87 protein-coding genes, 2 tRNA genes, 1 pseudogene and 1 other annotated feature (1 of these 91 only partly in view) are annotated in these 103,873 nt (G+C 43.9%); of the genes and pseudogenes, 66 read left to right on the top strand and 24 right to left on the bottom strand.

Going from position 1 to position 103,873, the window contains the following annotated elements; genetic code table 11:
* The first annotated feature begins 5 nt into the window (after positions 1 to 5).
* From AC787_RS12920 to AC787_RS34460, 3 genes are all read left to right on the top strand, one after another.
* A tRNA-Arg gene (locus AC787_RS12920) sits at positions 6 to 82 on the top strand.
* A gap of 13 nt (positions 83 to 95) precedes the next feature.
* Positions 96 to 177, top strand: a tRNA-Leu gene (locus tag AC787_RS12915).
* Positions 178 to 356: 179 nt separating this feature from the next.
* Entirely contained in the window at positions 357 to 533 is a 177-nt protein-coding gene (locus AC787_RS34460) for a hypothetical protein (RefSeq protein ID WP_162839311.1), read from the top strand.
* A gap of 36 nt (positions 534 to 569) precedes the next feature.
* Here AC787_RS34460 and AC787_RS12910 read toward each other — a convergent pair whose 3' ends face one another.
* Complete coding sequence (locus AC787_RS12910) at positions 570 to 1,358, bottom strand: RNA ligase family protein (protein ID WP_321166116.1); 789 nt, start codon at positions 1,356 to 1,358, stop codon at positions 570 to 572.
* Positions 1,359 to 1,541: 183 nt separating this feature from the next.
* Between AC787_RS12910 and AC787_RS12905 the strand changes: the two genes are divergently transcribed.
* Together AC787_RS12905 and AC787_RS12900 are read left to right on the top strand one after the other, a co-directional pair.
* The gene (locus tag AC787_RS12905) at positions 1,542 to 1,955 is read left to right on the top strand and encodes a DUF2203 domain-containing protein (protein ID WP_054025164.1); all 414 of its coding nucleotides are present in this window, start codon (positions 1,542 to 1,544) and stop codon (positions 1,953 to 1,955) included.
* Positions 1,956 to 2,099: 144 nt separating this feature from the next.
* On the top strand, positions 2,100 to 3,395 hold the full coding sequence (locus AC787_RS12900; protein ID WP_054025163.1) for a PQQ-binding-like beta-propeller repeat protein: 1,296 nt from the start codon (positions 2,100 to 2,102) through the stop codon (positions 3,393 to 3,395).
* An 83-nt stretch (positions 3,396 to 3,478) separates the two neighbouring features.
* Here the strand turns inward: AC787_RS12900 and AC787_RS12895 are convergent, their stop codons facing one another.
* Positions 3,479 to 4,540 (bottom strand): endonuclease/exonuclease/phosphatase family protein, encoded by a 1,062-nt coding sequence (locus AC787_RS12895; RefSeq protein WP_054025162.1) that lies wholly within the window; start codon positions 4,538 to 4,540, stop codon positions 3,479 to 3,481.
* 202 nt (positions 4,541 to 4,742) lie between these two features.
* On the opposite strand from AC787_RS12895, the gene AC787_RS12890 reads away from it, so the two are divergent.
* The 6 genes from AC787_RS12890 (at position 4,743) to AC787_RS12865 (ending at position 10,367) form a co-directional block, all read left to right on the top strand.
* Complete coding sequence (locus tag AC787_RS12890; protein WP_054025161.1) at positions 4,743 to 5,432, top strand: type 1 glutamine amidotransferase; 690 nt, start codon at positions 4,743 to 4,745, stop codon at positions 5,430 to 5,432.
* A 90-nt stretch (positions 5,433 to 5,522) separates the two neighbouring features.
* On the top strand, positions 5,523 to 6,431 hold the full coding sequence (locus AC787_RS12885; protein ID WP_054025160.1) for an aldo/keto reductase: 909 nt from the start codon (positions 5,523 to 5,525) through the stop codon (positions 6,429 to 6,431).
* 113 nt (positions 6,432 to 6,544) lie between these two features.
* A complete protein-coding gene (locus tag AC787_RS12880) occupies positions 6,545 to 7,315 on the top strand; it encodes an RNA polymerase sigma factor (RefSeq protein WP_082360740.1) in 771 nt (256 codons plus the stop codon).
* A 26-nt stretch (positions 7,316 to 7,341) separates the two neighbouring features.
* A complete protein-coding gene (locus tag AC787_RS12875) occupies positions 7,342 to 8,340 on the top strand; it encodes a hypothetical protein (protein ID WP_054025158.1) in 999 nt (332 codons plus the stop codon).
* A gap of 355 nt (positions 8,341 to 8,695) precedes the next feature.
* A complete protein-coding gene (locus AC787_RS12870; protein ID WP_054025157.1) occupies positions 8,696 to 9,139 on the top strand; it encodes an Rrf2 family transcriptional regulator in 444 nt (147 codons plus the stop codon).
* A 211-nt stretch (positions 9,140 to 9,350) separates the two neighbouring features.
* Positions 9,351 to 10,367, top strand: a complete 1,017-nt coding sequence (locus AC787_RS12865; RefSeq protein WP_054025156.1) for an LLM class flavin-dependent oxidoreductase — start codon at positions 9,351 to 9,353, stop codon at positions 10,365 to 10,367.
* A 93-nt stretch (positions 10,368 to 10,460) separates the two neighbouring features.
* On the opposite strand, the gene AC787_RS12860 is transcribed toward AC787_RS12865, so the two are convergent.
* Positions 10,461 to 11,081, bottom strand: a complete 621-nt coding sequence (locus AC787_RS12860; RefSeq protein WP_235560967.1) for a M15 family metallopeptidase — start codon at positions 11,079 to 11,081, stop codon at positions 10,461 to 10,463.
* A 179-nt stretch (positions 11,082 to 11,260) separates the two neighbouring features.
* Between AC787_RS12860 and AC787_RS12855 the strand changes: the two genes are divergently transcribed.
* Together AC787_RS12855 and AC787_RS12850 are read left to right on the top strand one after the other, a co-directional pair.
* A complete protein-coding gene (locus AC787_RS12855) occupies positions 11,261 to 12,874 on the top strand; it encodes an S-layer homology domain-containing protein (protein WP_054025155.1) in 1,614 nt (537 codons plus the stop codon).
* Positions 12,875 to 13,162: 288 nt separating this feature from the next.
* Positions 13,163 to 14,401, top strand: a complete 1,239-nt coding sequence (locus AC787_RS12850) for a TraB/GumN family protein (RefSeq protein WP_054025154.1) — start codon at positions 13,163 to 13,165, stop codon at positions 14,399 to 14,401.
* A gap of 61 nt (positions 14,402 to 14,462) precedes the next feature.
* On the opposite strand, the gene AC787_RS12845 is transcribed toward AC787_RS12850, so the two are convergent.
* Together AC787_RS12845 and AC787_RS12840 are read right to left on the bottom strand one after the other, a co-directional pair.
* Positions 14,463 to 15,350, bottom strand: a complete 888-nt coding sequence (locus AC787_RS12845) for a DUF6999 family protein (RefSeq protein WP_054025153.1) — start codon at positions 15,348 to 15,350, stop codon at positions 14,463 to 14,465.
* Entirely contained in the window at positions 15,347 to 17,221 is a 1,875-nt protein-coding gene (locus tag AC787_RS12840) for a StlD/DarB family beta-ketosynthase (RefSeq protein ID WP_054025152.1), read from the bottom strand. The genes AC787_RS12845 and AC787_RS12840 overlap by 4 nt, the downstream gene beginning before the upstream one ends.
* A gap of 435 nt (positions 17,222 to 17,656) precedes the next feature.
* On the opposite strand from AC787_RS12840, the gene abc-f reads away from it, so the two are divergent.
* From abc-f to AC787_RS12825, 3 genes are all read left to right on the top strand, one after another.
* Positions 17,657 to 19,468: a ribosomal protection-like ABC-F family protein gene (gene abc-f, locus AC787_RS12835; protein WP_054025151.1), complete on the top strand. Its 1,812-nt coding sequence runs from the start codon at positions 17,657 to 17,659 to the stop codon at positions 19,466 to 19,468.
* 31 nt (positions 19,469 to 19,499) lie between these two features.
* Entirely contained in the window at positions 19,500 to 19,943 is a 444-nt protein-coding gene (locus AC787_RS12830) for a DUF4362 domain-containing protein (RefSeq protein WP_054025150.1), read from the top strand.
* Between the two features lie 436 nt (positions 19,944 to 20,379).
* Positions 20,380 to 20,679: a hypothetical protein gene (locus AC787_RS12825; RefSeq protein WP_054025149.1), complete on the top strand. Its 300-nt coding sequence runs from the start codon at positions 20,380 to 20,382 to the stop codon at positions 20,677 to 20,679.
* Positions 20,680 to 20,771: 92 nt separating this feature from the next.
* Here AC787_RS12825 and AC787_RS12820 read toward each other — a convergent pair whose 3' ends face one another.
* The 5 genes from AC787_RS12820 to AC787_RS12800 all read right to left on the bottom strand — a co-directional run bounded on the left by AC787_RS12820 (position 20,772) and on the right by AC787_RS12800 (position 25,630).
* A complete protein-coding gene (locus AC787_RS12820; RefSeq protein ID WP_054025148.1) occupies positions 20,772 to 21,017 on the bottom strand; it encodes an HPr family phosphocarrier protein in 246 nt (81 codons plus the stop codon).
* A gap of 28 nt (positions 21,018 to 21,045) precedes the next feature.
* Positions 21,046 to 22,467, bottom strand: coding sequence for an NAD-dependent malic enzyme (locus tag AC787_RS12815; protein ID WP_054025147.1), 1,422 nt, complete (start codon positions 22,465 to 22,467; stop codon positions 21,046 to 21,048).
* A gap of 39 nt (positions 22,468 to 22,506) precedes the next feature.
* Complete coding sequence (locus AC787_RS12810; RefSeq protein WP_054025146.1) at positions 22,507 to 24,033, bottom strand: tripartite tricarboxylate transporter permease; 1,527 nt, start codon at positions 24,031 to 24,033, stop codon at positions 22,507 to 22,509.
* Between the two features lie 17 nt (positions 24,034 to 24,050).
* Positions 24,051 to 24,506 carry a tripartite tricarboxylate transporter TctB family protein gene (locus tag AC787_RS12805; protein ID WP_054025145.1) on the bottom strand — a complete coding sequence of 152 codons (456 nt, stop codon included), beginning with the start codon at positions 24,504 to 24,506 and terminating at the stop codon, positions 24,051 to 24,053.
* A gap of 107 nt (positions 24,507 to 24,613) precedes the next feature.
* Positions 24,614 to 25,630: a Bug family tripartite tricarboxylate transporter substrate binding protein gene (locus AC787_RS12800; protein WP_054025144.1), complete on the bottom strand. Its 1,017-nt coding sequence runs from the start codon at positions 25,628 to 25,630 to the stop codon at positions 24,614 to 24,616.
* 262 nt (positions 25,631 to 25,892) lie between these two features.
* Here AC787_RS12800 and AC787_RS12795 point away from each other — a divergent pair, with 262 nt between their 5' ends.
* The 16 genes and pseudogenes from AC787_RS12795 (at position 25,893) to AC787_RS12725 (ending at position 41,954) form a co-directional block, all read left to right on the top strand.
* Positions 25,893 to 27,485, top strand: a complete 1,593-nt coding sequence (locus tag AC787_RS12795; RefSeq protein ID WP_054025143.1) for a sensor histidine kinase — start codon at positions 25,893 to 25,895, stop codon at positions 27,483 to 27,485.
* Positions 27,482 to 28,177, top strand: a complete 696-nt coding sequence (locus tag AC787_RS12790; protein WP_054025142.1) for a response regulator — start codon at positions 27,482 to 27,484, stop codon at positions 28,175 to 28,177. The genes AC787_RS12795 and AC787_RS12790 overlap by 4 nt, the downstream gene beginning before the upstream one ends.
* A 543-nt stretch (positions 28,178 to 28,720) precedes the next feature.
* On the top strand, positions 28,721 to 29,314 hold the full coding sequence (locus AC787_RS12785) for a TerD family protein (RefSeq protein WP_054025141.1): 594 nt from the start codon (positions 28,721 to 28,723) through the stop codon (positions 29,312 to 29,314).
* A gap of 28 nt (positions 29,315 to 29,342) precedes the next feature.
* The gene (locus tag AC787_RS12780) at positions 29,343 to 29,924 is read left to right on the top strand and encodes a TerD family protein (RefSeq protein WP_054025140.1); all 582 of its coding nucleotides are present in this window, start codon (positions 29,343 to 29,345) and stop codon (positions 29,922 to 29,924) included.
* A gap of 171 nt (positions 29,925 to 30,095) precedes the next feature.
* Complete coding sequence (locus AC787_RS12775) at positions 30,096 to 30,674, top strand: TerD family protein (RefSeq protein WP_054025139.1); 579 nt, start codon at positions 30,096 to 30,098, stop codon at positions 30,672 to 30,674.
* A gap of 73 nt (positions 30,675 to 30,747) precedes the next feature.
* On the top strand, positions 30,748 to 32,040 hold the full coding sequence (locus AC787_RS12770) for a TerD family protein (protein WP_054025138.1): 1,293 nt from the start codon (positions 30,748 to 30,750) through the stop codon (positions 32,038 to 32,040).
* A gap of 21 nt (positions 32,041 to 32,061) precedes the next feature.
* A complete protein-coding gene (locus tag AC787_RS12765) occupies positions 32,062 to 32,856 on the top strand; it encodes a TerC family protein (RefSeq protein ID WP_200930744.1) in 795 nt (264 codons plus the stop codon).
* Between the two features lie 100 nt (positions 32,857 to 32,956).
* Complete coding sequence (locus AC787_RS12760) at positions 32,957 to 34,162, top strand: HpcH/HpaI aldolase/citrate lyase family protein (protein WP_235560966.1); 1,206 nt, start codon at positions 32,957 to 32,959, stop codon at positions 34,160 to 34,162.
* Positions 34,104 to 35,402 (top strand): annotated as a pseudogene (locus AC787_RS34815) (phosphoribosyltransferase family protein); the annotation flags it as partial. The gene AC787_RS12760 and the pseudogene AC787_RS34815, both read left to right, overlap by 59 nt.
* Before the next feature lie 27 nt (positions 35,403 to 35,429).
* Entirely contained in the window at positions 35,430 to 36,584 is a 1,155-nt protein-coding gene (locus AC787_RS34810) for a cysteine protease StiP family protein (protein WP_414730983.1), read from the top strand.
* Positions 36,581 to 37,378, top strand: a complete 798-nt coding sequence (locus AC787_RS12750) for an HAD family hydrolase (RefSeq protein ID WP_054025136.1) — start codon at positions 36,581 to 36,583, stop codon at positions 37,376 to 37,378. Before AC787_RS34810 ends, AC787_RS12750 begins: the two co-directional genes overlap by 4 nt.
* Before the next feature lie 47 nt (positions 37,379 to 37,425).
* A complete protein-coding gene (locus AC787_RS12745; protein WP_054025135.1) occupies positions 37,426 to 38,454 on the top strand; it encodes an ATP-grasp domain-containing protein in 1,029 nt (342 codons plus the stop codon).
* Positions 38,455 to 38,623: 169 nt separating this feature from the next.
* Entirely contained in the window at positions 38,624 to 39,316 is a 693-nt protein-coding gene (locus AC787_RS12740) for a hypothetical protein (RefSeq protein WP_054025134.1), read from the top strand.
* Between the two features lie 18 nt (positions 39,317 to 39,334).
* Complete coding sequence (locus tag AC787_RS12735; protein WP_054025133.1) at positions 39,335 to 40,429, top strand: toxic anion resistance protein; 1,095 nt, start codon at positions 39,335 to 39,337, stop codon at positions 40,427 to 40,429.
* Between the two features lie 314 nt (positions 40,430 to 40,743).
* Positions 40,744 to 41,310 (top strand): hypothetical protein, encoded by a 567-nt coding sequence (locus AC787_RS12730; protein WP_054025132.1) that lies wholly within the window; start codon positions 40,744 to 40,746, stop codon positions 41,308 to 41,310.
* 53 nt (positions 41,311 to 41,363) lie between these two features.
* Positions 41,364 to 41,954 carry a thymidine kinase gene (locus AC787_RS12725; RefSeq protein ID WP_054025131.1) on the top strand — a complete coding sequence of 197 codons (591 nt, stop codon included), beginning with the start codon at positions 41,364 to 41,366 and terminating at the stop codon, positions 41,952 to 41,954.
* 85 nt (positions 41,955 to 42,039) lie between these two features.
* Here the strand turns inward: AC787_RS12725 and AC787_RS12720 are convergent, their stop codons facing one another.
* On the bottom strand, positions 42,040 to 42,486 hold the full coding sequence (locus AC787_RS12720) for a tellurite resistance TerB family protein (protein WP_054025130.1): 447 nt from the start codon (positions 42,484 to 42,486) through the stop codon (positions 42,040 to 42,042).
* A gap of 336 nt (positions 42,487 to 42,822) precedes the next feature.
* Here AC787_RS12720 and AC787_RS12715 point away from each other — a divergent pair, with 336 nt between their 5' ends.
* From AC787_RS12715 to htpG, 3 genes are all read left to right on the top strand, one after another.
* Positions 42,823 to 50,355 (top strand): glycoside hydrolase family 3 N-terminal domain-containing protein, encoded by a 7,533-nt coding sequence (locus AC787_RS12715; protein ID WP_054025129.1) that lies wholly within the window; start codon positions 42,823 to 42,825, stop codon positions 50,353 to 50,355.
* A gap of 466 nt (positions 50,356 to 50,821) precedes the next feature.
* Positions 50,822 to 50,965 (top strand): hypothetical protein, encoded by a 144-nt coding sequence (locus tag AC787_RS34090; protein WP_161807537.1) that lies wholly within the window; start codon positions 50,822 to 50,824, stop codon positions 50,963 to 50,965.
* A gap of 256 nt (positions 50,966 to 51,221) precedes the next feature.
* On the top strand, positions 51,222 to 53,102 hold the full coding sequence (gene htpG / locus AC787_RS12710; protein WP_054025128.1) for a molecular chaperone HtpG: 1,881 nt from the start codon (positions 51,222 to 51,224) through the stop codon (positions 53,100 to 53,102).
* A gap of 82 nt (positions 53,103 to 53,184) precedes the next feature.
* On the opposite strand, the gene AC787_RS12705 is transcribed toward htpG, so the two are convergent.
* Both AC787_RS12705 and AC787_RS12700 read right to left on the bottom strand, forming a co-directional pair.
* Complete coding sequence (locus tag AC787_RS12705) at positions 53,185 to 54,813, bottom strand: response regulator transcription factor (RefSeq protein ID WP_054025127.1); 1,629 nt, start codon at positions 54,811 to 54,813, stop codon at positions 53,185 to 53,187.
* Complete coding sequence (locus AC787_RS12700) at positions 54,803 to 56,626, bottom strand: sensor histidine kinase (protein ID WP_161807536.1); 1,824 nt, start codon at positions 56,624 to 56,626, stop codon at positions 54,803 to 54,805. The genes AC787_RS12705 and AC787_RS12700 overlap by 11 nt, the downstream gene beginning before the upstream one ends.
* Positions 56,627 to 56,817: 191 nt before the next feature.
* On the opposite strand from AC787_RS12700, the gene AC787_RS12695 reads away from it, so the two are divergent.
* The 7 genes from AC787_RS12695 (at position 56,818) to AC787_RS12665 (ending at position 65,735) form a co-directional block, all read left to right on the top strand.
* Positions 56,818 to 58,179 (top strand): ABC transporter substrate-binding protein, encoded by a 1,362-nt coding sequence (locus tag AC787_RS12695; protein ID WP_063847619.1) that lies wholly within the window; start codon positions 56,818 to 56,820, stop codon positions 58,177 to 58,179.
* Between the two features lie 82 nt (positions 58,180 to 58,261).
* Positions 58,262 to 59,146 carry a carbohydrate ABC transporter permease gene (locus AC787_RS12690; protein ID WP_054025124.1) on the top strand — a complete coding sequence of 295 codons (885 nt, stop codon included), beginning with the start codon at positions 58,262 to 58,264 and terminating at the stop codon, positions 59,144 to 59,146.
* A gap of 55 nt (positions 59,147 to 59,201) precedes the next feature.
* Positions 59,202 to 60,086: a carbohydrate ABC transporter permease gene (locus tag AC787_RS12685; protein WP_235560965.1), complete on the top strand. Its 885-nt coding sequence runs from the start codon at positions 59,202 to 59,204 to the stop codon at positions 60,084 to 60,086.
* A 126-nt stretch (positions 60,087 to 60,212) separates the two neighbouring features.
* The gene (locus tag AC787_RS12680) at positions 60,213 to 61,076 is read left to right on the top strand and encodes an ABC transporter permease (protein ID WP_082360979.1); all 864 of its coding nucleotides are present in this window, start codon (positions 60,213 to 60,215) and stop codon (positions 61,074 to 61,076) included.
* A 43-nt stretch (positions 61,077 to 61,119) separates the two neighbouring features.
* Positions 61,120 to 62,022: a carbohydrate ABC transporter permease gene (locus tag AC787_RS12675; RefSeq protein ID WP_054025123.1), complete on the top strand. Its 903-nt coding sequence runs from the start codon at positions 61,120 to 61,122 to the stop codon at positions 62,020 to 62,022.
* Between the two features lie 72 nt (positions 62,023 to 62,094).
* Positions 62,095 to 63,747 carry an extracellular solute-binding protein gene (locus AC787_RS12670; RefSeq protein ID WP_054025122.1) on the top strand — a complete coding sequence of 551 codons (1,653 nt, stop codon included), beginning with the start codon at positions 62,095 to 62,097 and terminating at the stop codon, positions 63,745 to 63,747.
* A gap of 1,562 nt (positions 63,748 to 65,309) precedes the next feature.
* Complete coding sequence (locus AC787_RS12665) at positions 65,310 to 65,735, top strand: disulfide oxidoreductase (RefSeq protein ID WP_235560964.1); 426 nt, start codon at positions 65,310 to 65,312, stop codon at positions 65,733 to 65,735.
* Between the two features lie 116 nt (positions 65,736 to 65,851).
* Here AC787_RS12665 and AC787_RS12660 read toward each other — a convergent pair whose 3' ends face one another.
* Positions 65,852 to 67,207, bottom strand: a complete 1,356-nt coding sequence (locus tag AC787_RS12660) for a dipeptidase (RefSeq protein ID WP_054025121.1) — start codon at positions 67,205 to 67,207, stop codon at positions 65,852 to 65,854.
* A gap of 246 nt (positions 67,208 to 67,453) precedes the next feature.
* On the opposite strand from AC787_RS12660, the gene AC787_RS12655 reads away from it, so the two are divergent.
* The 5 genes from AC787_RS12655 to AC787_RS12635 all read left to right on the top strand — a co-directional run bounded on the left by AC787_RS12655 (position 67,454) and on the right by AC787_RS12635 (position 71,253).
* Positions 67,454 to 68,329 carry a DUF72 domain-containing protein gene (locus AC787_RS12655; RefSeq protein ID WP_054025120.1) on the top strand — a complete coding sequence of 292 codons (876 nt, stop codon included), beginning with the start codon at positions 67,454 to 67,456 and terminating at the stop codon, positions 68,327 to 68,329.
* Between the two features lie 60 nt (positions 68,330 to 68,389).
* Complete coding sequence (locus AC787_RS12650; RefSeq protein WP_054025119.1) at positions 68,390 to 68,920, top strand: hypothetical protein; 531 nt, start codon at positions 68,390 to 68,392, stop codon at positions 68,918 to 68,920.
* 76 nt (positions 68,921 to 68,996) lie between these two features.
* A complete protein-coding gene (locus tag AC787_RS34805) occupies positions 68,997 to 69,179 on the top strand; it encodes a hypothetical protein (protein ID WP_235560963.1) in 183 nt (60 codons plus the stop codon).
* Positions 69,180 to 69,210: 31 nt separating this feature from the next.
* Positions 69,211 to 70,104, top strand: a complete 894-nt coding sequence (locus tag AC787_RS12640; RefSeq protein ID WP_054025117.1) for a PhzF family phenazine biosynthesis protein — start codon at positions 69,211 to 69,213, stop codon at positions 70,102 to 70,104.
* Between the two features lie 276 nt (positions 70,105 to 70,380).
* Positions 70,381 to 71,253: an NAD-dependent epimerase/dehydratase family protein gene (locus tag AC787_RS12635; protein ID WP_054025116.1), complete on the top strand. Its 873-nt coding sequence runs from the start codon at positions 70,381 to 70,383 to the stop codon at positions 71,251 to 71,253.
* A 112-nt stretch (positions 71,254 to 71,365) separates the two neighbouring features.
* Here the strand turns inward: AC787_RS12635 and AC787_RS12630 are convergent, their stop codons facing one another.
* From AC787_RS12630 to AC787_RS12610, 5 genes are all read right to left on the bottom strand, one after another.
* Positions 71,366 to 72,025, bottom strand: a complete 660-nt coding sequence (locus AC787_RS12630; protein WP_054025115.1) for a hypothetical protein — start codon at positions 72,023 to 72,025, stop codon at positions 71,366 to 71,368.
* A gap of 259 nt (positions 72,026 to 72,284) precedes the next feature.
* The gene (locus AC787_RS12625; RefSeq protein WP_054025114.1) at positions 72,285 to 73,433 is read right to left on the bottom strand and encodes a DHHW family protein; all 1,149 of its coding nucleotides are present in this window, start codon (positions 73,431 to 73,433) and stop codon (positions 72,285 to 72,287) included.
* Between the two features lie 21 nt (positions 73,434 to 73,454).
* Positions 73,455 to 74,843 (bottom strand): MBOAT family O-acyltransferase, encoded by a 1,389-nt coding sequence (locus AC787_RS12620; RefSeq protein ID WP_054025113.1) that lies wholly within the window; start codon positions 74,841 to 74,843, stop codon positions 73,455 to 73,457.
* Between the two features lie 5 nt (positions 74,844 to 74,848).
* On the bottom strand, positions 74,849 to 75,373 hold the full coding sequence (locus AC787_RS12615) for a DUF4358 domain-containing protein (RefSeq protein ID WP_054025112.1): 525 nt from the start codon (positions 75,371 to 75,373) through the stop codon (positions 74,849 to 74,851).
* 302 nt (positions 75,374 to 75,675) lie between these two features.
* Entirely contained in the window at positions 75,676 to 76,962 is a 1,287-nt protein-coding gene (locus tag AC787_RS12610; RefSeq protein WP_054025111.1) for a DUF3895 domain-containing protein, read from the bottom strand.
* Positions 76,963 to 77,229: 267 nt separating this feature from the next.
* On the opposite strand from AC787_RS12610, the gene AC787_RS12605 reads away from it, so the two are divergent.
* The 9 genes from AC787_RS12605 to tyrS all read left to right on the top strand — a co-directional run bounded on the left by AC787_RS12605 (position 77,230) and on the right by tyrS (position 90,187).
* A complete protein-coding gene (locus tag AC787_RS12605; protein WP_054025110.1) occupies positions 77,230 to 77,886 on the top strand; it encodes a pentapeptide repeat-containing protein in 657 nt (218 codons plus the stop codon).
* Between the two features lie 326 nt (positions 77,887 to 78,212).
* On the top strand, positions 78,213 to 82,601 hold the full coding sequence (locus tag AC787_RS12600; protein ID WP_054025109.1) for an S-layer homology domain-containing protein: 4,389 nt from the start codon (positions 78,213 to 78,215) through the stop codon (positions 82,599 to 82,601).
* 265 nt (positions 82,602 to 82,866) lie between these two features.
* Positions 82,867 to 84,261: a threonine synthase gene (thrC, locus tag AC787_RS12595; protein WP_054025108.1), complete on the top strand. Its 1,395-nt coding sequence runs from the start codon at positions 82,867 to 82,869 to the stop codon at positions 84,259 to 84,261.
* Positions 84,262 to 84,434: 173 nt separating this feature from the next.
* The gene (locus AC787_RS12590) at positions 84,435 to 84,689 is read left to right on the top strand and encodes a hypothetical protein (RefSeq protein WP_054025107.1); all 255 of its coding nucleotides are present in this window, start codon (positions 84,435 to 84,437) and stop codon (positions 84,687 to 84,689) included.
* A gap of 28 nt (positions 84,690 to 84,717) precedes the next feature.
* A complete protein-coding gene (locus AC787_RS12585; RefSeq protein ID WP_054025106.1) occupies positions 84,718 to 85,200 on the top strand; it encodes an SRPBCC family protein in 483 nt (160 codons plus the stop codon).
* Positions 85,201 to 85,241: 41 nt separating this feature from the next.
* On the top strand, positions 85,242 to 85,568 hold the full coding sequence (locus AC787_RS12580) for a YnfA family protein (RefSeq protein WP_082360978.1): 327 nt from the start codon (positions 85,242 to 85,244) through the stop codon (positions 85,566 to 85,568).
* 73 nt (positions 85,569 to 85,641) lie between these two features.
* Positions 85,642 to 85,895 (top strand) — a binding site (T-box leader).
* Between the two features lie 90 nt (positions 85,896 to 85,985).
* Positions 85,986 to 87,665, top strand: a complete 1,680-nt coding sequence (locus AC787_RS12570; RefSeq protein ID WP_054025104.1) for a glutamine--tRNA ligase/YqeY domain fusion protein — start codon at positions 85,986 to 85,988, stop codon at positions 87,663 to 87,665.
* 94 nt (positions 87,666 to 87,759) lie between these two features.
* A complete protein-coding gene (locus AC787_RS12565) occupies positions 87,760 to 88,824 on the top strand; it encodes a hypothetical protein (RefSeq protein WP_054025103.1) in 1,065 nt (354 codons plus the stop codon).
* Positions 88,825 to 88,897: 73 nt separating this feature from the next.
* A complete protein-coding gene (tyrS, locus tag AC787_RS12560; RefSeq protein WP_054025102.1) occupies positions 88,898 to 90,187 on the top strand; it encodes a tyrosine--tRNA ligase in 1,290 nt (429 codons plus the stop codon).
* Positions 90,188 to 90,267: 80 nt separating this feature from the next.
* Here the strand turns inward: tyrS and AC787_RS12555 are convergent, their stop codons facing one another.
* From AC787_RS12555 to AC787_RS12545, 3 genes are all read right to left on the bottom strand, one after another.
* The gene (locus AC787_RS12555; protein ID WP_054025101.1) at positions 90,268 to 91,464 is read right to left on the bottom strand and encodes an MFS transporter; all 1,197 of its coding nucleotides are present in this window, start codon (positions 91,462 to 91,464) and stop codon (positions 90,268 to 90,270) included.
* 72 nt (positions 91,465 to 91,536) lie between these two features.
* A complete protein-coding gene (locus tag AC787_RS12550; protein WP_054025100.1) occupies positions 91,537 to 91,818 on the bottom strand; it encodes an ArsR/SmtB family transcription factor in 282 nt (93 codons plus the stop codon).
* Between the two features lie 247 nt (positions 91,819 to 92,065).
* Positions 92,066 to 93,046, bottom strand: coding sequence for a homoserine kinase (locus tag AC787_RS12545; protein WP_054025099.1), 981 nt, complete (start codon positions 93,044 to 93,046; stop codon positions 92,066 to 92,068).
* 207 nt (positions 93,047 to 93,253) lie between these two features.
* Between AC787_RS12545 and AC787_RS12540 the strand changes: the two genes are divergently transcribed.
* From AC787_RS12540 to AC787_RS12510, 7 genes are all read left to right on the top strand, one after another.
* Positions 93,254 to 94,255, top strand: coding sequence for a serine hydrolase domain-containing protein (locus AC787_RS12540; protein ID WP_235561071.1), 1,002 nt, complete (start codon positions 93,254 to 93,256; stop codon positions 94,253 to 94,255).
* 46 nt (positions 94,256 to 94,301) lie between these two features.
* Positions 94,302 to 94,799 carry a GNAT family N-acetyltransferase gene (locus AC787_RS12535; RefSeq protein ID WP_235560962.1) on the top strand — a complete coding sequence of 166 codons (498 nt, stop codon included), beginning with the start codon at positions 94,302 to 94,304 and terminating at the stop codon, positions 94,797 to 94,799.
* Positions 94,796 to 95,371, top strand: a complete 576-nt coding sequence (locus AC787_RS12530; RefSeq protein ID WP_054025097.1) for a hypothetical protein — start codon at positions 94,796 to 94,798, stop codon at positions 95,369 to 95,371. The genes AC787_RS12535 and AC787_RS12530 overlap by 4 nt, the downstream gene beginning before the upstream one ends.
* A gap of 119 nt (positions 95,372 to 95,490) precedes the next feature.
* Positions 95,491 to 96,030: a GNAT family N-acetyltransferase gene (locus tag AC787_RS12525; protein ID WP_054025096.1), complete on the top strand. Its 540-nt coding sequence runs from the start codon at positions 95,491 to 95,493 to the stop codon at positions 96,028 to 96,030.
* A 217-nt stretch (positions 96,031 to 96,247) separates the two neighbouring features.
* Positions 96,248 to 97,711: a PLP-dependent aminotransferase family protein gene (locus AC787_RS12520; protein WP_054025095.1), complete on the top strand. Its 1,464-nt coding sequence runs from the start codon at positions 96,248 to 96,250 to the stop codon at positions 97,709 to 97,711.
* Positions 97,708 to 98,613 (top strand): D-alanine--D-alanine ligase, encoded by a 906-nt coding sequence (locus AC787_RS12515; protein WP_054025094.1) that lies wholly within the window; start codon positions 97,708 to 97,710, stop codon positions 98,611 to 98,613. Before AC787_RS12520 ends, AC787_RS12515 begins: the two co-directional genes overlap by 4 nt.
* 118 nt (positions 98,614 to 98,731) lie before the next feature.
* Positions 98,732 to 99,274, top strand: coding sequence for a hypothetical protein (locus AC787_RS12510; protein WP_054025093.1), 543 nt, complete (start codon positions 98,732 to 98,734; stop codon positions 99,272 to 99,274).
* Positions 99,275 to 99,469: 195 nt separating this feature from the next.
* Here the strand turns inward: AC787_RS12510 and AC787_RS12505 are convergent, their stop codons facing one another.
* A complete protein-coding gene (locus AC787_RS12505; protein WP_028609814.1) occupies positions 99,470 to 99,682 on the bottom strand; it encodes an alpha/beta-type small acid-soluble spore protein in 213 nt (70 codons plus the stop codon).
* A gap of 166 nt (positions 99,683 to 99,848) precedes the next feature.
* Here AC787_RS12505 and AC787_RS12500 point away from each other — a divergent pair, with 166 nt between their 5' ends.
* Positions 99,849 to 100,406: a DUF4367 domain-containing protein gene (locus AC787_RS12500; protein ID WP_054025092.1), complete on the top strand. Its 558-nt coding sequence runs from the start codon at positions 99,849 to 99,851 to the stop codon at positions 100,404 to 100,406.
* A 920-nt stretch (positions 100,407 to 101,326) separates the two neighbouring features.
* A complete protein-coding gene (locus tag AC787_RS12495; RefSeq protein WP_054025091.1) occupies positions 101,327 to 101,626 on the top strand; it encodes a hypothetical protein in 300 nt (99 codons plus the stop codon).
* Positions 101,627 to 101,776: 150 nt separating this feature from the next.
* On the opposite strand, the gene AC787_RS12490 is transcribed toward AC787_RS12495, so the two are convergent.
* Positions 101,777 to 102,535: an alpha/beta fold hydrolase gene (locus tag AC787_RS12490; RefSeq protein WP_054025090.1), complete on the bottom strand. Its 759-nt coding sequence runs from the start codon at positions 102,533 to 102,535 to the stop codon at positions 101,777 to 101,779.
* 627 nt (positions 102,536 to 103,162) lie between these two features.
* Here AC787_RS12490 and AC787_RS12485 point away from each other — a divergent pair.
* Positions 103,163 to 103,873, top strand: partial view of a low temperature requirement protein A gene (locus AC787_RS12485; RefSeq protein ID WP_054025089.1) — the 5' portion only. Its footprint extends 417 nt past the window's final position; only the first 711 of its 1,128 coding nucleotides appear in the window; its start codon is at positions 103,163 to 103,165; the stop codon falls past the right edge of the window.

Raw genomic sequence — 103,873 nt, 5'->3', positions numbered from 1 at the left:
AATATGTGCCCTTAGCTCAGCTGGATAGAGCGTTTGACTACGAATCAAAAGGCCAGGAGTTCGAATCTCTTAGGGCACGCCATCTTTACTCAAATGCCGATGTGGCGGAATGGCAGACGCGCGCGACTCAAAATCGTGAGGGAAACCGTGGAGGTTCGAGTCCTCTCATCGGCACCAAATTTTCTAACACAAACTCTTAAGATCAATTTGATCTTAGGAGTTTTTTTGCTTTAGCGACTTGATATATTGAATGGGAAAAACACTGGATAAGATGGTTGTATTTAACAGTTAATATCTGTATGTTAGTTAAGACAGGAATTACTCTAATCATTAAATACAAAAAGGGGTGTGAGAAAATGGAAGGTTCTTCAAGCGGTTTTATTTTTACTTTTTTTCCAATATTATTGTTTATTGTATATGGTGTCGTTGCCCTTATGGGTATTTATTGTCTATATTTACTCATTAAACTTTTGATAAGAGCAATAAAAGCATTAGATATTCATTTAGATGAAAAAGGGAATAGACGGTTATAATGAGTGACTCAAGCATATGAGCAGCTTGGTATTCCTCTATTTTTTAAGGGTCCTTTCATAATCCTCGAACCGAATTTTTCGAATTTGTTTCCGATCAGCTGAACGAACAATAATGCCTTCTGACTTCCCCGTCGCATCTAATCCGACCTTTGTTTTTGCAAATTGCTTTAACAGGGCATAAGTGTCTTCGATCGTTCTGGGAAAGAGGGCGCCTTGTTCATTAGTCAAAAGAGGAGCAGATTCTAAATCAAATTGTTGTACAAAGTTTATTTTGTTAACCTCATCATAAAAAGGCTGTTTTCCATGCTCACGCCATTCTGCGATTCTCTCCTGCGGTAAGGACATCAAGTGCTCCAACTCATCGGAGTTAAGGGAGAACATGTCGAATACACGGTAACCCTGCGTCTTTGTGTCTGTATAGTTTTTGGCAGCTTTCGTTTTCCCGCCATATGATTCTTGATAGATGACAGTTAGCGCCCAATCTTGCTTTTCCCCAAAATCATTCATCACCTTTTCCGCTATAGGTTTAAGGAAATCAGCGATATTGCCGTAAGGATTTCCGATTCGATCTCCCTTTGCATATAACAACTCTTCTCTAGAACCAATGACATAGTCGATTTCATTATTGATGCCTTTAAACAATACGATTCTTGCGTTTTCACCATCAACCTTCTCATAAACATATATAGATTCCGCTTCATGAATGAAACCATGTTCCTCTGATAGATTTTCGGTTAAGCGCCCCCTTTCACCAAGGCAATGGTAGGTAAGAATACTGGGGTACTTCGTTATCGAGTTCAGCTTCTTTAGATCCAATCTGCTCATCTCCTTTTCTTTAACAGAGTAATTCGCTACGTTGCAATTCAGTCCTTTTTGTAATCCTAAATAATTTGTCTTGAAAGCGGAGAGGTGATAAAGAGAAGGTCCTTTACGGGACTTGAAAGAGAGAGTAGGATACTTATAATAAACGAAATAAACGATGATCATCGGATAAGGAGTGAATACGGGATGGGGAACAAAACCTTCACGCTGAGCGAGGCTAATGAAATGCTGCCGCAGTTGAAAGAGGATTTACGGAAGCTTCAGCAATTAACGGCGCAGTTTGAAGATTTATATAGGGATTATCAGAAAAAGAAGGCGGCTTACGAGCAGGTATTTGCTATTATTGAAGGCAGCGAGGATCCCTTCTTCGAGCAGGAAAGTCAGATGGAATTTATGAAGATGGAAGCGGATCTGTTAATTGAAAACTTCTCGAGAAAAGGCGTGCAGTTGAAAATGATTACGCCAGGTCTGATCGATTTTCCAGCGGTACTTGGTAATGAGGATATTCTGATTTGCTGGAAGGAAGGGGAAGATCAGGTTAGTCATTATCATGGCTTGCATGATGGATTTATGGGCAGAAAACCCTTTCCACAAGATTAATAGCATCAATAATTAATGACCAGCAAGGACATGTCCTTGACTGGTCATTTTTTTACAAGAAACCACTAATTAATAAGTAACTTTTTCCATTTATTTAACGTTATGTAAGTGGGCGGTTAAAACTTAGTGATAAGCAGGTGTAAAATGAATAACTGGAAAACAGCTTTCTCGCGCGGCGTTATGTTGGCATGCTGTTCTTTACTGTTAATGAGTACGGTCGTTTCAGCATCCATTGATTCACGCACATCCTATGTTGGAGATAATAAGGAAAAGGCGATAGCTGCTCCAATGATTAAGCCGCAATGGTCATTAACTTACGAAGGCGTAGTAGCGACAGGTGAAGGTAAAGCCTTTTATTTGCTAAAAGGAAAAGTAATAGCTGTTAATATTCAGAATGGGAAAAAACTGTGGGAGTATGGCAGCCAGCTCAAAGTACCTCTCGTTTATAAGAAGGGCCAAGTGTATGTTAATTCTAGCACTGGTCGTGTTCACGCTATTATGGCGTCCTCAGGCAAGAAGGTATGGGTGGCTTCAGTGAACGCAAATAACATTCATGATATTGCTCTGGATGGCGATCAGTTGTTCACCTTTAATGGCGACATTCAAGCTTACAGCATAAAGGATGGGAAATTTCAGTGGCGTGATAATTACAAAGAGCCGCTGCACACAAAGATACTGTTTCATGGAGATTTTATCATAGGGGAGAATGAATTTTCGGGTGCATACACTTACTCGCTCCTTCATGCTTTTAACCGCAAGACAGGAAAAAGTGTTTGGGAAGCTGCACATTATAATTTTCCTGTTGATGCGAAGGACGGAACCATAACTGCCCAAAAGCTCGCCAACCTTTTCGAGTCTGCACCATTAACAACACTGGATACCCTTGATATCAAGACGGGCAAAGTGCTTAACAGCGTGCAATATAATCCTCAAAAGATTGACTTGAATAAAGGACAATCGGGCAACGAAGGAGACGCTTGGATTAGTGGGGAAAGTGTATACGTTAATTTAAATTCTGAGGTGTACAGTTATCCTCAACATGCTGATCCGAGCAAAATAGAGCCCAAGGTGTATAAGCCTGTTGTCTACGATCCAGGGTATGAATATGCAGCTGGACCGTATGATGACAAATTGATTTATACGAATGGCCGCGGTATTTATGGTGTTAAATTAATCAACAAGACGACCGTGGATTATAATGCTGGTGTAACAGGCCTCATCGCACGTTTTGATTTAATCGGTAAAGGAATATATGTGGCCCAAACGGATGGTACGCTAACAGCTATAGATTTAGTGACGGCAAAGCCAATTCTGCAATTAAAAACAAACGGAAGAGAGTTCGGTGAGACGCTGCTCGAGAACGGAATGATTGTGGTTCTGACGGAAGGCAAGCTGCTCGCATTTAAACAACCAGCCGGCTTGAAATCAAGCGTCAAGTAAGCAACTTTACGATGAACGGACAAAGCTCATCGAGCATATATTCAAAAACAAGTCCCGATTGCTCACAATCGGGACTTTTTGCTTTAGCGTAAAACAAACTCTGCGGTTACCGGATTATGGTCACTGTGCTCAAATGCCAAATCAGTATTATGCAGCAGGATCTTATCAACATTTGAAGAAACGAGAAAACCATCAATAACAGCTCTGAAATTAATGCCTTCCGTGTATGCAATATCTAAAGTACGTACAGTAGCGATGCTGTCGTCTACCATCCACTTGAAGCCGCTTGGTTTGAAATCTTCCGGAAATGATTGGAGCCATTCCGGCCAAGCCTGAGTCGTTTCAAATCGGTCAGGAGTGGTGCTGGGCAGAGCATGGTTCCAATCTCCGCCTACAATAATATAATTGCCTTTGTCATTCTCCTTCTCTAAAAAAGCGGCTAAATAATCCAACTGCTGCTTGCGAATTTTCCCTCCCTCATCGAAGGCCGATAAATGAAGATTGATAACAATGAGTTCTTTTCCGTTATTGACCTCGAATCTGCTTTCTATAAAGGCACGGTCCAAATCAAGCTGCTGCCTTGGCCAGCTCTCTTTGCCAGGAAGATCGTATCGGTGATTGCTTGTGCTTTTGAACGTAGAAAAAGTTAGAAGGCCGCTCTGGACGGAACCCATAGGATCAAATATCGGAACGGGTACCCAGGGCACTTTATAATTATAGGCGAACGCATAGCTGTGATCTTCCAAAGCTTTTGCCAAATAGTCTATTTCGTTGATGTGGTTGCTTCTTGAAGAACGGGCATCGACTTCCTGAAGCAAATAAAAATTGGACTGGTTTGATTTCATAAAGGACGTAATTGAGTCCAGGTTGGCTTTCGTTTGGTTTTTGCTGCTAGAGCGTGATTTCTTGCCGCCATCCATAAAAAAATCTTGTTTTTTATCTAAGCCAGCATAACCGATGTTGAAGGTCGTAACTGTAAACGTTGTGCCTTGCTCGATTATTTGCTCTCTATTATTTTCTGTCGCAATCTCGACTACTTCGGCTGGTTTATAATCGGATAAAGTAATATACAGTAAAAATCCTCCTGCAATCGCGACTGCGATTATGACAAGCGTAATAATTATTTTTAATATTTTCTTCCCCATGTCATCCATCCTTTCATTACGTTTTTCTCGTTTAAGGCTATAAGTATGCTACTGGAAATGTACCATGATATGGGATAGGGAACTAGTTGTTTTTTATTGATGGTTTCCCATTATTCAGGAAAGTGATATTAACGACATGAAATAATTAGACTATAATTAAGCTCAATACATGTAATATGCGAACATCGAAGGGGAATGAACGATGAATATAATCGCTTTTAAACATTTTGCTTTTGATGATGATCATGCGTTTCGTTCATGGACGAGTCTTGGGGGACATCGCTTGGATGTAAAAGATCCTTCTCTTGAGATCGATGCCAAATGGCTTGACGAAATGGATTTGCTTGTTATATGTGGCGGGCCAATGAGTGTATATGAAGAAGAGAAATATCCTTGGCTTGCGGCAGAGAAGCAGTTCGTACAGCAAGCCATTCAGCTTGACAAAAAAGTGCTGGGCATCTGCTTTGGCGCTCAAATGATAGCCGAGCTGCTTGGCAGCCCCGTATACCGAAATGAGTATAAAGAAATAGGCTGGCATTCCATTAATCGCACGCAGGAGGAGCATTCTTGGCTGAGTGGCTTGCCTGAGCAGTTTATTTCGTTTCAGTGGCATGGCGATACCTTTGACTTGCCTCAGGACACGCGTCTGCTCGCTTATTCAGAGGCATGCAAGGTGCAAGCATTCGCTTATCGTGAGCGCGTAATTGGACTTCAATTTCATTTGGAGACGACGCCTGCCTGTATGGAGTCGATGTTTGCACATTGGTCCTCAGAGCTTATTCAGGCGCCATACATTCAAACAGCTGAACAGATTCGCAGTCAATTCGCGCGCAGTGAGCAGTCTCTAACAATGCTTCATGGCATATTGGATCAAATTTCCTTTGCAAGTTAATAGTGGAACCAATGGTGTTGCTCCCTCTATGCAAAAGTAATATCATAAATGGAAGAGAGATCATCGGTTAAAGAAAAGGAGCGTTCAAGCATGAAGCACAATCGTCTCGGAAAATCAGAGCTCTATGTAAGTGAGATCGGCCTAGGATGCATGTCACTAGGGACTGATAAGGCAAAGGCGACAGCCTTAGTACATGAAGCGATCGAGAAGGGCATTAATTTTCTGGATACGGCTGATCTTTATGATGAAGGCCTGAATGAGGAAATTATTGGCGAGGCAATAAAAGGACGAAGATCGGATATTATCCTTGCAACAAAGGTCGGCAATAGGTGGGAGAAAGGTAAAGCGGGCTGGTCTTGGGACCCGTCCAAAGCATATATTAAGTCAGCGGTGAAAGACAGCTTGCACAGGCTGCAAACGGACTATATCGATTTGTACCAGCTGCATGGGGGCACGCTTGATGATCCCATATCGGAGACGATTGAAGCTTTTGAAGAGCTTAAGCAAGAAGGACTCATACGTTATTACGGTATTTCGTCGATTCGTCCGAATGTCATTCGCGAGTATGTAGAGCGCTCAAATATCGTCAGTGTAATGAGCCAGTATAGTATTTTGGATAGAAGGCCAGAAGAGCAGATTTTGCCTTTATTAGAAGAGAAGGGCATCAGTCTCATTGCTCGCGGCCCGGTGGCAAAAGGGATTTTAACCGATAATGGTGCTGCGAAAGCAGAAAAGGGTTATTTGGATTACGACAAAGAGGAGCTGTTCATTTTGCGAGCCGCATTGCTAGAGGCAAGCGGAGGCTCTCGTGATATGGCGCATACGGCGATCAGATATGCGCTAGCCAGTCCAGCTGTAGCTGCCGTCATCCCCGGTGCAAGCTCGTTAGCGCAGCTGCTGCATAATATAGCGGCTAGCGAGGCACAGCAGCTATCGTCTTCGGAGCTCGAGGCCATTAAGGCATTGAGTAAAGAAAATCGATTTGAACAGCACCGTTAGAGAACATGAGAAGCTGCCTGTTGGGCAGCTTTTTTTTTTGAAAAAATCAATAAAAGATTGGATTCATTGATAGATAATTGGCGTAAGTGGCATCTGTCTAGTAAGGGGGATGAATGATGGAGGTTTGGGTACCCGATTTGCCGTCCCTGCTAAGCAGCGGAGCAGAGACAGAAGCACAGGAACAGTCGTTAGTTGAACGAGCAAGGTCCGGCGATGAGGAAGCGTTTGGAGAGCTTGTGCGTCGTCATCGCGCTAAGGCGCTTGGACTTGCGGGCACATTGACGAAGGATGCTTTTATGGCAGAGGATATCGTGCAGGAAGCGCTGATTCGTGCATTTATGCACCTCGGTACGCTTACAGACGCGAGCAGGTTTATTCCGTGGCTGCACCGAATCGTACGAAATCAAGCCTATATGAAGCTGCGGAGGGGCGGTCCTTATAGCAAGGAGCGGCCGTTCGTTAGTTTCATGAGCCAGTCGGGGCTGCCGGCAGATGCAGGGAAAAGCGGGCATGAGGTTGATTGGAGCGATATCGATAGCATCCTGTTTCATTTGACGGATCAAGCCATGAATGAGCCGAGCAACGGTCAAAATCCGGAGCATGCTGTCATCCGCAAAGAAACGCTGCAGAGCATTCATATGCTGATCCGCTGCTTGAACAAACGGGAGCGGGACATATTTGAGGCAAGATTTTTCGGGGAGCTCCCCCCCGCTGAGATTGCTGAGTTGTTCGATACGACGACTGCAAACGTATACAATATGCTGTCGAGATCAAGGGTTAAGCTGCAGAAGGAGCGCATACGCCTATCGATTAGTCTGTACGTGGAGCATAGAGCGTTGCTCGGTTTGCCTAGAAGGAAAATTCTAGCACCTCCCCCTTTATAAGTTCAGGAATGGAGTTGAAGGTATTGATGACGCTGGATAGGGATTGGTCCAAAACATGGACCTCGGCCGCAGCTGCTATACATGGCGCGGTGAGCTACACCGATAAAAAACATTTTACGCTAACAGATGTGATGGGATTTACCGGTCATGCCTTTCGCATGAATATTGATCCTATCACTATAAACGCGGCAGGACCCACCTCTTTCCCAGGCGGATATATACTGAGGCGAAATATAGGGAATCTCGGTTTTACGAGCTGTTTGGCTGATCCCACGACCCCGCTAACACCAGATAAAGTGGAGCGAACGATCGCTCTCGTTCAGCAGTCAATCGATCGTGGCATTCCTGCTATTTCATTTGATTTGTTTATACCCGAATTCGGTTTGATCTATGGTTATGATGACGATAAACAGCTCTTTCATGCAAAAGACGTATCAAAGGATGGTACGATAAGTTATTCGGATTTTGCCGATCCCAAGATTGATTTGTTGTTTGTGACGACGATTAGTGAAAGCTTGCCGCACTCGAAATACGAAATATTACGCATGGCGTTATCGATGATCGTCGATCATGGGCGAGGCAAGGAATGGACGCATGTGTTCGATGATAAATTTGTACAGGGTTTAGCGGGTTATGAGGCGTGGATTGGTGTCATGGAGCGGCGACATGCGGATGAGCATGGTCATGCCTATAACGTAGCTGTCATTGCTGACGCGCGCGAGTTCGCTGCTCGTTTTTTACGGGAATTGGCATTCCGCTGGGATGGGACGAATGTTGTGGAGAGAACGGTTCGCAAGCATGCGGGAGAAGCTGCTCTTCATTACGAGGCAGTTGCGGAAACGCTTGGCAAAATGAGAGAGCTATTCCCATTCCCAGAAGGAGGTCAGCCAAAGGACCCTGACACCGCAGATCGCGCCATTGTTCTGCTCAGGCAGGCGCATGAAGCTGAAACGAAGGGGCTGGAGCAATTGGAGCAGCTGTTTCATTTTATGAAGGAATATTATTCGGAGACTTGGGTGAATTGAGGCATCATTGTGTAAATGTACTTGGCTTCAATAGAAAGGAGTTAATTCTGAGCAAAGGGAGAATGGTCTTATGGCGAATCGCGTAAAGAAGGGGTCCGGGTTGGGCAAGTGTATGATGAAGGACAGTGGGGAAAGTTTTTTACTATGCATGATCCCGATGGCAATATGTTTGACGTCTGGGAAAACCATGATTGTGTGATTTCTTTTTAGCAAAAACAGACACTCAGAAAAAGTTTGGCAGAGAGAAAGCCTATACCAAGGCTTTCTCTCTGTGCTATTCTTAGAATGGAAGGTTTGACTTTAACAACTGTATGAAATAACATAACAGTATCCTTCTTGAGAGGGAGTTGTGAAAATGAATAGTGAATTTACGGTTGCGGTTCACAGCTTAGTGCTGTTAGCCTATTTGCCTGATCATATGGCAAGCAGCGAGATCATTGCTCGCAACGTTTCGACGAATCCGACACGCATTCGCAAAATTATGAGTTCCTTGCGGAAACATGGATTTGTGAAGACGAAGGAAGGAATCGGCGGGGGATATATTTTGAACTGTGAGCCGGGTGAGGTTACGCTGGCACAAATATATCGAGCACTATCTGGCGGTACGCTAAAGCCGCATTGGTGTTCAGGTAATCCAGAGGAGGACTGTCTGGTTTCCGCGAATATTCAAGTGGTGATGGATCATTTCTTTTATGAGGCAGAGCTTCATTACATGGCCTATTTGGAGCAAAATACGCTTCAAACGGCTTTGGACAAGATTCGAAAATGCCAACAGCAGTTAAAGACACAGCAGATTTAATGCTATACAGTACATGTAGGCATCAGGGCTGCTTCAAGAAAGAGCGGTAATTATGTTAAAAGGCTGCATATTGCCGCTCATGTCATGAAGCAAACGTCATTTGCAGATGCTCTTTTTTATGTGTAAAATGTATTTATAAATAGTACAGTTATTCATTGATTAATTTTGATAGAAGCTGTGGCTTCTAATCGCAAAGAAAAGAGTGAATGCTATGTCAGAAAAAACGATAAACAATTCCGCTTTTAATATCCCATTATCGGTTCTTGATGTATCCCCTATTGTAGAAGGAGGTACTGTTGCTGAATCACTTAGCAATACACTCGATCTCGCGCAGCATGCAGAAAAATGGGGGTATAACCGTTACTGGCTTGCGGAGCATCATAATGCGCCAAGCATCGCCAGCTCAGCTACATCCATCGTCATTGGTCATGTCGCGGCGGGTACGTCAACCATTCGTGTAGGCGCTGGAGGGATCATGCTGCCGAACCATGCCCCGCTCGTTATTGCTGAACAGTTCGGTACGCTAGAATCACTGTTCCCCGGTCGTATTGATCTTGGACTTGGCCGTGCGCCTGGCACTGATGGGCTTACGGCTGCTGCGCTTCGTGGAAACAGAAGAAGTAATGGGCATGATTTCCCAGAGCAGCTAGCTGAGCTGCGCGCGTTTTTAGACCCTTCGAGTGCAGAAGTGGGCATGCCTGTGCGAGCGATCCCGGGTGAAGGACTTGATATTCCGATTTGGCTTCTGGGTTCGAGCGATTTTAGCGCCTTGCTCGCCGCACAGCTAGGCCTGCCGTTCGCCTTTGCTGGACATTTCTCACCTAATTTCACCGTTCCTGCGATGAATCTTTATCGCAGCAGCTTTAAGCCATCGGCGATTCTCGATAAGCCAAAGGGCATGGTAGCGGTCAATGTGATTGCGGCAGATACGGATGAGGAGGCGGCGTATCTAGCGACGTCGATGCAGCAGTTGTTCCTATCCTTTATTCGCAATACGCGGGGAGCTTTGCCTGCTCCTGTTCACAATATGGATGATGTATGGACGGCGCAGGAGAAAATCGCCTTGATGCAGCAATTAGGTTCTTCCATAGTTGGCGGACCGGAGACGGTACGCACGAAGCTGAAGCAATATATTGAAGCAACGAAAGCCGATGAAATTATGGTCGCTGCTCATATTTTCGATCATCAAGCAAGATTGCGTTCTTATGAAATTATAGCAGGTCTTTAATAAGCTATATGTGCAAGCGAGATTGAAGAAGCAATAAAAAGAGTGAAGACTTAGTATCCAAGTCTTCACTCTTTTTGCTGGAACCATGTTAATTTATTCGACTGGCGGAAAATGTCCTTTGCGGAGTTTATTGATTGAATAACCAAAGTCCATTTGAAGATGAGGATAGTCAGGAAAGTTATTCCAATCCCCGCCCCAAGAGAAGCCAAGGCGCTTAGCGATTGCAACAACCTCCATCCAATCGGATTGACCATTTTTATTGCCGTCATATTCCATGTCCCATACGACCTGACCCTTCTTGGTGCGCAAGGCAAAATCGATAGCAAGGCCGTAATTGTGATAGGAGTGTCCACCTTGAACTTGGGTAACGACATTTCCTTCAGTTGTGCGTCCTTTTGCATAAATAGCATTTTGCTCCTCGCTTGAACGGAAGCCGTCTGTGACGAGGATAGTGATGCCGGCTTTGCTCGTTTCGGCAATTAGCTCGGTCTGCTTGATGAATACGATCGGATGCAGCGCCGTTATGGGAGGAGCGGCGATAGGGTCGTTGTTAGGCAAGTAGGGGTCAAAGGAAAAAATAACTTTCCATAAAAGAGCCGCGGTTAACGCTAAAATAATAAACAGCAATACTCGGTTTCGCTTTCGCTTATTTCTTGCAGCTAGGCTCAGCTGAGTCGGCATTGTCTGATGGGAAAATGGATTTCGTTCCAGCATGCTGAATCTCCTTACGTTTTATATCCGCTTATTTTATCATAATGTCTATTATGTTGCCCTAGTCTGTGGTAGGGGATTGGCTGTATCGACATTTTTTTGCGTTCTACCAATATTTTAGTAATGAGTAATAGAATAGATTTTGTTATGCTTCGAGGATTGGTCGCATTAGGAGGTCTTTCGTGAAGCATACTTATACTAGATTTACTCTGGCAGCATTTTCTTTGCTGTTTTTTATAACGCTTGTAGCACATCCAATTGTGGCTCAAAGCACGCTGCCTTTTGATGATATATCGAACAGCTATGCCAAACAGGAAATTATTGATTTATATAATAAAAAAATTATAACAGGCACGTCGGAGCGAAAGTTCTCGCCGAAGGAATCGATCTCGAGAGCAGAGTTTGTGACCGTGCTTGATCGGCTGCTGGGGCTCAAGCCTGTAGCGACTCCAGTGTCACCATACACGGACGTAGCTAAGAAGGCATGGTATTATGGCTGGATTCAGGCCGCGGTGCAGCTTGGCTTAGCTGATGGCGTCAGCGCATCCCAGTTTGCACCTGCGAAGGCGGTTACAAGGCAGGAGGCAGCTGTATTACTCGCGCGAGCCTTAAAAAAGTTGGATTATAAAACAGGTGTAAAGATGAGCTTTGGCGATGACAGCCGCATTGCTGAGTGGGCGAGTTCTTCTGTAGCGGCGATGAATGCTCTTGGCCTTATGAAAGGTGACGATAAGGGGAATTTTCGTCCATCTGATCCGATAAGCAGGCAAGAAACGGCAGCTATGATTCATCGGGTGCTGCAAAATGTGAACTGGGCAGCTGAACTTGCAGCTAAGCCCAAGGAAACGATTAAGTTAGGCTGGCAGTATGGCCAGACGACACAGCAATATGAACAAACGATTTTGAGTTCGAATGTAAATACTTTGTCCCCACGTTGGTACTTTACAGGGGAAGCGGGAGAAATATCAGATAACACTGATCCGTCCCTTGTAACATGGGCGAAACAGCATAATAAAAAAGTATGGGCAATGGTCGGCAATCGCTCGGATCAAGCGGCTACTCATAAGCTGTTATCCAGTTCCGCAGCGCGCAGCAAAGCAATCTCGCAGTTGGCAGAGTACGTTACAAAGTACAAGTTGGATGGGCTTAATATCGATTTTGAAAATGTTGCCCCGCAAGATCGAGCAGCTTTGACCGCATTTATAACGGAGCTTTCTAAAAAGCTGAAGCTCTTGAAAGTTACACTTTCGCTAGACGTCTCCCCCGACCGAGATACGGACTGGACGGACGCTTTCGATTTTGCCGCGCTTGGGAAGGCAGCCGATTATATCGTATTGATGGGCTATGATGAGCACTGGGGAGGCAGCTCCGAAGCGGGCTCAAATGCTTCGATAGGTTTTGATGATGCGGCCGTGAAAAAGCTGCTTAAATTGGTGCCCAGCCAAAAGGTTATATTGGGCGTGCCTTTCTTTAACCGTGATTGGAATTTAAAGAAGGACGGAAGCGTTGAGTCTTCTGCATTTATTTCATTAGGTGAGCAAAATGCGCTAATTAGTAAATATGGGATCAAACCTTTATGGGACGCCAAACTTGGGCAGTATACAGCTGCTTATGTGAAGAACGGTGTAAAGCATAAAATATGGGTCGAGGACGGACGTTCTTTAACCGAAAAATATAAGCTGGCTGTAAATGCTAAGCTTGCGGGACTAGCTTATTGGTACGTAGGCGGCGAAAGCCCGGATATTTGGATAAGCATGAAAAATGCAGATCGATTTTTGAGTTATTCCTTTTTATGATCGATATAGTTATTTACCAAAACCATTGAAATGATTCGTAAAAGCAATCAAGAAGGACACGCCTGCAAATAATGAGGTGTGTCTTTTTTTGTTGATGAGCTGCCGCTAGCGTATGGGAAGATGCATTATATGATACTAACATTATGTAAAGCAACGAAAACTAGATTCGTATTTTCCGAACTAGTAATTGCGTGGTAAAAATGTGTAAAATATGTAAGACGAAGCGGCGATTTTTATTCATGCATAGATGACATGAGGCCGCTAAGATGAGAGGGAGAGGGTCCGTTCATGAAAAAGCTTGCATCATTATTTCTATCATTAGCTCTACTATTTTCTTTCGTAACGAACATCCAAGCAGAGGCCAAGCCAATTTCAGTTTGGATTGACGGCGAGCAGGTTCAGCTCGGTGAGAATCAACCTACGATGGAAAAGGGAACGATCCTTGTTCCGGCAAAGCAAGTTCTTCAAAAGCTTGATTTCCAAGTAACTTGGGATCAGAAAAATAAAGTCATCACAGGTAAGAAGCAAGGACTGACCCTTTTATTCCAAATCGATAACTTAGGGGCAATGGCTAACGAAACGGAAATAGGATTGCTTGCTGCGCCTAAGGTCGTTAAAGGAACGGTTTATATTCCTTTGCGCACTGTAAGTGAAGCATCAGGCTACGAAATTACTTGGAATAAAGAGCAGCGCTCCGTTTCACTTGAGGAGATTGAACCAAGTAAAGGTTTCCTTTGGAAAGTAGAAAAGGAAGGCAGCACGGTATATTTGCTTGGGTCGATTCATATCGCGAACAAAGCTATGTATCCTTTGCGCCCTGAAATTCAAAAAGCCTATGAAGCATCCGACTATTTGGTTGTAGAGGCAGATATATCGAAGATGAATGAGGAGAAAGTGCAAAAGCAAGTGCTTGATTTAAGCATGTTGAAGGACAACACAACGCTTAAAGATCATATTTCTGCCGATTCCTATAAGAAGCTTGTAGAGATTTTGAAGGCGAATGGTTTGGCGGAAAATGCGCTGGATACCTATAAACCATGGAGCGTTTCGTCTACTATAGATTATCTCAGTTCAACAAAAGCAGGTTATGATTCAGGCATAGGGATTGATGCACATTTCTTGCAGCAGTCGCTGGAGAAAAAGAAGCCGATTCTAGAGCTGGAGTCGATCGAATACCAACTTAATATGTTCAACAATTTTTCAGACAAACTGCAGGAAGAAATGCTGAAAGGTTCTATTGAGAACTATTACGCAGAAAAATCTGGCATTGAGGATCTTACGAAAATGTGGGTAACCGGGAATGAGGAGCAGCTGCTTGAGCTGACTAAATCAGCCTCGTCGAATGAGGAGCTTAATAAAGCGCTGCTTACTGACCGTAATGCTCCAATGGTTGATAAAATAAATGGTTATTTGAATGACAGTACAAAAAAATCATATTTCGTGGTAGTAGGAGCTGCGCATATGCTCGGCGAGAACGGTATCGTTCCACTGCTCGAGAAGAAGGGTTTTACTGTAACTCGTCAATAACAGCATGAAAGAAAGAAGGCAATCACGCAGTGAGCGTGATTGCCTTCTTTTTGTTGTACGATCAGCAGTTATGTTGCTGTTGCTGCTTAAGCTTAAGCTCGACGAGCAGCGCGTGGAGCTGCTCTGTCGCTAGGCCATGCAGTACGAGTCGAAAGCCTGCCTTAAGCGTCGTGAGCGGCACCATCGGATGCTTGTTATTAATAAGCGCGAGCCGGTCATTGCTGCCGATAATTTTGGAGGCGAGAATGCCAATCGTTTCATCCAGCTGCAGCGAGTTGGTCGCTCGCCAGAAGTCATTATCCGTCAAAAACATTTGGTAGACGGGTGTGAAGCATTCAATCGCGGTCGTCAAGTCCATAAAATTGGTCCAGCGATTAGGCATTTGATCAATGGGCAGAGGTTCTGAAGTGATGGCGCTAAAGTTAAGCCGATCCTGCTTCGTAATCTCAATCCCTTTATGACGCAGCTCTCGATTAAGATTGATGACGAAGTTGTATAAATTGAGATCATGTATCAAAAAAAGATCATCTTTTACCGGTTCAAGATTGGTCGGTTTAAGCGGGTTCATCTCGATCTGAACGTCTGGCACGTTATCGCGAATAAAGCCGAGCACCTCAGAGCCGAGATAGAAGTGGCGTAAAATCATAAAATTAGCACCTGGGCTGACGAAGGTTTTCATCCCGAAATACAGCACGCGGTGCAGCAACCGAGACGATGTGAGTGCCTTAGGTACGATTATTTTATAAAGCTGAAGAACAATGATCATTAATCTCGCAAAAGGTCTTAGCAAGGGCAGTAGAAACTGCCGTGATTTGCTGGAGCAATCCTTGAGGTATGCAGCCTTGGCCTCCTCATTGAAGGGAATGCTTTGATCCATAAAGATGGCTAGAAACGGATTTGGATCGTTTTTGTCATGCGGCATATGATTAAAATAATCAGCGTTGCTCATACATTGCCCAGCTCCTCTAATTGCAGCAAATATAAGCGGGCCGTCGTTTTTGCCGTTTTCACTATTCGGCCTGCGATCTCGGCTGTAAGCATCGGATGCTGAACGACAGCCTCCAGCCTCTCGAAATGTTTCTCATCAGAGTCGCTATGATAAAGCAGGAACGATACTTCTTCATCGCTGAGTCCAAGCTGATCTCGAATCATTTCGCCCCAGTAGCGCGCCATTCGGCATCCGAGTCCCTCTATAATCCACATGGCGCCAATGAGATCAACTGGATTTTCGCGACTAGCCCGTTGGAATAAATAGGCTGACAAAGCTTCGCTGCCAATATTTTTCTCGCCCGATTGTATGTGAGCTAAGTCGCCTCCGATGGCGACATAGTTCCGTTCGAGTATTTGAAAGTCACGATGCTCATCGCGCGCATGGGCAATGAATGTCGAGCGGAGATCGATATGCTGGATGGCGATATACGAGGCTGCACGAGCAATCCACTGAGACCCATCAATGACCTGCTGGCGGATGTTTTCCATTAACGCCTTGTAGTCTTGCAGGGTGAATTTGTTGTTGTACAGTTTATGAATAACCGGGACATGTGCCAGCTTTTGCTCAAAATCAATCCAAACCTGCACGAGCTGCCTAACGAGCTGAGCTTGAACGTGATCTGCTTCGTTATACTCCAGATGAGGAGCCTCAGGCAGCCGTTCTTCAAACACCGGTTCTGCCGTATGTTTCTCATCAACTGCATGACCTACGACCGTCAACAGCATATAGGAGGTTTGGAATCTGCCGCTTTCCGGAACCATGCATAACACCTGCTCACCTGGCTTCAAATGGCCTTCGTTAAGCAGCTCCTCCAACATGATATAGATAGAAGCAGCGCCAGTGTTGCCCTTCGTATATAAATTCGTAAACCACTTCTCCTCAGGAATCGTGAGTCCGCCAAGCTGCAGCAGCTTAAATATTTCCTCGCGGAAAAAATGGGATGAATAATGGCATACCATCCAATCGATAGCATCGGGATCGATCTTCCCCTCATCCACCAGCTCGAAGAATCGATTAACCCCGACCTTAGGCATTTCGTTAACGAGCCGAATATCTTGTTTTAGATTAAGGGCACCGTCATCCGCTGCTTCATGAATGGAGGCATAATCAAGCCAGCTTGTTTGCCCGGCATTCTCCTTATTGGTGCCTGCATACATGCAGACATTATATAGATTAGCGTAGGATTTGTTGTCGATCCATTCAATGCGGAGTGATAAGCCGCTTGCGGAAGGCTGATGCTGTAGAACCGCTGCACCAGCTCCATCGGACAGCATAAATCGCAGAAAGTCGGTATCGAAAGGAATAGGATGATCGGCAAAAATATTTTGAGCTTCGAATCTTGTATTTTTGAATACGCGGCTAGGAAATTCACTGGCACAGGAAATTGCGGTCTGGTGCTCCCCAGATTGCACATGCAGAAACGCGTTTTTCATCGCTTGCATACCGCTAGCGCAAACGCCATGATGCGTGGCTACCTCCATTACGGGAAGTTTCGTTTCAGCATGTACCATGCTTGCGAAGCCTGGCACAAGCAAATCACCTTGGGTCGTACCGACAGCGAGAAACGCAATCTGGTCATCCAATGCTGCTTTATTACGGGAGAGTGCATCGCGTATAGCGAGTCCTGCCATTTCTGCATTTGAATATTGACTCTTCTGTTCCTTGTTTATCGCATAATGCCGAAAGCGTATTTTGTTTTGATTAAGAATTCGCCGCATCGACTTGGAGCTTTTACCGTTTATTTTGCCGAGGTAATCCTCGATTTCAGCATTGCTGACAGGCGGTCCGGGCAAAAACTTGCCAATGCTCGTTATATAAACGGGATTCATAAAGCACCTCCAATTAAGAAATATTTATAAGTCTTATGATCGTTTATGCAGCTTTTTTAGCAAAGTACTAACTTTATTTGGTACCGCATCAAAGTCGGGCTTGAATAAATACACGATCGTCTTATATAATAAACCCATATCAAAACTGATGACTGACGGAGGTAACCCAGCCGATGAAGTAAATACACGATTCCTGTAAACAACTTGTTTAAGTACAAGCGGCGTTCTCATTAGCGAGAACCGGTCAGGGATACGTGCGTCGATTTGGGGGCTTATGGATAGTCAATCAGCAGCGATAGATACGAGATGTTTACCCGCTATCAAGCGGCGTGACGCATCGTTATTTTCGTTTACCTGATATTCCCCTGCGTATTCGACCGTGTGCCGCTGGCCACGGTTTTTTATTATGTATTCAGAAATGGGGAATGTTCTTTGATGCTATTAAAAGTTAAACATGTGAATAAGGAATGGGACGGCAATATACTGTTCGAAAATATAAATTTTGAAGTCAGAGAAGGAGAAAGGCTTGCGCTGTTTGGTCGCAATGGCGTGGGCAAAACTACGTTGCTGCAGGGCTTGACCGGTAGAATTTCGTTCGATGACGGCGAGGTGCAGCGCCTCCTTCCTCTTGAAGAATGGGGCTGGCTCGACCAGCAGGCGCAGGTGAATTCCTCACTCACGCTGCTTGAGTTCGTGCAGGCCGGCACAGAGGAGTTGTTCCGATTAAAGCGGAGCATGATGGAGCTAACACAGCGAATGCAAGCGGATGCGAGTGAGATGCTGTTAAGTCAGTACAGCGAGTTGTACGAAAGGTATGCGCAGCTTGATGGCTATAGCTGGGAGATGAAAGTGGAGAGATGCTTAACGCAGTTAAGCTTTGATTCCTCTTTATGGGGCTTATCATTCTCGCAGCTAAGCGGAGGCCAAAAGACGAAAGCACAATTGGCGGCGCTGATGGTCAGGGAGCCGAAGCTAGTCGTGCTGGATGAACCGACGAATCATTTGGATGCGGCTGCACTTGATTGGCTGGAGGAATGGGTGCAAGCATACCCAGGAACTGTCTTATATGTGTCCCATGACCGGATGTTTATTGACCGCACAGCAACGACCGTTCTTGAATTTGAACGAAATGGATGCCGTCGATATTCAGGAGGCTACTCTCARTATAAGGCACAGAAAGAGCTGGAGCTCAGGACGCAGGAGGCGCTGCATAAGAAGCAGGAGTTGGAGCGGGAGAAGCTGCTTGAGAGCATACGGATGTATGCGGAATGGTTCCAGCAGGCGCATAAGGCAGCGGGTCAAAATGATTTTCTTAGATCAAAATCAAAGAAAAATGTTTCACGTCTGCATGCAAAGGAATCCGCGCTTGAGCGATTGGACCGTGATAAGGTGCAGAAGCCGCGTGAGGAATCACAGCTTCGTATGCAGCTGGAGTCCGAAGGTTTTGCTGCTGCAACACTGCTTCGGATGGAGGACGTTAGTTTTGCCTATGAGGGTCGCAAGCAAGTCATAAGCAGGCTAAGTCTCACCCTTGGCAGAGGCGATCGACTTGCTGTACTAGGTCCGAACGGAGTAGGCAAGTCGACTCTGTTAAAACTTGCGACAGGCAGTTTATTGCCAAGCACAGGCAAGGTTAGCCTTCATCCTCAGGTGAAAATTGGATATTTTGAGCAGGAGCTTGATAAGCTCGACAATGAGATGACCATTCTAGACAGCTTATTGATGCTTCCAGAAATGACTCAGTCACATGCAAGGACGATTTTGGGCTGCTTCCTGTTTTCAAAGGAGGACGTATTTAAGCGAATCGGAGATTTAAGTATGGGCGAGCGATGCCGAGTAGCTTTCTTGAAGCTGTATTTTGGCAAAGCCAATCTGCTCGTGCTCGATGAGCCAACGAACTATTTGGATATTAGCACGCGAGAGCAGGTCGAACAGGCGCTTCAGCATTATCCGGGTGTCGTTCTGCTTGTAACCCATGATCGCTATTTAGTTCGCCAAGCGGCTAATCGGCTGCTCGTACTGGATGGGCAGAGTGAACCGAGTTTGTTCCACGGATCGTATGAGGAGTATATATCTAAGGATCGAAGCCGTTTGCTTTCTGCAGAAGAGCAGGTAAGCCAAAATGAGCGGGAGATGTTGCAGCTGCGTTTAACACAGCTCATGAGCAGTACTGAGCCGGATGACCCTGCGGACCAGCAGCAATTGATGAATGAAATTCGCCAGCTGCGCGCGCAAATAAATAGCTAATGGATGGGCTGAGGAAAGGAGGATTTACATCATGGCTATGAGAACAATAGCAGCCATTGCAGTAACGATGCTTCTGCTGGTTGGATGTGCTGGTCAGGAGCAGGCTACAGTGCCTAAGCAAAATGCAGATGAAGCCTATGACTATGCGATTAATGAGACGGAGGATGTCATTGCAAAGTCGGATGAAGTTACGAATAGTGAGAAACTGGATGCTTTTATTAGCGGATCTGCGGATGAAGTCCGAGTTGTGCGTTTTATAACAGAAGGAAACCCGATTTTTTATAATCTCTTGCGAATAGAGAAGCAGATCGAGGTTCGTTACGATACTTCGCAGGATAAGTACGGCTCATCAAGCGTGAAAACCTATTTATGCGATACGCTGCAAAAAGAAGCAAAGGGGCGTGCTTACGCCTACAAACTGAGTGGCTGTGGAGCAGCTAACAAGTCAGTAGATTTGTTGGATGTTCCCATCTAAGCTGGAGATATAAGAGAGGGAGCTATCCGTGTGATAGCTCTTTTTTTGTTGCTATAAAGTATCTAAGAGCTATGTGGATGGCATTCGATTGCGCGTAAATGCAAAATAATTTACATTTTTATGGATATAAATTACAATGCTTACAATGTTAATGATTGGCAGGTGCGGCTGGTGTTACGAGGCCATGCAACGGACATCAGAGACCTTATTTGCTCTTTGCACCGCTATTACACGATTTAACGGACATAGCGTCCCTTATTTCTTAATAATTCAAGCGTTTGGGTGATATTATGAGCCAATAAGGGCTTCTATGTCCATTAGAAAGTCATTTAGCCCTAATATTCAGAAATAACGGCTTCTATGTCCGTTAGGACGAAGTTGAAACTCGTCATGCACTGATTATTGAGTTGAACCAGTATTTGAATGCGAGGTGAGTGTGATTTTAAAGAAGAAGAAGTTAATTCTCATTAGTGTCGCTATTATGGTTATTTTCCTATGGTTCCTGACCTTTCTATCTCCTGAGTGGACGATCCGCAGACATATTTTAACGAGCTTGCAGCCTATCAACAGCTTGACAGCAGACATTACCACAATGGGCAGAGTAGATGTTGAGTATGGGTACTTATACAATGTGAGCGGATACATGCACAGGCCTACGGGTGATGAGCTGGGCGTTGTTTATTTGAAAAAGCTTGGACCGTTCTGGTATGTTGCCAGCGTAGGGACAGGTCCGTGAGGATAGCGACTGTCCGATAAGTTGTGTATCTACTTATGGGACAGCCGCTTTTATTAAAAGTTCTGCAACGTACGAGGTAATCGAACCGGGGATTATCGAATTACATCGACTTGAAGATTATGTTTCTTGAATATATGAACCATTGCGGTTTTGGCTTCCTCTTCATCAGGACCATGTATCTCAAGGTGATAGGCATGAGTCTGATACAAAATGATGCTCAGTCCAAGGATGCTTTTGACATCGATAAATTTTGAATCACTGGTGCGGAGTACGATGCTTGATCTAAAATCGGCCGCCATTTGATTAATATCAACGATAGCCCTGATTCCAGCTGTCATTGGATAACCCCCGTTCCGTTCGTTTTCTTTATCTGTATTCCCGAGGTATTCTGCGAGCGACACCTGTCTTAATCGCTGCTTTAATGACGAGATCACGAATAGCTTTCACGACAGCTTGATTGAAGACGCTCGGAATAATGTAGTGCTTGCTTCGTTCTTCATCAGAGACGGCGGATGCGATAGCCTCTGCTGCTGCGAGCTTCATTTCCTCATTAATCGTAGTTGCTCTGCAATCCAAAGCCCCGCGGAAAATACCTGGGAAACACAGCACATTATTAATTTGGTTAGGATAATCCGAACGGCCGGTGGCGATTACCCCTACAATATCCTCTGCTTCCTCAGGCTTGATCTCAGGTGTTGGATTCGCCATTGCAAAGACGATAGGATTGTCCGCCATCGTCATGACATCTTCACGTCGAAGCAGCCCTCCTGCAGAAAGTCCGATGAATACATCAGCGCCGTTAATTACGTCTCGTAAAGAACCTTCAATGCAACCCGGATTGGTATGCTCGGCATACCAATTCCACATGGTGTTATCATAAGTCGTTCCAGCGGTTATCGCGCCGTTCCGATCCACGCCAATGATATTTGTAACGCCAGCGGATAAAAGAATTTTAGTGCATGCGACACCTGCTGCACCGATTCCGCAAACAACGACCTTAATGTCATGAATGGGTTTATTCACAATTTTCAACGCATTGATTAATGCTGCATATAATACGACCGCTGTCCCATGCTGGTCATCGTGGAACACAGGAATATCGAGTTCTTCACGCAGTCTTTCCTCGATCTCAAAGCATCTGGGAGATGATATATCTTCAAGGTTAATGCCGCCAAAGCCGGGGGCGATCGCTTTAATGGTTGCAATAATTTGCTCGGTATCTTGCGTATCCAAGCAGATAGGGAAGGAGTCCACATCTGCCAGCTGCTTGAAAAGCATGGACTTGCCCTCCATTACAGGCATCGCCGCATATGGACCAATATTGCCTAAACCTAAGACGGCACTGCCGTCCGAAATAACAGCAACGGTGTTTCTCTTAATCGTTAGTGTAAAAGCTTTTCTTGGCTCCTCGTGAATGGCTAAGCAGACACGTGCGACATCAGGCGTATAAACACGTGAGAGATCATCACGGTTTTGAATCGGTACTTTAAGCTTGGTTTCGATTTTACCGCCAAGATGCAGCAGAAACGTTCTATCCGAAATATTAACTAACTTAACACCGTGCAGGTTCTTAATCATTTCTGTAATAATGTCAATATCGACCGTATCCGTAACGGTAATGGTAATATCTCTTATCGTCATATGCTGGCCGGTCTGAATGACGTCAATGGCCACGATATCTCCACCGGCTTCGAAAATAGAGGATGCGACCTGACCAAAATGTACCTCTTTCGTATCCATTTCAAGTCGCAGTATGACACTTTTTCCACCCAGTTTATTGTTATCCATTAGAACCTCCGTCTGATCTGTATTTGTTATCGTCTTTAATTAACCTTCTTCGTTAACGACAACCTCTTTCCCTCTTTTCTTTAACAAGATTGGAATGATAATCCAGAGAGCCGCGATAATTAGGAAAACAAGAGACAAAGGTTTTTGCACGAAAATCATAAAGTCTCCGTTGGATGTCGTTAAAGCTCTCCGCATGTTGTTTTCAATCATTGGCCCCAGCACTAAACCAAGCACGAGAGGAGCTAGAGGGTAATCATTTCTCACCAGAAGAAAACCGGCGACGCCGCAGCCAAGCAGCAGCATCAAATCAAAGATTTGTGCCTGCACCGCATAAACACCAAATATAGAAATAGCGATAATGATTGGAATCAAATATTTCGGCGGCGTTTGAATGATTTTCGCAAACACCTTCACTAGCGGCATGTTGAGAATAAGCAAAATGAGATTTCCGATTAACATGCTGGCAATTAATCCCCATGCCACTTGAGGATGCTCCTCAAATAACAAAGGACCTGGCTGAATGTTATACATGATTAAAGCGCCCATTAAAATAGCAGTTGTTCCCGATCCCGGTATGCCTAGCGTAAGCAAAGGAATCATTGCCCCTCCGGATGATGCATTGTTCGCGGATTCAGGAGCGGCTACTCCGGCGATATTGCCTTTGCCAAATGACTCGGGGTTTTTGCTTATTTTTTTCTCCAAAATATAACTGAGGAAAGAGGCCAATGTTGCGCCTGCGCCAGGCAGAATGCCAATGAAAAAGCCTAATAATGAGCCGCGGGCAATCGGTCCTGCGCTATCTTTTAAATCTTGTTTTGTCGGAAGGATACGTCCAATTTTTGATATTTTATCAGCGGAGTAGTCTTTTTCCAATATGGTTTTGAATACTTCACCCAAGGCGAATAAACCAACTGCCACTGTCAAAAACTCAAGACCGGAATACAGTATTGGAATGTTGAAAGTAAATCTTGCTACACCCGAAACGGTATCCATACCAATGGTAGCCAGCAGCAATCCCACTACCGTCATAATTAAAGCTTTCGTAATGGACTTTCCACCCAAACCGCTGACGGCGCACAGACCAAGGAGCATTAAGCTGAAATAATCAGCCGGGCCGAACCTTATCGCAACCTCCGATAACGGTTCTGCTAATACGATAAGCGCAATGACGGCAAACACTCCCGCAGCAAATGAACCGATTGCAGAGATGGATAAGGCAGCTCCAGCTCTCCCTTGCTTGGCCATTTGATAGCCGTCTAAAGTAGTTACGACAGAAGAGGACTCTCCCGGTGTATTGAGTAGAATGGAGGTCGTTGATCCCCCGTACATCGCTCCGTAATAAACGCCTGCTAAAAGAATAATAGAGCTAGTCGCTGCTGCTTCCGGAGCTAAGCCGCCAGTCATCGATGCTGTTATAGGGATTAGCAGAGCGACACCGCTCATAGGTCCTATACCAGGTAGTACCCCTACAGCCGTACCAATTAACACGCCTATAAAAGCAAAAAGCAAATTATGCCATTGGAAAGCGGTCACAAAGCCGTCTGCGAGAAACTGTAATGTATCCATTCAGATGCCTCCTTTAATTACGATAGCCAAGACGGAAGACCAGGCATTGTACCTTCCAGAATGACAACAAAGATGACGTAAACGCCGACTGCAAACAATCCGGAGATTAAAATTGATTTCAGCCATTTTCCTCTTTCCAACACTTGAAAGCTGATTAGGAGGAAGAGGAATGTCCCGATGATATAGCCAATCGTTTCCAAGAAGAACGCATATAAAAATGCAGTAGCGAAAATAATTAAAAACTTCTTCGTATCAAGTTTTCCTGTTTTACTGCCGGAGCCTTTAAACTTCAATACTTCGTAAAAAAGACGTAAACTCAAAATGACGAGCAGCGCCCCAAGACCAAAGGGAACTATATTAGGACCAACTTTGCTGCCATAAGATGAAGAGCTAATTAATGTACTCTGCCACATAAATTCAATTCCGAGAAGGAAAAATATAATGCTGGCATATCGATCAAATGTTTTGTTCAAAGCCATCACCTCCGATGAATAATGAAAGGAGGGAGAGAGGCCAGCTCACTCCCATCAAATCACTCATGCCTATGCTTTTATGCAGTGTTTACTCTGCGTTCAGTTATTTACTTCTGCATGCCGAGTGCTGTCAATAGTTCTTTTACTGCAACTTCCTGTTCTTCAAGGAAGGCTGTGAATTCATCGGAATTTTTGTATTCGCTTACCCAATCGTTCGCTTTCAGCTCATTGGCCCACGCTTCGTTTTCAGAAAGAGCTTTTAACGTTTTGTCCCAGTATGCGATTTGGTCCTTTGTCATGCCTTTAGGACCTAATACGCCGCGCCAGATCGTGAACTCTGCATCTATGCCAAGCTCTTTTAAAGTAGGCACATCCTTAAAGTCGCCGCCAATACGATCATCAGAAGTAACGGCTAAAATTTTGATTTTGCCTGCTTTCAAATAACTGCCGAGTGAAGAGATGTCTGTTCCGATAGCGTCAGCATTGTTACCCAGCAGTGCAGCAATGGCTTCGCCTCCGCCATCATAGGACAAGTACTTAACTGTTTTTGGGTCGACGCCTGCTCTAAATGCGGGTAGCACGCTAATTAAATGGTCCATAGAACCAGGAGCTGATCCTCCGGCAAGCGTGACCTTAGAAGGATCTGCCTTTATGTCGTTAATTAGAGAGTGAAGATCATTGTATTTGGAATCGGCAGCAACCGCGATTGCTCCGTAGTCCTTCGTTATTTGTGCGAGTGGGGTAACATCCTTGTAGCCGTATGGGCTGTTTCCTTCTTTTTTGAGATTGTTAATGAGAATAGGGGGTGAGCTAACAAACAGCTTGTAAGGGTCACCTTTGTCTTTGGTTACGTATTCGGCCAAAAATACAGTGCCGCCGCCGCCAGGTTTGTTCTCAACGGTCATCGTTTGCTCGACGAGCTTCGTTTCTCCGAGCACTTTGGATAAGGACCTTGCTGTCTTATCCCATCCGCCGCCAGCTCCTGAAGGGGCTGTCACTACGATAGGCTTCTCCGGATAATTAGCCGATCCTCCTTTAGACGCCGTTCCGCCACAGGCTGTCAAACTAACAGCAACAAAAGCAGCGGCTACTATAGTTTTCCAATTTCTTGTTTGGTATCCCATACGAATAATCCCCCTTTAGTTTCATTCAAGTAAACGTATGAATGATTATTGTAAGCGCTTACCTGTTTGATATGCTTCATACTATCATCGCTATTTGGGGTTGAATAGAATAACCACATAAGTTGAAAAGTAGTCATATTGTTTATTTTGTTCATAAAATTTACGGCCATTATCGATTCAAGGGGCTATGTTCAGGAAAGCATGTAGAATACAATAAAGGCAGTGTTCCACAGATGAGAAGTTTTTGCATGGAGGTAATTGAATGCGATTACAAACGAGATTGATTTTGTTAATTGGATCGTTGCTGTTTATTATTATTATTGCGCTCACCTTCAGCTTTGAGAGAATATTAGTGACCACGCTGCAGAAAAATGTAGGCGCATCAGCGCTAAAAATAGCCAAGACGGTAGCGTTGATGGATGTCATCAGTAATGCGTTTGAAGAGGAGAATCCATCAGCCATCATTCAACCCATCGTTGAAAAAATTAGAATGGAAACGGATGCAGAGTACATAGTCATTGGGAATAAAGAAGGTATTCGTTATGCGCATCCGCTGCCGGACCGAATAGGGAAAGAAATGATCGGCGGTGATAACGGGCCTGTGCTAAATGGAGAATCAATCATTTCAGAAGCAGTTGGCTCTATGGGACCCTCATTGCGGGGGAAGACACCGATCTTTAATGATCAGAATGAAGTTATAGGCATTGTCTCCGTGGGTATTTTATTAAAAGACATCGAACAATCGGCAGTGACTTATCGAAATGCGATGATTATTTTTGCGGCAATTGCGCTTATGGTTGGATCCGGAGGGGCGATTGTTATTGCTAATAGCGTGAAACGATCGATTCATGGTCTCGAGCCTGAGGAGATCGGCTTGTTGTATCAGGAGAAGAGAGCTATTTTGGAAACGATCCATGAAGGCATTATTGCAGTTGATACAGAGGGAACCATTACGCTCGTCAATCAAACGGCTCTAAAGCTGATTGATCCGCTTGAGAGAATGGAGATTACCGGCCAGCATGTGCGGGATGTTATTCCTGAATCGCGGCTGCTCGAGGTTATTAAATCCGGTCAGGCAGAAATTGATCAAGAAATGACCATTAACGACAGCAGTGTAGTCGTCAATCGCTTGCCGATTTTTGATCATCAGCATCGGGTCGTTGGTGCGGTTTCCAGTTTTCGCAACAAATCCGAGCTGCTTCGTTTAACGGAGGAGCTCACGCAGGTGAAACGATATACGGAAGCGCTGCGTTCGCAAACGCATGAATATTCCAATAAGCTGTATACGATATATGGTCTGATCCAGCTGGAATCGTATCAAGAAGCGATGGATATCATTACACATGAAACCGATGTTCATCAAAATCTGATCCATTTCCTCTTACAGGAAATTCCTGATCCTATTATTGGCGGCATACTAATCGGCAAGTTCAATCGTGCGAATGAACTGAAAGTAAAGCTGGAGATTGACCCAAAGAGCACTTTTAAAACGATCCCTGATGACCTAAACCGCAATCATCTTGTAACGATCATCGGCAACTTAATAGATAATGCGCTCGATGCTGTTCTTGATAATAACGATGAAAATAGAACCGTTAAGGTATTTCTGAGTGACGTAGGCAAAGTATTTACGATCATTATCGAAGATAATGGGAGCGGCATAAAAGAGGACGCAGCAGAGCGACTGTTTGAGCTTGGTTTCTCGACGAAAAATGAGGACCATAGGGGCTATGGTCTTGCTATTGTTACGCAGGCGGTACAGCAGCTTAGGGGCCATATCAGTTTTCAATCGCGTTCACAGGAAGGAACGATCTTTACCGTCGTGATTCCAAAAGAAAAGGGGAAAGATATATGATACGAGTGGTCATTATCGAGGACGACCTTCGAATTGCACAGATTAATCGACGCTTTCTAGAGAAGATAGAGGGCTTCGAAGTCGTTGGAATTGCAACAGATAAGCAGCTGGCTCATGAGCATTTGGATATTTTAGCGCCGGATTTAGTGCTGCTCGATTTATATTTTCCCGATATGAGCGGGCTTGACCTGCTTCACTACATACAGAAAAATAACCCGTTAACAGATGTTATCATCATCACGGCTGCTAAGGAATTTGATACCGTACGTGAAGCTATTCGCGGCGGCGTGTATGATTTTATGATCAAGCCGGTTGTATTTGAACGTTTTCAGGAGAAGCTAAAGTCTTATCAAAAATATCATAATCAAATGGCTCTGCTCGGCGGCTCAAATAAACAAGTGGATCAAGAGGGCATTGATCAGCTGTTGTGGGGGGTAAATGATCGTGCGGACAAGGATGCTTATTTGCCAAAAGGCATCGATAAGATAACGAATGAGAAAATACTCTCTTTCATTCATGCAGGACCTGAAGTGTTAACGGCAGAGGAGCTTGGGAAGAAGGCGGGATTCAGTCGTACGACCGCGCGGCGGTATTTGGAGTATTATGTGGCCAAGGGTGAATTAATAGCTGATATTTCTTATGGAACCGTTGGAAGGCCGGAGCGGGTTTACAAAAGAAAGGAGCAGGTGTAAAGCTGCCATTTTTAGTTTTTCGAAAGGACAATGGATAATAAAAACAGCCCGTTTATGATGAGCAGCGCACCAAAGATAAGGCCGGTTTTATTTTTCTTAATAAATTCCATTCGAACACCTCGCCACTTTTATTTACTACCTATAATTATCTCGTTTATGCACTAACTTTTCCACCTTTTTTTTGGTAATAATGAAGCGTTTATAAAGTTTGTGACAGAAAAAATGGGTAGTTTTGTGCACATGTCTATGTTTATTCCGCTTTGCTGTTCATTATTTGTAGAAATTTGTAATCGGAGCAGCAATTGTTATAAAATTGATTTGGAGAGGCAATGTGCTAGTGCCTGATGCCAACGCGGTTTTTCTATGTTAAGTTGCCGTAAAGAAGAGGTAATATTCAGGTTTTGTAGAATAATGTATGGATCAGACAAATTTTTTTTGGAACTTGCATGTCGAATAGGCGTATTGTTGGATAGTAAGTTCAGAATCTCAGTTTTTTAGATGTTCTTCTCGTAGTAAACCTTATGGAAAGGGGGTGCAAATACAATGGCTATCTCTCTCGTAAAAGGTCAAAAGGTAGATTTAACGAAAGGCAATGCTGGTCTCAGCAAAGTTATCGTTGGTCTAGGTTGGGATCCTGCTGCAGTTAAAGGCGGATTTTTCGGAATGAAAAAGGCGGCTAACGTTGACTGTGATGCATCGGCTTTATTGCTTGATGCTAATGGTAAGCTAAGCGGCGAGAAAAACCTCGTATGTTTCTACAACAAGCAAAGCGGATGTAATTCAGTCGTTCATACGGGCGACAATATTACTGGTGATGGTGATGGGGATGATGAACAAATCATCGTACAGCTTGATCGTGTTCCTGCTGATGTTCACAAAATCCTTTGCGTAGTTAACATTTACGAATGTGAATCCAGAAAACAAGATTTTGGCATGATCAAATCTGCCTTTATTCGTATCGTCAATCCAGCGAACAATCAAGAACTGATTCGCTTCAACTTGACTGATGATTATTCAGGTAAAACGGCTCTAGTCGTAGGTGAGCTTTACAGACACAATGGTGAATGGAAGTTTAATGCAATTGGGGAAGGCACTCATGCTCCCCATGTCGATATTCTAGCTCGTCAGTACAAATAAATTTATGTGAGAAAAGAGGGCTTTTAAAATGGCAATCAGTTTATCCAAAGGACAAAAAATCGATCTCACGAAAACAAACCCAGGTCTTACAAAAATCACAGTAGGTCTAGGCTGGGATACTAATAAATATGACGGCGGAAAAGATTTTGACCTTGATGCTTCAATTTTTTGCTTGAATGGACAAGGCAAAGCCGGTTCTGAATCTGATTTTATTTTCTACAACAACCCAAAAAACAGCAACGGTTCGGTCGTTCACACAGGCGATAACCGTACAGGCGCAGGCGACGGCGACGATGAGCAAGTAAACGTTGATCTTTCTGCTGTACCAGCTGAAACAGATAAAATCGCATTCTGCATTACGATCTATGATGGTGCAGAGCGCAGCCAAAACTTTGGACAAGTATCCAATGCTTTCGTTCGTATCGTTGATGAACAAAGCGGCACAGAGCTTATCCGTTACGATCTTGGTGAAGATTTCTCCGTAGAAACGGCAGTAATCGTAGGCGAACTATACCGTCATTCCGGCGAGTGGAAATTCAGCGCGATTGGAAGCGGCTTCCAAGATGGCCTAGGCGGTCTTGCTCGCAACTTTGGTCTATCTGCTAATTAGTCATACTTTTCTACCCGTAAAGGGTCGCCAGTGGCGGCCCTTTTTTAAAGTATAAGAATTAATAATATTGTAGTGATCAGCGAGAAGTCGCAGCAATTACCTAAACGGTCTAGAAGGCCTTTGCACTGACTTTGGCGTTCAAACCTAGTCATTTCAAGGAGGAATAGAACGATGTCTATAAATCTTTCCAAAGGTCAACGAATTGATCTTACAAAAACAAACCCGGGTCTTACTAAGGTTGTTCTCGGTCTCGGCTGGGATACAAACAAGTATACAGGCGGCGGTGAAATTGACCTTGATGCAAGCGCATTTCTATTGCATCAGGATGGCAAGGCCAAGGATGAGAAGGATTTTGTATTTTATAATGCATTGATAGCTTATAACGGCGCTGTGGAGCATACGGGCGACAATCGTACCGGTGAAGGTGATGGTGACGATGAGCAAATCAAGATTGATTTTCAAAAAGTCCCACCTCACATTCAGCGTATCGGAATTAGCGTTACCATCCATGATGCCGAGTCCAAACATCAAAACTTTGGCCAGGTATCCAATGCCTTTGTTCGATTGGTAGACGAGAATACTGGTAGAGAAGTGCTTCGCTATGATCTGGGAGAAGATTTCTCCGTTGAAACGGCGATCGTTTTTTGCGAGCTGTATCGGCACGATGCCGATTGGAAGTTCCAAGCGGTAGGCTCCGGTTTCTCGGGTGGACTAGCAGCGCTTTGTCGTAACTACGGGCTAACGGTTTAATTCATAAGGCGTGTAGGGTGGCAGTTCGAGGGTTTGTCACCCTATTTAATTATTACCGAAGGGCGGTTTAAGCATGGAGCTGGCATTAATGAAAGGTCAAAAAGCGGATATTACCAAAAATAATCCTTCCATAAAAAACCTTCTAGTTGGAATGGGATGGAACACTGCAGCTGGAGTAGACGTCGATTTTTCAGCTTTTTTATTAAGAGCGAACGGAAAAACAGCGGGAGACCAAGATTTGATTTTTTACAGCAATCCTAAGGATGTCAGCGGTTCTATACAACTGGCAAGTGGCAATAAACGAAGTTTTGCAGGGAAAGTTGATACGGAACAAGTATTGATTGCTATAAGCGATGTGCCTCAAGCGATTGAACGTATTTCTTTTACTTTAACCATTTACGATGGGGAAGCGAAGAGACAAAGTTTTTCTAGCGTGAATGATGCCTATATCCGGGTTATTGACGAAGGAACAGGACGCGAAATTTTGCGGTATGATCTTGGAAAAAATTTCTCTATTGAGACTGCGATAGTCGTAGGAGATTTATATAGATATAATGGAGAATGGAAATTCAATGCCATTGGGTCTGGCTATTCAGGCGGTCTTGCTGCACTCTGCAATAGCTTTGGTATTGAAGTGAAGGCAGATGCACCTGCACCTGCTCCTGCTCCAGCGCCGACGCCAGCGCCAGCACCAGTGAAAGCTCCACTTATTCCGCCTAAACCTCCCGCGCCAGTCGTGCCGGAACCAAGTAATGCGCCAATAAGCCTCAGCAAAATCTCGCTTACCAAACGTGGAGATGTCATCAATTTACAAAAAGGTGCCGGATCACTTGGTGAGATTGTCGTTAATTTGAATTGGAATCAAAAGAAAGCCTCCACTGGTTTTTTTGGACGTTCAAGCGGCGGTGTCGATCTAGATGTTGGATGTTTGTTTGAATTGAAAAACGGGATGAAAGGCTCCGTTCAGGCGTTAGGCAATAGCTTTGGCGACTTCTCGCGAGCGCCATACGTTTCGCTTGACGGGGATGACCGTACCGGCTCTATTAAGACGGGAGAAAATCTTAGAATTAACGGAAATAAGGTTTCTGAGATTAAGAGAATCGTTATTTACGCGTATATCTATGAAGGGGCTACAAACTGGGCTGAGGCTGCAGGTATTGTAACCATTTCACAATCAGGTGGACCTGATATAGAGGTGCGAATGGACGAGCATAATAATCGTAAGGGTATGTGTGCGATTGCCATGATCGAGAATGTTAACGATCAAACCTTCAGTATTCAGCGGCTCGTCCAGTATTTCTCAGGGCATAAGGAGCTTGACGAGGCTTATCGCTGGGGTCTCAGGTGGGTACAAGGAAGCAAATAAAGCAAAATGCGGAGGTCTTAACTGATGGTCGATTTTTTTCAAAACGTAATAGCCAACTTCGGGAGCTTCTTTCACTGGGACAACTTGTCACAAGTCCTCACGAACCCGACAAACTGGGGAATAATCGCAACACTCGTCATTTTGGAAGGTTTGCTATCGGCAGATAATGCGCTTGTACTAGCAGTTATGGTTAAGCATTTGCCGAAAGATCAGCAGAAAAAAGCTTTGTTCTACGGTATTATTGGTGCCTATATCTTCCGGTTTATTGCAATCGGAGTGGGCGTCTATCTCGTACAAATTACGTGGATTAAAGTCGCGGGCGGATTGTATTTATTATGGATTGCACTAAGCAACCTGTTCCATCTTGAATTCAAGCTTGCTCGTGTTGGCAACATTCCGTTAATTCCTTACATCGGCAAGAAGGGCAACGACGACGAAGCTGAGGTTCAAAATAAAGGCTACGGCTTCTGGCGTACAGTGCTTGCTGTTGAAATTATGGATATCGCATTCAGTATCGACAGCGTTCTAGCTGCATTCGGCGTGAGCGAAGAGGTATGGGTTCTGTTCCTCGGCGGTATTCTCGGCGTTCTTATGATGCGTGGCGTTGCTCAAGTATTCCTGAAGTTGATTGATAAATTCCCTGAGCTCGAGAAAGCTGCTTTTATCCTAATCATCGTAATCGCAGCAAAAATGATTGCTGGTGCGTATGATTTCCATGTACCGCATGCCATGTTCTTCGGTTTAATTATAGCTGTATTCGGCGGCACCCTTCTTTACAGTGCAGCACGTAAGAAAAGAGAATCAAAAGCGGTTTAGATTCGATAATACAGAGCTTTATGAAAATATCCCTCATTGGATCGCGAGGGATATTTTTTCACTCTCAGATTGCTTTACACAACTTTTAGGAGGGATCACTTTGAGGTATTTTAACTATCTTACCAATGAAGAAGAGCAAAATTTCTTTTACTCCCTTCCAATTCAGTTCAATAATTATGCTGACAAAGAAGTTATTGCTCACGCGATTGGTGCGGCGCTTTATATGCCTGCCACCAAGGATAACATAGCAGATGATTTGGTAACCGGAAAACACGAAGGACTCGTGTCTATGGTGATAGACCTTGAAGATGCAGTAGGAGATAATCAGCTCGAATTTGCTGAAGAAACGTTGAAAGCTACGTTGATTAAGATTGGTCGCTACATCTCGATTGGTTTGCTGCGTGCCGACAATGTTCCGCTTATGTTTATAAGAGTACGCTCTGTTGAACAACTGAAACGACTGCTATCATTCTTCGGTGAAGAAATTGAATATGTTACAGGAATCGTGTTTCCAAAGTTTAATGTGGAGACTGGCCGCGAGTATCTTAGACTGCTTCATGAATATAACAAGAACAAGCGAGCAACAAGCTCAACTTTATATGGCATGCCTATTCTGGAAAGTTCGGACGTTATTTATCGTGAGAAAAGAGTCGAAACGCTGATGGGCATCTCCGAGCTGCTGAATGAATACAAAGCCTACGTGCTGAATGTTCGAATCGGCGCTACGGATTTCTCAAGTCTATTTGGACTTCGGAGAAGCCCGGATCATACGATTTATGACATCGGCGTCATTCGTGATTGCATAGCGGACATTGTAAATATTTTTGGACGGATGGATAATCATTATGTGATCTCTGGCCCCGTATGGGAATATTTCAAAAGTGATCGCGTGTTTAAGCCCCAGCTCAGACAAACACCTTTTGAGGAAAGCATGGGAAGACACGGACGGATCTTGCGTATGGATTATATTAATAAGTATGTGGACGGGCTTATCCGCGAGGTCGCAATGGACAAGGAAAATGGAATAATCGGAAAAACAATTATCCATCCTACTCATATTAAGCCCGTACAGTCGATGCTTGTGGTGACGCATGAGGAGTATATGGATGCCCTGCACATTATGGAAAATGAACAAGGCGATTTGGGCGTGATGAAGAGCCGTTATTCGAACAAAATGAATGAGTTTAAGCCGCATATGACATGGGCCAAACGAATATTGTTCAGATCAGACATTTATGGGGTGCTAAATGAAAACCAAAACTTCACCTGCTTACTCGCAGAAGAACGAGAATCAGCAATCGTTTAATATTATTGGAGATTTAGAGATTAGCATTGAGGTCACGAGCAATACGTTCCATATACCGCTTGAGCAGCTCTTTCAAATGGCAGCGCGAATCAATAAAAAACGCAGTTTTTTATTCGTAAGTAAAGTACTTGGCAAGCATATTCCGGTACGTCCGCATGTTTCTTTATTATCGGGTGCAGCGCTTGGGTTATTATATCAGCAGTTCAAGGGTGAGGAGCTTCCGATTAAGATGGAAGAGCTGCTGCATGCTTTTGATTCTCCGGAGACAGCTGGTCAAATCTATGAGCAGATGAAGCAGCGCAAAATGAATGTAGATGAGAAAACGTTGTTTATCGGTTTTGCGGAAACGGCAACGGCACTAGGCCATAGTATGTTCGATATGTTCGAGGGTAATGCATCCTTCTTACACACAACTCGGGAAAAAATAGACTATAAGACGTCCTGCATCGATTTTGAGGAAGAGCACTCGCATGCGACAACGCATCGTTGCTATGCTAACAATCCAGCAGTATTCGAGAATGCGGAAACGATTGTGCTAGTAGATGACGAGATGACGACTGGCAAAACGGCCATTAATATTATTCATGACTTGAATGCCAGATATGGGAAGAAAAAATATATCGTAGCTAGTTTGCTGGATTGGCGTTCAAACGAGGATATTGAACGGTTTAGTGAGTTGGAACAAGAGCTTGACGTGTCAGTAAACTGCTTATCCCTTGTATCCGGGAAAATATCCGTTAAGGGTGCTCCAATACAAAATGCTGACAGGAAGTTGCAAGCAAACGAGTCGGAGCCGGTAATCGATGTTCTATATGTGAATAATCGGTTTGCTAGTCTTCCCTCTTCGAATAGAGAGGTTTCCTATCTGAAGCATACAGGCCGCTTCGGACTGACAGCTGAGGAAAGCGTGGCGCTAGATGCGGAAGTGGAGCAGGCAGCCACGTTCCTTCGAGAACATAGAGCAGCAGGCGGCAAGGTGCTTTGTATGGGAACTGGAGAGTTTATGTTCATTCCTATGCGAGTAGCAGCAGAACTAGGCGACGATGTTTGGTATCAATCAAGTACACGCAGCCCGATTCATCCGGATTCCAGTTCACATTATGCGGTTCAAACCGCTTATCCTTATCATTCGCCTGAGCATGCTGATGTAATGAATTTTATGTACAATATCCCGTACGGTTATTATGATGAGATGTTTTTGTTTATGGAACGCGAGGCGACAGGAGCGCAAATGGAGGAGCTTAATAAGGTTCTTCTCTCCCTAGGTATTAAGCATGTTCATATCGTTTATTTCAGTCGGAAAAAGCTTGCTGATCCGGCTCCAATCGGGAGCTATAAACAGGAGGATGTTACTTTTCTCCTAAAGGATCTTAGCGATATTTCGTTAGAGCAGCGAACGGAGGACCGGGAAGCGGCCATGCAGACAGGCGGTCACTATTCGGAAAGCTTGCCAATTGAATACCAGCCGACTGATGAATATATACAATTATTTCACAATACGCTCAGTGATTCGGCCATTCGAATCGCAAGAGCAGTCGGAACGGTTTCCGAGAGAATCATTCAAAAAAATGGATTTGATGTCGTGCTTGCTTCCTTAGCGCGTGGCGGTACGCCAATTGGCGTGCTAATTAAGCGATACATCAAGCAGGTGTACGGTATAGAGCTTCCGCATTACAGCCTTTCTATTATTAGGGGCAAAGGCATTGACGAGAATGCGCTGCTTTATATCAATCAGAACCATCCAGATAAACGCGTGCAATTTGTTGATGGCTGGACGGGCAAAGGTGCAATTGCGAAGGTGCTCATAGCTGCATGCAGCCAAATGAAGCGGAAATACGGTCTCGAGCTTAACGATGAGCTTGCGGTACTTGCTGATCCCGGCTATTGTGCGAGTACGTTCGGAACAAGAGAGGATTTCCTCATTCCTAGCGCTTGTCTCAATTCAACAGTGTCGGGCTTAGTCAGCCGTACTGTATTGCGCAGTGATCTGATTGGCGCAGATGATTTCCATGGCGCAAAGTATTATAAGGAGTGGGAGAGCTCGGATCTGTCGCGATTATTCGTGGATACGATTTCCGCTTATTTCGATCAGATAACCGATAGCTCCAAAGCGGAAGCACTTCAAATGGTTGCCAGCTCTGTGGAAAATAAAATGACTTGGCAAGGAATGCAGGATATTGCTCGTATCCAAAGTGATTTCTCGATCGCTGATATTAATTTCATTAAGCCTGGCGTAGGTGAAACGACTCGTGTTCTTTTGCGGAGAGTACCTTGGAAAATCCTTGTTGATCGACTTGATAATCCTAACCTGAAGCATATACTGCTGCTTGCCAAGGACCGTGGTGTGCCTGTGGAGGAATATCCGAACATGACCTATTCTTGCTGCGGCATCATTAAAGCTTTGAAGGGGGAAACGGAATGATCTTTGCGAGCGATTTGGACCAAACATTGATTTATTCCGTAAGATCTAAGGGCGAGATAGAGCTTGAAGAAATGGTTCCCGTTGAGCGTTACGAGGATAGATATATCTCATATATGACCAAGCCGGCAATTCAGAAGCTGCAAGAGCTTGCCAGCATGGCGCGGTTCGTTCCTGTGACAACGCGTATACCGGAGCAATTCAACCGCATATTCGGAATAAGGGAGCAGTTCCGTCCTGAATATGTTATCGTCAGCAACGGCGGTACCGTTCTCCGAAATGGGGAAATTGATCAGGAGTGGCATAGCTTCGTTCGTGAGGCCGTGAGGGAGCATTGCGCTGAACATACGGAAATCGCCAGCCTGTTTGCTGAAATTTCCTCGACACATTGGGTGAGATCGACTGATCTTTGTGATGAACTATTTTATTCCATCAAAGTAGAGAGAGATTATTTGCCGCATGAAACGTTGGAGGAGCTGAAGCTGAAGCTTGTCTCGCTTGGGTGGAGCTATTCTCTCCAAGGCCGTAAAATATATTTGGTTCCCGAGAGGGTAAGCAAGGGTGCAGCCATCCAATATGTGAAAGAGAAGCTAGCTTCAAAATTCGTATATGCTGCCGGAGACAGCCTACTCGATGAGAGTCTGCTGCTAGCAGCAGATTATGCGATATCGCCTGTACATGGCGAATTAGGCCGATTTTATCGGGCGCATCCTCATATTCAATTTACACAGGCTAGAGGCGCGCTTGCCTCGGAAGAGCTGCTAGACTCCATCTTAGAACATGCACGAAGATCATAAACGATTGAGCTAAATATATCTAATCAGATGGAAGAAGGTATTCATACATGACACGTGTTTATATGAATCGTTGGTTTTCGGTAGCGTACCATTACATTAATATGATTCGGAATAATCCAGACGGTGAGTCCTTTGAGTTTTTTGGCACGCACCCCGATATTAACCATATGTCCTTGCTTGCTTCCGATCATATCGGAACAGAGCCAGCTGTTTTTGGACGCGAATATGTAGAGTTTTGTCTGGATTTCTGCAAAACAAATGAAATAGATATTTTTATTCCTCGATTGCATATGGAGGAAATATCAAGGTATGTACATTTGTTTGATGAGATCGGAACAAAGGTCATGGTATGCCGTGATATTGAGCTGCTGGACTCCATGATTGAGAAGGATAAATTTTATGAAGCGCTGCAAGGGAAAGATCTCGTGACGATTCCGGACTACCGAGTTGTGAATACGGCTGAGCAGTTCAAGAGAGCCTATGAGGAACTTACAGCAGCCGGTCATAAGGTGTGCTTTAAGCCGACAAAGTCAGAAGGCGGTATGGGCTTCCGCATCATCGATAATGAACGGGATCCGCTTCGTGACCTTTATGGCTATGTAACCTTGTCGACAACATTTGAACAAGCGTATGAAACATTGTCATTAACCGATCATTTCGATACACTGATGGTGATGGAGCTGCTGGACGGTACGGAGTACAGTATCGATTGTGTGGCAACCGCTGAGGGTGAGCTTATTACAGCTATTCCTCGCCGCAAATCAACGGGAAGAACATATCTACTAGAGGATACGCCGGAGCTGATGGCGATTGCGGAACGCATTGCGACAAGCCTTCGTATCCCTTATGCCTTCAATATTCAAGTGCGTTACAACAATGGAATACCGAAATTGCTGGAGATCAATCCGCGCATGTCAGGCGGACTTTATATTACCTGTTTGTCTGGCGTGAATATGCCTTATTTGGCTGTCCAAGCGCTTCAAGGAAAAACGATAGAACCGCCTGCACCGCAATTCGGCATACAAGCGGGTTACGTAGAACAGCCATTAATAATGGAATTGAACAGAGTGGAATAACCAAAGAAAGGGGCGAGAGCCCCTTTTTTTAGATATTGTGATCATTAATTTGGCACAACATCCTTTTTTTATTTTTTAAAATTGACTTCTATGTACCAATAACGAGATAATTGAATGAAGAAGACGAGCACATAGATTAGGCTCAGAAAGCTTAAATGGAGGTGCAGCAATGAATGCATTGAAAAAGAACGCAGCTATCGCGATTGGCAGTTACGCGGTTGCCCTTGTTGTTTATTGGATTTCTTCCCCTTATATAGCTATTGCGATTCCCGTGTTCGGTTTGTTGATCGCATTATCGTGGAAGCAGCGTACGAGGAAAGAAATTAATCAACCAACACGCGAGCCCGAGCTGCAGCAGAGTCCGCAAAACCCGCCCATACAACAACAAAATGCAGCTTCAACTGCTCAAGCTCCATCGGCCCCAAAACCGGCTCCTGCAGCGGTCATTCCGCCGCAGGTTTTAGATCCAGAGCTTGCTTCTGCATTAGAATACATCGGAATTATTGAAGATATGATTTTACTCGAAGGTGAGAAAAACAATTTAGACGACGAAATTGTTCAGAAGACGCTTGCTTTGCTATCGCGACTAAACCGTTTAATTCCAGATTTAATGGCGTTAGGAGACTCAAGCATTAATCACAACATTTTGCGATTGGTGCGAAAGGATTTAAACTCGACGATTAATCCCTTTTTGCGGCTTAGCGGCGAAGCAAAACGCCAGAACAGACGACTTTTGCTTGATGGTATTAAGGACGTAGATTCCAAGCTTACTTTCTATACGAAGACGCTTGAGCAAAAGGATCTTATGGAGCTGCATACGAAGGCTGAATTAATTCAACAGCGTTATCGTCTTACCGACTAATGAAGGGAGCAATGAACAATGTCGCAACAACTCGTACAATTAAAAAATGAAGATATCCAGAAGCTGGAGCAAGAAGTACAAAGCACAATGCAGAAGGTAGCGACGACCGATGCTATGCATTTGGATACACTAATGGATGAGATTACGAAAAAAGGCCAGAAGACGCTTGAGCGCTCGAGTCAGACGCTTACGATGCTGGAGAGACCCCTATCGGACCTCATGTCAGGTAAACGTTCTGAGGTTGCGAACAACATGCTTAAGCTGCGCAGCGAGGTTGAGGATCTGAGCAAAAGCAAACAGCTCTCACTCGTACAGAAGCTGCTTAGGAAAGCACCGATGAAGGCTTATATTTATAAATACCAATCTGCGAAGTCAAATGTGCAGGTCATCGTCAAGTCACTCAGAGACGGCCGCGACAATCTGGAAGAGAACGTCGTTCATATGAGAAATTTGAAACGCAGCAGTTTAGATAATGTATATGACCTGCAGCTGCTTGTCGAATACGGCAATCGTCTCAAAGGAATGTTCGAAGAGGAAATTGCCAAGCCCGAGAATGAGCACCGGAAAACGTACTTGGAGCGTGGGCTTCGCAAGGTTGTAACGAAGCTTCAAACGTATACGGAAATGATTATGCTATATCAACAAGCCATTGCAGCAACGGATATTATCAATGATACGAATGATAAGCTGATGGATGCGCTTGATAGCTCGATAGATAAAACCCAGCATCTGATGTCAGTATCCGTCTTGATCGCAAGCGCTATTGATGACCAAATGAAAGCGATAGAAGCAGTCAATTCAACGAACGAAATGTTAGGCAATCAATTTGCTGAGAATGCGCGTCTTCTGAACGAAACGAGCGAGAGAGCTAATCAGGCATTAACGAAACCAGCTATGAGTATGGAGCTTGTTGAGCGGGCAATGTCGGATCTCTTCTCCGCGATGGATAAGTACGAGAACTCCAATCGACAAATTATTCAAACCGTCTCGCAGCAAACGGAAAAAATGACGCAAATCAATCAAAAGGTTGGACAACGTTTAGGCATTCAAGCGGGTTCAGGAGCAAGCCAAGCGGAGCTGCCTTCTTCAGCGGCCAAAGGATTTTTAGAGTAATTCGAATAACCATAATCAGCAGGACGAGCCGACCATGGGCTCGTTTTTTTGCGTTTTTTGAGAAGTAATGACGGATGTCCCACAAGTAATAGCTCATAAAGCAAGGAGAAACGGCATAGTCATAAAGAAAAAACGAGGTGATCATGCTATGATTGGCGAAATTGCCGTAGCTGCACTCATTGTCGTCCTAATTGTTGTTGCGAGCTTTGAAAGAGCGGAGGATATTCTGAAGGATTTTTAAGTATCACTGTTTGTGTTCACCTCTGATTTGGTATAATAGGATGAATTATACTGGCAGATCGGAGGTATTCCAATTGGAGTTTACCTATGAAATTATTTCAGAGTCGAATATTAACTTACGGTTCATCTATGGCGGTGAGTGGTTTACCTTTAACCTGTTCAATCGAGACCAGCAATGGGTGCTTCATCCTTTCGATTCCTCTTTGATTCGCAATAAAGATATGAGTAGGCTCGTCATTGCAGATCTACTCCAGCATAGACCTTTCCAAGTTATGCTAGCTAAAGAAGGCATTCTTCTTTCCGAGCTGAATACGACAATCCAGCTTGAACAGCAGCAGGCAGCAGAGATGGAGTACGAAGCGCTTCCTCGTATCGGACGTGGCTCGGACCTGATTTTTGACGAGGAACGCTCCTCCAAATTAGAAGAAGAAAATATTGATCAGTTAATTGAAGAAAATGACCTTGAGGATCTCATTCGGCTCGAGGTACAAATGATTGAAACGCGGCAAAATCTGTATAATCAAATTTTGCACCGAATGTTCATGGCTGATTTAGGTCCAAACGACCCGGAATTCCAGAAAATTCAACAAATTGTCAAAACATACGGGGAAGCGAAAACAAGACTCCAAACGATACAATAACGGAGTCACTTCCTGTATAATAGAAGCACTGAATGGTTCTGGAGGAGATTGGATTGGCACAGCTTTATTACAAATATGGAACGATGAACAGCGGTAAATCGTTCGAAATCATTAAAGTGGCTCACAATTATGAGGAGCAAGGCAAGCAGGTTCTCATTTATTCACCATCGGTAAGTGCAAGGGGAGGTATGGATCGCGTAGGTTCTCGAGTAGGCTTCGAGCGGGAGTCCATTCCTGTTCATGAGGATACCAATCTTTTTGAAAGTGTGATGGGCTTTGTTGCAGGAGCGGCACCTTCCAAAATTTATTGCGTGCTCGTGGATGAGGCGCAGTTTTTAAAGAAACATCATATTTTGGAGCTAACGCAAGTCGTGGATGAGCTTAACATACCAGTTATGGCTTTCGGACTCAAAAACGATTTTCAAAATCAACTTTTCGAGGGCAGCTATAATTTGCTCGTGCAAGCTGATAAAATCGAAGAAATCAAAACCATTTGCTGGTTCTGTGATCGGAAAGCGACAATGGTTATACGTTATAATGATGGGCAGCCGATGAACGCGGGCGCGCAAATCCAGATCGGCGGCAACGAGGATTATAAGCCCGTATGCAGACGCTGCTACAATGAGGCGTTTCGCAAAGCGTGAACAGTGGCAATAAGCTGCTTTTAACAAAAGAACCTCCAGATCCACTATTGCAGTGGTTATGGAGGTTCTTTTGTTTGGTTTCCTATTATAGGCTGAATTCACTCGGATTAAGTCCAAGGGTATTGCAGATGTCACGTACTGCAGCTTGTTCCTTCGGATCGAAATCACCGTCTGCTGCTCCGATTGCGCTGCACACACCAACGATTACTCGACCTACTTCAGGCTTGCTGTGGTATTTGGCGATCGCTTTAAGCGCCTCTTGCTTGCCAATCATCGCGTCAAACTCCATATTTCCTACAAAATGATTGAAACGGTTAATCACATCACTCATATCAAAAACTTTTAATTCTTCGCTGCGCCCTATATAACCAGACATTTTTTGTTTTTCGTTTGAATCAATGGAACCGTCTGCTGCTGCTACAATCGCACAGCCGGCTACGACCGCATCCAAGAAATCTTTATTTTTAAATTTTTTGACCTGATCGGTTAGTCCTTGTTTACTTGTTTGCAGCCACGATTTAAAAGAGCTCATTTAGCTCAGCCTCCTAGAGTGAATTTAATCTTCTTACTCTATTGTAGATTTAATTGGGGGCATTTAGCAAATTTTGCGGAAACTTGTCTGTTCCTGCAAACACATTAGTTAGTCCAAACGACATGTAATAGGGGCGGACTGCAGAGAAAGGAACGTTATTTTTTGAAATCGATTGCGATATACAAAAAACAACGCACATCATCTTAAAAATGACTCATATTATGAAATCGTTTTCAATTTTATACTTGTAAGTAATCTCGTCTTTAGCTGTCCAATTCAATAGTAAGAAAGGGATATGCCATGAGACGACAATTATAGTTATGGGGAGGGTTTGGTTTGAAAAGAAAAATGTCGATGATGACGGCGATGCTGCTGGTCATATCGCTAATGACGAGCCTGTTTTCAGTAGGAGCAGCGCCTTTGACGCAGTCAGCTGGGGGACTTCCGACGTATTTGGACCCGTCTAAAAGCGTAGATGCCCGGGCAGCGGATCTGCTTGCGAGAATGACACTAGAAGAACGCGCAGGACAAATGATACAGCCTGAGAAGGCGAATATTACACCCGAGGAGGTAAAACAATATTTTATCGGCTCGGTGCTTAGCGGCGGTGGTTCATTCCCGAATGGCAAGCAGCAGGATAGCACACGGGAAAATTGGCAGGTGCTTATAGACAGCTATCAGGATGGGGCACTTTCTACGCGACTAGGGATTCCTCTTCTGTATGGCGTGGACGGCGTTCACGGTCATAACAATGTGAAGGGAGCAACCTTGTTCCCGCATAATATCGGTTTGGGGGCAGCGAATAATGCTGAGCTTGTGAAGCAAATCGGTGCTGCAACAGCAAAAGAAATAAGTGCAACCGGTGCGAATTGGGATTTTGCTCCTACCATAGCTGCTCCGCAGGATATTCGTTGGGGCAGAACCTATGAGGGATATAGCGGCAATCAAGCGATATCCAAGGTTCTGGGTGCAGCATACATTCAAGGGCTGCAAGGAGAGACAGCTGCAGAGCGCAGTCAGACGAAACATGTCGTTGGCGCTGCGAAGCATTTTCTTGGTGAAGGCTATACAGATAACGGCGTTAACCAAGGGAATGTTACGAAGTTCACGGAGGATCAGCTGATTGCAAGTGATCTGGACATGTACAAAGCTGCAGTTGATGCAGGCGTACAAACCGTCATGGCCTCCTACCATAGCATTCAGGGTTTAAAGATGCATGCAAACAAGCGGCTTCTTACTGATGTGCTTAAGGGTGAGTTAGGTTTTAAAGGTTTAGTTATTTCGGATTACAACGCGATTCAGCAAATCACACGTGATCAAGATGGCAAAGCAGTAAGTGGCTTGAAAAATCAGCTGCAAGTATCCGTTAACGCAGGCGTAGACATGTTCATGCTGACGGGCGACTGGAAAGCCAGCCTTGAGCATTTAATTAGTCTCGTTAAGGATGGCAGCATTACGGAAGAGCGTATCAATGATGCAGTATTGCGTATTTTAAAGGTTAAAATTTCTTCAGGCCTATTTGAAAATCCGAAGACGGATACGGATCTGGCAGGCTACTTCGGCGCACCTGAGCATCGTGCACTTGCGCGTCAAGCTGCAGCAGAGTCGCTCGTTCTGCTGAAGAACGATGAGGTGAACGGATCACCGATTATGTCCCAGTTGAAAGACATGGACAAAATCTTCGTAGCAGGCAAAAATGCGAACGATATCGGCAATCAATCCGGCGGCTGGTCGATCACTTGGCAGGGAGCATCCGGGGCGATCACGAACGGAACGACGATCTATGAAGGGCTCAAAGAGGTTGCAGGAGCCGCGAAGACCGTAACGTACAACAAGCATGGCCGTGGCGCTGCGGGTTACGACGTAGCCATTGCTGTTGTAGGCGAAACGCCTTATGCCGAAACGACTGGAGATCGTACGAGCCTAAATCTCGACGAAGAGGATCTGGCAACGATTGCGAATATTCGTGCAGCGGATCCGAACATTCCGCTAGTTGTTGTACTTGTATCAGGACGGCCGCTTACGATAGGGGATCAACTGGGTGACTGGGATGCGCTAGTCGCAGCATGGCTTCCGGGTACGGAAGGACAAGGCGTGGCTGACGTACTGATCGGCGGTAAAGCATTTAAAGGGAAAAACCCGATTAAATGGCCATTTTATGTAACAAATAATTATCCAATTATGACAGAGGCCAGTATGAATCTGCTGTTTCCTATCGGATATGGTTTGACGAGCGGGCAGGCTACGCCTGATCTGCCAAGTAAACCTGTAGAGCCAGAGAAGCCTTCTCTACCTATCCCAGGCAAGGTGGAAGCGGAAGCATTCGATGCGAAGAGCAGTGGCTTGAATACGGAGGATACGCAGGACACTGGCGGCGGCAAAAATATTGGCTGGACCTCCGGCAGTGCATGGCTCGATTATATGGTGAAGGTGAGCGAGCCAGGAACTTATAAAGCCGATTTCCGCTATGCGGGCAACGGCGGAGCAACGGGCATTAAGATCAAGAACGAAGCGGGAGCGACGCTCGGTACGTTGAACGTAGGCTCCACAGGAGGCTGGCAAAACTGGCAAACGGCCAGCGTCGAGAACGTCGTGCTAGGTCAAGCAGGCTTGCAAAAGCTTAGACTTGAGTTTATTGCCGGAGACATCAATTATAACTGGGTAGAGTTTACGCGCACTGGAGATGTTCCAGCTGGCGGCGGTGGCGGCGTTGTTGATCCAGGAAATGGTGGCGGAGTCGTTCAACCTGCTCTTATTGATGGGGCCGTTGAAGCTTGGATTTCTAGTGAACGTGATGCGGGTGATCGCAAATGGTATTATGCCGACCGTTCCCTATTAGGAGATAAGAAGCTGGAGCAGCAATCGAATATAGACATTACCCTTCCAGATAACAGCAAGGCAACGGCTATTACAATTAATCCAGATAAAAAATATCAAACGATGCTAGGAATCGGCTCTTCTATGGAAGAAGCTACGATTCATAACCTTGTGAAAATGTCTCCTGAGAAGCAAACAGAGCTGCTTCGCAAATTGATCGACAAGGACAATGGCATCGGAATGAGCTTGGTTCGGTTAACGATCGGAACTTCCGATTTTACAGCGCAAAAGTTTTATTCATATGATGATTTGCCTGCTGGTGAAACAGACGTAGAACTTGCGAAATTTTCTATTCAGAAGGATATTGATTTTGGCATTATTCCTACCGTTAAGAAAATACAAGCGATCAATCCAGATGTGCAGTTTTTCGCATCGCCTTGGAGTCCGCCAGGCTGGATGAAAACAACGGGCAGCATGATTAGAGGTCAAGTGAAGGAAGAGTATCTTCCCGTGCTTGCAAATTATTATGTGAAATTTCTAGAGGCTTACGCAGAGCATGGCATCTACTTCGAGGGGATGACGTTGCAAAATGAGCCGCTGCTGGAAATTGATTATCCAAGTACAGCGATGTCATGGCAGCAAGCGTCACGCCTAGCAAAGCTGCTGCGGGCGAAGCTCGATCAGAACAGCAATGCAAAGATCAAAAATGTAAAGCTATGGATGTTCGACCACAATCCTGGCGATACGATGGCTTATCCGGCGCAAATTCTAGGTAATTCTGTTGAAGGAGCTTACGATGCAATAGAAGGAACGGCGTTCCATGATTATGGCGGCGAGCTGTCCATGATGACGGAGCTTCAAAAGCTGTTCCCGCAGAAAAGCGTGTATTTGACAGAGCGTGCAGTATGGGGAACAACGGGTGCTGACCGAATCGCACAATATTTCCGCAACTATGCAAAAAGCTATAATAGCTGGGTTACGATGCTCGACAGCGATATTTCGTCCCATCAATGGGTAGGCATTCCTGATCCGACACCAGTCGTGCAGGATTCTGCGAATCCAGATAACTACTGGCTGCTGCCGGAGTATTATTTGATGGGGCAGTTTACTAAATTCGTGAAGCCTGGTTATGTACGAATCGATAGCAATTACGGCTCGGCTGCGACGGTTACTAACGTTGCTTTTACAAGCCCAGACGGCAAAGAAATTGTAACGGTTGTTATTAACCAAACGAGTGACCCGCAGCCATTCAAAATATTAGTTGACGGACTTCAAATAGATGCGGTCATTCCAGCCAAATCAGCCGCAACCTATCGCTGGGACCGCACGCAAATGACAAACGTTCCGGCAACGATTGACGCAACGCGCTTCGCTTCGGCAGAAGGCGAGTTTCAGGTTAATCCGAATGGATACTTGGGCTCTTTTGCGGCAAACGGAACAGCTTCGTTTGATTATGTTGTAAATGTAGCAGAAGCAGGCGAGTATGAACTTGATCTGGCGATTGCAGGTCACCAAACGGATGGTCTGGTAAGCTTTGAGCTGAATGGACAACCGCTTGTCTCACTGCCAATCCATCAGACGACGTACCAGTGGGAGTACTTCGCGAATCACCGTGTGCGTGTTACCCTTCCAGAGGGTGCGCATAGATTGACGATGAAAGTTAGCAAAAATGACTACAACGTGAGAAGTATTACGTTTACGAAGGCGGATACGGCAGCTATTCAGCTTCCAGCATCCATTGAGGCGAGTAAATTCACATCAGCCTTGAATGTGCTCGTAAACGGATCAGCGGTCAGTTATGCCGATCCGAATGACTGGATGGAATATCAGGTTCAGGTTCCGGCGGATGGAAACTACGGCATTTCGTATCAGTATTCAACGATTCATGATGGAGCGAAAGCAGAGCTTTCACTGGGAGGAAATGTACTGAAAACGACTGAGCTTCCAAACAGTGAGAGCTGGGATGCTTGGGCAGTGGCTTCAGATACAGTTGCTTTGACTGAAGGTGTTCACACGCTGCGAGTTCGTATCGTTGATCAAGGCTTTAACCTGAATGCGATTGCTGTTGGACCTGCTATTATCGCGGATGCGACAGCTGTAACAGAAGGTGCAGTAGCTGGGGGGAATATTTTTGTCCAGCTGCTTAATGACACGTATAAAGAGGAGTTGACTTCTTCCAACTGGTCCATCGATGGGTATGCGGGAACCGTTGTGGACAGCGTTTATCGCGTAGATGATCATACGGCTAAGCTTACTTTAGGAGGAGGGGAGACAAGAGACTATGACTCTGATCGTACTGTTACGGTAACAGCGAGCGTTTATGAGGCAGCTTCGGGAAGTATCGGTCAAACGATGAGCTCCAAAGTTATTATCAAAGCTATCGATGATGCGGAGTCGTTGTCATTGTCAGAGAGTCAAATTGCGTATGGCGTTAATGACAAGGAGCTGGTTGTTACACTTGCTGGCGGTACATTCGTTCAGGATCAGCTTAATGGCATAACGTTATCAGGAGCGGCAAGCTCTCAAGGGGGCGTATCCCTGCGTTCGGCTCAGCTTCTCAGCCCTAATACAGTGAAGCTTACGCTGAGCTGGAGCGGAACCGTATATTATAATGAGTTAGACCTGCAGGTTAACGTTCCTGTACAGGCGTATGATGATTCAACAGGCGGGACGACGTTAATCGCTAACACAGTTCTGCTTGGAACAGAAAATGTGAAAGATCCGGTTAATCTTTTGTCCCTTGATTCCTTGGATCAGTTCAATCGATTAAAAGGATTTACAGTCTCTGGAACAGGAAGCGCGAGCAGGCTAACGCAAATTGCTGCGGGCGATTATGCCGATTATGTGGTACATGTGCCAGCAACCGGTTCATATGTCGCGACCTTTAAGGCTACGTCTAACGGGCAAGCTGTGAACGGCATTGTGCTGGAGGCGCAAAACGGCGCTGTTCGGAAAACGATTAACGTACCAAACCTCTATAATCAGGTTGTCGAAATGCGAGTAGTCATTGATCTCATTGAAGGTGATCAGAAGCTTCGTATAGCGGCAGGAGCATCCGGTTATGAGCTTAGAGGCATTAAATTTGAACCGTATGTGATGCAGGTCATGGATCAGAGCGGTGCCATGAAGATTGAAGCGGAAAGCTACAGCCATGCGGATTCGGCTGCTGTTCAAAGCAATATGAATGGACAAACGCTGCTATTCAAAAACGTAGGTTTTATTGCGGCAGCAGGCTCGCTTTATTTTGACGTAAGTATCGCAAAAACGGGCTTCTATAAAGTGACCTATCGCTATGCAACGCCGCAAGCAGGCGTGAGTGGATCATTGTCAGTGAATGGTCAAAAGCTGTCTACTACGCCGCTTGGCGCAAGTGGCGGATGGGACAAATATACGGAGGTTTCTGGTATTGTAGAGCTTGCAGAAGGCGTACAAACGGTTCAGTTTACAAGCAATAATGATGGTGCTAACCTGGATTGGATTACGCTTGAGGAGACAGAGGCGGTTACGCAGATTTCAGGTACCACAGCGCTTCCGACTGCTTCGCTGAAAGCTGGAGTCTACAAAGGGACAAAAACCGTTGCTTTAACGACTGCTACAGAAGGTGCAGCCATTTACTATACAACGGATGGTTCCTTGCCTAGCAGCACAAACGGCCAATTGTACAAAGGAGAGCTTAAGCTGTCAGTTCTGACGGTGCTCCGTACGATTGCGATTAAAGCCGGAATGAAGGATAGCTTTGTTGCACCATTTACGTATAGGATTACACCAGGAGAAGAACCGCCTACACCAACACCAACACCGACACCGACACCGACGACACCGACGGAGCCAACACCAACAACGCCGACGGAGCCAGCAGCAACGCCAGCGCCGAATGGTACGGGCGCAAAAGCAATATCGGCACCGACTCCGGTTATTGACGCGGCTAGCGGTCTTGGTAAAACTACGATAAGCCAAGCGCTTATCGACGATGCTTTGAAGTCAGCACAAGGAAATAATAGTGCGGTTCCAACAGTTACAATTAAAGTACCGAGTGTGAGTGGAGCTAAGGGCTACGAGGTGCAATTGCCTAAAGGGTCAATTAGCGAGACTAAGTTATCGGTGCAGTATGAGATACAGACCGTTACAGGTACAATTGTAGTGCCAAGCGACATGTTGAAATCGTTGCCTTCGGATGCGAAGAGCGTGTCGATTGTGATTTCAAACGTAGATAAGACAAAGCTTAATCAGGAAGCAAATGCAGCAATCGGCCATCGTCCAGCCGTCGAGCTGAACCTCTACGTTGATGGCGTTAAAGTGGAATGGAGCAATCCAGAGGCTGCCGTAAACGTATCGCTCAGCTATAGCCCAACCGCTGAGGAACTGGAAAGCAGCGAGCAAATTACAGTGTGGTATTTTGACGCTGCAGGCAAAGTCATCGCAGTTCCAAGCGGCAGGTATGATAAAGCGAAGGGAATAGTACTCTTTACAGTTAATCATTTCAGTACGTATGGCGTTGTATTCGTAAGCAAATCGTTTGACGATCTTGGCAAGCATCCTTGGGCGCAACAGGCGATTCAAGTCATGTCGGCAAAGGGCGTTATCAACGGCATATCGGAAAAAGCCTACGCTCCGGCTCAAAATGTGAAGCGGGCAGATTTCATTTCCTTGCTAGTGAAAACATTAGGCCTTAATGCAGCGTATGATAGTCAATTTACTGATGTGGCAAAAGGTGCTTACTATGATGATGCGGTTGCCATTGCGAAGAAGCTCGGCGTAGTAACTGGCCGTGCGGACGGTACGTTTGATCCGAATGCCTCCATTACGAGACAAGAGATGATCGCGATGACAGCAAGAGCTCTAAATGTATCAGGCAAAAAACTGCAAGCAGGAAGCGCGGATCAGTTAAGATCATTCGCAGATTTGAAACAGCTAGCACCTTATGCAACTGACAGTGCTGCTCTTCTTGTAGCGAACGGCATTGTGAAGGGTGACGGCTCCAAGCTTAACCCGCTTGGTCATACAACTCGCGCTGAAGCAGCAGTCATTATGTATGCCATTTACAACAAATAATAAGTTTGGGAATGTAAATCCTCATTAGTCCCAAAAACCAGGGAAGAAGCCTTCGAACTCACGATACAAGTGAGTTCGAAGGCTTCTTTCTTTTGTACATTAGAATCTCTCAATAAGAGTGGAAGGATCGGAGTGGATTATGATCAGGAGAGGATTCTATTGTACTTTGTGCAATGGGGACTACTCTTAATCGACTAGCTTCCGAACTCTACTGTAGTTAATACAATAGAATCTCTGGTTTTCCCCTCATTTTTCGAAATATCAAGCAATTCTGATGCATTTCTGCAATGTAGCTCCTTGAATGGGCTGGCATGTCAGCTTTCTGTTGCACTTTGTGCAATAGGAAATAGTCCTAAGCCGTTCTCGCTCTTATTCTAGCGCATAGGATGAGGGGATCAAACGGTAGGAGTTGATTATGTGTCAATTTATTTTAAGCTGCGCACATACCAAGGGAGAGATGTAGAAATTGTTCTCTCAAATGGGGCAGAGCATGCTGGATCAAGCAGCCAAAATTGAAATGGAAACGAACATGATTCGGGAAAGGTTTTATTCGCATCACAGTCGTTATCGCGAGCGGCTAAAGAAACTATTACAGGATGAAATGTTCTAAATGGATAGCTGCAGCAGCGTAACAGGAGTTGCCCGAAGGTTCATTTAACGAGCTGGGCAGCTCTATTTTTATATGGATTTTTTAGGAAGAAGGTTGACATAGAAAAATAATTTATGATATATAAAAAGAAGGATTGGCACTCAAGGAGTTTGAGTGCTAAAATATGAGGTAGCGGTTTAATAAACCTTGAACAAGCCTTCCTGTTACGTTACCTTCAGGCTTGATAATCATTGATGAATGGAAAGGGGATCTATCCATGTCCAAAAAACAGTTCAAAGCAGAATCGAAACGATTGCTGGAAATGATGATTAATTCCATTTATACGCAGCGCGAGATTTTTTTGAGAGAGCTTATTTCGAATGCAAGCGATGCGATCGACAAGTTATATTACAGAGCATTAACCGATGACCAAATGGTATTTAACAAAGAGGACTATTATGTTAAAGTGGTTGCCGACAAGGCAAACAGAACATTAACAATTACCGATACAGGTATTGGCATGACGAAGGAAGAGCTTGAGAATAACCTTGGGGTTATTGCGAAGAGCGGCTCTTTTGCCTTTAAGAAGGAAAATGAGCTTAAGGATGGACACAACATTATTGGTCAATTCGGCGTAGGTTTCTACTCTGCTTTTATGGTGGCGGATGTGGTTACCGTTGTGACTAAAGCACTGGGCAGCGATGAGGCTTTCAAATGGGAATCAACAGGCGCGGACGGATATACGATTGAGTCCTGCGAGAAGGATTCGGTTGGTACGGAGATTGTACTTAATATCAAGGAAAATACCGAAGACGATCAATACGATGAGTACTTGGAAGAGTACCGCTTGAAGTCGATTATCAAAAAATATTCTGATTTCATTCGTTACCCAATTAAGATGGATGTGAAAGGTCAACGGCCTAAAGCAGACGCTGAAAACGAGTTCGAGGAATATCAAGAAGAGCAAACCGTTAACAGCATGGTGCCGATTTGGCGCAAAAATAAAAATGAGCTTACATCGGAAGATTATGATCAGTTTTATTTTGAAAAACGTTATGGCTTTGATAAACCAATCAAACATCTTCACATTAGTGCGGATGGCGCTGTTGTGTACAATGCGATTTTGTATATTCCAGAGAGCACACCTTTCGATTATTATACGAAGGAATATGAGAAGGGGCTGGAGCTTTATTCAAATGGCGTTCTAATTATGGATAAATGCTCAGACCTGCTGCCGGATTATTTCAGCTTCGTTAAAGGTATGGTTGATTCGGAGGATCTATCGCTTAACATTTCACGTGAAATGCTGCAGCATGACCGTCAGCTGAAGCTGATTGCGAAGAACATCAACAGCAAGATCAAGAGCGCGCTCCTTGGCATATTGAAGGATGACAGAGAGAAGTATGAGTCGTTCTACAAAGCATTCGGCAGACAGCTGAAATTCGGCGTATACAACGATTACGGCGTTAACAAAGAAGTGCTTCAAGACCTGCTTATGTTCCACTCCTCGAAGGAGAAGAAGCTAGTTACACTGGACGAGTATGTGTCGAGAATGAGCGAGGATCAGAAGTACATTTATTATGCTTCCGGTGAATCGATTGAGCGTATTGATAGACTTCCGCAAACCGAGTTGGTAACGGATAAAGGCTTTGAAATCTTGTACTTCACGGACGATATTGATGAATTTGCCATCAAGATGGTTGCGAAGTATAAGGATAAAGAATTCAAGTCGGTATCAAGTGGCGATCTTGGTATTGAAGTGGACGAGAAGGACAAGGAAACGGCCGAAGAGCAGGATGCTAATAAAGAGCTTTTCGAGCAGATGAAAGAAATCCTTAACGATAAAGTAAAAAGCGTAAAAGCTTCAAAACGTCTTAAAACACACCCTGTGTGCTTGTCCACTGAAGGTGAAGTAACGATTGAAATGGAAAAAATATTGAAATCGATGCCGAACAACCAAGATGTAAAAGCAGACAAGGTGCTCGAAATTAACGTGAACCATGAAATTTTCCAATCGTTGAAGGATGCTGCTGGGCAGGATAAAGTGAAGCTGGCTCTTTATACAAGCCTACTTTACAACCAAGCACTTCTCATCGAAGGTTTGCCAATTCAAGATCCAGTCGCGTTTACGAACGATATTTGCAAAGTAATGGTTTAATAAACAAACGACAGGCAAGCGTAAACAGCCCGTACGGGGATATTCCCGTACGGGCTGTTTGTTATGCGACAGGCTGCTTCAGTCAACCCGCATTGTAGTTCTTCTGATATTGCCGCGGCGTTAATCCCGTCCACTTCTTGAAGGTAGAGCTAAAGTGGCGTTCCTCCTGATAGCCGACCAGCTTGGAAACCGCATAAATTTTATAGCTCTGGCGAAGCAGCTCCTTGGATTGCTCTACACGGTATTGATGCAAATAATCAAGGAAATTAACGCCAAGCTCTTGCTTAAACAACGAGCTTAGATAAGAATTGCTGACGAATGTTTCCTTGGCAGCAAGCTCGAGCGTGAGGTTGGTATTGTACTTTTGCTTGATGAGCTCGATGGTGGCATGAACGGTGCGATGCAGTGATTTTTGGTTCGATACAGCCTCGACGATGCTCTGAACGATTTTTTGCAGCACGACGGTGCAGTCATCAAGTGTATCCATGTTCGGAATTTGTTCGATCCAGTTCACGAAGCTGTCCTGCCATTCGATAGATGCGACCTTGCGCTCCTGGGCAAATTTTTGCAGCTCAAGAATAAGACTTGTGGAGCGCAGATGGACCTCAGCCTTGGAATAACTCGAATTGTTCCGAATATGCGACATGCTGGCTTCAATGGCATCGACCGCATGCTCATATTGCTCGTTCTGCAAGGCGAGAAGCAAGTCTTTCTCGAGTCGGTGCAAATAAGCATCGTCCAGAATTGAACTTTTGGCAATGGCCTGCTTGCCGGCTTCAGCATGAAAAAATATGCCGCCTCTTCCTTGGTAGAACCTTGCTTCCATCGCTTCAATAGCTTGCTGATAGCCGATATGTGCATAATCAACCGAAGCTGCAACAGAACTGATTGATATGCTGATAGATAGCTTTAGGTAAGCTTCGAGATTAAGCTGAAGCTTCTTCATGGCACCTTCGATAGCCTCATTGGTTGTGTTCTCTGGATAATTTCCGATCCATAACATCTCGTCGCCATGGCGAAACACCTCGAGTTTGCCATCGTACAAAGGCCGAAGCGTTTCGCCTGCAATATTCAGCAGCGCATAGCGAATAAGTTCTAAATCACGTTTGGATGAGGTGACGGTATGCGCTTTACTGGAGTCAATCCGGATCAGTCCGACTTGAATCGGTCCGCACAGGAGCGTCATGTCCACTTCACTCATAACGCTTGAGCGATCTTCGAGCGGCATGAGCGGATGTTGAACCCATTGCGACAAAATCTGATTTTTCAGCAGATGAATGTTGCGGTTCCAGCTGCGGTTAAGGGCATTTAATGCTTTGTCCTCATTTTCGGATTGTTCAATTTTTTGTTTTAAGTCCATAATTACGCGAATAATATCATGCGGCATACATGGTTTTAAGAGGTAATCGGAAACGCCAAGCTTGATCGCTTCCTTGGCATATTCAAACTCGTTGTAGCCGGTAAGCAGCACGGAATGAAACTCATGGCCGGCTGCTTTGGCTTCGCGAATAAGGTCAAGACCGTTAAGAAAAGGCATACGGATATCGGTCAGCAACAGATCAGGAGGGTTGTTATGTATCATTTCCAAAGCTTGCCTGCCATTCTCCGCTTCTCCAGCAATCTCAATGCCATACAGCTTCCAGTCGACAAGTGTAAGAATGCCTTCTCGGAATGATTGCTCATCCTCTGCAACGATCATTTTAAGCACCATTTCCATTACCTCCTTGTTTAATTCGAAGTTGCACTCTTGTGCCTAAGCCTTCCTTGCTTACAATCTCGAATTCCGCCTGTTCATAAAATAAAGCGAGTCTCTCTTTGATATTAGCCAGTGCCATCCCAGAGTGAGCGTCATCCGTTTGCAAATTTCGCATAGGCTCCTCTACGGTTGGTTGGTTCAGAAGATGTACCTGTTTCTCAGGCATGCCCGGTCCGTTATCGGTGACCTCAAGAATAATGAGTGAAGGCTCTGTATAAGCCCGGACATGAATATGTCCATTTCCGCCTGAGGGCTCAATGGCATGGATAATCGCGTTCTCGACGAGCGGCTGCAGAAGCAGCTTAGGCATGCGAAAGCGTTCAATCGAAGATTCCATATCAATCTCAAAATTAAACCGCGTCGTAAATCGTTTCTTTTGTAAAAATAAGTAGTTTCGCACTAGCTCTATCTCGTGCTTCAGCTCTACAAAATCGTTGCCGCTATTAAGGCTTAATCGGAACACTTGAGAGAGTGAGAGTACCATCTCTGATATTTCTTTATCCCCCTTCTGTACCGCGCTCCAGTTAATCATGTTTAACGTGTTGTACAGGAAATGAGGATTTATTTGCGATTGCAGCGCCTTAAGCTCGGCTTCCTTCTGCTTTAAGCGCGAGGCATATACGTCATCAATCAGTGTCTTGATTCGTCCAACCATCGTATTGTACAAATGACCGAGTCTGCCGATCTCGTCGTTGCCGTTAAAGTGAACCCTTTGCGTAAAATCCCCCGTTTGTAGCGCCCTCATAGAGAACATCAGCTTCTTCATCGGATTCGTAATAATTCGGGCAATGACCCAAGAGACGATAATGGTAATGAGGGTAACGACTGCCATGATTGAGAAGGTAACGGAGCCAATATGCTTAAGCTCAAGTACCAGCTTGCTGCGATCTTGAATAACGACAGTACGCCAACCGGTAATATCCGATAAGGAATCTGAAACGATATAATGTTTATTTTCCTTCAGCAGCGCTAAGCCTTGTTCGGGCTTGATATTGGCAGTATCCATCTGATCGAATACGGGCAATACCGTGATCGGCCTGCCAATCGTATGTAAATCAGTTGAGGCGAGTATGATGCCTTGATCATTCATTACAAACTGTGAGGCTTCCTCATCGTCATGGTACAAGGATTTGCTAAGCTTATCTGCGTCCATACCAATAATTAAAAGGCCGCTTCGAACATAGTTGTAAAAGTTTTTGTACGGCTTCACTAAAACGATTTTGTGATGGGTGTCACCAAGCAAAATACCATCAGAGGGGTAAAATATATCCCAAATTTGGCCTGAATCTGAGCTAGCGAGACGTTCATAAAAGCGGGTTTTCATAAAGCGCTCTAGGCTGATAGCGCTTGCAATACCTGTTTGCGTAATCGCAAATGGCTGAGCGGGCACTTCATCCTTCGTGGATGGATAAAGCACTAGCGATTGGATCGTTTCGCCGGTAACCATGAGCGGCAGCAAATTTTTGAACACCTGATCACGTCGCTGCTGCGTGTCTCCGTTCATAACCATGCTCTGAACAGTCGGATTCAGAAACAAATAATTAGAGAAGCTTAGCGTGTTTTTGGCAAAATAGTCGAGCTGATCCTTTGTCTTGATGGCCATGTTCATTTGAGATTGATGAAGCTTATCTACCACTTCTCCCGAGGCAATGTAATAAGAATACAGTCCGGTAATCCCAACGGTTGCAATAAGAAGAGGAATGACTAAGGTAAGCAATTTCCGTTGCAGCGTAATATGTCGAAAGGGAGGAAAAAAGGATCGCATCATGTTCACCTGTAGCATTCAGATTTGTGACTTTAGTATACCAAGAAATAATTCCAGTTAGGCTTATTTTGATAATGATCCAAAAAATGAGGCATCTATTCTTAAATATGGCTCATATTTTGTCGCTGATATTACACGTTATAATGGGGACAGAACAGGAAGCGCCTGGTCAAATAAAAAAAGGTGGGGTAGCGATGAGGAAAATATGGATTTCGCTTGTAGCAATAATCATGGTTTTTACTGTAGCAGCATGCAGCTCCGGCAATAATGGAAAAAACGGGAACGCTGGTGCGACGACTAGTCCTACTAATGAAGTAAAGGAAACGGAAGCGCCGAAAGATAAAGAACCGGAGCAGGTAACACTTAAGTTTTTCACAGCGCTAGCTGATCGCTCTAATGGAGCTGGTAAAATCGAGCAAGCGATCATTGATAGCTATATGGCAGAAAATCCGAATGTGAAAATAGAAGTAGAGGCACTTCAAGATGAGCCTTACAAAGCGAAAATTAAAGTATATGCATCAACAGATGCAGTACCTGATATTATTCAAGCGTGGGGCCAAACTTCTTTTATTAAACCGCTTATCGATAACAATATGCTGCTTGAGTTGAATGAAGCAGATTTTGCGAGCAGCAACTTCGTACCAGGTGCGAAGGATGGTTTCTCCCAAGATGGCAAGCTTTACGGATTGCCGCGCGGTACGGATTTCTTGGTTATCTACTATAACAAGAAAATTTTTGACGACAATGGCTTAACTGTACCAACAACAACAGCGGAATTGCTTGAAGTATCCAAACAGCTAAGAGCAAAAGGCATTAACCCGCTTGCAACGAACGCAATGGAAGGCTGGTCTCTGCCAATCTGGTTCGAGTATGCAGCACAGCGCCACACAGGCAATTTTGACAAAATGGATGCGGTATTGAAGGGTGAAGCTAAATTCTCCGGCGATGCAGACTTCCTTGCAGCAGCACAAGACATTGCTGCACTAGCTGAAAACAAGGCACTTGCAGACGGCTTCCTGACAGCAGATTACGGCACTTCCCGCAACCTGTTCGGTCAAGGCCAAGCAGCAATGTTCGTTATGGGTAACTGGGAAGCAGGACTTGCAACAGACGAGAACTTCCCTGAAGAGTTCCGCAATAACGTAGGCGCTATTTCGTATCCTGCTTCCGATAAAGGCAAATCAACAGATGTAGCAGCATGGTATGGCGGCGGTTACTCGGTATCCAAAACATCGAAGCACCCTGAAGCGGCAGTAGCTTTCTTGCAATATTTCTTCAAGCCTGAGAACTGGGCGAAGCAAGTATGGCAGACAGGTTCGGGTACACCGGCTCAGAAGTTTGATCAATTCCTGACAGGCAACGAAACAGCACTTCAAAAACAATTGGTTGGTATTTTCAGCGCAATGACTTCTTCCAGCGGTACTCCTGTACATGATAACGGTACGGACGAATTCAAGACAAAAGTGATGGAAGCTCACCAAAAGCTGTTTGGAAAACAAATTACACCAGAACAGTTCTTAACGGAAATGGACGCAGCAGTTGGTGTACTGAAGTAAACAAATGAGCTAGTTAGCTGATGGGGCAGCCGAATTCATTCGGTCTGCCCCGCCTTCTACCAAAGAGAGAGCGGGGAGAACCATGCACAAACTGATGAGCAATCGCATCACCATTTTTTGGCTAGTCGCACCGGGTTTTATGCTGTTTCTCTTCATGGTTTGCTTTCCGATTATCATGAGTGCATATTACGGTACGACGAATTGGACAGGAATCGGTGCTTACGAGTTCGTTGGACTCGAGAATTATAAAAACATTTTGTTTCATGACAGCGTTTTTTGGCGTTCATTGCTTAATGCCCTACTGCTGCTTGCAGCTACGCTTCTGATTCAACATCCGATTGCGCTATTGTTCTCTATATTTGTCATGCATGCAGGAAAGCTAGAGAAATGGTTTCGAGCTATCTTTTTTATACCGGCAGTTATTTCAATCGTCGTTACTTCGAAAATGTGGGTAAGCGTATTTCATCCGAATTTCGGGATGTTAAATAAATTGCTTGAAGGTGTAGGATTAAGCACTTGGAAACAGGATTGGCTGGGGGATTCAGATATTGCCATTTGGTGCATTATCGTCGTGGTCATGTGGCAAGGCTTTGGTTATGCGCTTCTGCTGTATTACGCGGGACTTCAAGGCATACCAAAGGATCTTTATGAAGCAGCGGAGCTTGATGGTGCTGGAAGAGTAAAGCTATATACGCGTGTGGTTATTCCGCTTCTCTCGCCGATGGTTCGGGTTGCGGTCGTCATAGCGGTTACGGCTTGCTTGAAACAGATGGAAACCGTATTCCTCATGACGAACGGAGGACCTGCCAATACAACGCAATTCATTGGTAATTACCTTTATAAAACGGCGTTTTCCTCGTCGCTTTACGGCTATGGAAATGCGATATCTGTTGTGTTCGTTATCATTTGTCTCATGATTACCGTAGCGATGAACAAAGCGTTCAAAAAAGATGTCGGTGAGTTTTAATACTCACCTTTGTATATGCACATTTGGTATATGAATTATTTTAGGAGGCATGCCCGTGGAAGCTCTTGCAGCTAAGACCAGTCGCCAAGCGAAAAACGGCAAGAAGAAGGACGCCGCATCGCCCGCATTAAAAGTCATTCTTCATCTCGTTTTATGGGTCGTAGCGCTTCTGCAAATTTTCCCGCTTATTTGGCTCATTAATTATTCCTTTCTGAAGAGCGGAGACTTTTTTGGCAGCGGCATATTAAAGTGGCCCAAGACATTTGAATGGAATAACTATGTGAATGCATTCAATTACGGAAGCGTTCCAAAATTTCTATTAAACAGTGTTTTTATTACGACCGTAACGATCTTGGTTGCTGCATTCCTAGCGCTTATGCTCGGCTACGCGTTCACGCGGATGGAATGGAAGCTGCGCGGTCCTGCCATGGCGTTCATTATGCTCGGCATGATCGTACCGATTCATGCGACCTTGCTGCCGAACTTTATTTTGTTCGACAAGCTGAACCTCATTGATAATCCGTTGTCCTTGATTTTGCCTTACATTGCTTTTTCGCTTCCCATTAGCCTGCTCATTATTTCAGGTTTTCTGGAAACGATTCCGAAGAGCATAGAGGAGTCGGCGGTTATGGACGGTTGTTCGGTCTATGGCGTTATTTTCCGAATCATTATGCCGATGACAAAACCCGCAATTGCGACGGTTTGTATTATGAACTTCATCAGCTGGTGGAATGAATTCATTATGGCCAATACGTTTCTAACATCCGAGACCTTCAAGACGCTGCCATTTTCTATTATGAAGTTTACCGGTCAGTACTCTTCGAATTATGGCGCACAGTTCGCGGTAATGACCATCATCGCGTTGCCGACAGTTATCATCTATTTATTGTTTACAGAGCAAATGTCACGCGGAATTACGGCTGGTGCAGTTAAGGGTTAAATGAGGAGAGTATAAGGAGGCTGAGGTAGCTTGCAAACACCTGTTACGGCAAATGCAGCAGTAAAGAGCTCGCGAAGAGAGAAACCGCTGTGGCGGCGGTTTCTGGCGCAATGGCAAGTACAGCTAATGATATTTCCAGCACTGATCTTTATACTCATTTTTAATTATTTTCCGATGTACGGCGTGTTGATGGCATTTCAGGATTACAGCTTATTTAAAGGCTTTTTTGGCAGCACATGGGCGGGTTTTAAACATTTCGAAATGTTTTTTAACTCGCCGGATTTTTATAGAGTCATTCGAAATACGATTGTGATCAGCTTGCTTAAGCTGGTCATTAACTTTCCGGCTCCGATCCTGCTTGCGCTAATGTTGAACGAAGTTAGAAACATGGCATTCAAAAGAATCATTCAAACGATTAGTTATTTACCCCATTTCTTGTCTTGGGTCATAGTGTCTGGCTTTACCATTTCGATATTGTCCGTTGATAACGGCAGCTTAAATATTTCGCTGCAAGCGCTTGGACTCATTGATAAGCCGATTAATTTCTTGTCGTTGCCTGAATATTTCTGGGGAATTATCGTGACGACGAATTTGTGGAAGGAAATTGGGTTTGCAACGATTGTATATTTGGCAGCGATTGCCGGAGTGAATCCGAGCTTGTATGAAGCGGCTTCTATTGATGGTGCAAGCAAATTTAAACAAATTTTCTTGATAACGCTTCCATCGATTACACCGGTTATTATTATTTTTCTGATTCTGAACATCGGAAGTTTATTGAATGCAGGGTTTGATGATTTGCTCTTGCTCGGAAGGAGTGCAATGCTTCGCGATGTGGCGGACGTTATTGATACGTATGCTTATCGGATAGGTATCATAAATAACCGATTCTCCTATGCGGCGGCAGTCGGCTTATTTAAAGCGATTATAAGTGTGGGCTTGCTGACGATCGCAAACTACATGGCTAGAAGAGCAGGTTCAAGTCTATGGTAAAGCACAGGAATCCTGTCAATATTCAGAAAAGTGGTGAAGCCTAGTGAAGCTGAGCAGCAGCGATAAAGTATTGCAAGTTTGTATTTATTTTTTACTAGTGCTACTAGGATTAGCTACGTTGTATCCGTTCTGGAATTCGGCGGTCATCTCCTTTAACGAAGGGCTCGATACGGCAAAAGGCGGAATAACGTTGTGGCCAAGAGTATTTACACTGGATAACTATCGAATCGTATTTCGAAATGAACGGATCATTGATGCTTTCTTAATCTCTGTGTCCCGTACGGTTGTCGGCACGTTGATCTCTATTTTTTTCACGGCTATCTTCGCTTACGGTTTGTCCGTTAAAGGCGTTATTGGTAAAAAATATTACATGATCTTTGCGATTATTACGATGTATTTCAGCGGGGGGCTTATTCCTTTTTATCTGCTGAACCGCGAGCTTGGCTTAATGGATACGTTCTGGGTAATGGTCATTCCGACAGCGGTAAGCGTGTGGAATATGATTATATTCCGTACCTTCTTTATGGGATTGCCCGATGGACTCGAGGAATCTGCGAAGATTGACGGGGCCAGCACGTTTGGGATCTTTTTCAAAATCGTACTTCCTTTATCAGGGCCTGTTTTGGCAACGCTTTCTTTGTTCACGGCTGTTTATCATTGGAATGATTGGTTTACGGCCACGATTTTTATTAATGATGCCAAGCTGTATCCGATTCAGACCTTACTGCAGCAAATCATGAACTCCAACACGATGAGCGAGCAGCTCTCGATTGCTTCACAAGGAAGCGGCGCTGCTTCAGATGCTTTAAGCAGAATGCAGAGTGTAACGAGCAAATCATTAACGATGGCAACGATGATGGTAGCGACGATTCCAATCGTTTTAGTGTATCCGTTCGTACAGCGTTTTTTTGTAAAAGGCGTAATGATAGGCTCCTTAAAAGAGTAATCTCGGTATTCGACCTTAACGCTTCGGCGAGGGGTATGAGTATATATATTAAAAATTGGGAGGCGTACGAACATGAAAGGAAAAAAGCTGCTAACCGCGCTTATGACCGTTGGTCTTGCCGGTACTGTGCTGCTAGCTGGTTGCTCCGGTAACAACGGCGGAAAGTCAAGCAACTCGGGCAATACAGGTAATGAAGGCACGAATAAAGCAGAGACTGGCAAAGGATTCGTTTTGGGGGAAACACCGGTAAACTTTTCTTATTATGTTCATTATGATTGGTGGACTACGGAGCCGTGGGGTGCTAATCCGAATAGTAAGTGGGTACAAGATAATCTGAAGGTAACCGTAGAGCCCATTCAATCAGGCGGCGCTGCAGCGCAAAAGCTGAGCACAATGATTGCATCCAAAGAGCTTCCTGGTGCCATTATGATGGATCGTGGACCTGAAGTAGAACGATTGAGAGCTGCGGGGGCACTTGTTCCACTAGATGATTATATTGAGAAGTACCCGAACCTGAAGAAGTGGGCGGGCGAAGAGACTCTAAATATGCTCCGCTCCAGCGACGGCAAAATCTATCAATTCCCGAACTGGTATACGGCAGCGCCTACTGGTAACGGCGGCTGGTTTGTGAACAAGAAGATTTACGCAGATCTTGGCTCACCGAAGCTTGAAACAACGGATGATCTGTATACTTACTTAAAGCAGGTTAAGGATAAATATCCGGATGTGATCCCATTAGAGGTAGGCGGCAATGGTTCAGGCGTAGAGGTTATGTTCCCTAGCTTCCAGGAGGGTGCAAATGGTGCGTTCCATTCGATGAAAGCATATCCGAATGGCGATAAGTTCGACACCATCTACAACAATGAAGCATGGAAAGAAACGATGCTGTACGCAAGCAAGCTATTTAGAGAAGGCCTTATGACGCAAGATGCAATGACACAAAAGGATGATCAAGTTAAAGAGAAGCTTGCAACGGGCAGAGTAGCTGTATTTGTTGGCGGTAACGCTACCAATATGGGACGCGAAGGCCATAACGCATTGAAAGCCAAAGATCCAAATGCAGGCTACGAATTTATTTGGCCAATCGCGAAGTCAGGCTTGGATAAAAACAAAATATATCCAAACGGCTATAACGCACTTGGCTGGAACGTCAATGTAATTACGACAAGCGCTAAAAACCCAGAAGGTATTTTCGCCTATTTGGATTGGGTGACAGGCGAGGAAGGTACACGCGTTATGTTCTTCGGACCAAAAGGCTTGTACTGGGATGAATACGATGCTGATGGAGCACCGATCCCGAACGACAAATGGTTCAGCACGCCGCAAGAAGAGAAGGACAAGGATAAGCTGGAAGCCTATGTATGGGCAGGAAACGCAACTTTTGTAGATACGAGCAAACAAAAAATCGAGCAAACGTTGCCGGAAGAACAACGCAACTGGGGTTCTTTGGCACAGCTTAACATCGCATGGAAAACATCGTTGAATATGACGCAATACAACAACATTGATCCGGCTCCAGAAACAGATGAAGGTATCATTAATCAGCAGGTAAACGAGACTGCAAACGAGTATTTCGGTAAAATTCTATTCGCAAAGAGCGATGCTGAGGTACTTAGTCTGATCGAGGAAGCGAAAAAGACAACAAACTCGCTTGGATTCGAGAAAGTGAATGAATACCGTACAGCAAGATGGCAAGAAAACCTTGCTTTGATCAACGGTAAGTAATGAGAGTGAGCTACTCATTAACATGAATAGCGATTGAGCGCGGCAATGGAGAAGGTCTGCTCCTAGGTAGGATTATCTACCTGGGAGTGGGCCTTCTTTTTTTGTTTTGTGAGGGTTAGTTTGTGGTTGTAAGAGCGAAAATGTGCTTACAGTTTGGAACGGCTCGTTCGCCTACGCCGAAATGATGCTGTAAGCACACATGGGTTCTTACAGCGGTCAAACTAAGGTTACTTTGAAGCTGTAAGAGCAAATACGTGCTTACAGCGGACAAAAGCTCGTTCTCCTACGCCGAAATGATGCTGTAAGCACACATGGGTTCTTACAGCGGTCAATCTAAGGTTACTTTGAAGCTGTAAGAGCAAATACGTGCTTACAGCGGACAATCGCTCGTTCGCCTACGCCGAAATGATGCTGTAAGCACACATGGGTTCTTACAGCGGGTAAACTAAGGTTACTTTGATGCTGTAAGAGCAGATACGTGCTTACAGCGGACAATCGCTCGTTCGCCTACGCCGAAATGATGCTGTAAGCACGCATGGGTTCTTACAGCGGTCAAACAGAGGTTACTTTGAAGCTGTAAGAGCAGATACGTGCTTACAGGTCCGAATCGGACGTCCTCCCACGCCGAAATGATGCTGTAAGCACACATGGGTTCTTACAGCGGTCAAACTAAGGTTACTTTGATGCTGTAAGAGCAGATACGTGCTTACAGGTCCGAATCGGACGTCCTCCCACGCCGAAATGATGCTGTAAGCACGCATGGGTTCTTACAGCGGTCAAACTAAGGTTACTTTGATGCTGTAAGAGCAGATACGTGCTTACAGGTCCGAATCGGACGTCCTCCCACGCCGAAATGATGCTGTAAGCACGCATGGGTTCTTACAGCGGTCAAACTAAGGTTACTTACAAGCTGTAAGAGCAAATACGTGCTTACAGCGGATAATCGCTCATTCGCCTACGCCGAAATGATGCTGTAAGCACACATGGGTTCTTACAGCGGTCAATCTAAGGTTACTTTGAAGCTGTAAGAGCAAATAAGTGCCTTACAGCGGACAAACGCTCGTTCGCCTACGCCGAAACGATGCTGTAAGCACACATGAGTTCTTACAGCGGTCAATCTAGGTTACTTTGAAGCTGTAAGAGCAAATACGTGCTTATAGTGGACAATCGGTCGTTCGCCTACGCCGAAATGATGCTGTAAGCACAAATGGGTTCTTACAACGGTCAATCTAAGGTTACTTTGATGCTGTAAGAGCAGATACGTGCTTACAGGTCCGAATCGCACGTCCTCCCACGCCGAAATGATGCTGTAAGCACACATGGGTTCTTACAGCGGTCAAACTAAGGTTACTTACAAGCTGTAAGAGCAAATACGTGCTTATAGCGGACAATCGCTCGTTCGCCTACGCCGAAATGATGCTGTAAGCACACATGGGTTCTTACAACCCACAAATATAAATCACATGCAATAGCCCTTTAGAGTCATGTTTTTACCCTCCCTATCGAGGGAGAATAGTAGATAGAAAATAGAATTATAATCTACTGAAGATGAGGCGAACAATTTGGAAGAAGATTTGGCAAAGAAAAAATCATTTTGGTTATTTATCGCTTGGGCTGCTGCTGTACTGGCAACGGCGGGCAGCTTGTATTTGAGTGAAGTCATGCATTTTGCGCCATGCAGCTTATGCTGGTTCCAGCGTATATTCATGTATCCATTAGCACTAATACTAGGAATTGCCTACTCTAAGGGAGATGAAGGCATCGTTTCGTATGCTCTGCCTTTAGTTGTTATTGGAGGAGGCTTCTCGCTTTATCATACCGTGCTGCAAAAGCTGCCGCATGATTCTAAGCTTGCAGCGTGCGGCCCTGTTTCCTGTCAGGGTGATTATTTGAACTGGTTTGGGTTCATCACCATTCCGATGCTGGCTCTCGCGGCATTTTTGATTATTTTGACGGCGCTGCTTCGCTTGCGGAAGCTTCATAAATAGTCATGATCTTTTAAAAAAGGCAGCTGAGCATCTCAAAAAATGAGTAGCTCAGCTGCCTTTATTCCGTCAAAGCTACTTCAGCGTCCAAAAGACGCTGAAGGCGTTTTTGCTTGGCTTTAAAGCTGTTTCAGAAATTCAACAATCGTTAGAAGCCCCTTGTCAAAGTTCTCAAGGTTGAAATGCTCATTAGGAGCATGCAGATTTTCGTCTGGAAGTCCGAAGCCCATCATGACAACGGGAGCGCCTAATACGCGTGAGAACGTCTCGACAATTGGAATCGATCCGCCATCCTTCGTGAAGAGCGCGCGAGTGCCGTACACTTTTTCATAAGCATCGGCTGCCTTTTGGAGCATAGGATTTGATGGGTCCATGTCGAAGGCACGAGCTTTTTCACCGCGTTTAATAATAAGTTTTGCGCCTGATTGAACATGCGATTCCAGATGAGTTACAATTCGTTCTAATACTTGGGCTGGGTCTTGATCGCCAACTAAACGACAAGTGATTTTGGCATGAGCTTCTTTTGGAATGACCGTTTTCGAGCCCTCGCCTTGAAACCCGCCATACACTCCGTTTAGTTCAAGAGTGGGTCTAGCGCCTGTTCGCTCAACAAAGGAATATCCTTCTTCCCCGTACAACGCTTCAAGATCGAGATTCGTTCTTAATTCTTCTTCATTATGATTTTGCTTCAAAAACTCTTCACGCATAACGGAGGTAAGCTCTGGTACACCTTCATAGAAACCTTCGATTGCAACTCGGCCCTGGTCATCATGCAAAGAGCTCAGCAAGGAGATCAATGCGTGAAGTGCGTTAGGAACGCCGCCGCCGAAAGTACCCGAATGCAGATCGGTATTGGCGGTAACTATCGTTACTTCAAGGGAGCACAGTCCGCGCAGGCCAGTAGAAATAGCAGGTTTTCCTTTTTCGAGAAGCGATGTATCTGATATGACAATGACGTCTGCTTTCAGCTTGTCCGCATTCGTTTCCATAAAGGTCGGCAGATTAGGGCTTGAAATTTCTTCCTCGCCTTCAATACAAAACTTCACGTTTACTGGAAGGGCGTTTTCTTGGCTTAGAAGCGCCTCAACCGCCTTTACATGCAAGAAGAGCTGCCCTTTATCATCTGTTGCACCACGAGCATATAACTTGCCATCGCGGATGGTTGGCTCAAAAGGTGGAGTCTCCCAAAGGTTAAGAGGATCTACTGGCTGCACATCGTAATGACCGTAGATGAGTACCGTCGGTTTGTCTGGAGCATGGATATGCTCGGCGTACACGATTGGATGCCCTGCAGTAGGATGGATCTCCACATTCTCAAGTCCAGCCTTCTCTAATTTGGCAGCAACCCATTTTGCCGCTTCATTCATGTCATTTTTATGATTGGATAAAGCTGAAATACTCGGTATCGTCAAAAATTGTTTCAGCTCATCCAAATGTTGTTCTCTCAGGTTCTGAAAATAGGATTCGTAGCTCATTGTACATTGCTCCTTACATTTGTTATAGACTAAGTATACGTCTACGAACCAATAAGTAAAACAGCTGCAAAATTAAATTTGCTAGTTGCAGGCAGCAGCAAACTGCGGCAATATTGTTTTTCTATGATTTGGCCACATTTTAGAAACGTGGTTTTTTTATTACAAGGAGAATAGTAGATTAGTATAATAGGAATAATTAAATGATAGATGAAGCTCAAAGATTGAATGTATACACGAGGTGATCATATGATTTCAATTGGTCTTGCAGGATGGGGTGATCATGATCAGCTATATGCCCCTGTTAGCAAAGCGGGCAGTAAGCTCCGACAATATGCAAAACATTTTCCGTTAGTAGAGGTAGATAGCACCTTTTATGCCATACAATCTAAAGAGCGATTCAGCAAATGGCTGGCGGATACGCCGGAATCACTTCACTTCGTAGTTAAGGCTTATCAGGGTATGACCGGACATCAGCGAGGCCAGGCGGTACCGGCTTCGGAGACGAATGAAATGTATGCGGCATTCCGGCAAATGCTGGAGCCCGTGATAGAGTCAGGCCGATTGACGGCAGCCTTGTTCCAGTATCCGCCATGGTTCGATTGTACACTTGGCAATGTGCGAATCCTTAGGGAGACAAAAGCACGAATGAATGGAATTCCTTGCGCGCTCGAATTCCGCCATCAAAGCTGGTTTTCACAGGAGTATAAGGAGAAGACGTTGGATTTCATGAGGCAGGAGCAGTGGATGCATAGTGTTTGTGATGAGCCGCAGGCTGCAACAGGCTCCATTCCGATCGTTCTCGTGGCAACGGATTCACAATCGACTATCGTCAGGTTTCATGGACGCAATGTGTCTGGCTGGAATCAAGCCAGTGCGCCGAATTGGCGTGAAGTTCGTTATTTGTACTGCTACAGTGAGGAAGAGCTACAAGATTGGGCGAATAAGCTGCGGCTGCTGGAGCAGCAGAGCGAGCATGTTTATGTCATTTTTAACAACAACTCCGGAGGAGATGCGGCAGACAACGCGAAGAGGATGATGGAGATACTGGGACTGACTCGCCCAAACGGAGAAAGCCCGAATGAGCCGCCGCCTCCTATCATCGAGCAGTTGGATTTATTTTAGAATGACGAAGACATTTCAATTAAGACAAAAACATCGGGTTATCCTCGAAGGAGGCTTGATATGAATCAGAAATGGAGCCTAAAGAAAACAGTTATAAGTGTCGGTTTGTTCATTCTGATCGGATTGGCTATATCCGTGACAGTCTGGTATCGAATGACGGACCCGTTAGTGAATAACGGACTTCAACGAATCAATAATGAGGATGGACAGGTCGAAGAGTATGTCGTTGAACTAAGCAATGAAGGTTATCAGAAAGTCGACATTATGAATGTAAAAGTAAATGGAGAAGATCGATCGGATATCGTTCAACTCGGCATCTCTTATGATTCTGGTCATATGGTGCAAGTTCTACCGAGTCCGGATCCAGCTACTCAGTTTATGGATTTATCAGCCTCTTCTATATACCCAGCACTTTCTCAAGAGGAGTTTCATACAGCACTAGAGAAAAAAGAACATACACCCATGCAATACGGCCTCCGAATCCGCTATGAAAATCAGCCCATACAAAACGTAACCATCACATACAAATATTTAGGTTTTACCAAAACGAAAAACATAACGAAATGGTTTAATTCTGATTCTCTTCATTAAGAGACCATGGATATTTAAAGGAAATAGTCTTTTTCGAACCTTGGAAGGCGACGACGTAAAATCATTTATCAGCCTTATGAACCAACAGGGCCCTTATAATGAATTTCAAACGGATCAGATTCGTCAATTGACGGTCTTGCTTAACATGGATCAGACATTAGGACTAAACTACGGAATCTTGGAAAAAGACGGAGAGTTTGGGCAGGCTCATATCGAAAGTAAGCTGCCTACAGAGATCGCTCGTTATTTTGAGGAATAAAATTTATGCGCAAGTAGGCGGAGGGATGTTTGTGAGAGCAATAATGGTCTATCATTTCGATGCATTTAGTAACATTCCTAATATGGGGAACCCTGCGGGAGTTGTATTGAATGGTGATCATCTCTCAGAAGAGCAGATGTTAGCAATCGCGGAAAAAGTAGGTTTCAATGAAACGGCATTTCCGCTGAAATCGGATAAGGCTGATATTCGAATTCGTTATTTTACACCAGGCCATGAAATAAATCTTTGTGGTCATGCAACGATGGCAACGATTTATGCGCTGAAAACGAAAGGGTTGCTTGATCATCCATCTGAATTCACGATTGAAACAAAAGCTGGCATTTTGCCGATAAGAATCCATTCCGATATAAATGATGAGCCTCGAATCACGATGCGGCAAGCCGCTCCTCAATTTCAGCCATTCCATGGTTCTTTTGCAGATTTGGCTCATTCCATGGGAATTGAAGAGGGGGATATCGAGACGGAGCTCCCTACATTGTATGGAAGTACCGGCGCATGGACCTTATTAATTCCTATAAAAAATCTTAGTGCTTTCAAAAAAATGAAGCCAAATAATTCGCTGTTTCCGGATATATTGAAAGAAATGCCTAGGGCGTCAATCCATCCGTTTTGTTTAGAAACATACGATGTGAATGCACAAATGCATGCTCGTCATTTTTCATCGCCCTTTTCAGGAACGATTGAAGATCCTGCGACAGGTACGGCTTCCGGTGTAATGGGTGCATACTATGCAAAGTACATAGACAAAAACTCCGAAGAATCATTTAATCTTGTTGTTGAACAGGGTCAAGAGATCGGTCGCAATGGCAGAATTGGAGTATTTGTAACAAGGAACGATGATCAGCTTGATATTGAGATTATTGGTAATGCTATTTATGTTAATGAATTTGAGGTCCATCTGTAATGAGACGAGTATAAGATTTGGAGAAGGGGGGATGAACATCTCCTCTTGTTTTCGTACCGACTTTGTAACATGTAAGTTTATAGGTTACCTCCAGGTTACTAACTAAAAAGAAAGTGCGTACTTCATATTTCTATTTAGATGTACTATTATTAAACCTGTTAAGGATCAGGCATAGTAATAGACTAATTGTTCCGGTATTGTTGGAAGCGTTATCATATCGTTATATAACTATGCGGTGTCATTCTACATTACTATTAAATTGACGGAGTGATGAAAATGAAAATTGTTGTGACAGGAGCTGCGGGCAATGGAGGTCAGGCCGTATGCAAAGCATTGACTCAAGCTGGTTATACCGTTCGGATGGCAGACGTTATGCCTCCTCAGTCTGATGAATTGAAACAACTTGAGTTCGTTAGATGTGATATCAGGACACCAGGCGACGTACAGCGAGCGGTAGCTGGTATGGATGCCGTTGTTCACCTAGCAGCATGGCATTGCGCACACACTCCGCCGGTTAGTGATGAAACCATTTTTTCCGTTAATGTAGATGGTACTTTTTATCTTTTAGAAGCATGCAAGCAAGCTGGTATTAATGCCATTGTCTATGCGTCTTCAATGGCATTCGGATGGGGATCGGTTTATGGTGTTAGTAAAGTAATCGGGGAGGATCTCTGCAGGGCTTATTATGAAATGACAGGCGCTTCGATCGCGATGCTGCGCTATCATGAATTTATTCCTCGGCCATACTTAGAGTTTGGGGAACGACTGCTTCGCAATGGAGTAGATAGACGGGATGTAGCGACAGCTACAGTTGCTGCTGTCAAAGCAGCTTTAGAAAGAAAGATAGGGCTATTTCGCACGATAGTACATACCAATCATAATATGCCGCTAGATGTTGTTCAAAACTTCAGTGAGCTTGGTGCTGAATGGTGTGAGACACATGTACCGGGTGCAAGCCGCTTGTTGAAGAAGTATGAGATTTCTCTGCCTAAGCAGGTCGAGCAGCATGATCTGTCAGAGGCAGAAAACACACTCGGATGGAAACCGGTATATGGTTTTCTTGAATTTATGAGAGACTTAAAGAGTAGAGATGAAAAAGGGATAGATGTTACTAAACTATGGGTTCCTTCAGAAATTCCACCAGAATAGATTCAATAGTGAACGGCAGCACATTGATTCCATGACCATTGCCGTTATATTATCGAATGTCAAAGCCGATGTTCTCTAGAGAACATCGGCTTTTAGGTTTAGATGGGTCTACTTAATTAACTGGAATCAGCGAATCAAGGAATTCACTGATCTGGAGTTTGTATTCACCCCATAGATAATCACTATTCTCAATGATCAATTTTGGAATGGCCCAATGATCAACAATTGCACGAACAAATGCCTGACTTTTTGCCCAGACCTCCGCAGCCTGTTGGAAATCCTCATCCGTGTGCAGGGAGACGGGTCCCCATTCATTTCCTCTTACGCTGCAAATAAATCGCCATTGTTTCTCAACGTCCAATTGATAATAGTAAATAAGGCTTGGTGTCAGTGGTGTCAGTATCTTCTGTAGTGAAGAAGAAAAGTCGAGAAGTTTGCGTTTATCCATACCCATCAGGTGAGCGACACTAATGGCATCTTGAAAAAACACACTTTCAATAATAATGACTTCATGGTCACTGTTCAGTTGAGCTTGAACAAAATCGCGATAACGAGCGGTAAGAAGTTCTATGAACTGATCCGCTTCTTCTTCATTTGCGAAAGAACTGAAATCCATTCCTTGTAAGAGAAGGGGATGAAGTGTTTCCTCTTCTAAAAAACATCTTGCTGCTACTTGCCTTGAAGTTAACGTATCTAAAATGGATTTAGCTGTTGTCGTTTTTCCGGAGCCAGGAATACCTTCAATAATAATTAATCTTTTTTGTTTACTCACGTATATACCCTCCCTAAATTATATTTAATTAGGAAGGAGTACTCTTGGCTTCAGGCAGGAAAAATTAAAATTCGCATTAATTTTCACAATTTAAACCTCCAATGTAGGTGACTTAGCATTTATATTCGGTTAGTTTCAGTCATTTTCCTTTTTTCTCATCCTATTTCTGGGAGGTAGTAAGCTAGAAAAGCGCCAAATAAAATAGGAGCAGCCCCCCAGAGGCTGCTCCTTTCTGTTACGCATCAATTCCAGCTCACCCTTAATACTTCAGCTTCAATAAATTGCGTTCCGCAATAAAGGTCGTCGTATTGAAGAGTAAGAGCACATCATCAATCTTATTGGCTTCCATATAGTCACTAATGTTACCGTTATAGTAGCGAATGTCGATCACATGGATATCCTCTACATGCTGCGTCAGAAAAGGGAGGAAGCTGTGCGCGTACGAATCTTTAATAACAAGCAGCTTCTTCTTATCGACTTGCTTCGGAGGAAGCTCGCTATGAAGCGTCATCAATGCGTGCACGCCGCCAAGGAAATACGAGTACTTATCCTTTTTTGCCAAATAGCTTGAATCATACATGGTGGTAAAGGTTTCGTCTGTATCAGCGACATACATGTCTGTTGTAATTCCGTTGTTAGCTTTGTAGGCCTCAATGGAGTCAGGTGTTAAACCGCTGAACTGACCACGTGTGTGATAGCTGCCTAAAAAGGAATGGGTAACGGTCTCGATGTCGAAATCTTTCTCGGCAGCAGGTGTCCAGCCCATCTTCTCTGCGTAAGCGACATAGGCAAGATATGCGCCATAGGTCGTCCAGTGGTGATCAGTTTTGTAATAAAGCGGTTTGGTGCTGCCGGATTCAGGCTTCAGAAAATCGAATCCGTCGATAAATGACAGACTCTCCTTTACCTGATTAGCGATAAAACTATTTACCTTCGTTTGCGGATAAGCATCAGCCAGCCACGGCAGCCGTTCTGGATATAGGCCAATGGAGGTTGGGGCTAGCATAAAGGTGATGTTAGCATTAGGGTGGTTTTGTGCAAACTTTTTCACCGCTGCCGTATATTCTTCTAATTCTTTATCGTTCGGTTTATCAAACTTCTCGAACAAATAACCGTCAGAGCCTTTGTATATGCCGTTATTTTCCTGCTGCAGGCGAAGCTGCTCGAGCACAGACTTCGTCCATACCCAGTGAGTCCGGAAAGGGAAATGATCGGTTACGTAGTTTTCCGTATCATCGGCAAACTTCTTTGACCAAAGATTATCCCAATTCAGCTCAGGTGATTTCTGGAGCGTGCGATTCTCAACGTCTGAGAATGCTTGTACGGGCAGTATAAAAAATAATAACGACATAGCAAATAGGATACTGACGAAGCCCCACACAAAAACGTGGTCCGTCTTCTTGCTCAAAACCGTCAGCCTCCTTTTCCATTAGAAACGGAAATATAGAAATGGGTTAAACGTCGCATCAACTAAGTAAGCCACGGACATAAAGAAAAGCAAAGCATGCCAGCCCAGCTGTAGAACCGGACGAGCACTTCGGCCTTCCTTGAGCGTTCGCTTGGGCAAGGATGCAAGCACTAATAATACGATTAAAATAGCATTTGTATATAACAAATATAAGGTTTCATTATTCCATAATGGCTGATCATTGGCACCAAACATAGCAGCAAAGTAAGTACCCATATTAGATAGATCGTCAAAGGCAAAGAATACCCAGCCGATCAAAATGAGCAGCAGCGCGTACAGATGCCTAACCCAAGCAGGCATTCGCTGCAAGAGCTTTAGACCGAACCATTTCTCGAACACAAGTACAACTCCGAAGTATAAGCCCCAAAGCAAAAAGTTCCAGCTTGCTCCATGCCAAATGCCGGTCAGCAGCCATACGATCATAATGTTACGAAGCTGTATCCAAGGGCCTTTGCGGTTACCTCCAAGCGGTATGTACACATAGTCCCGGAACCAGGTGCTGAGTGATATATGCCAGCGTCGCCAAAAATCAGTAATGCTTTGAGCCGTATAAGGACGATTGAAGTTTTCGTTAAACCGGAAGCCAAACATCATGCCAAGCCCAATAGCCATATCGGAATAACCGCTGAAATCAAAATAAATTTGGAAGGCAAAGGCGATAATACCGAGCCAAGCAGTCAGTGCAGGCATCGTATCTGCTCCTGTGCTTGATATCGTATTCCATAGCAGTCCAATATTGTTTGCAAGCAGCACTTTTTTGGCCAATCCAATAATAAACCGTCTAACGCCTTCGGCGAATAGCGGAGTGTTCACTGTGCGATGGCGCAATTGCTCGGCAATCGTGGAATATTGAACGATGGGTCCTGCGACAAGCTGAGGGAACAAAGCGACAAACGTTCCGAAGTCAATCCAGTTGCGTTGTGCCTTTGCTGTGCCTCTATAAACATCAATAATGTAGGACATCGATTGAAAAGTATAAAAGGAGATGCCGATTGGCAAGGCCAAGTCAGTCAGCGGTATTTGTGTACCTAATAGTGCATTCACATTGTTAATGAGAAAATCAGCGTATTTAAAATAACCAAGCAAGGTTAAGTTTACGATGATAGAGGCGACGACAATCCATTTCCGCTGCAGGCTGCTCCGCTTCGGATTGCTAAGAACGAGTCCGAAGCAGTAGTCAGTAACCGTCGAGAGCAGCATGATTGCAATGTACACGGGCTCGCCCCATGCATAAAATACGAGGCTTGTGGCGAATAAAACTAAGTTTTTAATTCGCCACGGAGACACGAAATACAACAGCAATACAGCAGGAAGAAATAGAAATAGAAAAAGTAGACTGCTGAATACCATACTTCTTATTTTTTGGCGAAGAAGGAATCGAATTCAGTCACAAATTTATCCGCATCTTCAGAGATTACGAAAAAGGCGTAATTGCCCTTCGTTACAAGCTTATAGTTTTTTGCGTTCTCATATTGATCCGGCAAATAAGTTTCAAACGATTTTTGAACATCCGCAGCACGCTTCTCGATGCCGTCTTCTACAGCTGCAAGGTCTTTAGCATCCTTCACTTTGAATACCGCTATTTCATTTGTTTTAATATTTATCATAGGTGACATAATTGTATATTCTTCCAAAATAGCTGGATCAAAGTAATACATTTGTTTGACCATATCGCCAGTCATTTCACCTAATGCTGGTTGCTGGATTTTGGCCAACATGCCGTCAACCATTTCTTTAGTCTTTTTTGTCGTTACGAATGATTCTTCTTTGTTGCCAGATGTATTGGAATTAGTTCCTGAATTTGAGTTCGAACCAGAGCATGCAGTCAGCACCAAACCTAACACAATGACAAGTATAAATGCGAAATAACTTTTTTTCATCGTAATCAATCTCCTCGGTGTTATTTATTTTATCAAGTTTAAAAACGGAAAGTAATTAGTTAATGTTGCAGTTTTAATTATTATGGTAAAAAATAACGTTAATAATTCATGAGAAAATGTTTGATTAATTCGAGAGAGAAATGAGTGATTACGCGGAGTTTTTACCATTATGAGAGGCTTAACCATGAAGCAGCTATGCTTGCAATGGTCAAGCTCTCACAAAAAAAACGGGGACTATAGAGTCGTTTCAAAATTGAAATTCGATGTGATATAAAAGCTTGGTTTACGCTCATCCAAAAACGTTATTGTGGAGCCTTCGTGTTCGTATAGACACGATCATCCGAGTTGCCCAGCACAAGCTCGCAAAGGCCTGTTGCTGAAAGCTTGTCCAAATAAGCCGCCACAGCAATATAGATGCCAGGCTTGCCGGTAGACATCCTCGTATCATTTACGAGCTTCTGTTCTATTAAGAAGTTAGAGATAGCTAAAGTACTGATGCGTCCATATTTGAGAGCATCATCCACGACGCGCTGAGCTGGCTGTGACAAATAAAAGGGACTTGATTTCTTGGCGTTCGAGCTGCTTAGCTCGGCTTCTCTAATCGCGGCGGCGCCTAATTTCTTGCCTGCTTCCTCAAACGCGAAAGCATCTTGATTAACCGAAGGCTCATCAAACACAAACGCGCCTTGGCTCTCCTCTATCTCATCGAAGACGAATGCGCCTTGACTGTGTTCGATTTCATCGAACACAAACGCACCTTGACCGTCATCGGTATTCTCAAAGCTGAGAACACCCTGCGTAACATCGTTTTCTCCAAAGTTAAAGGAGCCTTGCTTTGCCTTTTTATTTCCGGGAATGTCAGCAGGCTCGCTGCTATTCTCGATAATGTCATTGCCATAACCGAAGTCGCTTGGAATGTTCGCGGTGTCAGGTATTGGCTGTTCATCCTCTTCCGATGAGGAATGATCATAGAATGTTAAAGCTGCTGCTATTCGCTTCTTCCTGCTTGCTAGGTCGAGTTCATGCAATCTTCTGCGGATACGTGACAGCTGTCTCTCCAGAAGCGGAAGCTTGGCATCTAGGTGTGCCTGAATGTCGGTAGGTACTTCAAGATCAGCTGGCAATGGCAAAAAAAGATGCTGATCGAGCTGCCAGCCATCTCTATATTTGCATAACATCTCGTTCATCTCGCCATCGAGAATATCGAATCCTTTCATAATATCGGATATGGCTTTCGCATCGATTCCAGTGTGCAATTGTAAATGCTCGATACCAAAGTAGCGGATCGTATTTGTAGGGAGATGAAGCACCTGATGCTGGTACCGCAAGGAACGGCCGCATTCACATTTAGTGTGAGGAGACACTTCGCCGCTATCGGTAAATCCTATATAGTCCCATTCTTCAATGAACGATTCAATATCCTCGAACTGTGCATCCTCAGGAATGAACTGGCATTTTTTTCGGGCGAGCTGTCGTGCAAACAAGGTTCTTCTGCCTCTAACTAGCTCATGGTGCAAAAAATGTCGTTGCTCCTCCGACAGTGTTCCCATTATGTTATCGCGCTGCTCCAGCGACATTTCATATTTCATAACACACCTCTATTCCGTCTTAAAAGGGAACTTCCCCTTTTATTGCATACTTTAAACACATATTTATTCACATTATAGATGGGGGAGCAGAAGAAGTCATTAGCGATGCCAAACAATACACCTCATTACCCGTCTTTTCATGGCAATTAATCCTCATCACTTAGATTTGTCTATATTGAAACGAAATCGTCCTATCGTGATTTGTAGGTGTATAATATAAAGAAACGGATGGAATCTATTTTATAATAAAGGCAGGTTATCATACTTATGTCTAGTAAAAAAGAGAAAATTGAAGCTCCCAAAATACCTAGCGAATTGCAATCCTTAGATGTTCCCGATTACGAATGGGCGGATGAGATTGAGATTAGCGACAGTATCATTCAAGATTGCGGCGTACATAATCAATCGGCTTATAAACCTTGCTTTGATCGAGTGGTGTTTAACAATGTGTCGTTCCGAGCGACGAGCCTGAGAAAAGCGGAATTTACCGATGTTCGTTTTGAAAACTGTGATTTATCAAATATCGACCTGAGCGAAGCGGTTTTTCACAGGGTCTCCTTTCTTAATTGCAAGCTGCTTGGCATGGATATAACAGGATCAATGCTGCGAAACGTATGGTTTGATCAATGTGTTGCGGATTACGCTGTCCTGCGCTTCACGAATGCAAAAGGCGTTAAATTCGAGAAAAGCTCGTTAGCCAAAGCGGACATGTCGAATATGACATTAGCTAATTTCTTTCTGCATGAAGTAAATATCGATCAAGCGCAGCTGTCACAGACCAAGCTTGGCGGTATCGATATTAGCAGCTGCGAATTTAACAGCTTAGGCGTTGCGCTTGAGGATTTGCGGCGCTGTATCATTTCGCCTGCGCAGGCGATAACAATGGCGACAATTTTTGGACTTGTCGTCAATGATGGAACATAATGGTGAGCAGAAGATGACCTCTGCAACCAAGCAGGGGTCATGATTTTGTAATGGAATACGGAAGGAAGGGGCTTGCCGCAAGGCAGCCTTTTTTCTGTTTTACACTTGTACATTTTGATTGAGACAGGTGAAATAAACAAACCTGAGTGAACATAACTGCTTGATTCCTGCATGGAATAGGCGGTCTAATGGAAGTTCACTGCTGTTCATATTGTTCAGTTGAAGAGACCGTACAGCTAGGCTAACATTCATGGAGACGTTCTAATCAACACGATCTGCAAGCGCATACATAAAGAGCGGATACTCAAATTAAAGGAGGAATTCGATTGTTGCAAAGAAAGAAATGGCTGTCTTTGGCGCTATGCTTCTCTCTACTAGCAAGTTTTCTAACCTCGCTTGCCCCTGTGAATGCAGCAAGTGAAGGGCTGGAAGAAGCATCTTCTGTCACTGACGATTTTACAGAGCAGGAGCTGAAGGATAACGACTACATTTTATATTTCGTTAATGCAGGTGATTCAACTCCGACGACGGTTGAAGGAAACGACAAGCTGGGCTTGTATAGCTCGGTTACGGAGCAGGTATACGGGGTTGATCCCATCACATCTAAATCATGGGGCTTGGTGACGACAACTAGCGCCACAAATGTTCGGGATGCAACGACGAAGTCGGGATCGTTAAGATATTATAACGGTACGCAGGTTAGAGATAAGGCGTTAGCCTACGATTTTGAGCTGCCAGCAGGTGAATACGACGTGACATTTGGATTTAATAACCCATGGAGCGGAAGAAGCGTGAATCTGCTGCTAGAAGGGGACAACGTTTCCGGCGGTGATTTTGCTATTGGCGGTGAGGGGGCTGAGAAGTCGGTTACCTATCGTAAAGTTAGTGTGACCGATGGGTTGTTAAACGTAAGGATACAAGGGCCGGCAACAGCTGCGCTTTCTAATTATAACGATCCGCTTATTAATTATCTTATCATTAGACACAATATCACGGTTCCGCTAGCAGATTTAGAGAATAAGATTACAGCTGCTAGAGCTGAAGCGGCAAACACAGAATATACGCCATACAGTCTCGCAGCACTGAACGAGGTCATTCAAGAGAGTGATTCAGTTCTGCAATCCCTTGTAGACAGCGGTGCAGATATTACGGATCTTGTTATTCAAGAGCAGATCATCGCGGCTATCGCCGCTTTGAACAAAGTGATATCGGAGCTCGCGGTTAAAGAGGTGTACGATTCTTTTAAACCCGGTGCTGTCTGGAGAGATACGAACGGGGCGCTCATTCAAGCGCATGGCGCGGGCATGATGTTTGATGAGAATACAAAAACCTATTACTGGTATGGCGAGGATAAAACGTATGGTTATTTGCCGGCCAGAGGAGTAAGGGTATATGCCTCAAAGGATCTATACAATTGGGAGGATCACGGGCTTGCGCTTACAGCGATCGGTTCCGCCGATGATTTTGTAAATGATCCGCTCATTTCAGAGTTATATGCTGGCCGAACGGACCAAGCTGATATTTTGAACGATATTGGAACGGACCGCATCATTGAACGTCCAAAAGTTATTTATAACGATCATACAAAAAAATATGTCATGTGGATGCACACCGATGGCCCAAGCGCTACATCGACAGCCAACTATGCGAAGGCAGAAGCCGGCTATGCGCTTAGTGATTCTCCGCTCGGACCTTTTGTCTATCAGGAAAGTCATCGCATGGATCAAGCACCTAAGGGAGCAACCGATAACGGACAGCCGAATCAGCCAGGCATGGCACGGGATATGACGTTATTCAAAGATGATGATGGTACTGCCTATTTGGTTTATTCAAGCGAAGAAAATTTAACGATATATATATCGAGGCTCAATGATTCCTATACGGATGTCGTTGGCTGGCATAAGGATGGCAACGAGGAGCGAGATACGGAATACAAAGCGGTACATGGCGAGGATTATGTGCGCGTGTTCCCGCTTGCTCAGCGCGAAGCACCGGCACTTTTCAAGTATCAAGGAAAATACTACATGATTACATCCGGTGCGACGGGCTGGGCTCCGAACGTGGGCAAATATACGGTTGCCGACAACATCATGGGACCGTGGAAGACGATGCGCGATGTTGCGCCAAGCAGTTCAACAACCTTCGGCTCACAGAGTACACAGGTTATAACGGTGGACGCGGCTGCAGGGAAATTCATCTATATGGGAGACCGTTGGAACCAAAACGATCTTGCGAATTCCCGCTACATTTGGCTGCCGATAGAATTTGGTCAAAATGATGAAATCGCCCTTCAATGGCATGATGAATGGTCGCTTGATTTGCTCGACACCATGGGGAGGGTGACGGTGAATACTGCGCTTCCTACAAGTACAACGATTGGCAAGATGCCAGCGCTTCCGACTACTGTACAAGTGACCTTATCGGATGGAACGGTGAAGGACACGCCGATTAGCTGGAACATAAGTGAAGCGGCATTTAAGATTCCAGGAACAGTGCGTGTCAGCGGCATACTGACTCAGTTATCCAATAAGAAGATCGAACATCAAATATATGTGATTCCAGAGGGCAGCACTTATTTTGTCCATGCAGGAGGCGCGGAAACGTCAGATTATAAAGACATCGCTACGTTGATCGGTGAGGATCATTTGCTTAACGGAAACGTTATTGATCAGAAATACGATCCGGCGAACAATCAAAGCTGGGGTTATATCGGAGATAATACGCTGACGTCCGGTACGAGCAGCGGCAATATTTTTAATGGATTGCGTTATTTGAAAAGCAACGCCGGCGATGATCTGTCGTATCGCTTCGACATGGATAATGGGAGCTATGATGTCTATGTAGGTTTATACGACCCATGGTCCCAATATTCAAACGGGAAGCGGATAGCCGATATTTTGTTGAACGGTTCAGTAAAAACAAGCGGGTATGTTTTCTCGGACGCAAGCGATGTGCTTAGCTATGGCAATATATCCGTTGAAGACGGAAAGCTCGAGCTGACGGTGCATAGAGCTGCGAACGCAGGTGCTTCAAGCTCCGATCCGCAAATCAGCTGGATCATGATAACGGATAGCAAGGGCGATGTTGTTGAACCTCCGACGTCCTCTGAGTCAGAGCTGATCGTCCATTATGACATGAGCAAGCTGGAAGGCACTTCGGTCATTGACCAGACTGGCAAATACAACGGCGAATGGGTTAATCCTGAGAACGCGGAGTGGATTAAGACGGATGCAGCAGGAGCAATCAGCTTTGCTGGCGGCAATACAAGTTCTTATATTGAAATGCCGCAGGGTATTTTGGATGGGCTGACGGATGTTACGGTATCGGCTCTTGTGAACTGGAAAGGTAAGAACAGTGCAGAATGGCTGTTTGCGCTCGGACAGGACGATACACATTATTTGTATATGACGCCAAAATATAATGCGGACAGCACGGCGCGATTCGGCATCGCAACGAATGGTTGGCGCAATGAAGTGACGACGAAAGCGCCGCTGCTTCAATCAGATGAATGGAAGCTCGTAACGGCAGTTATGTCCGGTGTAGACAACAAGCTGACGCTGTATGTAGACGGCCAGTTAGCCTCGTCCGGCACTGCAGGAGGCTTTACTCTTGACCAAATTAACAAAAAAGACGGTATTAGCGGTTTTATCGGAAAATCCTTTTATGCTGGGGACGCTTATTTTGGCGGTATGATCGCAGATTTCCAAATCTATGACGGCGCGCTGCTTGCCTCTGAAGTGAGCGAGCTCAAGACGGCGGCCGATCAAAAGCTGGCAAGCATGGAGGCGCTGCTGCTTCAGCATGCGGCGGATCAATTAGACGCTCTGAGCTTCCTTGGCGAGAATGGCAGCAAGGATGAAGTGTTAACGAATCTTGAGCTGCCAACGACTGGATTGCACGGAGCGTCCATTACATGGCAATCAGATAATGAGTCGTTTATTAGCAATAGCGGTGCGGTTACGCGGCCTGCTTCTGATAAGAGAGATGAAGGGGTAACGCTGACCGCTGCTTTAACGGATGGAAAGTCGACTGTAACAAGAACGTTCACGTTCACCGTGTTAAAACAGCCGGACCCATCGCCGAGCCCGAGTCCAGATCCAACACCGAGTCCGACGCCGAACCCTGGAACAAACCCAACACCAAGTCCAAGTCCAGATCCAACGCCAAGCCCGGAGCCGCAGCCGCATTTCAAGGATACAGCAGGGCACTGGGCAGCAGCATCCATTAACAAGCTGTCGGACAAAAACATATTGGGCGGTTTTCCAGATGGCAGCTTTAAACCTAATCAGGAAATGAGCAGAGCGGAATTTTCAGCTGTTATTTACAGATTGCTTGGCTTCAAAGCAGAAAGCAGTGAATCTGGCTTCGGAGATATTACGCCTACTGCTTGGTATAATAAATATGTGAACGGTTTACATGCTGCTGGAATTATAACTGGCTTTGATGATGGCAGTTTCAAGCCGAATCAGGAAATGACGAGAGAGGAAGCATTCGTTATTTTGTATAGAGCGGTTAAAGATCAATTAATCGTTGCTTCAGGAGCGGCCAAACCATCGTTTGCAGATGAGTCAGGCGTGTCCAGCTGGGCCAAAGAAGCTTTAGCAGCATTAGCGGAAGCGGGTATCATTAAAGGTTATGAGGATGGTTCTATCAGGCCAAAAGAGAAGATTACTCGCGCCGAAATTGCATCCATTGTAGCAAACTTCGTCAAATAACAGGTTTAACGAGAGACATCCCAAAAGAAGGGATGTCTTTCGTTTATTTAAATATAAGACAGTATATTATTATTTTCTCATACTTATCTTATATTTCATCGTCTAAGCTGCTTCAGCGTCTAAAGAACGCCGAAGGCGTTTTAGCTTGTTAAACGATAAAAATGATATACTGTTGTGAAAACAATCGATTATTATGGAAAACGATGATATGATTTAATTAACGAAATTTGACGATAAATGTGCGCATGTAGGAGGCTATTTACAGATGGAGTACATCAGTACAAGAGGAAATGTTGGCAAAATAGGATTTATCGATGCGTTTATGATGGGCTTAGGCAATGATGGCGGCCTGCTTGTTCCGAGCGAAATTCCAGTTATTTCAGCAGAAACATTGAAGGAATGGCAGGATCTTAGCTATCAAGAGCTTGTGCTTGCTATATTCTCGCATTTTACGAATGATGAGATTCCAGCACAAGATTTGAAAGATATGGTGTACGCGAGCTATGCTACTTTCCGTGACCCGGAAGTAACGCCTGTTCGCAAGCTGAAGGATGATCTTTATTTGCTGGAGCTGTTCCATGGACCAACCTTCGCTTTTAAAGATATCGCACTTCAGTTTATGGGTCAGCTTTATACGTACGTAGCATCGAAGCAAAATAAAAAAATTCATATACTCGGGGCGACTTCCGGCGATACGGGAGCTTCGGCAATCGAGGGCGTTAAAGGCAAGGACGGCATCAAAATTTGTATTCTTCACCCGCATGGCAAAGTAAGTAAAGTACAAGAGCTTCAAATGACGACGGTTCAGGATGATAATGTACTGAATCTATCCGTAGATGGCAACTTCGACGATTGTCAGCGCATGATTAAGGATTTGTTCGCTGATCTTGATTTTAAAGCTAACAATCAGCTTGCAGCTATTAACTCCATCAATTTTGTTCGCATATTGGCGCAGACGGTTTATTATTTCTACGCGTACTTCCAAGTGGTGAAGATGACGGATGCGAAGCAGGTCAACTTTAGCGTTCCGACAGGCAATTTCGGTGATATTTTTGCAGGTTACCTAGCGAAGCGTATGGGACTTCCAGTAGGCAAGCTAATTCTAGCGACGAACGAGAACAATATTTTGGAGCGCTTTATTCTTGAGGGCGTGTACAAGCCGGGAGATTTCCGCAGCACGTACAGTCCATCGATGGATATTCAAGTAGCAAGCAACTTTGAGCGTTACTTGTATTATGTTCTTGGCGAGGATGCAGCTCAAATTCGCAATCTGATGGATCAGTTCAAAGCCGAAGGACAAATCGTCATTTCCGGCGATGCTCTGAGCAAAGTACAAGCAGAATTTGGTGCGCATGGCGTACAAGGGCAAGAGTGCCTCAGCACGATTAAGAAATATGAAGCGGAAAACGGCTACCTGCTTGATCCGCATTCGGCTTGCGGCGTCGCTGCAGCTGACAAATACAGCCATGAGCAAGGGATAACGATTTCGCTTGCAACGGCTCATCCGGCTAAGTTTAACGAAGCCATCGAGCTTTGCGGCATCGAGCAGCAATTCCCTGAGCAAATCGCTTCGTTGTTCAACAAAGAACAGCGCCAAACTCGCGTAGACGGTTCGCTTGCAGCGGTCGTTAGCGAATTGGAAGAATTCTATAACGCATAATAATGTTCCAATGATTCCGAAACCACGAAAGGCTGTAGTAAAGAAGGATTTCTCTTCTTGCTGCAGCCTGTTTTTGTTTAAACTTATGTTATAATTTCCATATTAAATAAGGTGCTGATTCCTATTTTGGAAGACGTGTCACTAGAAATGTGCAAATGAGTGAGGGATAGTCTGTGAATGATTTCAACAAATTCAATCGAGAGAAATGGAGTAAGTTAAGAACAAAGGGAAAGCTGCCATACGCCATTAGATGGGTGCTTTATTTATTGTTTTATATTTTATTTATTCAGGGTTTACTCATTGTACTTGATCGTAAAAGTGTGGATGAAATCGAAATAGGACCTATTATTTTTATTTCTGTTATTGTGGGCGTTGCTGTTTCTATGATTAGATGGTCTGTTTTCGAGAAAAAATATAAACAGGAATAGATTTTGAATAAGGACGAGGTGAATTGACATGTTAGCAGCCATTGCCCAAGCCCAAGATGGATATACGGTCCGATTCGAGCGCAATTTGAAGCATGATGCAGGGAGTGTCTGGTCGATGCTGACCGACAACGAGAAGCTGGCAACATGGTTTCCGGAGCTGCGAGTCGCGGATCTGCGTGAAGGCGGATTAATGACGTTTGATATGCAAAATGGCGAATACGAAGAGATGGAAATTATCGCGTTTGAAAGGTTATCCGTATTAGAGTATACATGGGCTGAGGACGCCGTTCGTTTTGAATTATTTCCGGAGCCAGAAGGCTGCCGCTTGGTTTTAATCGAAAAGATTACCAAGATTACGGAGCATACCCCTAGGGATATTGCCGGCTGGGATGTTTGTTTAGATGTTATCGAGGCATTGCTGGATGGGAGAACCATTGCGTCTCGCAAGGACGTATGGAAAATGAAATACAATAAATATGTACAAGCTTTTGCAAATTTGCCTCAAGCATAGCTTCATTTTTTTTTTAGCATGAGATATTGGATGTGAGCAAAATCATTACTGGGATATTAATATTTATGCTGGCTGGGTTAGCAGAGATTGGCGGAGGTTATCTGATTTGGTTATGGCTGCGTGAAGGTAAGCCATTATATTGGGGATTGCTTGGAGGTGTAGCGTTAGCATTATATGGTGTTGTTGCTACGTTTCAATCCTTTCCCTCGTTCGGAAGAGTCTATGCGGCATATGGCGGAGTGTTTATAGTGATGGCTGTATTATGGGGCTGGCTGGTCGATAAGAAAACACCTGATATGTATGACTGGATTGGTGCTGCCATTTGCTTGATCGGTGTTTCTGTTATACTGTGGGCACCAAGGCATTAGCATTTTCCGGCTTCCTGTGTAGAATAACTATTTACAGTTCAGGGAACGATTTGTTAACATATATGAAATAATGAAAAAGGCGATGACGAGAAGAGTAAATAAACACATTCTTTCGCAGAGAGCTCCGGCAGCTGAAAAGGAGCAAGGAATGTTTTATCGAAACAAGTCTCTGAGCATCACATCGGAACCTGAGCAAGGGGATGCTGTGACAGGAGCTCCTGTTATAGAGCTAGAGTATAAGCATCCTTTGGTGCCGTACTTGAAGAGGTTAATATGGCGACATATTGACGAATCTGGGGTGGTACCGCGAAAAATTTCGTCCCCAAGACGCGAAGTCTTGGGGGTGGAATTTTTTTTTGTTTTTTGGGACACGAAAAATCAAGGTATCGATAATAACCCTAAATTGGAGGTTTTACAATGAGTAACGAAATGGAACCGATCGCAGATCATTTTTTATACAAAATCATTAATGAAGATCTTCAAGCAGGCGTGTTTACACGTGAAATGTGCACACGCTTCCCGCCGGAGCCCAATGGATATCTGCATATCGGAAGCGCATATGCCATTCATACAAACTATACGATCGCGCAAAAATATAATGGGAAGTTTCATTTGCGTTTCGACGATACGAATCCATTGAAAGAGGACATCGAATATGTGAATGCCATAATCGAAGATATCAACTGGCTCGGCTACAGTCCAGGCGATCATATTTATTATGGTTCAGACTACTCGGATGCGATATATGATGCTGCTGTTGCGCTCATAAACAAAGGAAAAGCCTACGTCTGTGAGTTATCCCCAGAGGAGGTAACGGAATATCGAGGAACGCTTACTGAGCCTGGCAAGGATAGCCCATATCGAAATCGCTCCATTGAAGAAAAGTTAGAGCAGTTTGCGAAAATGAAAAATGGTGATTTTAAGGCAGCTTCAAAAGTATTGCGTGCCAAAATTGATATGAGTTCACCAAATATTAATTTAAGAGATCCCGTCATCTATCGAATCATCCATGCTGAGCATTATCGCACGGGGAATAAGTGGTGCATTTATCCGATGTACGATTTTGCGCACCCGATTCAAGATGCAATCGAGGGTATTACCTACTCCTTATGCTCCATTGAGTTCAAAGACCATCGTCCTTTATACGAATGGGTATTGCATGAGCTGGCGTTTGCTCATCCTCCAAGGCAAAGGGAATTCGGCAGACTGAATTTAACAGGTGTCGTGACGAGCAAGCGTTATCTAAGACAGCTTGTTGAGGGCGGCTTCGTTGACGGCTGGGATGATCCTAGGCTGCCAACGATTCGTGGACTAAGGCGAAGAGGCTTTACGCCTGAGAGCATTAGAAATTTCATCGATGAAATTGGCATGATTAGAGCTCAAAATTCGGTTGATATCGCGATGCTGGAGCATGCGGCAAGACAGGATCTAAAAGCGAAGGTCAAAGGCGTAATGGCCATCATTCATCCACTGAAAGTGGTTATTACCAATTATCCAGAAGGTCAAACCGAGCTTTTGTCCATTGATAACAATAGCGAGAACGACACGCTTGGCAAACGTAAGGTCGCCTTCTCTAGAACCATATTTATAGAGAAAGATGATTTTATGGAGCTGCCATCCAAAGGATTTCATCGATTGGCGCCCGGCGCGGAAGTGCGGTTAATCGGTGCTTATTTCATTACATGTGAGGAAGTCATTAAAGATGAAGCTACTGGTGAAATTATTGAGCTTCGCTGCACCTACGATCCTGAAACGAAAAGCGGAACGGGTTTTACCGGCCGGAAGGTGAAGGGGACGATCCACTGGGTTTCGGAGAGCCACGCGACCAAGGTTGATGTCCACCTTTATGAGAGTCTGCTGCTGGATAATGAAGCCCCGAAGGATACCGATATCGCTTGGGACAGCGTAATTAACCCGAGCTCACTGCAAATTGTAAAGGATTGTAGGATTGAGCCATTTGAGGTTCTTCCGCAGCCAGAGGATAAATTTCAATTCGTTCGGCATGGTTATTTCTGCGTGGACAAAAAACATACGACGGATATGAAGCTTGTGTTTAATCGCATCGTGCCGCTTAAGGATTCATGGAGGAAAAAATAAGTCTAAATCAAGATGAAGCTTCTCATGTGGTAAAATAATACATGTAGAGGCTTCTTTTTTATAAGGCTCTACAATCGGAAAACGAGGTGATGGAGTGTTACTGCTTAAGCTTCGAGCATTGATTTTGACCGCTGTCCTATTATTTATGCTTATACCAGAAGCAGCCAATGCCAACGGGGGACCACTGCATTATCCTGCAGAAGGATATGGACGGCTAGAGCTGGATGAAAATTCGAAAGTAAGCTTGGTTCATGAAAAGGTTACTTATACCTTCCGAGAAGTTGAGAGATACAAAAGTCATGCCGAAGTAACGGTTCAGTATGAACTGCACAATACGTCCGATTCTGGTAAAGACTTGGAGGTATTATTTGTAACGCCTGCAAGTGAGGCCTTTAGGGTATCAGAGGGTGATAAAGAGATTAATGTGATCATGGACCCGAAGGTGAAGACTGTTAACTGGCAGCATGCCCAAGTGAAAAACACGGTGATTGATCCAGTAAGCAGCAAGGAGCTGCGTTTATCCAACTACTCAGCGGAAATTCCACCAGCACAAGGAGCAAGGTTTCCTTTATCTTTTGAACCGAATGAAACGAAAAATATTGTCATCAACTATATTGAAAATGGAGGGATGTATAATAAAGGAGTGATTACGACGATTTTTTCGCATCTATATTATTTGACCCCAGCAGCTTTTTGGGAAGGGGAGCCGAATGTAGAGCTGGAAATACGTCTAAGTGCGCCCGGTGCGAAACTTCATTCGAATTTACTAATGGAGCAAACGGACTCCAAAACGTTCAAAGCCAATTTTAATGAATTGCCTAGCGAGGATTGGTACTTTTCTTATACGTATCCCAAAAGATTGTTGTATCCTACGAATATAGAGAAGGATCATAACCTCTTGGTGCTGGGAACAGTCGCAGCATTAACGGCAATTGCCGCGGCGCTTGCGCTTTTATTTAGAAAGAGTTTTTTATTTACGATTAGTGCACTTGGGATTTTTGGTTTTACGGTGTATTATATTTCGAAAATGGGCGGTTATCCGTTTAACGATATTTTTGTAGCGTTCATCGACTTAGTCGTTGGCGTAGGGTTGGTTATATGTGATATTTTAATTAGAGGAGCCATTCGTAGACGTAGAGAAATGACGAAAAACGTTTAAGCGTCCATCGGCATCTTTAAAAAAATTCGAAATCAACGTAAACTGTAGGAAACACTAGAGGAGAGAGCGTTATATGACAAACGAAACATTGACAGTTAATCATGAAGATCTTTTGGCTGATCTTGAGTACCGAGGGCTGGTGCAGCAATTTACCAACCGCGAGGAATTACATAAGAAGCTCACGAGTGAGCGCGTCGTGCTTTATTGCGGATTTGACCCTACGGCGGACAGCCTTCACATCGGCAGCTTGCTTCCGATTTTATGTTTGCGCCGTTTCCAACAGGCGGGCCATATTCCACTTGCGCTAGTGGGCGGCGGAACAGGCTTAATTGGAGATCCAAGCGGCCGCTCAACCGAACGTTCGCTTAATACTGCAGATACGGTATCGGAATGGACAGAAAGCTTAAAGCGTCAGCTTTCTCGCTTTCTTAATTTTGAACTGGCTGATAATCCAGCTAAGCTCGTAAGCAATTACGATTGGATAGAGCCGCTGGATGTCATTACATTTTTACGTGATGTTGGCAAAAACTTCACCGTGAATTATATGCTCGCGAAGGATTCGGTCGATTCACGTCTTTCATCAGGCATTTCGTTCACAGAGTTCAGCTATATGATTTTGCAAGCCTATGACTTTCATAAGCTTCATCAGGAGCATGGCTGCTCGTTGCAAATTGGCGGCAGCGATCAATGGGGCAATATTACGGCAGGTCTTGATCTGATCGGCAAAATGGGCGGCGGCGATGCTTACGGCATGACGATGCCTCTCGTTACCAAAAGCGACGGTAAAAAATTCGGGAAATCCGAATCCGGTGCGATTTGGCTGGATCGCTCAAAGACATCGGCGTACCAGTTCTATCAGTTCTGGATTAATACAGAAGATAACGATACGATTAAGTTTTTGAAATATTTCACATTCCTTTCTCGCGCAGAAATCGAAGCCTTGGAGACTGAGCTTCAGTCGCACCCAGAGAAGCGGGTGGCACAGCGTGAGCTGGCGCGTGAAATTACACGCCTTGTTCATGGGCAAGAAGCGCTCGACAGCGCAGAGAAAATTACGCAGGCTTTCTTCTCGGGCGATGTCAATCAGCTGAGTGAAGCAGAGCTGATCGAAGCTTTGCAGGATATGCCTACAACGGTGCTCACGAATAGAGAAGAGATTGCGCTTATGGATCTCCTGATCGAATCTGGAGCAGCACCATCTCGTCGCCAAGCCAAACAAGATATTACGAGCGGCTCCATCTCCATTAATGGAACGAAAAACACAGATGTAGAATCAATCCTCAGCTCGGAGCAAAGGCTGTATGACAAATTCGTAGTGCTGCGTCGTGGTAAGAAAAATTACTTCTTGATTCGATTTGAATAGGACAAAAACAAGCCAGACTTCCATTATCGGAAGTCTGGTTTTTTTTACGGGCATATTTTTATGAAAGAGACTGCCAATGTTTAAGCACTGGTCTTTGCTAAGCTGCTCTCCGCTCTCTTACGGCGGGATCGCGCATGGGAGAACCCGAATGAGGTTGCGGCTGTGGCAGCGGCGAGAATAACGCCTGTAGCACCAATCCAGCTGATAGAGGTGAGCGATACTTGCTCAACGACAACCCCTCCAAGTCCAGCGCCCGCAGCCATTCCGAGCTGAAGCACAGAGCTGTTCAGGCTGAGCATAATACCAGAAGCTTGCGGGGCAAGCGACATCAAATGATACTGCTGAGTCGGACCGGATGACCAAGCGGTAAAAGCCCAAAGCATAAGCAGCGGAAATACGATGGCCGGTGACTGCCCCGCCAGCGACAGTAGAATAAGCGCAATCGTATGAAAAAGCATACCGCTGACTAATGTTCGCGGAGCTCCCCATTTATCGGTGCTGTAGCCTCCAAATTTGGAACCAATCAAGCTCGCGATGCCGAAAGCAAATAGTCCGATGCTCACACCTTGTTCGCTGAGCTTCGTTACTGTAAGCAGAAATGGTGAAATATACGTGTAAACGATGGAATAGCCGCCGATCCACAAGAAGGTGACAGTCAATGCGATTACAATTTTTGGCTGTTTTAGCAGCCCGAGTTGGTTTCGAAGAGGAACGGGCTCCTCGCCATCTGTTTTGGGAATGGTGAATATAATGATGAGCATTGCGAGAAGTCCAAGCACTCCGATTGCTCCGAAGATGAGGTGCCAGTCGTATACCGAAGCGACTACCCTACCCAAAGGAACACCAACGATCAATGCTGTGCTGAAACCCATAACGAGCGTCGCAATTGCGCTGCCCTGTTTATCTACTGGTGCGAGCTTAGAGGCGACGGTTAAAGCGGTAACGACGAACACGCCTGTACTCAGCGCAAGAACAATTCTGGATACGATCAAAAACTCAAATCCAGGCAAAGCGACGGCAATAAAGTTGCCTATCGCGAATACACCTAATGCGTAGAGGAGCAGGTGACGCCGCTCTATACGTGCGGTAACAGCCATAAGAATCGGTGTGCCAAAAGCATAAGCTAGCGAGAAAACGGTAATCAGCTGACCGGCTGCGGATACGGATACTCCGATGTCCGAGGCTACCTTATCCAAAATACCCGCAATGATAAACTCGGACGTTCCCACCAAAAAGCTAATTATGGCCAGCATGTAAATTTTCCACGCGTTAGACATATAAATAATACTCCTCTCTCCACTCCACTGCTTTTATATTTCTAAATCTATAGAAATATTACTGAAAAAAAATTACTCCAGCAAATATGGCGCATACTTACGAGCCATTTCGCGGTTCACACTGTAGTAGATATACGTACCGTCCTTGCGGAGATCTAGCAATCCGCTTTCCGTCAATTGCTTCAAGTGATGTGAGAGGGTGGAGCCGGCTACGGATTCTAGCTTTGTGCCAATATCGGAGCAGCATAAATTTTTCTCCTCAGTAAGCAGCAGAGCTATTTTCAGACGGGTAGGCTCACCGAGCGCCTTATATACTTTTACAGCTTGACGTACGTCCGCATGATCTTCTGTCATTGTGGTTTCACCTTTCTTACAGTCATTATTTCTATATCTGTAGAAATAAGATAGCATAACCTTTTGGGAAAGTAAACAGGAAAAAGCGGCAGGGATAAGTTTATAGATCTAGCAAAAACGCCTTCGGCGTCCTCTGGATGCTGAAGCAGCTTTGACGGAGCAATATAAGACCTTTATAAGCTAACAAACTTATAAATTCTTATATTTTTAAAAAAGGAGCTGCGAGCAGCCCCTTTCTTTAGTAACATTATAGGTTATGCGCCTTTACCCAAGCCGTCAAAAATTTTAGCTTCCCATCAAAATAACCATCATCCTGCCAAGATCCCCAAACCATGCTTCCTCCTGTATGAAGTCCGATCAGCCAAAGCTGTCTGACGGCTACAAATACGGGAATCAACGCGAGATCATGCTCGCTTAATGGGCGTTCCTTCGTATAGGCCTCCAGAAAAGCATCCCAGCATTCATCCTCGAAGTTGTCACTATCCGTTCTGCCAAGGACACGATCCCATAGAAAAACAGATAGATCATACGAGCGCCAGCCTATGCCGCAGCAGTCAAAATCAAAATGTGTCATGCTGCCGTCATCTGAGTGAAATACGTTCCAGCCATGCAGATCCCCGTGGCATACTCCCCAGTCATATGTACCACCTGTGGCTTCTGTAAGGCGAACTTTCAACCTGCTGGCTATCTCTTGCACAACGGCTAAGTCATTCGGGCGATGCTCTAAAAACGGAAGCATCACCCTAAGAGGCTCATCGAGCAAATGGACAGCATCAAGCTCAAACCGTTGATGCTTTGGCTCATAGTGATCCATGGCATGATGAAGCTGCGCAATTGCGCTTCCGTAAGCTCGGCTCGTATCGACATTGAGTTTGCCGACTCCATCCGCATAGGAGAATAGCACAGCATAACGAGTACCTTCCGGCGCGTTAAGCTCAGTTAACCATTCACCATCTCGCCTCGGAATGGGATAGGAAACCGGAAAGCCGCAGTCTTTTAGATAAGTCAACAAATCCAGCTCAAAGCGGATATCGGATTCTGCTCGCCACAGATGCTTGTAAATACGCAAAATAAATTTCCCGGTATCTGTATCAACCGCATAGGTATCATTCAAGCCATTGGACACGAATCGGCTCTTTAGTGGTGAACCCATATCATATAATAAGACCATTGCCTCAAAAAGCGCATCCTTATGAAAGACAGTATGTACGGCAGGAATATGTAGCATGTCGCAATCATCCTTTTAATCGTTTTTAACATTATCTTTTTATCCTATAGGAATCGTGGGTCGAAAGGGATAGAAATAATGGCTATAGTTATTTTTTACTGTTGGAAACGGCTGTGTTGGATTTATTTGACAACTCAGGAAGGGCAGATTATTGTTAATCAGAATCGATAAATCAACTCTGAAGCAGGAGAGGATTATGTGAGGAAAATGGTATCAAATCATTTTCAAGACCTTAATGAGTATGTCTATCTTATTCAACAGGATATCGGCGCCACGGCTGCCGCAACCTATATCATTCAAAATGATGTTGTCGTAAATGAGTGGTATTCCGGTACGCATGAAGCATTAGATACGTCGAGAATCGTGGATGAAAAAACGCAGTTCAACGTCGCTTCAATCCGTAAAACGTATCTAGCGCTTGCCATAAGTTTGTTAATGGATCAAGGGAAAATAAGCAGCATGGATGATGAAATCGGGCAGTATCTAATGGAGTATAAGGATGTAGCTAGAGGTGTAACACTAAGGCATCTACTTACGCATACCCATGGATTAATCGAAGATAACGGGAAAATAGCAAGAGAGTTTCCTGCTGGTTATGGCTGGGCATACCGAAATACGGGGATCGCCATGCTTTTTCAATTAGTTACACATGTATCAGGACAAAGCTTAAGCTCTTTTATGAAGAGTCATGTATTTACGAAGTATGGTCTAATGGAAACGGGTTGGAGAACAAAAGATGCTGAGGATCTCATCTATAATTATTACGAGGATCAAGATACGTGGGTAGGACCAAACGATAGTGATGCAGGTGATCAAAGCAATTTGTTCGTTAGTGCGCGGGATTTAGCGATGTGGGGATATATGCATCTTAAAAATGGTCGCGTAAATGGAGAGCGGTGGTTGCCAGAGTCCGTTTTTACAAGAGTGAGTTCACTGCATACGCCGGTTACGGTTCCGCCTGACTTGCCTCGAAATGGTTTTATATGGTGGTTGCAAAGTGATACTCAATTGAATCAAATAGGCGAGCATCTACCGAGTGATGCTTATCAAGTTCTCGGGATTACAGGCTGTGCCTGTCTGGTCATTCCGAGTTGCGATGCTGTAGTGGTTCGTATGTATAATCAGCTAAACAATTCGGATGGATACGAATACTTAAACGATATAAGAAAGTTTGGAAATATCGCATATGATCAGGTTCGCAGAAATTAAGAGGCTAATAGATATGGAATATAGTTAAATAGGAGGTCTGAAGACATTGATCGAACTAAAAGCAGCTAGCATAGATGATGGGCGTGAAATATTTGAAATGTTAGTAGAAATAGGACCTGGAGAAAATGGATTTGTTAATAGCGGATTTAATATCGATTTTAGTCAATTTCCTGCGTTTATTCGGAAAAATATTGCGATATCGCGAGGCGAAAATCTTTTGCCGCAGCACGTTCCCCAAACTGTATTCTGGTTATTCATTCATTCATACCCGGTTGGCTTCGGGAAGCTTAGGCATTACCTGAATGAAGATTTAAGAAAATCAGGCGGTCATATTGGATATACAATCAGGCCAAGCGAACGAGGAAAAGGTTATGGTACGGTTATGTTAGCGGAATTACTAAAAAGCGCAGAAAGCTTGGGAATTAAGGATGTTATGCTGACTTGTGTGGAAAGTAATATAGCTTCAAGAAGAGTCATTGAGTTAAATAATGGTGTATTAGAAGAAAATGAAAGTGGGAAATGCAATTACTGGATTCATCTATGAGATTAGTGATAGTAGTAATTTTCATCGTTATGTTAACGGGATGCTTCGATAGTAATGTAAAGGAAATAAAAATATCTAATCAAACGGATGTGGATGTTGTTGAAATAAATGAAGTTCAAAACAAAAAATTCTCTTATTTGGACCAATTGCCCGCTGAGCGAATGGAAGAGTATGAATTATTTGTGAAAGAGAGAAATCTGAGTCATTTACAACGGTTTTCACCTAAAGAAATATTATTAATATATATGCATTCGGTTGCTATATTTGATGCGGATTCCATTTACGCTCTTACTTATAATAATGACTTATTAGCTGATCCTGATCTTTTTAGAAAAGAATATGCCGAGTACGTGTTAAATGCTGAGCAAGAAGTGGCTATGAAATTTAGATATTATGATTCCATACGAATTGCTGAGGAAACGGTTAAAGAAGATTCTTTATCAGTAGTAATTAGCGTAAGTTTGGGCTCGACTACCGGCTCTGTGGCGTATGGTTTAAAAAAAGAAGATAAGGTTTGGAAAATGGATATACAACATCTCATCGAGTATTTTAAGCAGAAAGCTACTCATTAGCAAAGTATGGAATAGCTATGTTATGTTAACTAGAAGCAAGTTATTCTTTTCACGGGAATGTAAGGAAATGATTTCGAAAATGAATCAACATTTAATATATTCGTATTGGAGAGGTCATTTTGAATATAGAAAAAGTATGTGAATACGATATAAGTAATGAATTAGCAGCAAGTATACAAGAATTATTAATCGATAGTTTCCCATTTTTCTATCCGAAGGATAGAATTTATTTTAAGCAATTACCACAATTTAGATTTCTAGCATTTAATCAAGAAAATCAACTCATAGGACAGGTTGGATTAGATTACAGAATAATGAATCTAAATGGTAAGCCCGTGAGAATACTGGGTATAATTGATTTGTGTGTTTCACCAAACACTCGCTCACAGGGTGTAGGTTCCACGTTGCTTTTAGAAATTGATAAGTTTTCTGTGGGACGGAATATTGATTTTATACTTTTATTTGCAGATAACTTGTCCTTGTATTTGAAAAATGGATATAAGCCAGTAAAGAACAAATGTAAATGGGTAAAAATTGATAATGAAACGCAGATTACAAATGGTATAGGCTTTGAACTATTTGATGAATTAATGATTAAAGATGTAGGAAAGATCGATTGGACTGAGGGAGAACTAGATTTATTAGGTTATCTTTATTAAGTTAAAGGGTCTATAGCTTAAAAACCTAAATGAAAAAGGCAGCCAATCTAATGGCTGTCTTTTCTCCGCTAAATGGGGAGTTCTATAAATAACGTAAACAGGTAGCTGTTTTTTCTAAGCAAGCTTGATACATATCCACAAGTGGGTAGAAAATCACACATCGTGGTTCTTATTTTATGGATAAATGTATGCCATTATATTTCTAGGGGGTGATTGAATGTTTACTGAATTCAATATGACGAATGACCGCCCAGCCTATACCCAGGTAAAGGAATACATGAAACGTTTAATTACTATTGGTGTATTGCAAGCGAATCAGAAACTCCCGTCCACGCGTGAACTCAGTTCTTTGTTGAATGTCAGTAGAAATACGGTAGTTAGTGCTTATGCTGATTTGAAAGACGAAGGGTTCGTGTATGTAGATAAAGGAAAAGGGAGCTTTGTTGCTCAAATATTGGGTGAGACAGCAACTGCACAATCATGGCAGCTTAATTGGAAGCAAAACATTAGTGATCAAGCGAAGATTGCTGAAGAATTGGATCTTATCAAGCATGGGATACGCTCGAATAAAGGGGAAATCAATTTTACAAGTATCGCACCGGATGAAAAATTGTTTGATCTCGATAATGTCAAACGAGCATTTTTAGATCGGATGTCCATTGAGGGTGAAATCATCTTAAATTATGGATATGCGCAAGGTTACAAACCGTTAATGGATTATTTGCTTCAATACATGGAGAATAAAGGGGTTAATCTGGAGGGTAAGGAAATCCTGATTACGAACGGTTTTACAGAAGGGTTAGACATCATTTTGTCGGCATTAATCAAGAAAAATGGACGTGTCATTTGCGAGAATCCTACTCATCATGCAGCAATTAAAATTTTTAAGATGCATGGATTTGAGATTACGGGTATCGAGATGGAGCAAGACGGGATCAATCTTATGGAACTGGAGAGAGAATTGTCAGAACGACCGTTTGATTTAACCTACCTTGTGCCTTCTTATCATAATCCAACTGGTATTGTGATGTCTCCCCATAAACGAACGGAAGTTATTAAGCTGTTGAATAAATATAAAGTCCCGCTTATAGAAGATGGTTTCAACGAGGAACTAAGGTATTCGGGATCCCACATTGCCCCTTTAATTGCATGCAACGGTAATGGAAACAGTGTCATATATATAGGCAGTTTTTCTAAAATCCTGTTCCCTGGCCTCCGGGTTGGATGGGTTTTGGCCGAAAAAGAGTTAATTTATTATCTGGAAAGTGTAAAGAGAGCGCGAAGCATTCACACCTCCACGCTAGATCAATCATTGCTCTATCAATATCTTCATAATGGCAACTTCGAGAAATATTTGAAAAAAGCCAAATCTGAATATAAGCGAAAGTGTGAATTAGTCATTCGGTGCTGTAGAGCGTTTATTCCGTTAAAGCGGCTTTCAGGCGACGGAGGACTTCATGTGTTTGTTGAATTCGATGATAACTTTGATACCAATGTCCTGTTAGAATGCTGTCGTCACAAAGGGGTCATCTTTACACCGGGTAACATTTTTTTTACGAATAACAAAGGTCATCATACTATGCGTCTTGGTTTCTCACGAGTCGCAGATGAGGACATTATAAAAGGGATTCAAATCATAGGTGATACGGCTAAACAAATGATGAAGGAGGTACAGCTATGAGAGTTGGTGTGATTATGGGGGGTATTTCATCAGAAAGAGAGGTATCCCTAATGACTGGGAGAGAAATGATTGCTAATTTGGATAGAGAAAAATATGAGTTGTATCCGATTGAAATCAATAGTAAAGATGAACTCGTTGAAAAAGTGAAAAATATTGATGTGGCACTGCTTGCGCTTCATGGAAAGTATGGTGAAGATGGAACGATTCAAGGAGCACTTGAAACACTAGGCGTTCCTTATACCGGGTGCGGCGTTTTATCGAGCAGTCTGAGCATGGATAAGAATATATCCAAAAAACTATTTCGTAATGAAGGCATCCATACTCCCGATTGGATTCATTTGAGTAGTGCAGATGAATTATCTATTGGAGATGTCGAACGACTGGGATATCCGGTTATTGTGAAGCCAAATTCAGGCGGTTCGAGTATAGGAATCAAAATGATAAAAAACAAAGAAACGTTAATACCTGAGGTGCATGAAACCTTTCGATGGGATAATGAAGTGTTGATCGAGCAATATATTAGAGGTGAAGAGATCACCTGCTCCATTTTAAACGGAAAACTTCTTCCCATTATCGCTATTCGGTCTCAATCCGAATTTTTTGATTACTCTTCCAAGTATGACGACGGCGGGGCCGATGAACAAGTGATCCAATTGCCTCCCGATATTTTTGAGCAAGTCCGTGCTGCTGCGCTAGGCTGTTATAAAACATTGAAATGCAGCGTTTACGCTCGAATCGACATGATTCTTAAAGATGGAATCCCTTATGTAATGGAAGTGAACACACTGCCTGGCTTGACGAAAAATAGCCTCCTACCCAAAAGTGCCAAAGCTGCGGGGATTTCATTCAGTCAACTGTTGGATTTTATAATTGAATACTCGCTTAAGGAAAGAAAGAAATAAATCAAAGAATAAAGGTTAGTGCATTAGATTTAGAGTGGCAGCAAGGTAAATTTGATTTTGACGATGATAAAATAATGCGTGTTTTAACGGATAATTACAACCCAGTAGGGGGCGTTTGATGAAATCCAATATGTTGCTTGTTTTGGCGCTTTTACTTATACTTTCAGGTTGCACTAAACAAGGATACAAATCGATAGAAGAAGCCATGAAACACGGTGGAATACAATACAAACAAATTTATCATCAATATGAAGTGAAAAACGGCATAATTTTATTTTATGAAAATCCAAGTGGAGGCCTAGATGCTGGAATTGTTTATAAGAATGACAACCGGTATAAATGGGGCTTCGGCGGCGGTACCGTGTCATTCTCTTCTCAAATGGATGTTGACTGGGGATGGGTTAACCTAGATTACAATGTAAATGATGAAGATAAGCAGTACCAGCTTTATTACGGCATAATACAAGCACAGTCGATTAACCGACTTCATATCGAAGATAAAGGTTCAAACAAATATATTGATAAAGATGCAGAAATAGTGGAACTACAGAATGGGACTAAACTATGGTTTGCATTACAAGATAGTTACAGCGAGGTTTATCCTGGTTTCATATTGAATGGTTTTAGTAAAGATAACAAAAACGTGTTTCATTTTGAGTGATGTTGAACCAAGGGTTTATTGAGCTAGCAGGTAAATTTAGTTGAACAACAATAAGAAGCTTTCCGATTGCAAGGTCGGCAGCTTCTCGCGTTTATCGGTCAGCGGTTTTGATGAACTTGAAAACAATAAAATAAAATTAAAAAAGCCCTCCTCATCTCTACACGAGATTGAGGAGGGTTATTTGTTAATTTTAAATTAGAATCTTCTTGCCCCTGAGCCAAGGGATTGTTCTGCAATTTGAATTAAAGCTCTTGTGATGTTTCCACCAATAGTACCTGCATCACGAGTAGTCATATTTCCGTTGTAACCATCTGGAGACCATTGAATTCCAAACTGTTGTGCTACCTCATATTTCATTTGGTCAAGTGCTGCTTGTGCTTGTGGAACGACTAAACTTTTTCTGCTCATGTGTTTTCACTCCTTAACTGGATGTGAAGTTATTTTGTGGATTGTTTTTTCTTTTTATACATTAATTATTGGAAATTTAGTATTTGTTCATTTACAACCACCAGAACGAGCAGGTTAGTTTAATCAATAAAGGGCATAATATCACCAAAATATGGAGGTGTTATCCTTGTTTAAACGGACTATTTTATTCGTGTGTATCCTTTCGTTATTCATTGGATTAAATTGTGAACTAATCATTGCAACAGCAAATCCTTTAACGGCTTCATCAAATGTTGGATTAGACAAGTTGAAAAATGCTACGGATTTCAAATTATTTACCCCTAACTCGTTTGAGAACTATAAGTTAGAAATTAAGGAACCTTATCCTCTTGTTCTTAGTCGAAGAATTTCGAAACTTAGACTTCATTATTTCGATAAATCAGGACAAACGTACTTGTTTGGAATAGAAGAACATAAGGCGGATGGTTACAAAATCAATCGAGTTGAAACCCATTTCGATGTTCGTAACCAAACTAGTACAACCAGAACTATAGTTGAGGATTTTAAATTTGATGTAAGCGGAGCGAAAGTTAACATAAACGGATTCGAAGCGCGATTTGTAGCATGGGCTAATCACATACCTGGAGGATATTTACGTTGGGTACAAGATGGTACTTATATAGAAATCGACAGTGGAGCTTTGTCTAAGGAAATGATGGTCGAGCTGGCAAAATCGATGAAGTGAGTAAGTGATTGAGCTCACGGTTATCGATAGTTGAGGGGCTTGCTTAGTGGCAGCTCCTCTTTTGCGTATTAAAGTAATAGGCAGATTAGTTGAATAAGCGAATATGGGGTGGAGTTTCCTTATTAATTTCTGTTTTCTTTTTGATGATAGCCAAATTGATAATAACAAGAGAGTAATACTAGAGGCATAATATAGGCTGCCGTTTGTATCTTTAACAGGTCAGTCTACAACAGGAGTTGTTGCTCGTATAAAAAAAGACGTCCTTAAACTGGACGCCTCCTCCTAGAAAGATGATATTCTGATTTTCTCAGCAAATAGGACTTATGCCTTTCACACAAACAGGAGTTGAACATATTTAGATAGTAATTAACCCAACAATCATGCCATATATATCGAATGTTTTCCATGATATTCACTTTATCCCCTCCCAAGATTATTCATCTCTGGCTGGCTACGAACTCACATGTACATATATCCTTCGAATGTATTTGCAAATTTAAGTCTTTTTTACAGGAAGCGATTTTGAACGTCATTACTGCAATTATTGTTCAAGGAAAATCCTCAATATAAACTTGTACCTGATGGTCTATATGAGATGCTTACAAGTGGGCAAGACAGTGCCTCTGAAATTAAACATATAAACACAAGAGATTTAGTACTGTAATACCTAAGCACAAAGCAGTAATTGTGCGAATGACAAATAGTCTATGGACTTTTGGCGGAAAAAATGGATTCGATTACATTTCTGATATTCAAAGGTTTGGTAATCTTATTGCCCGGGCATTAAACCAACACTCTAAAATTCAATATAGGGAAAAGAGATTGGAGAATATTTCGAGAGTAGATTCCATATTATAGAAGAGTAATAATACATTCTACTAAATTGCTAAGCTAAACTTGTTATTGGATGGTGCCGAGAAATGAAAATAAGGTATTTATTAATAATGGTACTAATGACTTTTACTGTTCTTTCATTAACGGGCTGTGTACCTGGAGATGGAGTAAATAATGCTCAACATCCTGCAGGTTTTTTCTGGGGGATATGGCATGGCTGGGTTGCTCCGATTTCACTCATTCTTGGCATTTTCAAACACCATATTAGAGTATATGAAATATATAACTCTGGCTGGTGGTACGATTTAGGATTTTACATTGCTGTCATTAGCGGCTTTGGAGGAATATCACTCTCTCGACGAAAAAGACTAAAACAAGAAGAGTAGCTGTTTGTATAACTAGATCGTTCAACTAACGGGAAACTATAGCTTAACAATCAAGAACGATAGTTGAATAACACATAGGATGAGCAGGCGCTACGGTGGCCTGCTCATTTTATTAAGCTAACGGGAAGTAGAGCGTGGCGGAGGAAGTTGCTACTGCGTGGTATTTAATTGTTGAATACAATCTTTGATCGTATCAATGACGACTTTTGGCTCTGAAAATTGAGGGAAATGCCCACTTTTTTCAGCGGAAATATGTTTGTTGTATCTAGACAATGAAAGTAGTTCCAACTGATGTTCTATCCGTTTTTTACGAACTTTCTCTGGAATCATACGATTTTCTTTCATACCTGTAATCACATATACGGGTATGTCGGGAAAATGATCGATTGCGTGGATTTGTTCTACCGTTTTTTTAACAAAATGTACTTCACTGAATTGTTTATGGGAAGACAAGGAATCAAACATAGATAACATCTTGTTCATTCTTTTTACTACCTTACCTTGATATTCATCAAGGTTTATATCTTTCGGATGGCTGGATTCCAAAAAGACTATGCCAGCTATTTCATTTGGATAACGTCGGGCATACAAATTTGCATATAATCCTCCTAATGAATGCCCAACTAGCAAAAATGGAGGTTCAAATCCTACTATTTTTAATGCCTCCCGTAATGTTTCGACAATAGTTAGTCCATCTTGGGGTTCATTAGGCTTATCACTACCCGCAACACCAAAACGATTATAGGAAAATACAGATGAGGACTCCGAAATTTCAGGAAATATTTTCATCCAGCCTTCTATGGGTCCAGAACCACCGTTAATTAAAACGATATTGGGTTTGCCGCTCCCTCTAATATTATATTGTAACTTCCCTCTTGATGTATCCAATTTAGAAATCTCTATTGCCAATACACGACACCTCACTTTGTTATGGCTAAATTTACACTAGCAATACGTTCTTGACGGATAGCGGTTCCATTGTTTGGTAGTAATTGGAGATAGCTTTTGGCAGCATATGTAGAAGTCCGTTTTTAAAATACAACAATTATTTGATTTTGAGGGTCTAAGTGGAAGAGTAATGTCTTCTTCCTATACTCCTATGCCTGAACATCCTAACTACGGACCTATGATTGACGAATTGAAAAAGTTATTTAATCGATATGAGAAAAACGGTAAAGTACCTTTTATATATGAAACAGAGTTATATTGGGGAGAGATTTAATATTCAATTAGGGAGCGTGAGTTGAAGAATCGATATAGATAGTGCAATAAAAGAGAAGTTCTATCCAAAGAAAACCACTCCATTGTCGGAGTGGCTTCTTCTTTATATACTGATGTACATTTTCTGGTCATACTATACTTTGTGCTTTGATACATTACGGTGAACCGTATCATAGACAAGCCCGCTTCCTTCCTCAGTTTCAATTCGAATAATCATATTGCCCTATGCAGTAATCGATAAATTCGATTAAAATGGGTAAGTATTCAAAAAGCTGTGATAGGGATTCAACACATTCAAACCAAGGGAGTAAAACGATGAATAAGCACACATCGGGATTTGAACACAACTCAGCATTTGCTGAAAAGAAAGTTACCTGGCTAGAACTATTTTATGATCTACTTTTTGTAGCTGCAGTTTCAAAAGCGAGCCATGTCTTGTTACATGTAGAATCTGGTTCAATTCCATTTGAATACTTATCCAAATTCATCCTAATATTTGTTCCGATCTGGTGGGCATGGGTTGGGCAATCTCTCTTTGTAAATCGATTTGGACAAGACATCTTTTCACACCGAATATTTCTGATTCTACAATTATTTTTTGTGTTAATAATGACAGCCAGCTTATCTGTTGATTTTGATCAATACTATGTTTCATTCTTAATAGGCTATGTTGGTTTAAGAGCTATGACAGCCATTCAATATCTTTCGGTACAAAAGAAAGAAGAAGCAGATAGAAAGATCACTGCCCGTTATTTGGGAAGTCGATTTTGGATTGGATTGGTGATCTCTTCTTTATCACTTTTCTTTGACTCTTGGATTCGTTATCTAGTTTTGTATGCGGGAATTATTATAGACATATTACTCCCATTAATCGGTCGGCAATACTTGGTGAAAAGCCCTATAAATACTCACCATTTATTAGAACGCTTCTCGTTGTTTACTCTCATTCTTCTTGGCGAATCAGTAATCAGTATACTTGCAGTATTGCAATCTAGCTACTGGACGTGGCAATCTGTTTTATTTGCA

The organism is Bacillus sp. FJAT-28004, assembly GCF_001280845.1.
In the GTDB taxonomy this organism is placed as follows: domain Bacteria; phylum Bacillota; class Bacilli; order Paenibacillales; family Paenibacillaceae; genus Pristimantibacillus.
This window is presented reverse-complemented; position numbering and strand designations above follow the sequence as displayed.

What these genes read in the sequence shown, in the direction of transcription:
- AC787_RS12660 (WP_054025121.1), bottom strand. Translation starts at nt 67,207, where the DNA reads ATGAGCTACGAATCCTATTTTCAGAACCTGAGAGAACAACATTTGGAT.
- AC787_RS12905 (WP_054025164.1), top strand. Translation starts at nt 1,542, where the DNA reads ATGGGGAACAAAACCTTCACGCTGAGCGAGGCTAATGAAATGCTGCCG.
- AC787_RS12720 (WP_054025130.1), bottom strand. Translation starts at nt 42,486, where the DNA reads ATGAGCTCTTTTAAATCGTGGCTGCAAACAAGTAAACAAGGACTAACC.
- AC787_RS12670 (WP_054025122.1), top strand. Translation starts at nt 62,095, where the DNA reads ATGAAAGGAAAAAAGCTGCTAACCGCGCTTATGACCGTTGGTCTTGCC.
- tyrS (WP_054025102.1), top strand. Translation starts at nt 88,898, where the DNA reads ATGACAAACGAAACATTGACAGTTAATCATGAAGATCTTTTGGCTGAT.
- AC787_RS12655 (WP_054025120.1), top strand. Translation starts at nt 67,454, where the DNA reads ATGATTTCAATTGGTCTTGCAGGATGGGGTGATCATGATCAGCTATAT.
- AC787_RS12680 (WP_082360979.1), top strand. Translation starts at nt 60,213, where the DNA reads ATGATATTTCCAGCACTGATCTTTATACTCATTTTTAATTATTTTCCG.
- AC787_RS12790 (WP_054025142.1), top strand. Translation starts at nt 27,482, where the DNA reads ATGATACGAGTGGTCATTATCGAGGACGACCTTCGAATTGCACAGATT.
- AC787_RS12890 (WP_054025161.1), top strand. Translation starts at nt 4,743, where the DNA reads ATGAATATAATCGCTTTTAAACATTTTGCTTTTGATGATGATCATGCG.
- AC787_RS12610 (WP_054025111.1), bottom strand. Translation starts at nt 76,962, where the DNA reads ATGAAATATGAAATGTCGCTGGAGCAGCGCGATAACATAATGGGAACA.
- AC787_RS12875 (WP_054025158.1), top strand. Translation starts at nt 7,342, where the DNA reads ATGACGCTGGATAGGGATTGGTCCAAAACATGGACCTCGGCCGCAGCT.
- AC787_RS12780 (WP_054025140.1), top strand. Translation starts at nt 29,343, where the DNA reads ATGGCAATCAGTTTATCCAAAGGACAAAAAATCGATCTCACGAAAACA.
- AC787_RS12830 (WP_054025150.1), top strand. Translation starts at nt 19,500, where the DNA reads ATGGCTATGAGAACAATAGCAGCCATTGCAGTAACGATGCTTCTGCTG.
- AC787_RS12615 (WP_054025112.1), bottom strand. Translation starts at nt 75,373, where the DNA reads ATGAAAAAAAGTTATTTCGCATTTATACTTGTCATTGTGTTAGGTTTG.
- AC787_RS12770 (WP_054025138.1), top strand. Translation starts at nt 30,748, where the DNA reads ATGGAGCTGGCATTAATGAAAGGTCAAAAAGCGGATATTACCAAAAAT.
- htpG (WP_054025128.1), top strand. Translation starts at nt 51,222, where the DNA reads ATGTCCAAAAAACAGTTCAAAGCAGAATCGAAACGATTGCTGGAAATG.
- AC787_RS12700 (WP_161807536.1), bottom strand. Translation starts at nt 56,626, where the DNA reads ATGATGCGATCCTTTTTTCCTCCCTTTCGACATATTACGCTGCAACGG.
- AC787_RS12695 (WP_063847619.1), top strand. Translation starts at nt 56,818, where the DNA reads ATGAGGAAAATATGGATTTCGCTTGTAGCAATAATCATGGTTTTTACT.
- AC787_RS12885 (WP_054025160.1), top strand. Translation starts at nt 5,523, where the DNA reads ATGAAGCACAATCGTCTCGGAAAATCAGAGCTCTATGTAAGTGAGATC.
- AC787_RS12865 (WP_054025156.1), top strand. Translation starts at nt 9,351, where the DNA reads ATGTCAGAAAAAACGATAAACAATTCCGCTTTTAATATCCCATTATCG.
- AC787_RS12870 (WP_054025157.1), top strand. Translation starts at nt 8,696, where the DNA reads ATGAATAGTGAATTTACGGTTGCGGTTCACAGCTTAGTGCTGTTAGCC.
- AC787_RS12900 (WP_054025163.1), top strand. Translation starts at nt 2,100, where the DNA reads ATGAATAACTGGAAAACAGCTTTCTCGCGCGGCGTTATGTTGGCATGC.
- AC787_RS34805 (WP_235560963.1), top strand. Translation starts at nt 68,997, where the DNA reads ATGAACCAACAGGGCCCTTATAATGAATTTCAAACGGATCAGATTCGT.
- AC787_RS12540 (WP_235561071.1), top strand. Translation starts at nt 93,254, where the DNA reads ATGGTATCAAATCATTTTCAAGACCTTAATGAGTATGTCTATCTTATT.
- AC787_RS12880 (WP_082360740.1), top strand. Translation starts at nt 6,545, where the DNA reads ATGATGGAGGTTTGGGTACCCGATTTGCCGTCCCTGCTAAGCAGCGGA.
- AC787_RS12860 (WP_235560967.1), bottom strand. Translation starts at nt 11,081, where the DNA reads ATGCTGGAACGAAATCCATTTTCCCATCAGACAATGCCGACTCAGCTG.
- AC787_RS12550 (WP_054025100.1), bottom strand. Translation starts at nt 91,818, where the DNA reads ATGACAGAAGATCATGCGGACGTACGTCAAGCTGTAAAAGTATATAAG.
- AC787_RS12815 (WP_054025147.1), bottom strand. Translation starts at nt 22,467, where the DNA reads ATGGATAACAATAAACTGGGTGGAAAAAGTGTCATACTGCGACTTGAA.
- AC787_RS34460 (WP_162839311.1), top strand. Translation starts at nt 357, where the DNA reads ATGGAAGGTTCTTCAAGCGGTTTTATTTTTACTTTTTTTCCAATATTA.
- AC787_RS12545 (WP_054025099.1), bottom strand. Translation starts at nt 93,046, where the DNA reads ATGCTACATATTCCTGCCGTACATACTGTCTTTCATAAGGATGCGCTT.
- AC787_RS12530 (WP_054025097.1), top strand. Translation starts at nt 94,796, where the DNA reads ATGAGATTAGTGATAGTAGTAATTTTCATCGTTATGTTAACGGGATGC.
- AC787_RS12605 (WP_054025110.1), top strand. Translation starts at nt 77,230, where the DNA reads ATGTCTAGTAAAAAAGAGAAAATTGAAGCTCCCAAAATACCTAGCGAA.
- AC787_RS12705 (WP_054025127.1), bottom strand. Translation starts at nt 54,813, where the DNA reads ATGGTGCTTAAAATGATCGTTGCAGAGGATGAGCAATCATTCCGAGAA.
- AC787_RS12750 (WP_054025136.1), top strand. Translation starts at nt 36,581, where the DNA reads ATGATCTTTGCGAGCGATTTGGACCAAACATTGATTTATTCCGTAAGA.
- AC787_RS12650 (WP_054025119.1), top strand. Translation starts at nt 68,390, where the DNA reads ATGAATCAGAAATGGAGCCTAAAGAAAACAGTTATAAGTGTCGGTTTG.
- AC787_RS12795 (WP_054025143.1), top strand. Translation starts at nt 25,893, where the DNA reads ATGCGATTACAAACGAGATTGATTTTGTTAATTGGATCGTTGCTGTTT.
- AC787_RS12510 (WP_054025093.1), top strand. Translation starts at nt 98,732, where the DNA reads ATGAAATCCAATATGTTGCTTGTTTTGGCGCTTTTACTTATACTTTCA.
- AC787_RS12505 (WP_028609814.1), bottom strand. Translation starts at nt 99,682, where the DNA reads ATGAGCAGAAAAAGTTTAGTCGTTCCACAAGCACAAGCAGCACTTGAC.
- AC787_RS12585 (WP_054025106.1), top strand. Translation starts at nt 84,718, where the DNA reads ATGTTAGCAGCCATTGCCCAAGCCCAAGATGGATATACGGTCCGATTC.
- AC787_RS12910 (WP_321166116.1), bottom strand. Translation starts at nt 1,358, where the DNA reads ATGAGCAGATTGGATCTAAAGAAGCTGAACTCGATAACGAAGTACCCC.
- AC787_RS12850 (WP_054025154.1), top strand. Translation starts at nt 13,163, where the DNA reads ATGAAAAAGCTTGCATCATTATTTCTATCATTAGCTCTACTATTTTCT.
- AC787_RS12820 (WP_054025148.1), bottom strand. Translation starts at nt 21,017, where the DNA reads ATGACAGCTGGAATCAGGGCTATCGTTGATATTAATCAAATGGCGGCC.
- AC787_RS12800 (WP_054025144.1), bottom strand. Translation starts at nt 25,630, where the DNA reads ATGGGATACCAAACAAGAAATTGGAAAACTATAGTAGCCGCTGCTTTT.
- AC787_RS12810 (WP_054025146.1), bottom strand. Translation starts at nt 24,033, where the DNA reads ATGGATACATTACAGTTTCTCGCAGACGGCTTTGTGACCGCTTTCCAA.
- AC787_RS12895 (WP_054025162.1), bottom strand. Translation starts at nt 4,540, where the DNA reads ATGGGGAAGAAAATATTAAAAATAATTATTACGCTTGTCATAATCGCA.
- AC787_RS12555 (WP_054025101.1), bottom strand. Translation starts at nt 91,464, where the DNA reads ATGTCTAACGCGTGGAAAATTTACATGCTGGCCATAATTAGCTTTTTG.
- AC787_RS12785 (WP_054025141.1), top strand. Translation starts at nt 28,721, where the DNA reads ATGGCTATCTCTCTCGTAAAAGGTCAAAAGGTAGATTTAACGAAAGGC.
- AC787_RS12740 (WP_054025134.1), top strand. Translation starts at nt 38,624, where the DNA reads ATGAATGCATTGAAAAAGAACGCAGCTATCGCGATTGGCAGTTACGCG.
- AC787_RS12620 (WP_054025113.1), bottom strand. Translation starts at nt 74,843, where the DNA reads ATGGTATTCAGCAGTCTACTTTTTCTATTTCTATTTCTTCCTGCTGTA.
- AC787_RS12570 (WP_054025104.1), top strand. Translation starts at nt 85,986, where the DNA reads ATGAGTAACGAAATGGAACCGATCGCAGATCATTTTTTATACAAAATC.
- thrC (WP_054025108.1), top strand. Translation starts at nt 82,867, where the DNA reads ATGGAGTACATCAGTACAAGAGGAAATGTTGGCAAAATAGGATTTATC.
- AC787_RS12840 (WP_054025152.1), bottom strand. Translation starts at nt 17,221, where the DNA reads ATGAATCCCGTTTATATAACGAGCATTGGCAAGTTTTTGCCCGGACCG.
- AC787_RS12515 (WP_054025094.1), top strand. Translation starts at nt 97,708, where the DNA reads ATGAGAGTTGGTGTGATTATGGGGGGTATTTCATCAGAAAGAGAGGTA.
- AC787_RS12495 (WP_054025091.1), top strand. Translation starts at nt 101,327, where the DNA reads ATGAAAATAAGGTATTTATTAATAATGGTACTAATGACTTTTACTGTT.
- AC787_RS12735 (WP_054025133.1), top strand. Translation starts at nt 39,335, where the DNA reads ATGTCGCAACAACTCGTACAATTAAAAAATGAAGATATCCAGAAGCTG.
- AC787_RS12635 (WP_054025116.1), top strand. Translation starts at nt 70,381, where the DNA reads ATGAAAATTGTTGTGACAGGAGCTGCGGGCAATGGAGGTCAGGCCGTA.
- AC787_RS12745 (WP_054025135.1), top strand. Translation starts at nt 37,426, where the DNA reads ATGACACGTGTTTATATGAATCGTTGGTTTTCGGTAGCGTACCATTAC.
- AC787_RS12845 (WP_054025153.1), bottom strand. Translation starts at nt 15,350, where the DNA reads ATGAGCAACGCTGATTATTTTAATCATATGCCGCATGACAAAAACGAT.
- AC787_RS12690 (WP_054025124.1), top strand. Translation starts at nt 58,262, where the DNA reads ATGCACAAACTGATGAGCAATCGCATCACCATTTTTTGGCTAGTCGCA.
- AC787_RS12775 (WP_054025139.1), top strand. Translation starts at nt 30,096, where the DNA reads ATGTCTATAAATCTTTCCAAAGGTCAACGAATTGATCTTACAAAAACA.
- AC787_RS12520 (WP_054025095.1), top strand. Translation starts at nt 96,248, where the DNA reads ATGTTTACTGAATTCAATATGACGAATGACCGCCCAGCCTATACCCAG.